The sequence below is a fragment of the Streptococcus azizii genome (assembly GCF_001984715.1).
GTDB classification, from domain to species: domain Bacteria; phylum Bacillota; class Bacilli; order Lactobacillales; family Streptococcaceae; genus Streptococcus; species Streptococcus azizii.
The window spans coordinates 1-115,343 of record NZ_MSPR01000005.1 but is presented as its reverse complement, the minus strand read 5'-3'; the positions used below and the strand labels follow the sequence as shown (position 1 = coordinate 115,343).

78 protein-coding genes, 1 tRNA gene and 2 pseudogenes are annotated in these 115,343 nt (G+C 44.4%); 75 read left to right on the top strand and 6 right to left on the bottom strand.

Annotated features, from left to right (window positions below; genetic code table 11):
- The first annotated feature begins 393 nt into the window (after positions 1-393).
- The 5 genes from BVE84_RS04010 to BVE84_RS03985 all read left to right on the top strand — a co-directional run bounded on the left by BVE84_RS04010 (position 394) and on the right by BVE84_RS03985 (position 4,954).
- On the top strand, positions 394-834 hold the full coding sequence (locus BVE84_RS04010) for an ASCH domain-containing protein (protein ID WP_076995797.1): 441 nt from the start codon (positions 394-396) through the stop codon (positions 832-834).
- Positions 835-2,001: 1,167 nt separating this feature from the next.
- Positions 2,002-3,381, top strand: coding sequence for a bifunctional UDP-N-acetylglucosamine diphosphorylase/glucosamine-1-phosphate N-acetyltransferase GlmU (gene glmU, locus BVE84_RS04000; RefSeq protein ID WP_076995795.1), 1,380 nt, complete (start codon positions 2,002-2,004; stop codon positions 3,379-3,381).
- A gap of 8 nt (positions 3,382-3,389) precedes the next feature.
- Positions 3,390-3,932 carry an NUDIX hydrolase gene (locus tag BVE84_RS03995; protein ID WP_076995794.1) on the top strand — a complete coding sequence of 181 codons (543 nt, stop codon included), beginning with the start codon at positions 3,390-3,392 and terminating at the stop codon, positions 3,930-3,932.
- 8 nt (positions 3,933-3,940) lie between these two features.
- Positions 3,941-4,261 (top strand): cell wall synthase accessory phosphoprotein MacP, encoded by a 321-nt coding sequence (macP, locus tag BVE84_RS03990; protein ID WP_076995793.1) that lies wholly within the window; start codon positions 3,941-3,943, stop codon positions 4,259-4,261.
- Between the two features lie 9 nt (positions 4,262-4,270).
- Positions 4,271-4,954 (top strand): 5'-methylthioadenosine/adenosylhomocysteine nucleosidase, encoded by a 684-nt coding sequence (locus BVE84_RS03985; protein ID WP_076995792.1) that lies wholly within the window; start codon positions 4,271-4,273, stop codon positions 4,952-4,954.
- A 679-nt stretch (positions 4,955-5,633) separates the two neighbouring features.
- Here BVE84_RS03985 and BVE84_RS03980 read toward each other — a convergent pair.
- Complete coding sequence (locus tag BVE84_RS03980) at positions 5,634-6,419, bottom strand: peptidylprolyl isomerase (protein WP_076995791.1); 786 nt, start codon at positions 6,417-6,419, stop codon at positions 5,634-5,636.
- 617 nt (positions 6,420-7,036) lie between these two features.
- Between BVE84_RS03980 and BVE84_RS10945 the strand changes: the two genes are divergently transcribed.
- From BVE84_RS10945 to gloA2, 5 genes are all read left to right on the top strand, one after another.
- On the top strand, positions 7,037-7,207 hold the full coding sequence (locus tag BVE84_RS10945) for a hypothetical protein (protein ID WP_167366957.1): 171 nt from the start codon (positions 7,037-7,039) through the stop codon (positions 7,205-7,207).
- 84 nt (positions 7,208-7,291) lie between these two features.
- Positions 7,292-7,576 (top strand): hypothetical protein, encoded by a 285-nt coding sequence (locus tag BVE84_RS03975; RefSeq protein ID WP_076995790.1) that lies wholly within the window; start codon positions 7,292-7,294, stop codon positions 7,574-7,576.
- Positions 7,577-7,764: 188 nt separating this feature from the next.
- Positions 7,765-7,980, top strand: a complete 216-nt coding sequence (locus tag BVE84_RS03970) for a PspC domain-containing protein (protein WP_076995789.1) — start codon at positions 7,765-7,767, stop codon at positions 7,978-7,980.
- A gap of 222 nt (positions 7,981-8,202) precedes the next feature.
- Positions 8,203-10,560, top strand: coding sequence for an FtsK/SpoIIIE family DNA translocase (locus BVE84_RS03965; RefSeq protein ID WP_076995788.1), 2,358 nt, complete (start codon positions 8,203-8,205; stop codon positions 10,558-10,560).
- The gene (gloA2, locus tag BVE84_RS03960) at positions 10,560-10,946 is read left to right on the top strand and encodes an SMU1112c/YaeR family gloxylase I-like metalloprotein (RefSeq protein ID WP_076995806.1); all 387 of its coding nucleotides are present in this window, start codon (positions 10,560-10,562) and stop codon (positions 10,944-10,946) included. Before BVE84_RS03965 ends, gloA2 begins: the two co-directional genes overlap by 1 nt.
- Before the next feature lie 211 nt (positions 10,947-11,157).
- On the opposite strand, the gene BVE84_RS03955 is transcribed toward gloA2, so the two are convergent.
- On the bottom strand, positions 11,158-11,508 hold the full coding sequence (locus BVE84_RS03955) for a DUF3397 family protein (RefSeq protein WP_076995787.1): 351 nt from the start codon (positions 11,506-11,508) through the stop codon (positions 11,158-11,160).
- A gap of 152 nt (positions 11,509-11,660) precedes the next feature.
- Between BVE84_RS03955 and rplK the strand changes: the two genes are divergently transcribed.
- From rplK to BVE84_RS03940, 3 genes are all read left to right on the top strand, one after another.
- Positions 11,661-12,086 (top strand): 50S ribosomal protein L11, encoded by a 426-nt coding sequence (gene rplK / locus BVE84_RS03950; RefSeq protein ID WP_075103919.1) that lies wholly within the window; start codon positions 11,661-11,663, stop codon positions 12,084-12,086.
- A 93-nt stretch (positions 12,087-12,179) separates the two neighbouring features.
- Complete coding sequence (gene rplA / locus BVE84_RS03945; protein ID WP_076995786.1) at positions 12,180-12,869, top strand: 50S ribosomal protein L1; 690 nt, start codon at positions 12,180-12,182, stop codon at positions 12,867-12,869.
- 332 nt (positions 12,870-13,201) lie between these two features.
- Entirely contained in the window at positions 13,202-14,158 is a 957-nt protein-coding gene (locus BVE84_RS03940; RefSeq protein WP_076995785.1) for a glutathione S-transferase family protein, read from the top strand.
- A gap of 357 nt (positions 14,159-14,515) precedes the next feature.
- Here the strand turns inward: BVE84_RS03940 and BVE84_RS03935 are convergent, their stop codons facing one another.
- The gene (locus BVE84_RS03935) at positions 14,516-15,487 is read right to left on the bottom strand and encodes a beta-1,6-N-acetylglucosaminyltransferase (protein WP_083708217.1); all 972 of its coding nucleotides are present in this window, start codon (positions 15,485-15,487) and stop codon (positions 14,516-14,518) included.
- Between the two features lie 94 nt (positions 15,488-15,581).
- Here BVE84_RS03935 and BVE84_RS03930 point away from each other — a divergent pair, with 94 nt between their 5' ends.
- From BVE84_RS03930 to BVE84_RS03900, 7 genes are all read left to right on the top strand, one after another.
- Positions 15,582-17,216 carry a putative polysaccharide biosynthesis protein gene (locus BVE84_RS03930; RefSeq protein WP_076995804.1) on the top strand — a complete coding sequence of 545 codons (1,635 nt, stop codon included), beginning with the start codon at positions 15,582-15,584 and terminating at the stop codon, positions 17,214-17,216.
- Positions 17,217-17,317: 101 nt separating this feature from the next.
- On the top strand, positions 17,318-18,052 hold the full coding sequence (gene pyrH, locus BVE84_RS03925) for a UMP kinase (RefSeq protein ID WP_076995784.1): 735 nt from the start codon (positions 17,318-17,320) through the stop codon (positions 18,050-18,052).
- Positions 18,053-18,062: 10 nt separating this feature from the next.
- Positions 18,063-18,620: a ribosome recycling factor gene (frr, locus tag BVE84_RS03920; protein ID WP_076995783.1), complete on the top strand. Its 558-nt coding sequence runs from the start codon at positions 18,063-18,065 to the stop codon at positions 18,618-18,620.
- Between the two features lie 1,147 nt (positions 18,621-19,767).
- On the top strand, positions 19,768-20,622 hold the full coding sequence (locus BVE84_RS03915) for a CvfB family protein (protein ID WP_076995782.1): 855 nt from the start codon (positions 19,768-19,770) through the stop codon (positions 20,620-20,622).
- Between the two features lie 57 nt (positions 20,623-20,679).
- Positions 20,680-22,047, top strand: coding sequence for a DUF1958 domain-containing protein (locus tag BVE84_RS03910; protein WP_076995781.1), 1,368 nt, complete (start codon positions 20,680-20,682; stop codon positions 22,045-22,047).
- Between the two features lie 11 nt (positions 22,048-22,058).
- The gene (locus tag BVE84_RS03905) at positions 22,059-22,274 is read left to right on the top strand and encodes a YozE family protein (protein ID WP_076995780.1); all 216 of its coding nucleotides are present in this window, start codon (positions 22,059-22,061) and stop codon (positions 22,272-22,274) included.
- A 495-nt stretch (positions 22,275-22,769) separates the two neighbouring features.
- Positions 22,770-23,729: a PhoH family protein gene (locus BVE84_RS03900; protein WP_076995779.1), complete on the top strand. Its 960-nt coding sequence runs from the start codon at positions 22,770-22,772 to the stop codon at positions 23,727-23,729.
- Between the two features lie 788 nt (positions 23,730-24,517).
- Here BVE84_RS03900 and ald read toward each other — a convergent pair.
- The gene (gene ald, locus BVE84_RS03895; RefSeq protein ID WP_076995778.1) at positions 24,518-25,627 is read right to left on the bottom strand and encodes an alanine dehydrogenase; all 1,110 of its coding nucleotides are present in this window, start codon (positions 25,625-25,627) and stop codon (positions 24,518-24,520) included.
- A gap of 1,133 nt (positions 25,628-26,760) precedes the next feature.
- Here ald and BVE84_RS03890 point away from each other — a divergent pair.
- The 22 genes and pseudogenes from BVE84_RS03890 to BVE84_RS11225 form a co-directional block, all read left to right on the top strand.
- Positions 26,761-27,069 carry a hypothetical protein gene (locus BVE84_RS03890; RefSeq protein ID WP_076995777.1) on the top strand — a complete coding sequence of 103 codons (309 nt, stop codon included), beginning with the start codon at positions 26,761-26,763 and terminating at the stop codon, positions 27,067-27,069.
- Between the two features lie 101 nt (positions 27,070-27,170).
- Entirely contained in the window at positions 27,171-27,998 is an 828-nt protein-coding gene (locus tag BVE84_RS03885; RefSeq protein WP_076995776.1) for a hypothetical protein, read from the top strand.
- 150 nt (positions 27,999-28,148) lie between these two features.
- On the top strand, positions 28,149-32,183 hold the full coding sequence (locus tag BVE84_RS03880) for a SpaA isopeptide-forming pilin-related protein (protein WP_076995775.1): 4,035 nt from the start codon (positions 28,149-28,151) through the stop codon (positions 32,181-32,183).
- A gap of 111 nt (positions 32,184-32,294) precedes the next feature.
- A complete protein-coding gene (locus BVE84_RS03875; RefSeq protein ID WP_076995774.1) occupies positions 32,295-32,948 on the top strand; it encodes a DnaJ domain-containing protein in 654 nt (217 codons plus the stop codon).
- 64 nt (positions 32,949-33,012) lie between these two features.
- Positions 33,013-33,279 (top strand): YdbC family protein, encoded by a 267-nt coding sequence (locus BVE84_RS03870; protein WP_076995773.1) that lies wholly within the window; start codon positions 33,013-33,015, stop codon positions 33,277-33,279.
- Entirely contained in the window at positions 33,263-33,490 is a 228-nt protein-coding gene (locus BVE84_RS03865; protein ID WP_076995772.1) for a hypothetical protein, read from the top strand. Before BVE84_RS03870 ends, BVE84_RS03865 begins: the two co-directional genes overlap by 17 nt.
- An 11-nt stretch (positions 33,491-33,501) precedes the next feature.
- Entirely contained in the window at positions 33,502-34,254 is a 753-nt protein-coding gene (locus tag BVE84_RS03860) for a hypothetical protein (RefSeq protein ID WP_076995771.1), read from the top strand.
- A gap of 4 nt (positions 34,255-34,258) precedes the next feature.
- Complete coding sequence (locus BVE84_RS03855; protein ID WP_076995770.1) at positions 34,259-34,621, top strand: hypothetical protein; 363 nt, start codon at positions 34,259-34,261, stop codon at positions 34,619-34,621.
- On the top strand, positions 34,575-36,938 hold the full coding sequence (locus BVE84_RS03850) for a VirB4-like conjugal transfer ATPase, CD1110 family (protein ID WP_076995769.1): 2,364 nt from the start codon (positions 34,575-34,577) through the stop codon (positions 36,936-36,938). The genes BVE84_RS03855 and BVE84_RS03850 overlap by 47 nt, the downstream gene beginning before the upstream one ends.
- A 117-nt stretch (positions 36,939-37,055) precedes the next feature.
- Positions 37,056-37,307, top strand: a complete 252-nt coding sequence (locus tag BVE84_RS10845) for a hypothetical protein (RefSeq protein WP_158071999.1) — start codon at positions 37,056-37,058, stop codon at positions 37,305-37,307.
- Entirely contained in the window at positions 37,297-39,531 is a 2,235-nt protein-coding gene (locus BVE84_RS03845) for a phage tail tip lysozyme (RefSeq protein WP_158071998.1), read from the top strand. The genes BVE84_RS10845 and BVE84_RS03845 overlap by 11 nt, the downstream gene beginning before the upstream one ends.
- A 21-nt stretch (positions 39,532-39,552) precedes the next feature.
- Complete coding sequence (locus BVE84_RS03840) at positions 39,553-40,143, top strand: hypothetical protein (RefSeq protein ID WP_076995767.1); 591 nt, start codon at positions 39,553-39,555, stop codon at positions 40,141-40,143.
- Positions 40,144-43,160: 3,017 nt separating this feature from the next.
- Positions 43,161-43,233: transfer RNA gene (locus BVE84_RS03830), tRNA-Thr, on the top strand.
- 482 nt (positions 43,234-43,715) lie between these two features.
- The gene (locus tag BVE84_RS03825; protein ID WP_076995765.1) at positions 43,716-45,446 is read left to right on the top strand and encodes an ABC transporter ATP-binding protein; all 1,731 of its coding nucleotides are present in this window, start codon (positions 43,716-43,718) and stop codon (positions 45,444-45,446) included.
- A complete protein-coding gene (locus tag BVE84_RS03820; protein WP_076995764.1) occupies positions 45,443-47,185 on the top strand; it encodes an ABC transporter ATP-binding protein in 1,743 nt (580 codons plus the stop codon). The genes BVE84_RS03825 and BVE84_RS03820 overlap by 4 nt, the downstream gene beginning before the upstream one ends.
- Positions 47,186-47,854: 669 nt before the next feature.
- Positions 47,855-48,124: a hypothetical protein gene (locus BVE84_RS11100; RefSeq protein WP_228062162.1), complete on the top strand. Its 270-nt coding sequence runs from the start codon at positions 47,855-47,857 to the stop codon at positions 48,122-48,124.
- Positions 48,093-49,691 carry a glycerophosphodiester phosphodiesterase family protein gene (locus BVE84_RS03815; protein ID WP_244157393.1) on the top strand — a complete coding sequence of 533 codons (1,599 nt, stop codon included), beginning with the start codon at positions 48,093-48,095 and terminating at the stop codon, positions 49,689-49,691. The genes BVE84_RS11100 and BVE84_RS03815 overlap by 32 nt, the downstream gene beginning before the upstream one ends.
- A gap of 341 nt (positions 49,692-50,032) precedes the next feature.
- Positions 50,033-50,908, top strand: a complete 876-nt coding sequence (locus BVE84_RS03810) for a glycosyltransferase family 2 protein (RefSeq protein ID WP_076995763.1) — start codon at positions 50,033-50,035, stop codon at positions 50,906-50,908.
- A gap of 1 nt (position 50,909) precedes the next feature.
- Complete coding sequence (locus tag BVE84_RS03805; protein WP_076995762.1) at positions 50,910-51,896, top strand: sugar transferase; 987 nt, start codon at positions 50,910-50,912, stop codon at positions 51,894-51,896.
- Entirely contained in the window at positions 51,889-53,634 is a 1,746-nt protein-coding gene (locus BVE84_RS03800; RefSeq protein ID WP_244157392.1) for an SP_1767 family glycosyltransferase, read from the top strand. The genes BVE84_RS03805 and BVE84_RS03800 overlap by 8 nt, the downstream gene beginning before the upstream one ends.
- A 1-nt stretch (position 53,635) precedes the next feature.
- Complete coding sequence (locus BVE84_RS03795) at positions 53,636-54,517, top strand: glycosyltransferase family 2 protein (RefSeq protein ID WP_076995760.1); 882 nt, start codon at positions 53,636-53,638, stop codon at positions 54,515-54,517.
- A gap of 694 nt (positions 54,518-55,211) precedes the next feature.
- A pseudogene (locus tag BVE84_RS11225) lies at positions 55,212-55,388 on the top strand (KxYKxGKxW signal peptide domain-containing protein); the annotation flags it as partial.
- Here BVE84_RS11225 and BVE84_RS11300 read toward each other — a convergent pair.
- Both BVE84_RS11300 and BVE84_RS11220 read right to left on the bottom strand, forming a co-directional pair.
- On the bottom strand, positions 55,313-55,507 hold the full coding sequence (locus tag BVE84_RS11300) for a hypothetical protein (protein ID WP_256765653.1): 195 nt from the start codon (positions 55,505-55,507) through the stop codon (positions 55,313-55,315). The pseudogene BVE84_RS11225 and the gene BVE84_RS11300 overlap by 76 nt on opposite strands.
- A 1,995-nt stretch (positions 55,508-57,502) precedes the next feature.
- Complete coding sequence (locus tag BVE84_RS11220; protein WP_279625865.1) at positions 57,503-67,435, bottom strand: hypothetical protein; 9,933 nt, start codon at positions 67,433-67,435, stop codon at positions 57,503-57,505.
- Here BVE84_RS11220 and BVE84_RS11095 point away from each other — a divergent pair.
- The 33 genes and pseudogenes from BVE84_RS11095 to BVE84_RS03625 all read left to right on the top strand — a co-directional run.
- A complete protein-coding gene (locus BVE84_RS11095) occupies positions 67,374-67,508 on the top strand; it encodes an LPXTG cell wall anchor domain-containing protein (RefSeq protein ID WP_244157394.1) in 135 nt (44 codons plus the stop codon). The two genes, BVE84_RS11220 and BVE84_RS11095, sit on opposite strands and share 62 nt — an antisense overlap.
- Before the next feature lie 87 nt (positions 67,509-67,595).
- Positions 67,596-68,855: an accessory Sec system protein translocase subunit SecY2 gene (gene secY2 / locus BVE84_RS03785; protein ID WP_076995759.1), complete on the top strand. Its 1,260-nt coding sequence runs from the start codon at positions 67,596-67,598 to the stop codon at positions 68,853-68,855.
- 9 nt (positions 68,856-68,864) lie between these two features.
- Positions 68,865-70,436: an accessory Sec system protein Asp1 gene (gene asp1, locus BVE84_RS10680; protein ID WP_076995758.1), complete on the top strand. Its 1,572-nt coding sequence runs from the start codon at positions 68,865-68,867 to the stop codon at positions 70,434-70,436.
- A gap of 6 nt (positions 70,437-70,442) precedes the next feature.
- Complete coding sequence (gene asp2, locus BVE84_RS10675; RefSeq protein ID WP_076995757.1) at positions 70,443-72,020, top strand: accessory Sec system protein Asp2; 1,578 nt, start codon at positions 70,443-70,445, stop codon at positions 72,018-72,020.
- Positions 72,017-72,556, top strand: coding sequence for an accessory Sec system protein Asp3 (asp3, locus tag BVE84_RS03770; protein WP_076995756.1), 540 nt, complete (start codon positions 72,017-72,019; stop codon positions 72,554-72,556). The genes asp2 and asp3 overlap by 4 nt, the downstream gene beginning before the upstream one ends.
- Before the next feature lie 19 nt (positions 72,557-72,575).
- Entirely contained in the window at positions 72,576-74,954 is a 2,379-nt protein-coding gene (gene secA2 / locus BVE84_RS03765) for an accessory Sec system translocase SecA2 (protein WP_076995802.1), read from the top strand.
- A gap of 10 nt (positions 74,955-74,964) precedes the next feature.
- Entirely contained in the window at positions 74,965-76,482 is a 1,518-nt protein-coding gene (gene gtfA / locus BVE84_RS03760; protein ID WP_076995755.1) for an accessory Sec system glycosyltransferase GtfA, read from the top strand.
- The gene (gtfB, locus tag BVE84_RS03755; RefSeq protein WP_076995754.1) at positions 76,466-77,788 is read left to right on the top strand and encodes an accessory Sec system glycosylation chaperone GtfB; all 1,323 of its coding nucleotides are present in this window, start codon (positions 76,466-76,468) and stop codon (positions 77,786-77,788) included. Before gtfA ends, gtfB begins: the two co-directional genes overlap by 17 nt.
- A 954-nt stretch (positions 77,789-78,742) precedes the next feature.
- The gene (locus BVE84_RS10940) at positions 78,743-78,910 is read left to right on the top strand and encodes a hypothetical protein (protein WP_167366955.1); all 168 of its coding nucleotides are present in this window, start codon (positions 78,743-78,745) and stop codon (positions 78,908-78,910) included.
- Between the two features lie 1,338 nt (positions 78,911-80,248).
- Positions 80,249-80,656 (top strand): hypothetical protein, encoded by a 408-nt coding sequence (locus BVE84_RS03745; protein WP_076995752.1) that lies wholly within the window; start codon positions 80,249-80,251, stop codon positions 80,654-80,656.
- Positions 80,653-81,927, top strand: a complete 1,275-nt coding sequence (locus tag BVE84_RS03740; protein WP_076995751.1) for a hypothetical protein — start codon at positions 80,653-80,655, stop codon at positions 81,925-81,927. Before BVE84_RS03745 ends, BVE84_RS03740 begins: the two co-directional genes overlap by 4 nt.
- A 147-nt stretch (positions 81,928-82,074) precedes the next feature.
- A complete protein-coding gene (locus BVE84_RS03735; protein ID WP_076995750.1) occupies positions 82,075-82,482 on the top strand; it encodes a hypothetical protein in 408 nt (135 codons plus the stop codon).
- Entirely contained in the window at positions 82,482-82,790 is a 309-nt protein-coding gene (locus BVE84_RS03730; protein ID WP_076995749.1) for a hypothetical protein, read from the top strand. Before BVE84_RS03735 ends, BVE84_RS03730 begins: the two co-directional genes overlap by 1 nt.
- Before the next feature lie 119 nt (positions 82,791-82,909).
- A complete protein-coding gene (locus BVE84_RS03725) occupies positions 82,910-83,317 on the top strand; it encodes a hypothetical protein (protein ID WP_076995748.1) in 408 nt (135 codons plus the stop codon).
- On the top strand, positions 83,314-84,591 hold the full coding sequence (locus tag BVE84_RS03720) for a hypothetical protein (protein ID WP_076995747.1): 1,278 nt from the start codon (positions 83,314-83,316) through the stop codon (positions 84,589-84,591). Before BVE84_RS03725 ends, BVE84_RS03720 begins: the two co-directional genes overlap by 4 nt.
- Complete coding sequence (locus BVE84_RS03715) at positions 84,573-84,965, top strand: hypothetical protein (protein WP_076995746.1); 393 nt, start codon at positions 84,573-84,575, stop codon at positions 84,963-84,965. The genes BVE84_RS03720 and BVE84_RS03715 overlap by 19 nt, the downstream gene beginning before the upstream one ends.
- A gap of 74 nt (positions 84,966-85,039) precedes the next feature.
- Entirely contained in the window at positions 85,040-85,348 is a 309-nt protein-coding gene (locus BVE84_RS03710; RefSeq protein ID WP_135017423.1) for a hypothetical protein, read from the top strand.
- 792 nt (positions 85,349-86,140) lie between these two features.
- Positions 86,141-86,872: a CpsB/CapC family capsule biosynthesis tyrosine phosphatase gene (locus BVE84_RS03705; protein ID WP_076995744.1), complete on the top strand. Its 732-nt coding sequence runs from the start codon at positions 86,141-86,143 to the stop codon at positions 86,870-86,872.
- A gap of 8 nt (positions 86,873-86,880) precedes the next feature.
- Positions 86,881-87,580: pseudogene (locus BVE84_RS03700) on the top strand (Wzz/FepE/Etk N-terminal domain-containing protein).
- Between the two features lie 148 nt (positions 87,581-87,728).
- Positions 87,729-88,412 carry a polysaccharide biosynthesis tyrosine autokinase gene (locus BVE84_RS03695; RefSeq protein ID WP_076995743.1) on the top strand — a complete coding sequence of 228 codons (684 nt, stop codon included), beginning with the start codon at positions 87,729-87,731 and terminating at the stop codon, positions 88,410-88,412.
- Between the two features lie 470 nt (positions 88,413-88,882).
- On the top strand, positions 88,883-90,250 hold the full coding sequence (locus BVE84_RS03690) for a sugar transferase (protein WP_076995742.1): 1,368 nt from the start codon (positions 88,883-88,885) through the stop codon (positions 90,248-90,250).
- 314 nt (positions 90,251-90,564) lie between these two features.
- Positions 90,565-91,821, top strand: a complete 1,257-nt coding sequence (locus tag BVE84_RS03685; protein ID WP_279625864.1) for a nucleotide sugar dehydrogenase — start codon at positions 90,565-90,567, stop codon at positions 91,819-91,821.
- 1,262 nt (positions 91,822-93,083) lie between these two features.
- On the top strand, positions 93,084-94,367 hold the full coding sequence (locus tag BVE84_RS03680) for a glycosyltransferase family 4 protein (RefSeq protein ID WP_083708219.1): 1,284 nt from the start codon (positions 93,084-93,086) through the stop codon (positions 94,365-94,367).
- Positions 94,368-95,684: 1,317 nt separating this feature from the next.
- Entirely contained in the window at positions 95,685-96,140 is a 456-nt protein-coding gene (pssD, locus tag BVE84_RS03675) for a PssD/Cps14F family polysaccharide biosynthesis glycosyltransferase (protein WP_076995740.1), read from the top strand.
- Positions 96,141-96,154: 14 nt separating this feature from the next.
- On the top strand, positions 96,155-96,643 hold the full coding sequence (gene pssE, locus BVE84_RS03670) for a PssE/Cps14G family polysaccharide biosynthesis glycosyltransferase (RefSeq protein WP_076995739.1): 489 nt from the start codon (positions 96,155-96,157) through the stop codon (positions 96,641-96,643).
- Positions 96,615-97,769 (top strand): glycosyltransferase family 1 protein, encoded by a 1,155-nt coding sequence (locus tag BVE84_RS03665; protein ID WP_076995738.1) that lies wholly within the window; start codon positions 96,615-96,617, stop codon positions 97,767-97,769. The genes pssE and BVE84_RS03665 overlap by 29 nt, the downstream gene beginning before the upstream one ends.
- Positions 97,769-98,986: an O-antigen ligase family protein gene (locus tag BVE84_RS03660; protein ID WP_076995737.1), complete on the top strand. Its 1,218-nt coding sequence runs from the start codon at positions 97,769-97,771 to the stop codon at positions 98,984-98,986. The genes BVE84_RS03665 and BVE84_RS03660 overlap by 1 nt, the downstream gene beginning before the upstream one ends.
- Positions 98,987-99,004: 18 nt before the next feature.
- Positions 99,005-99,994, top strand: a complete 990-nt coding sequence (locus tag BVE84_RS03655; RefSeq protein ID WP_076995736.1) for a glycosyltransferase — start codon at positions 99,005-99,007, stop codon at positions 99,992-99,994.
- 23 nt (positions 99,995-100,017) lie between these two features.
- Positions 100,018-101,523 (top strand): lipopolysaccharide biosynthesis protein, encoded by a 1,506-nt coding sequence (locus tag BVE84_RS03650; protein WP_076995735.1) that lies wholly within the window; start codon positions 100,018-100,020, stop codon positions 101,521-101,523.
- A 247-nt stretch (positions 101,524-101,770) separates the two neighbouring features.
- On the top strand, positions 101,771-108,910 hold the full coding sequence (locus BVE84_RS03645; RefSeq protein ID WP_076995734.1) for a YPDG domain-containing protein: 7,140 nt from the start codon (positions 101,771-101,773) through the stop codon (positions 108,908-108,910).
- Between the two features lie 842 nt (positions 108,911-109,752).
- Positions 109,753-111,156 carry a glycoside hydrolase family 1 protein gene (locus tag BVE84_RS03635; protein ID WP_076995732.1) on the top strand — a complete coding sequence of 468 codons (1,404 nt, stop codon included), beginning with the start codon at positions 109,753-109,755 and terminating at the stop codon, positions 111,154-111,156.
- 10 nt (positions 111,157-111,166) lie between these two features.
- Positions 111,167-112,264, top strand: a complete 1,098-nt coding sequence (locus BVE84_RS03630; protein WP_076995731.1) for a DUF871 domain-containing protein — start codon at positions 111,167-111,169, stop codon at positions 112,262-112,264.
- A 516-nt stretch (positions 112,265-112,780) separates the two neighbouring features.
- Positions 112,781-115,343 (top strand): Rib/alpha-like domain-containing protein (locus BVE84_RS03625; RefSeq protein WP_142241937.1); only part of this gene is annotated, 2,563 nt, incomplete at its 3' end.

Genomic DNA, 115,343 nt, shown 5'->3' with positions numbered 1-115,343 from the left:
TATTTCCTATTTTCACTTTGAGTTTTTTACGGGCTTTGTATCTTAGTCTACTTTTGATTTTTATTGAGTAGAAGGTAAGGGACGGCAGATTTAGAAAAGTTCTCTTTCTAGCAGGTGAGGGTCAACAGACCTGTCGTAGACTTGCTATGAAAGTGATAGTTTGTAAGAGAAAGAGCCTGTTTCAAAAGAGAAGAGCAGACAGGCTATTTCAAAATAGATAGAAAAACTAGAATCAGGTATTCGTAGCTCAAGACCTATAGGTACACTTGTTTGATAGTTGCTTGCAGATCGTTTATCATTTTCAAAGAGATGCCTCTTCATGATTGGAAAATGATTTACTGAATGAAAGTACCTTACTTATGAATACAGTTTCTACAGTAGCGGAGAAGAAAGATGACAGCAGAAGAAATGTGGGCAGCCTATCGCCTAGTGAATCCTCAGATTGGGGAGGAGCTGGATGCGTGGCAGTTTGGTGCTGAGCCGGATTTACTGGCAGATTTGGTCAAGCAGGGGGAGAAAACAGCGACGGCTTCAGCCTATGACCTATATGCTCTGGCAGATGAGCCTCTGCCCGCAGTGGGTGAACGGAGCGTGGTCTTAAATGGTCGAGGAGAGGCTAGTTGTGTAATTATGACAACCAAGGTGGAGGTCCTTCCCTTCAATCAGGTGTCAGCAGATCACGCCTTTAAAGAAGGAGAAGGAGATAAGTCTCTTGCTTACTGGAGGCAGAGTCATGAAGCCTATTTCACCCAATGGCTGGAGGAAGCAGGTCTTACTTTCTCAGATAGTAGCCAAGTCGTTTTGGAAGAATTTGAAGTAGTCTACCCCTTGTGATCATCGCTTGAACCCCTTGCCATGCTGGGAAAGGATTCTTATGGAGGATCAGCGAGGGCATGGCTTTATTGCCCTAATACTTGTCAAAAGTCAAACTCTGACGTCGTTACCTCACTTCCCTGAGTGAAAACTTCCATTGGAGCTTTTCGCTCGTTAAATTTCCTATTTCCTAGCTCGGGCTTCTGTGGTCACTTTTTTATTTTTGGGTGACCAGCTGAAACAGTTCCCCGTTCTGCTGTGGTCACTTTCTGATTTCTAGGTGACCGTTGAAACAGTTCACTGAACTGTTTCAATCCTAGTACGACGGGCATGTCGTACATCTGAGGTGCAAGTCCTCTGTGGACACCTGCTACCGGTGAACCCAATAGCGACTCCCAAGCCTGACTATCGCGAGGTAACGGGGAGAGGAAGGGATAGCGAAATCGTGGCTCTACGAACAGAAACGTGATATTAAGGCGTATATAGTGGATGAGGGGGCTAGGCACTCTAAAGTCCAAAAAGGTAGTCGTAATCTATGTGCGTAAATCACGAGAGTAAACGAGGAAAGATGTACGACTTATCCCGTGAGGTCTCATGAGCGTCAAGTAGACGTAGTAATAACGAATCATGAGAAGTCAGCCGAGGTCATAGTAGTGATGAAGTTTCTGTAATGGAAACGGAGCGAAGGACCGAACGATTAAATGATACCCTATCTAACTGATTTTGTCTGCCCTAACACCTGGTCTGAAATGACGGTACTCGCAGAACGTATGCTGAAAGAGGCTGCTCACAAATATAGGACGGCACAAGCGGAACGAAATCATATATAGGTAGGTGTGGGAACAAAAAAAGTGTTCTCGCCAAAGTTTAGTTGAACCGCCGTGTGCCGAACGGCACGCACGGTGGTGTGAGAGGGACTATCAATTAGTCCCTACTCGATTTTTCACTTTGAGTTTTTTACGGGCTTTGTATCTTACTAATTGAACATGGGCTACGAGCTGCACAAAAAAGATAGTTTTTCCTAGAACTTGAGGTTCTTCGTCAAAACTCCTATTTTTGCTTTGCTCGCTTAACGCCCTTTGTATCTTGTAACTACCTGCGGTTTTATGCTTAGTTAGACGTTGATTTTTATAGAGTATTAGAAAGTATGGTATAATAGGAGCGAAAATAGTAGATTGGAAAGAAGATATGACAAATTATGCAATTATTTTAGCAGCAGGTAAAGGGACTCGGATGAAATCGGATTTGCCCAAGGTCCTACACAAGGTCGCAGGCATTTCGATGGTAGAGCATGTTTTTCGGAGTGTTTCTGCCATTTCACCTGAAAAAATCGTGACCGTCGTCGGTCATAAGGCAGATATGGTTACCTCTCTTCTCGCCCATCAGACAGAGTTTGTCCGCCAGTCAGAGCAGCTCGGTACTGGCCATGCGGTCATGATGGCGGAGCCTCTACTTCAAAATTGTAGCGGTCAAACCTTGGTGATTGCAGGTGATACTCCCTTGATTACCGGTGAGAGTCTCCGTGACTTGGTAGACTTTCATATCAATCATAAAAATGTGGCAACCATTTTGACAGCAGAGACAGAACAGCCGTTTGGCTACGGTCGTATTGTGCGGAATCAACATGCAGAAGTGACGAAGATTGTCGAAGAAAAAGATGCGTCTGATTTTGAAAAGCAGATCAAGGAGATCAATACAGGGACTTATATCTTTGACAATGAGCGCTTGTTTGAGGCACTTAAAAACATCAATACCAACAATGCCCAAGGAGAATACTATATCACCGATGTGATTGGTATTTTCCGTGAAGCAGGAGAAAAAGTTGGAGCCTATGTCCTTCGTGATTTTGATGAAAGTTTAGGGGTTAATGACCGCCTAGCTCTTGCGAAAGCTGAAGAAGTGATGCGCAGACGGATTACGAAGACCCACATGCTCAATGGTGTTAGCTTTGTGAATCCAGCAGCGACCTATATCGACATCGATGTTGCTATTGCACCCGATGTGCAGATTGAGGCAAATGTGACCTTGAAAGGTAAGACCACGATTGGCGCAGGGACTATCTTGACAAATGGGACCTATATTGTTGATTCAGAGATTGGTGAGCGTGTAGTAGTGACCCATTCCATGATTGAAGAATCCCGTATTGCAGAAGATGTGACCGTAGGACCATACGCACATATCCGCCCGGGTTCTCAGCTAGCAAAAGAGGTTCACATTGGTAATTTTGTAGAGGTCAAAGCCTCTAGTATCGGAGAAAATACCAAGGCAGGTCATTTGACCTATATCGGAAATGCCGAGATAGGGCGTGACGTTAACGTTGGTGCTGGAACGATTACGGTCAATTATGATGGGCAAAAAAAATACACTACCAAGATTGGTGATCATGTTTTTGTCGGGTCTAATTCTACCCTCATTGCCCCGCTTGAAATTGGTGACAATGCCTTGACAGCGGCTGGTTCTACCATTGCTAAAAATGTGCCACAAGATGCGGTTGCGATTGGTAGAAGTCGTCAGGAAAATAAGGAAGAATATGCCAAGCGCTTGCCGCACTATCCAAAGAATAACTAGGAGCTACTATGAAATTTGAAGAAAAGACCATCAAACGAACAGAGATTTTTAAGGGGCATATTTTTGATGTAGTCGTCGATGATGTGGCGCTTCCTATAGGAGGACAGGCTAAGCGGGAGTTGATTTTTCACAAGGGAGCAGTCTGCGTTTTAGCGGTGACACCTGATGGGAAATTGATATTGGTCAAACAATACCGCAAGGCGATTGAACAGACGAGTTACGAGATTCCCGCAGGCAAGCTGGAAGTTGGGGAAAATGCTGACCCTAAGGCGGCAGCCCTGAGGGAATTAGAGGAAGAAACAGGCTACACAGGTGACTTGGAACTCCTGTATGATTTTTATTCGGCAATCGGTTTTTGCAATGAGCGTCTGCGTCTTTATGTAGCAACCAATTTGGTCAAGGTTGACAATCCGCGTCCTATGGATGCCGATGAGATGATTGAAGTGTATCATGTCAGTCTAGAAGAAGCTCTTGATTTGATTGCAAGTGGTGATATTTGTGATGCTAAGACCATCATTGCGATTCAGCAACTACAACTGATGAGAAGGTAGGACGGTTCATGAGGAAGGCCTTATTGACAGATGAAGTATTAGAAGAAGCCAGACGGAGAAAAAGCGCTACTTCCCAGCGTTTTGGCTATTACGATCCTGAAAGGAAGTTTGAGGATGTAGATGACTTGGAGCTAGAGGAGGAGTGGGACAGCGACTATACAGGCTATCGTGAGGGCTATACCCATCGGATTCCTGTGGATGCTTCGATTATCAAAAGTCGCCGTATCGAAACCGTTAAGCGAGAGCAATTTCGCAGCAAGGTCAATAAAATCCTCTTTTGGGTGATACTTCTTGTCATCCTTTTCCTCATTGCAGTCTTTTTTTGGTAAGGAGTTTAGATGAAATTTGGAATTATTGCAGCCATGCCTGAAGAATTAAGGACCTTGATAGGAGCCTTAGAGCAGGGGGCAGAGCAGCTTGTCTTAGGGCGGACTTATCACACAGGTACATTAGGCCAGCATGAGGTGGTCTTGGTTCAATCTGGTGTTGGGAAGGTCATGGCAGCCATGTCTGTTGCTGTTTTAGCCCATCAGTTTCAGGTGGATATCATCGTCAATACAGGTTCGGCAGGTGCGGTCGCAGCTGGTCTTGCCCTTGGGGATGTGGTCATTGCTCGTCAGCTGGTATACCACGACGTAGATGTGACAGCCTTTGGATATGACTATGGTCAGATGGCCGGTCAACCCTTATATTTTGAAGCAGATGAGAATCTAGTTGCTAGGATGCAGGAAGTTCTTGACCAGCAAGCAGTCGTAGCCCATGTTGGACTGATTGCGACAGGAGATAGTTTTATTGCAGGTCAGGATAAGGTTGTAGCGATTAAGGCTCATTTTCCAGATGTTTTAGCCGTTGAGATGGAAGGGACTGCTATTGCTCAAGCGGCACATAGCCTTAAACTCCCCTTTCTTATCGTTCGTGCCATGAGTGATACAGCACAGGGCGATGCCAATATCACCTTTGACAATTTTATCATTGAAGCAGGCAAGCGCTCAGCTCAGGCTCTGATTGAGTTCTTGCAGTAGGAGAGAGTGACGCTACTCTTGCATGTTTTTAGGAATGGGGTAGCTAAAAAACAATCTTCTTCGCCCATCAACTCATACTCCAATTCTCTACCTGACGGGGCTGTGTTTGGCTAGGTTGGTAGAACTGTAGGACAGAGGCCTACGGGATGTTTGAGACCTTAGTCCGAACTCAATTATACAAGATACAAAGCCGTAAAAAACTCAACGTGTAGCTTAATATCTAAGAAACTCTCCACTGGATAGTTTCTCCCCTATCCATAAGTGAAAATCGTTCACAACGGCTACAGCAAAATAGGAAAAGTTGCCCAAGTATTCTTTTGATTTTTAAAGACCATGAACAAAAAAGCTAGGAAAAGCTAGCTTCAGGTTGTAGACAAAGTATCTCTGAGAAAATTTGTCAATGTCAATATCGAAGGATAGTATCAGTGCTCTTATCTCTTCGTGAAAAGGCGAGCGAAGCGAGCTCATAACCGCTACTTTACGCCGTAGCAAAAAACACCAGAAACGTTATGTTTCTGGTGTTCGGAGATTTTGAGACTCAGGCTCAAAATCTAGGCATGAAATCCCGTAGGGAGTTGCTGCCGTCCGTGCTACCTAAGTAAAGTATCATAATAAAATAATCGTTTTGAAGAAAATAAATTTTTTCTTCAGTCTAAGGCTAGGAAAACCTAGCTTTTTCTTATTGCTTCATATCCTTCAAAATCTCAATGGATTCGATCTTGATGTCTGTTTTGGGTTTATCCTTTTCATCTGTCTCAGTTGCAGCAATGGTGTCCACAACGTCCATGCCTTCAATGACTTGACCAAAGACGGTATAGTCACCGTCAAGGCTTGGGTTTCCACCCGACTGATAGGCCTGTTTGATTTTGACGGGATATTTGCTAGAATCTAACTGTCCAGAAGCATTTTTGGTATTTTGGTTGATAAAGAACTGGCTACCGTTGGTATTGGGACCAGCATTTGCCATCGATAGAGCACCACGAATATTATAGAGAAAGGCTGAAATTTCATTAGTAAATCCTCTTCCTCTATCAATGGTATTATCTTTACCAGCCCAAATAGACTCTCCTCCCGTACCAGTTCCTTTGGGGTCGCCACCTTGAATCATAAAATCCTTGATGACACGGTGGAAGATGACGCCGTTGTAGTAGCCTTCTTTAGCATGGGTTAAGAAATTTTCAACTGCTAGAGGAGCCTGCTCTGGAAAGAGTTTTAACTTGATGTCTCCTGCAGTAGTTTTGATAAGAACAGCAGCTTCATTGTCTGCAATGTCCGCTGTCAACTGAGGGAAGGCCGCGTCTGGATTGTTAAGGGCATAGGCTAGATCTTTAGCATATTGGCTTGCAGCGCTTGTGTCTGTGCTAGATGTAGGTGCTGAGCTACTGGTTGAAGAGCTGCTTGTATTCGTAGCACAGGCTGAGAGCAGGAGGCTGGCTGCTAGAGCAAATAATAGTCGTTTTTTCATAAAGATTCCTTTCCTGTTTATGGATTAGTCTTATTGTAGCATGAATCCCTTCCTTTTTCAAAAGTCGAATGAAAGGATTGCGATTGCTAGTCCTTCTTGTGCTAGTTGACAAGCTATCTGTTAGGTGAATAGTTACCCCCTAGTGTATAATAGAAATAATAGGAGGATTCTACAGCCTATGAAGAGAGGTGGGAAACCAGATAGCCCAACCTTTTCTAGCATAGGAGAGAATGCTTAATGAATAGATTTTCATACTCTTAAAAATCAAAAGGATACTGGGTCAAGAGCCTCGGTGAACTGAACACGGGCTAAAAGCTCGGAAAAAAGATAGGCAGCTGTTTTGGCTTTAGCCAATTACAGCTGAGAATCCCTTTGGGATAGTTTTTCCTAGCTTCAAAGGTATGGTATACCTTTGAAGGCGGGAAATAGGAGTTTGCCAGAGCAAACTCTCAGCTACCCTCTTCGTCAAAACTCCTATTTTTGCTTTGCTCGCTTCAACAGTCTAGGAATAGACTGTTGAAGGTTGGAAATAAAACGAGTGAAACTTGTGTCAAACGCCCTTTGTATCTTAGTCTACTGCTGATTTTTATTGAGTATAAGGGAGGTAGCTACCATTGATGACAGTAGAAGAGCAAATCAAGGAATTGTATAAAGACCATGCCTGTATGCCCTATATTGCGCCAAACCGTGATGTAGCAACATGGCTATTGGAGGCAAAACCCGTTCCCAAGCGCAATATGGAGTTATTGGCAGATGGGCTGTTAGCAGGAGATATTATTCTCTTGTAGCGGATTCAGTTCGATACCTTTACAACTGAAACGGTCTTTCCTAAGTACTTTGAATACACCTATGGCATTGATGCCCCTAGGCATTTGGCAGATTTGGTAGAAAATGGGTATGCTTATGTAGAAAGAGCCTTTGATTCGCTGGATCACCTCAATGCGACGATGAAGAAACATATTCTAAAACAAAAAGGAATTGTAGGTCTATCTAAAATGAAAGCAGCAGATTTAGATCTAGCTTTGAAGGAGTATTTTTCAGAAGAAGAATTATCCCAAACCTTTAGTGTACGTGGTTATAAATTGACAGATAAGGGGCGGGCAGCTCTTGCGGCCAATCCTGGGGTTATTGACCGTCATCCGAAGAAAAAATTTTGATTTTTTTAAATAGTAAAAGGGGACTCCTGCCTATTTTTACTGGCTTTAGAGTAGTTTCTACCCTTGAAGAGAGAAAGGGGATCTTATCTGAATAGGCCTTCTTTTGAGTGTTGGTTCAAGAACTTGGCCCGGAAAGGGGCTACTTGTGGTATAATGGGATTAGAGACAGTAGAAATGGAGAACCAGAGATGCAAAAACGATTGATGCGAGATGGAAAAGATGTGAAAATTGCAGGTGTTTGTTCAGGAATTGCTAACTACTTCGGTGTTGATGCGACACTGGTGCGAGTTGTTTGGGGAGTCCTGGCCTTTGCCTACGGGATTGGTATCATTCCCTACCTCATCTGTTGGTGGGTGATGCCACTAGATGATGGGCGGGATGATGATCAGAAGATTATTTATTAACGATATCAGCTGGTGGAAGCGGGTAGAGTTTGCTATAATATGAGTACAGTAGAAGTTGTACTTTTACAGTTTCAGAGGCTACATCCCTTTCATAGCCATCCTACTCGCATGTTCTTCTCCCAAATAGATAAATAAACAGAATTCCTCAATGGGCTTGGCTTGTTGGGGATTTATGTGTTATCCCTTACTAGACCTGCCCGCAAAGTATGGTATAATGGAAACATGGCAAAACAAAAAACGACAAAAAAAGGGCGTACGACTAGACGTCCGACAAAGGCTGAATTGGCCCAACAAGAAAAAATAAAATCCCTATTATGCCGCTTTTTGGCAGTTATCTTTCTCCTTTTTGCTGCTAGCAGATTGGGAGTATTTGGCGTGACGGCCTATAATATTTTTCGTCTATTGGTTGGAAGTGTGGCCTATCTATTGATTGGGGCTCTTCTTGTCTATATCCTATTTTCAAAGAGACTAAGGCAACGCGAAGGGACCATTTCTGGTTTTTGGCTAGTATTTTTTGGTGTGTTGTTAGAATATCAGGCCTATTTTGACCTGTCCTATAAAGGAAAAGACTTGCTACACCACACCTTTCAACTAGCCTTGGCGGATCTCTCTGCCTTTCGGGTGAAGGAGTTTTTAGGTGGCGGTCTCATCGGTGGGACTGTGTACCTGCCGGTTTCTTTTTTATTTGCAGCGATTGGGACCTTCTTTATCGGAGTCCTTTGTATCCTCTTTGGCCTTTTCTTTATGAGTCCATGGTCTGTGTACGATGTGGCAGATGGTCTAGCCCTTTTGCGAGAAAAGTTTCAAGAACAATCGGCTATTCGGTCAGAAAAACGTGCTGAAAAAGCAGCAGCCAAGGCCCAACGTCAAGCGGAGGAAGAAGCAAGACGTTTAGCAAAAGAAGAAGTAGCAGCAGCTTCGACTAGTTGGGAAGAGCCAGCCATGGTTTCTCTCAGTGAACATTCGATAGTTGATGTGGATACAGGAGAAATCCTAGAAGGAAACGAGCGTGAGATTCCAATTCTTACAGAAGAGCGTGGAAGTGTTGATGAAGAAGAATTTCCGGTCTTATTGGCTGATGATGAAGAAGGGCAAGAGGAGTTGGAAGAAGAGTCGACAGAGGACATAGCGCTGGATTTCAAGCTGAAAACCAAACGAGCCTACCAGTTGCCCTCCATTGACCTATTTGCCCCCATCAAGGCCAAGAGTCAGACCAACGAAAAGAAAATTGTCCGCCAAAATATCAAAGTCTTGGAAGAGACTTTTGCAAGTTTTGGAATCAAGGTTGTGGTTGAGCGGGCGGAAATCGGTCCATCTGTGACCAAGTATGAGGTGAAGCCTGCAGTTGGTGTGCGGGTCAATCGGATTTCCAATCTGGCAGACGACCTCGCTCTCGCTCTGGCAGCCAAAGACGTCCGAATTGAAGCACCGATTCCAGGAAAATCCCTGGTCGGTATTGAAGTACCAAATTCTGAAGTGGCCACAGTACCCTTTAGAGAATTGTGGGAACAAGCCAAGACCTCTCCCACCAAGCTCTTGGACATTCCGCTTGGCAAGGCCGTCAATGGCTCTGTGCGTTCCTTTGATTTAGCGCGGATGCCCCATTTATTGGTGGCAGGTTCAACTGGCTCTGGGAAGTCTGTTGCGGTTAACGGTATCATCGCTTCGATTTTAATGAAGGCTGGACCAGACCAGGTCAAATTTATGATGATCGATCCTAAAATGGTTGAATTATCTGTCTACAATGATATTCCCCATCTCTTGATTCCTGTTGTTACCAATCCTCGCAAAGCTGCGCGAGCTCTCCAAAAAGTGGTGGATGAAATGGAGAAGCGCTATGAACTGTTTAGCCATTTGGGGGTGCGCAATCTAGAAGGTTACAATGCAAAAGTGACAGAGTTTAATCGCCACTCAGAAGAGAAACAGATTCCTCTACCGTTGATTGTCGTGATTGTCGATGAATTGGCAGACTTGATGATGGTTGCTAGCAAGGAAGTAGAGGATGCCATCATTCGCCTGGGGCAAAAGGCAAGGGCGGCTGGTATTCACATGATTTTGGCGACCCAACGTCCGTCTGTGGATGTCATCTCTGGTCTCATTAAGGCCAACGTCCCATCTCGGATCGCCTTTGCGGTTTCCAGTGGGACAGATAGTCGGACGATTTTAGATGAAAATGGGGCGGAGAAATTATTAGGCCGGGGAGATATGCTCTTTAAACCCATTGATGAAAACCATCCTGTGCGCTTACAAGGTTCCTTTATTTCGGATGATGATGTTGAGGTCATTGTCAACTTTATCAAACACCAAGCTGAGGCTGAGTATGATGAAGCCTTTGATCCTGGTGAAGTGACAGAAGGGGAGTTTGAAACTGGCTCAGGCGATGGCAGTAGTGGCGACCCGCTCTTTGAACAGGCACGGGCCCTCGTTGTTGAGACGCAAAAAGCTAGCGCTTCTATGATTCAGCGACGGTTGTCGGTTGGTTTTAACCGGGCAACACGCCTGATGGAAGAGTTGGAGGCAGCTGGAGTGATTGGTCCTGCAGAAGGGACAAAACCAAGGAAGGTGTTAGAGACGCAATGATGAATTTAGATATGGTACACCATATTGCCATCATCGGCAGTGATTATCAGAAAACAAAGGAATTTTATGTCGATAAGCTCGGATTTGAGCAGCTAGATGAACATATCCGTCCAGAAAAGCAAGATATTCTCTTAAATGTTCGCCAAGGAAATTTGGTTCTCGAAATTTTTATCAAACCAGATGCACCGCTGAGACCTGCTATGCCACAGCCAGAACATACCGGTCTGCGCCACCTGGCTTTTAAAGTCGCAGATGTAGAAGGTTGCTTGCAGGAGTTCGATGTACTCAATATTCCACATGGACCACTGCGCTATGACGACTATGATGGACGAAAAATGGCCTTCTTCTTTGACCCGGATGGATTGCCATTGGAGATACATGAGTGAGGAGAGGATGTGGATAAAATCTCAGTATCCTATATAAAAAAGCGAGTCCAGGTGAGCCTACTTTCGGAGGTCCATCTGGATTCGCTTTTGCTATCTATATTGAGTATTATACTCAATAAAAATCAAAAGTAGACTAGGAAACGAAGGCGAAGGTAGAACTAGCGTTCACCGAGACAAGGTGACAACGTATCCTTTTGATTTTTAAAGAGTATTAGGTCGTAAAAAGAGCGATGATGAGGGCCACATATAGGAAGAAGGTCACAATAAAACCCGCTCGCCAAAAGAATTTGAAAAAACGTAAATAAGAGAAACTGCGCCTCTTTCGTAAGAAATAATAGACAATGGCCAATGAAAGGAGGGAGAGGGCTAGGACCAAATGGGGCAATAAGCTATGGTAGTAGGCCTTGTCTGAAATGAGGTAAAATTCAAAAGCAAGGATGGGAAAGGCGATGTCAGCGAAGTTCCAGCCTTTTTTTTGCAAGCCAAAAAGCCTGATAATGGTAATCGAAATGATAAAGGAAAGTAGCAGGAGTAAAATCGCAGCAAATTTTAAAAATGTCATACCTTTATTTTATAAAAAAAGTGAGAGAAAGTAAACGTAGAGCTTGATTTTTCATCAAAATAATGTATAATAGGGAAGTATGTGAAAATCACATACTTGTGGGAGGTAAAAATCTATCATTACCGCAAAAACCACAATAGGAGGATTTAAAGATGGCTAAAAAAGTCGAAAAACTTGTAAAACTTCAAATTCCTGCTGGGAAAGCTACTCCAGCTCCACCAGTCGGACCAGCACTTGGTCAAGCAGGAATCAATATCATGGGATTCACCAAGGAATTTAACGCTCGTACAGCTGACCAAGCTGGTATGATTATTCCTGTCGTTATCTCAGTATACGAAGATAAATCATTTGATTTCATCTGTAAAACACCACCAGCTGCTGTTCTGTTGAAAAAAGCTGCAGGTGTTGAAAAAGGTTCAGGCACACCAAACAAAACAAAAGTTGCAACAGTTACTCGTGCACAAGTACAAGAAATTGCTGAAACTAAAATGCCAGATTTGAACGCTGCAAACCTTGAGTCTGCAATGCGTATGATCGAAGGTACTGCTCGTTCTATGGGATTCACCGTTGTTGACTAATCAATAGCGCCCACAACCCGCAAGACTTCATCATTTCTGATGAGTGACGTGGGAGATGAAAATCGATATGACCACATTACAAGGAGAATAAAAATGGCTAAAAAAAGCAAACAAATGCGTGCTGCACTTGAAAAAATCGACAGCACAAAGGCTTACAGTGTAGAGGAAGCTGTGGCTCTTGCACAGGAAACGAACTTTGCAAAATTTGATGCAACAGTAGAAGTTGCCTACAACTTGAACATTGATGTTCGTAAAGCAGATCAACAAATCCGTGGTGCAATGGTATTGCCAAACGGAACTGGGAAAACATCACGTGTATTGGTCTTTGCACGTGGGGCAAAAGCTGAAGAAGCAAAAGCTGCTGGAGCAGACTTTGTCGGTGAAGATGATCTTGTTGCGAAAATCAACGGTGGTTGGTTAGACTTCGATGTTGTCATTGCAACACCTGATATGATGGCGCTTGTTGGACGTCTTGGACGTGTCCTTGGACCACGTAACTTGATGCCAAATCCTAAAACTGGTACAGTAACAATGGATGTTGCAAAAGCAGTAGAGGAATCTAAAGGCGGAAAAATCACTTACCGTGCTGATAAGGCAGGTATCGTACAAGCGATTATCGGTAAAGTATCCTTTGGTGCAGAACAGTTGACTGAAAATTTCAAGGCTTTCCACGATACAATCGTTAAGGCAAAACCAGCTACAGCAAAAGGTACTTATATCACCAGCTTGACCATCACTACTACCCAAGGGGTGGGAATCAAGGTTGATCCAAATTCATTGTAAAAAACAAGATGTCTTATCGCTTGATAAGGCATTTTTTAGTACGGCTTATCCTGTGAGGTCTCATTGGTGAGACAATCCTAGTAACAATGACCAATGAGAAGTCAGCCCTCACAAAAGGAGGACTGATTAGCTGTTTAGATTATGACACGGATCGATATGTTATCGGTTAATGGAACCGCTGTGTGCTAGACTAGCACGCACGGTGGTGTGAAAGAGGCTAGTGATTAGTCCCTACTCGATTGCATACGTTGTGCGGCACGTCTCCTTTGTCCTTGTCTTTTTCTGATTTTTATGTTAGCGTATGATTATCACACTAACTAAAGGAGCAGATAATGGGACTGTTACAAGATGGTAAGTGGGTCGACCAATGGTACGATACCACATCAACTGGTGGAAAATTTGTGCGGACGGTTACACAGTTTCGTAATTGGGTTACAGAAGATGGTTCTGCTGGACCAAGTGGCGATGGTGGTTTTAAGGCTGAGTCTGGTCGTTACCATCTCTATGTCTCTCTGGCCTGCCCTTGGGCCTCTCGCACCCTCATCATGCGACACTTGAAAGGCTTGAAGGATCATATCTCTCTATCAGTTGTTCACCCTCTCATGCTGGAAAATGGCTGGACTTTTGAGCCTGCCAAAGGGGTTGTCCCCGATACAGAACTAGGAAGTGACTTTCTTTATCAGGTTTATCTGGCTGCAAAACCAGATTATTCGGGTCGTGTAACTGTTCCAGTTCTCTGGGATAAAAAGATCAAGACGATTGTATCGAACGAGTCGGCAGATATTATGCGGATGTTCAATTCAGCCTTCAATACTATTACAGGTAATACGGAAGACTATTATCCTGAAGGTCTACGAACGGAGATTGATGCTATGAATGACTTTGTCTATCCTACGATCAATAACGGGGTTTACAAGGCTGGGTTTGCGACAGCACAATCGGTATACGAGCGGGAAGTCACCAAGCTCTTTACTGCTTTAGATCAATTAGAGGAGTTACTGAGCCGGCAAGAGTATCTGGTGGGAGGACAGCTGACAGAAGCTGATATTCGTCTCTTTACGACTCTAGTACGGTTTGATAGTGTCTACTATGGTCACTTCAAGTGTAACCAACGTTCTTTGACCAGCTATCCCAACTTGTGGGCCTATACCAAACGTCTCTATCACACGAGAAATATCGCTGAAACAGTTAACTTTGACCATATCAAAGAGCATTACTATGGTAGTCACAGAACGATTAACCCCACTGGCATCGTACCAGTGGGACCAGACCTAGATTGGACCTTGTAGAAAACAGAAACGAAATGCCGATACCTCCTCCAACACAAAGCCCTCATTACTTTGGCAAACACTCAATAACCTTTACGATATAAGCTGAAAACCTCCACTGGAGGTTTTCATTTAACAAGATGGAACGATTGAGGAAAATCTTATGTAACTGAATTCGGGCTAGAAGTTCGGAGAACTGTTTCAACGGTCACCTAGCAATAAGAAAGTGACCAGAAAAGTTCGAGCTAAGAAACAGGAAAGCGAGGCTAGATTGACTCATTGGTTGCAAGAAACCTACTTCGATTTCCTATTTTTCATTCGGTTTTTTAACGGCTTCAGTGCCTATTCAGGCGGTGCTTTTTATGGAGTATGACATGGTTAATCGTTGACTTTTTCTAGAATAAAGTCTTTTAAAGCGGGGTATTTTTCCACATTGAATTTACGAGAGAAGAGGTGGCCGAGTTCACGCCCCTTTTCTAATTGGGCTATATCTGCTGGAGAGTCTGTCCACTCATGCGGATGGCCATCCCACCAGTTGATGTAGCGCAGATTGCCTTGGAATTCATCTGGAATATCATTCACGGCTTCATAATGGTAGATACGATCCAATAAATTGGCTCGTTTCAGAGTCATTGGAAAGAAATACTCATCGGAACAGAAGGTGAAGCGGAATTGTTTGCGAATCCAACTTTCGTGGGTAAGAATAGCTTCTAAGACGTCATGACTGATTGATTTCCATTCGGAGAAACCATCGAACCCCATTTCTTCTCGTTTTCCATGCAGTCGATCAACCTTGAGGGCTGTTTGGAGTTTATTTTCTAGAATCTGATAGGCTCGTAAGATTTTCCGCAAAACAGGGGACAAATTACGGGGGTTAATCCGACGAGATAGGTGGTAATGTTCTACCAATTTGTGGAGTTTTAACTCTTTAGCCTCTTCTTGGTTATAGCGGGTAATAAAAATCTTGTCCGATTTATCCGCAAAAAAGTCATGGATGGCATCTTGGGAGCGTAGGGGCATATCGGCCCCTGAAATAAGATGATATACGGCATAAGGGCCTTTCTGGCTAGCAGTATGATAGAGGATTAGTTCACATTCAACCAAAGAAAAATGTCCCCAGTAGACGGCAATTCGAGGAGTAAAATATACCTTGGAATGCTGCGTAGATGATAGCAATGCCTGCTTATCCTCCTCTGTGAAGGAACTTCGTTTGTCGATATGGATAAAAATATCATTGCGAGGGTCATCTAGGAGAGATAACTGAAAAGCTAGTTGCTCAAATTTATCATAGGCAATGATGAGATAGGCATGTCGCATTGTTTGATAGTCATTTTCTTTATTGGTCATCATTCTCTCATTTTAGCGCAAATGTTTTGGTTTTACAAGTTTTAAGGAAAAGTTTATAATGGATACTCAAACTAGTAAAAAGGTGAAAGTGGATACAATGGCAGAGAATACAAAGCAGACGAGGCAGCAAGAAACGATGGTCAGAGGGATGGCCTGGTTGACAGCTGGAAATTTTATCAGTCGCCTCCTGGGGCTTATTTACGTTATCCCTTGGTTTGTGTGGCTAGGCAGCCATAAAAATGAAGCGAATGCCCTGTTTAACATGGGCTATCAAGTATATGCAAATTTTCTTCTGATTTCAACGGTAGGACTTCCAACTGCGGTTGCCAAACAAATCGCCAAGTATAATGTGTTGGAAAAAGAGGAGGTTTCCTACTATTTGGTTCGTGAGTTTTTTAAACTTATGCTCTTTTTGGGAGTTGTCTTTGCAGGGATCATGTACCTTCTCTCTCCGACCTTGGCAGGGCTATCGGGTGCAAGGGAAGAACTGACGCCGGTCATGTATAGCCTGGTTCCTCCTATCTTCATCTTTCCAGCCATGAGTATCATGCGTGGATTTTTCCAAGGCCATAGTGACTTGAAACCTTATGCCATTAGCCAGATTATCGAACAGATTGTCAGGGTTATCTGGATTTTAGCAGGAACTTTCTATATTATGAAGCTCGGTTCCGGTGATTATTTGGAAGCGGTCATCCAATCGACTCTCGGAGCTTTCATCGGAATGATTGCGAGTGTGGGTTACTTGATTTATGTCCTGCATAAGGAAGGCTACATTAGCCGTATTATGAAGAAGCCAGATTCGGCTGTGTCCATTGATATAAAAGCTCTGGTCTTGGAAACGGCAAAAGAGGCTGTACCGATTATTATTTTGGGATCAGCTTTCCAGATTTATCAGTTTATCGATCAGATAACCTTTGTAAATGTTATGAAGTTTATCACCGACTTTACAAAGGAAGAACTACTTGTCCTATATTCTTATATGTTATCAAATCCGAGCAAAATTACCATGGTTATCATTGGGGTCACGAGTTCTCTGGGAAGTGTTGCGATTCCGATGATTACAGAGAGTTTTGTAAAAAAGGACCTGAAAGGAACCTCTCGCTTGATAACAGACAATGTGCAGATGCTTTTTATTTTTATCATTCCAGCTATTCTAGGGACAATCCTGTTAGCTCGACCACTTTATGTGAGCTTTTATGGAGCGGCTGAAAATGCAGCCATCAGCCTATTTAGGGTAAATTTACTCCTTATTTTCTTACAGGGGCTCTACGCTTTGTTCGGTGTTGTGATTCAAGCGATTTTTGAGAATCAAAAAGCGATCCTATATTTTTTGATCGGTATCATAGTGAAATCAATTATTCAGCTTCCATTTATTTATCTCTTCCAGGCCTATGGACCACTATGGGCAACAGGTGTTGGATTAGCGGTGACAACACTTTTGATTTATCATCGTGTCGAGCAGGTGGTGTCGGTTCAAAAGGAAGCCATCAAGAAGGATACCGTGATGATAGGAATTGTTTCCCTAGTGATGGGAGTGGTTGTTTGGATGTTGGAGCTTGGTCTCAGTAGGGTGCTTCCTCCAGTTGGTCGGACTGCGAGTGTCATCCATATCGTTGTGGCTGGCTCCGTCGGCGTTCTAATCTATGGTTATCTAACTCTGAAGACCCGCCAGTTGGATAAATTGATCGGTACACGGGCCTCTCGTTTACGTAAAAAATTACATATATCATAGAAAAGTCTCTCTCGGGAGATTTTTCTTTTTCTTTCTGTCCATGAGACTACATAAAATGAAAATTTTATGATAGAATGATAGAGATAGAATAGAGGAGTAAGATGATGAAACCAAAATATGAACGTATTCTGATAAAGTTATCCGGAGAAGCCTTGGCTGGTGAACGTGGTGTTGGAATCGATATTCCAACCGTTCAGAAAATGGCTCAGGAAATTCAAGAAGTGGCTGCTTCCGGTGTTCAGATTGCTCTAGTAATCGGTGGTGGTAATCTTTGGCGTGGAGAGCCTGCAGCAGTAGCTGGTATGGACCGTGTGCAGGCAGATTATACGGGAATGCTTGGGACAGTCATGAATGCCTTGGTGATGGCGGATGCCCTGCAACAAGTGGGTGTGGATACGCGTGTGCAGACAGCTATTGCGATGCAATCTGTCGCAGAGCCTTATATTCGTGGACGGGCTTTGCGCCATTTGGAAAAAGGAAGAATCGTGATTTTTGGTGCAGGTATCGGTTCTCCGTACTTTTCAACGGATACCACAGCAGCTCTTCGGGCAGCTGAGATTGAAGCAGATGCGATTTTAATGGCGAAAAACGGGGTAGATGGGGTCTACAATGCTGATCCTAAGAAAGATGCAAATGCGGTAAAATTCAATGAGTTGACCCACCGTGAAGTCATCAGTCGTGGCTTGAAGATTATGGATGCAACAGCTTCTACCCTATCGATGGACAACGATATTGACCTCGTCGTCTTTAATATGAATGAGCCTGGAAATATCAAACGTGTGGTATTTGGAGAGCAAATCGGAACAACTGTTTCCAATAACAAAGAAGTGAAGTAAAGGAGATTTTATGACAAAGGAAATTATTTCAAAAGCTCAGGAGCGTATGGCGCAGTCGCATCAAAGTTTGGCGCGTGAATTTAGCCATATTCGTGCTGGTCGTGCTAATGCCAGTTTGCTAGACCGTATCTCAGTCGAATACTACGGAGCAGCGACACCGCTCAATCAATTAGCAGGGATTACTGTCCCAGAAGCCCGCGTCCTATTGATTACGCCATTTGACAAGTCTATCCTGAAAGATATTGAGCGAGCGCTCAACGCGTCTGACCTTGGTTTGACCCCTCAATCTGACGGAACAGTGATCCGCTTGGTCATTCCGGCTTTGACAGAGGAAACCCGTAAAAATTTGGCTAAAGAAGTGAAGAAGGTCGGAGAAAATTCAAAGGTGGCTATCCGTAATATCCGACGCGATGCGATGGATGAAGCCAAGAAAGCCGAAAAAGCTAAAGAAATTACAGAAGATGAGTTAAAATCACTGGAAAAAGAAATTCAAAAAGTCACCGATGATGCTATTAAGAAAATTGACCAGATGACTGCGGAGAAAGAAAAAGAACTCTTAGAAGTCTAAGGTCTCGTAGGGCGGGGAGAAATCCCTTAGCCTTTTTGGTGCCATGGGATGATACTTGTCAAAAGTCAAACTCGGACATCCTTACCTCACCTTGCTGATTGAAACAGTTCGGTGAACTGTTTCAACGGTCACCTAGAAACAAGAAAGTGAGCCTAGAGGTTCGGTGAACTGTTTCAACGGTCACCTAGAAATAAGAAAGTGACCACAGAAGTTTGAGTCAAGAAAATGGAAGGCTAGGAAATAAGCCGAAAACCTCCCCTGGAGCTTTTCGCTCGTCGTATTTCCTATTTTGCTGTAGCCGTTGTGAACAATGTTCACTTACGGATACGGATGCCCTAGGGGTACACTTTGAGTTTTTTACGGGCTTTGTATCTTATGTGTAACTGAGTTCGGACTAAAAATGTTAGAAAAAAGATAGGCAGCTGTTTTGGCTTTAGCCAATTACAGCTGAGAATCCCTTTAGTGGATGAATCGGCTTGCTGACCTGAGTCACCTGCCCCAATTCCCTATTTTTCTTTCCATTTTCTTAACGTCCTCACATCTTAATTGAACACGCCCTAAACTCTGTGTGAAAAAGATAGGCAGCTGTTTTGGCTTTAGCCAATTACAGCTGAGAATCCCTTTGGGATATAGAAATAGTCAGGGGAGTGACTATTTCTACCTGAGCCTAGAAAATAAGAAGCGAAGATAGTCAGGGGAGTGACTATTTCTACCTGAGCCTAAAAACGAAAGAGCGAGGTCAATTAGGTGTTCAAACGTTTCTTCATCATGTTTCCTAATTTTCAGTCGCTTTTTAGACGCCCTTTGTATCTTGTAACTACCTGTGGTTTCATTGCCTCGTCAGAGTTATAGAGTATGAACAACAGACCAGGCGTGCCACCTATGCCTAACTGTATAACGAAAAGACTATCATCACTTGCTATCTACAAAAATAGGTAGTGAACAAAGCAGGCTCTTTGAAGATATTTCCCAGCCTAGTGGTAGTCCAGATTATCACTAGGTGCTTGTCGGAACGGGATGTTTGAGACGGCGGCTCAACAATGAGGGATGAAGCGCCAAAGAAGTTTACTCCCGTCCGCACTGTCTAGGGGAAATAGTAAACGATATTCAGTATAGGCTAGACGGCTATACCAATAGAAAGAATGAAATGAATCAATTATTAGCAACCATTATTAAGGGTCTGGTAACAGATGAGAACAAGGAGTTTTACTTTGTTCAAAAGGAGGGTGTGACCTTTGCTCTTGCAAAAGAAGAGGGACCCCATAAACTAGGTGAGTCTGTCAAAGGATTTGTCTATACGGATATGAAGCAAAGACCTCGCATGACGACAAAAGAGGTGGCTGCGACTCGCTCGAGCTTTGGCTGGGGAGAGGTGACTGAGGTGCGTCGTGACCTAGGTGTCTTTGTGGATACTGGTTTACCGGATAAGCAGGTCGTTATGTCTCTTGATTTTCTGCCAGATTTGAAAGAATTGTGGCCTAAAAAAGGTGACCAGCTCTATGTCCGCTACGATGTGGACAAAAAAGATCGAATTTGGGCTTTGCCTGCCCTTCAGGAAGATTTTCAAGGCTTGGCTGGCCCTGCCTATGATAATATGCAAAATCAAAACCTTAGGGCTATTGTCTATCGCTTGAAATTAACGGGAACCTTTGTCTATCTACCAGACCAGAATATGTTGGGCTTTATTCATCCAACGGAACGCTTTACAGAGCCGCGTCTTGGTGAAGAATTGCAGGTGCGGGTTATCGGTTATCGCCGAGTGGATCGGACCTTGAATTTATCTGTTAAACCACGTTCTTTCGAGATGTTAGAAAACGATGCGCAGATGATTCTGACTTATTTGGAGAGTAGGGGTGGATTTATGACCTTAAATGACCATTCTTCGCCAGGAGACATCCGAGCTACGTTCGGTATCTCCAAAGGTCAGTTTAAAAAAGCCTTGGGTGGTTTGATGAAGGCAGGAAAAATCAAGCAGGATGAACTGGGGACAGAGTTGCTCTAGGGCTAATGTTTGCTTGCATGTATTGTAGGAGTAGTTAAGAAAGATAGGAGTTGGAGAGTGAAGAAACTTGTAGCATGGTGTTTGGTGCTGGTTGTATCTGCTGTGTCAGTCCCAGTTTGGGCAGATGAATTGATGGATATTACGCGCGCAGCAGGGTATGATGTCAAAGAAATCAATCGTCCGAAGTCATCGATTATCATTGATGGAAATACTGGTGATATTGTCTGGCAAGACAATCCTGATGAAGTGCGTGATCCTGCGAGTATGAGTAAGATGATGACCCTCTACCTGGTTTACGAAGCGATGAGCCGAGGGACATTTACTGAAGATACGGTTATCACAGCAACTGCTACTGACCAAGCAATCGCAGGAATCTATGAAATTTCAAATAATAAGATTGTCGCAGGTGTCAACTATACTATTGGTGAATTGATTACCATGACAGTGGTCCCATCGTCCAATGCAGCTACTGTGATGTTGGCGAATTATGTTTCAAACAATGATCCAGATGCTTTTTTGGATATGATGAATGCCAAATCACAGGAACTTGGCATGACCAATACGTATTGGTCAAATGTGAGTGGAGCAGCAGCTGGTTCTTTTCAAGGTTACTTCAATCCAACGAGGTACAATCATGATGCAGCGAATCAGACGACAGCCAGAGACTTATCTATTCTTGCCTACCATTTTTTGAAAAATTATCCTGGTATTTTAGAATATACAAAGCATCCTGTGGTAACCGTCAAGGCGGGAACACCTTATGAAGAGACCTTTGAAACCTATAACTACTCACTTCCAGGCGCTAAATATGGAATAGAGGGGGTGGACGGTCTAAAAACAGGATCTAGTCCACGTGGTGCCTTTAACTACATGGCAACAGCCAAACGTGGCGAGCAACGCTTGATTAGCCTGATTATGGGAGTTGGTGACTGGTCTGACCAAGATGGAGAATACTATCGCCATCCATTTGGAAATGCCTTGCTTGAAAAAGCCTATGCAGACTATGAGTATAAAAAGGTATTGACTGCTGGTAAGCAGACAATCAATGGTCAAACCTATCAATTAGCTTCTGATGTTTATGCAACGGTGAAACGTGGACAAGAGCCGACCTATACAGTTGAAAATAATCAGTTGCGGGTCAATAATGGCTTGGAAACTGTTAGTCCCTTGATTTCAGATACTACGACTGTTGAGTCAAGTTCCAGCGCTACGGCTGATCAAGCCTCTAGCACTACAGCAGCAGCTGTAGTATCGCCAGCTGGCTGGAAGAAGCTAGTGACTACCTATTGGTATGCTTTTCTCATCCCAGTTGTCCTGATTCTAATTGCCCTCCCCTTTATTTTGGCGACTCGAAAGAGTAAAAAGCGTCGTGAAAGACGTGAAGAGCAGACAGAATTTCGCTCACGCCGTCGGCGCAGAAGGTAAGAGAGGCTGTTGTGAGAAAGAGTTTTTACAGTTGGCTGATGACCCAGCGTAATCCGAAAAGCCATGAGGCTGTAGCAGTCTTAGCAGATCTAGTCTTTGCGGAATCAGACTTTCCTAAGCAGTCAGATGAATTTGATGAAGTGAGTCGTTTTTTAGAAGAAAAAGCTAGTTTTACCTTCTCTATGTCCGATTTTGATCGCATTTGGGAAGAGTATTTGGACCATTGAGGTGAATGCTCTTGCAAGGGCAACTAGAGTCAGTGAAAACGACTAAAATCGTAGAGATGGAAAGGCATAGAGAAAGGAGCCTAAACGAATCTCTTCGCTTGCTTTATTGAGTATTCGTTCATGAAAAAATGCCTAGGAGCATTTCAGGTTGTAGACAAAGTATCTCTGAAAAAATTTGTCAATGTCAACATCGAAGGATAGTATCAGTGCTTTTAGCTCTTCGTGAAAAGGCGAGCGAAGCGAGCCCATAACCGCTACTTTACGCCGTAGCAAAAAACACCAGAAACGTTCTGTTTCTGGTGTTCGGAGATTTTGAGACTTAGTCTCAAAATCTAGGCATGAAATCCCGTAGGGAGTTGCTGCCGTCCGTGCTACCTAAGTAAAGTAGCATAATAAAATAAGCGTTTTGAAGAAAATAGACTTTTTCTTCAGTCTAAATGCCCTAGGGGCATTTTTTTGGTATAATGGAAAAAAGAGCGATAAAGGAGCAAGCTATTGCAAGAACATTCAATCGATATTCGCCTGTCTCATCCAGATGACATGCTGAGTTTGTTTGGCGCAAATGAACGTCATCTACGCCTGCTAGAGCAGGAATTGGGAGTAGTGATTCATGCCCGTACAGAAGTAGTACAGGTAATTGGTGAATCAGCTGATATAGAGTTGGTCCGTCTCATCATCCAGTCTTTACTGGTTTTAATTAACCGTGGTCTGACGATTCAGCTACCTGATGTGGTGACGGCTATTTCCATGGCTAAAAATGATGAAATTGAGAAATTTGTAGCGTTATATGAAGAAGAAATTATCAAGGATCACTACGGCAAGCCCATTCGTGTGAAAACATTGGGGCAAAAGATGTATGTGGATAGTATCAGGGATCATGATGTTGTCTTTGGGATTGGGCCAGCAGGGACAGGAAAAACCTTTCTGGCAGTGACACTTGCGGTAATGGCTCTCAAGCGCGGACAGGTCAAACGGATTATCTTGACGCGCCCTGCGGTGGAGGCAGGTGAGAGTCTAGGATTTCTACCAGGGGACTTAAAGGAAAAGGTGGACCCCTACCTTCGTCCCGTTTATGATGCCCTATACCAGATTCTGGGTAAGGAGCAAACGACGCGATTGATGGAGCGTGAGATTATCGAGATTGCTCCCCTGGCTTATATGCGTGGTCGAACCTTGGAAAACGCCTTTGTTATCTTGGATGAGGCTCAAAATACGACGATTATGCAGATGAAGATGTTTTTGACCCGACTTGGGTTTCATTCCAAGATGATTGTCAATGGCGATAGTAGTCAGATTGACTTGCCACGTAATGTTAGGTCAGGGCTGGTTGATGCGGCAGAAAAGCTGAAGAACGTTTCTCAGATTGACTTCGTATATTTTTCCGCTAAAGATGTGGTCCGTCACCCTGTTGTTGCTGACATTATCAAGGCCTATGAAGTAGAGGAGGAAAAGTAGCGTGGGAAGCGCGTTCTGGAAGACAGGATGTAGAGAGCCGTTCAGTTTTCATTTAGTACATCCTTAGAACCTGTATTTAGAGTTCGGCACTTCCATCCAATACTCTTTAAACCTCAACAGTAGATGAGGATACAAAGCTCGAAAAAACTCAAAGTGTACCTTAATATCTAAGAAGCTCTCCACTGGATAGTTTCTTCCATATCCATAAGTGAACACTGTTCACAAGGGCTACAGCAAAATAGGAAATTTGACGAGTGAAAGGTTGACAACGTATCCTTTTGTTTTGTAAAGGATCTAAATCCTCGGTGTGATAAATGGGGCTTCACATATTGTCTACACAGTTAGAAAATTAGTGTATCTTCTATTGCTTCGACGAGTGAAAAGCTCCAGTGGAGGTTTTCAGCCTACCACCTTTCATCAAAAAAGTGGTCGTTTGAAACTCCGTTTCCCTATTTCCAACCTTGCCCACTTCGCTCTCAAATTTCTAGGCTCAGACTGAAACAGTTCACCGAACTGTTTCAGTCTCCCGAATTATTGGAACTCACTTTGCCGTACTCTACGATTGTTACTGACTATCGTCAGTATGATTTCCAACCTTCAACAGCCATTAGACTGTTGAAACAACCTGCAGCTATTGGCACGAGTTCCCTCGTTTCATCACTAACCTCCACAAGTCTCCCACCTAGTGAAGCAAATACTAAAAGACTATAAAAAAAACAAAGATGGATTTCTGTTTTTTGATTATCCATCTTTGTTTTTTTATTAGTATTAAGGAAGGGAAATATTACTTATAGGAGCTCCTTAACATTTGTATAGCTTTTCTGTAGACCAGCAGCGACAGCTGGATTGGTGATGTAGCCTTTATATGTTGTTACCCCTTGGCAGAAACCAGCATCTTCCAACATGGTCTTTTTGAAGCCTTGATTTGCCAGTTTAATTATATAGGGTAGGGTTACGTTAGTGAGCGCAATGGTAGAAGTACGGGCAACAGCTCCAGGGATATTGGCAACAGCATAGTGAAGAACTCCATACTTTTCGTAGACAGGCTGTTCATGGGTCGTCACATGGTTAGCTGTTTCAACAACCCCGCCTTGGTCGACGGCCACATCTACAATGACAGATCCTGGACGCATTTGTTTGACCATGTTTTCCGTTACTAATTTTGGTGCTTTTGCTCCCGGCAGTAGGACTGCTCCAATGACGACATCTGCCTCTTTGACGCTCGCCTCAATGTTGAAAGGATTGGACATAAGGGTTTGGATTTGATTTCCAAAGACTTCTTCTAAAATCGAGAGACGCTTTGCACTGATGTCAAGAATAGTTACCTGTGCGCCAAGTCCCAGAGCGATTCGTGCTGCATGTGTACCGACTACTCCACCGCCAATAATGGTGATTTTTCCTTTAGGGACCCCGGGAACCCCGCCTAGAAGGACCCCAGACCCTCCTTCTTGTTTGGTCAGGAAATGGGCACCGATTTGAACAGCCATCCGACCTGCCACCTCACTCATCGGTGTGAGGAGTGGGAGTTGACCATTGTCTGTTACAGTTTCATAAGCGATCCCCGTCGTCTGGCTTGCCAGCATAGCATCTGCCAACTCGGGTGCTGCTGCCATGTGAAGATAGGTAAAGAGGAGTAAGTCTTTACGGAGGAAGCCATATTCTTCAGCCAAAGGCTCTTTTACTTTTACGACTAATTCACTGGCCCAAACTTCTCGAGCTGTAGGGAGAATCTTTGCTCCTTGTGCTTCATAGTCAGCATCTGTAAAGCCAGACCCTAGTCCAGCACCTTTTTCGATTACGACTCGATGGCCTTGGGCAACCAGACTTTGCACACCAGCAGGTGTCAGAGCCACACGGTTTTCATTATTTTTGATTTCTTTTGGAATTCCAATTAGCATAGTTAACCTCCTTATGCTCTGCGAGAATTTCTGCAAGCCAGCTCATACTGTTCAAGGATTAAAAGGATAATAGCATTGAATATGGCGCTTTGAACGAATTCAATGATTAAATTATCCACTGGATGATGTTACCTCCGTGATTATTGCTATCGTCTTGTTAGCAAATTGTAGCTGAGTTCAATTCTTGAAGTTTCTCAGCCTGCCTTTGATTCTCATTGAGTATGATTTCTATATCTTTAGTGTATATGAAACTACCCAGAAAATCAAGTGAGACTATGAATGTCTCGTTTATTTTAGGGAATGTAGAAGGCAAAGCCTTGTTTTTTCAAGGCTCGAAGGACTGGGGTGACGCGCCTTTTATCAACATAATCACGTAATGACTTTATTTTACCCAAATATGACTCGTTAGTATAAGGAATTACGAATAAATATAAGGACAGGTATTTATGGCACAGAGGGATTAGCCAGACGAAACCAAAGGTAGGGGAGGGGGGAAAGTCAAAGAGTTCCCCTCATTTCTAAACATATAGACTCAGGCTTTTAGAACCTTTCTTAACAGTCCAGCATCTTCCATCTTATACTCTTTAAAAATCAATAGGATGCGTTGTCAAGAGTCTCGGTGAATTGAACTCGAGCTACAACTCGCTGACAATAAAACTAATCCAGTGGATCAGTTTTACCCGAGCCAAGAAATCGGAAAGCGAGAATAAATACTCCTAGCTTCAAAGGTATGGTATACCTTTGAAGGCGGGAAATAGGAGTTTGCCAGAGCAAACTCTCAGTTGACTTCTTCGTCATGTTTCCTAATTTTCATTCGCTTTTTACACGCCCTTTGTATCTTGTTGTAACAACATTAGAGTGAGATGTTTGACGAGTATGCGTTCCTTGACAACTGAATAGCCCCACCCCCCTAAGAGCGTGACGAAGGATAAAAAGAAGAAAAGGGTGGTGAAGTAGCTAGAAAGAGATATCTAGTCCGGTCACACTAACGTAAAAGCATGGTCACAGACCATAAGCTGAAGGAGTTCGCAGTTCCTAGACTATAAACTGTGCATGAGAAAATACCGATGAAAGGATACGTCCTTTCACAGCACGGCGTGAAGCGCCTTTGATTCGCTACTAGGAGGAACAACATGAATCAAATCAAAAGAGAGACAGAAGTCACGATTGCTGACTTACGTAGCTTAGGTCGACAAGGTGGAGTAACCGCCCGCCTTGTGGATGGACGAACCGTGAAATTATACCCACGTTTTGGAACGATTTCACAAAAAGGTTATATTGCAGGCACATTAGAAGAGGTGGAAGTCATGTACGACTATCCCAGTCTGTACTCACAGATCCGCACGATTCTATCAAACGGTGTCTTGGTTGCTAGACGAGAAGGCACAGGAAAAAAGAGTGTACTGCGTCTAACAGGCAAAGGCTACCAGAGGAAACAGTAGAAAGTAGCTATAGGTAGTAAGAGAAACAAAAAATTTTCTCTTACCCCTATATTTCCCAAGGAAAATATGATAGAATAACTGTAAAGAGAAAGTGAGAAGAGATGATGAAAAAGACAGTACTAGACACCCTCAAACAAACGACAAAAACTCAACGCATGCTAGCAGGAACGGGACTGGCTCTCGTGCTTTTGACAGTAGGATTTTTCCTTACCCGACCAAGCATGAAAACAGCTCCTACTCCAAGCACAACACAGAGCAGTTCAAGCTCCAGTGTAGACAAGGAGACAGCACTTACCAAGAAAGCGGAGGAGGCAGTTAAGCTCCTAGAAGACAATCCAGTGAAAGAGAATGTCTCGACAGCTGAAACTGCCGTCAACGCGCTAAAAGACGGCGATACTAAGGACAAGTTGATGAAGCGAGTTGACACAGTGAAAACGGCTCTTGCGAAGAAAGAGGCCGAGGTAAAACTGGCTAAAGAGGCAGAAGAGGCAGTATCAGCCCTTGAAAAGGACCAGGTGAATGAGAAGGTCACTCCTGCTCAAACAGCAGTAGACAAGGTCACCAACAAGGACCAAAAGGACAAGCTCCAACACCGAATCAACCTTGTTAAGAGTGCGATGGATACCAAAGCCCAACAAGCAGCACAAGCTCAGGCAGAAGAAGCAGCCCGGGCCGCTCAGGCAGCCGCAGAAGCGCAAGCTCAACAGGAGGCGGCACAAGCCCAGACACAGGTTCAAGAAGCTCAACCAGTCTACGAAGCCCCGGCTCAAACAGGGGGAGAAGCACAAGCTCCAGCCCAAACCTATACACCCCCTGCTCCTGCATCTCCACAAGCACCCCAACAGGCGCTGACCCAAGAACAAATCCAGCAACAAGCGGATGAGGCAGAACGGAGAGCGAGCGATCCGAATCGAGTATGGGATTATTAATAAATACAAAAGACAAGTCCAGCACTTGTCTTTTTTGGTATCTAAAGGAGGGCATATGATTTCAGCTCGCTCCCCCTCGGGGAATCAATAGACGGTTGGGTAGCTCAATAGCTACCTTTTTACTTAGAATGAAATAAAGGAGATCATTAGATGAATTTTTCTCAAACCCCTTCTTACCGCAATCGCAAGAAGAGCGGGAAGAAGACATTGAAACGGACCCTTGCCCTGATGAGTGCAGGGGTCGCCTTAACGGGGGCAGGAATGGTTAGCCTTGCCCCACAAGCTCCCTGGAATCAGGGAGTCGTCACAGCCACCGAGATAGAACATGGGAGACAAATTGGGACGCTAAACGGTGTCCCTGTTGTCCAAGCCAATACCGCCAACATGTCCTCGCCAGAGTTTCAGGCTCTTGTGGACTCTCTCTTAGCGGACAAGAACTTAAACGGCGTCAAATATGTCGCAGACACTATCCAATGGAATGCCAATACCGAGGTTAAGGGAGTAGGTGGTGTCCAAACAGGCACGCTTCACAATGTCTTTGGCACCAATATCAGCCATTTCCTCCAACAGGACGGCTTTGTCAAGGAGGATACAGGTGCTTATCTTAATCCCGGTCAATCCCTTGCCGTGACCAATGTTGGGACGGTAACGGATATTGAGACAGGAGAGAAGATTCCTGTTGATTTGATGCTTACACATGAAGATGTTGAACATGGGGATGACGGCTGGTCCAATAAGGATGTGGCCATGGCTATTAAGAACCAAGGGTCGGTCATCACGGTTGGAGTTGTTGTTCCAACAGGAGGGGGCATCTCCACCGGTTCTGGTGGAACGACAGAAGGTGGTTCATCTGGTTCAGTTAGTGGAGGAACCGGACGGAATCCAGGCTATATCGAACGGACTGCTTATACTGCCACATTGGTACGTCAAGATACTAAACAAGCCATTCCAAATGAACAGATTCTGATGGCTATCAAAGTATCCGATATTGACGGTAGCCAACGAGCAACACTTGGTAAAGAGGGGGCATTAGCCTATATTGTTGGACCGGATACGAATCTTTCCATATCAGAAGGTGGTCTAGTGACTAACTCCTCTATTGCTACGAATGCAGACTCGACTCAATTATTACCGACAGCTTATGTAGCTTTTAAGAATTTTAATAGTAATTATGTAAGCTATGCCTATACAGATGGTCGTAGAGACCACTTGGATATCGTCACAGGTCTCTTTGGTAATATGGGCTTCAAGGTCAAGGCAGATTCCAAAGGCTCAGTCACCATTCAAAAGACAGGGACAGCTTCTGGGACCAACATGTGGAACAGTCTCTACACACTGAAGGGCAATGTCTTTCGCTTGACCAATCAGGAGACCGGAGTCACCTTTGAGGGAACTACCGATGATAAGGGACAGGTCACCTTGACGGACATTCCCTTTGGCAGGTATAGGGTAGAAGAAATCCAGTCCTCTACTGGTTTCTATCAGACCTTCCAAGCCCAAGAGCTTACCCTCAGCGCCCAAACGCCCAAAGCCACTGTCAATGGAAAAGAGGACCAACTGGTGACAGTTAACGGCACCAATGATGAAATCACAGGAAAGGTCAAAGTTGTCAAAAAGGGGACAGAATCAGCCCTTGACTTGTGGAATCAACATTATTCCCTTCTGGGAAATACCTTCAAGCTGACCAACAAGCAGTCGGGAAAGGTCTATGAGGTGACAACGGACATCAAGGGAGAGGCCCTGGTGGAAAATATGCAGCTGGGGGATTACACGGTAGAAGAAGTCTCGGCTTCCGCTGGGTTTGCCAAGACCTTCACCAGCCAAACCGCCAGTCTCAAGCAAGATGGGACACTTGAAATCACCGTGTCTGGTACCAATGATGAAATCAAGGGGGAAAATACCCTTGAAAAACGGGACAGGGAGACAGCGACCAACCCTCAAGGTCAAGGTGTTCTCAAGCATGCGGAGTATACTCTTTACTATGCAGAAGATACAACAGGATCTGCGAGCCACAAGAAAGATACTCCGGTCAAGTGGACAGACATCCCAAATGCAAAACTCTTAAAAGGCGAGAAGGTCAAGACCTCTATTCTCAACGGAAAAGAAGTGGATAATGGAGACAATGTGGTCTTGAATGTGGATGATAAGGACTTGACTGTCGCAGTGGGCAACCTCGCCCTAGGTAGCTACTACTGGAAGGAGACCAACGCTCCTGAAGGTTATGCCCTTGATGGCAAGAAACATATCTTTACCATTGAAAAGAAAGATGATGCGACCAAGAACATCGTCACTCCAAGCACCCAATCCCTCGAACAAATCATCAAGGCAAAGATTTCCATTCAAAAGATTGCCCAAAGCAAGGGAGACGGCAGCCACTCAGGTATCAATGATGTCACCTTTAAGGCCAGTCCACTTAGTGATACCAAGGCAGAAGCCGTGGAGTTTACTACGACCATCAAAGAGGAGGAAGATGGCTTTGCGACGACAGAGCTTCTCTATGGGGACTGGAAGATTGAAGAGGTGGAAGCGCCAGCTGGTTATGAGAAGATTGACCCGATCTATATCCACATGAGCTATGATGAAAAAACAGACCTCTATACTATTACGGCTTCTAAGCAGGCAGATGGCTCTAAGCCATTTTCGACCCGAACCTTTAGTCAGTCAGATGACCAGAAGGAAAAGAATGCCAATGTGACTGGAACGTTGGCAGGGACTCTTACCTCAAGTAATGCAGTGATTTCCTTATCTCGGATGACCTTTAAGGACAATCCAACACCTGAACTCATTCCTGAAGAACCCGACTTCCAACCAGAGAAGTTTGACTTATCAGAAGCACAGTTTGACCTCACAGGTGATAAACTCCTAGATGACGATGATGAACTGGCAGATGAGTATACAGAGACCAACCAAGACCCTTATGCGGATAAAACGGATAATAACGAGGCCCAAAACCTCAATACCAAGCTGGTCAAGCGGGGCGATAAGCTCTTTTATCAGCTCTGGCTCGATACGACTCACTTCACCCCAGAGCAGCTCATCCAAGCGACAGGCTTGACGGACTCCTATGATGCAAAACACGTCACCCTCTCTGTCAAGGACATCAAGGGCTACGATGGCAAGACGGGAGAGGACGTGACCACACTCTTTGACATCACAGATAAGGACGGTACTCTCACCATTCAAAGCAAGAAGGACCTGCTCAAGGATGGGGTGATTGATACTGAGCGCTTTGCCTTTGGTCGCTATTATAAGTTTGACGTCCCTGTGACGGTCAAGGAGGATGTTCCAGCTGGAAGCGATATTGAAAATGTGGCCAGCCAGTTTGTGACAACGGTGAATCCAGACAGACAGCCTAAGAGCGATAAGCCAGACGGAGATACTCCAGGAAAGACGGTTGAAAAGCCGACTCAGAAGCGGGTGAACAAGGTGAAGAAGACCCAGGTTGAACCCCATAAGTTTGTCCTTAAGCAGGCAGGTGTGGACATTCAGGGAACCAAACTCTTGGATGATGACAGCGAGTTGACAGACCGCTACCAAGAGACCAATCAGGATCCCTACGAAGATAAGACCAATAACAATGAAGCAGAAAATATCAATACAACAGAAGTCAAGGCAGGAACCGTCCTCCATTATCAAGTCTGGATGGATACCACTCCATTTGACAAGGAGAGCCTGCTTCAAACGGTCAGTATCGAAGATGACTACGATGAGCGCTATGTGACCATTGATACGAAAGCTATCAAGGTCTACAACAAGGCGACAGGTCAAGAGGTGACCCAACAATTCACCATTACAGATAAGGATGGCAAGATTCGGGTGGAGCCAATCGATGCGGTCAAGAAACCCCTTGGTCAGATCAAGGTGCTTGATACTGCTCAATTTGACCTAGGGGTCTATTATCAAGTGGAAATTCCAGCGACCGTCAAGCAAGATGTGCCAGCAGGAACGGATATCACCAACACGGCCAAGCAACACATCATAGACAAGGACGGCCAGAAAGAGGAGATCATCACTGAAAAACGGGTGAACAAGACTCCTGAGGGAGGCTTCCTACCAAGTACAGGGGAAGGACGTGCTGTAGTGGTGACCCTCCTTGGGGGCTTCCTTCTTAGCTTAGTCCTAGAATGGAGGACTGGCTTCTTACGCAAGAAGATCCAAGAAGCCTTGAAAGGCAGTTCAAAATAAGGTAGAATAACTATGTAATAAGTTCTTAGTAATGTTAACAATACTCTGGGATACTCACCCCTTTCTGAGAGCTTATTACTATTCTAGCTTTATAGTTTGCAGGTGGTGGTTATGAGAAATTATTATGAGATTTTGGAAGTATCAAGAACAGCTTCACAGGAAACGATTAAGCGAATGTATAAATATCTAGCCCAAAAATACCATCCTGATGTAAATAAGAGTGAGGATGCGGAAGAGTATTTTAAATGGGTAGTGACAGCCTATGAAGTATTGGGCGATGTGGATAGTCGTTCACAGTATGATGCTGAACTGTATTGGGAAGAACAGAACCAATCTAGGCAAGAACATTCATTTTCACAAGCAGACGATAGAAAAGAGAGTAATGCTGACTATTTTACGAATACGAGCAACCGCTATACGGACTACCAACAAGTTTCGCCATCTAAGAGTCAGATGAAGAGATGGCTACATATTTTGGCGATTCCAGCTTACATTACTTTTTATATTCTTCAAGCGATACGGCTATTTATAAAGTTTGTTATCATCTATACAGTGATGAAGGCTGTGGGAATATTGGTAGTCTGTATTACAAGCGTTGTTTTTGAATTTATGTTCTCGAACAAGGAACTGTCAGACCAACTGCTAAATTGGGTTGAATCTCATTTCTTTTTTCATTGGAAAATAGAAGGTTGTATATTGATTTTGTTAGCGATGATACTATCTTGTGTCAGAATGATAAAAAAACCACCACAATTTGATCAATAGTGTACTTATTTTATACAAGAGCAGAGCCTAGTTGCCTGCTCTTTTTTGTTAGAAAGGAGTTCCAATGACAGAGGAAAACAAGAAATCCTTTAGCTTTCAGGTGTTGGAACGCATTGCGGTCTTATCGACCGATTCCAACGGTTGGACCAAGGAATTGAATCGGATTTCCTATAATGGAAAACCGGCTGTCTGGGATCTCCGCAAATGGAGTCCCAATGGGAAATTGAGCCGAGGGATTACCCTCAAGGAAGAAGAACGGAGGGCTTTAACAGAAGCCCTACACTACATAGAAACAAGACAAGGAGAGACGACAGATGGATCTAGCAGTTAAGATTGTCACGTTGGTGGGAGGGCTGATGGCTGTATCAGGCCTCTTTTGGATGTTGTTTGGCGTATACAACCTCTTTGCAGGGCGCAAAAACAAGCGCCCTGAACAGATAGACGAAGGCCAAGAAGGGATTATCAATGGCTTTGCCCTCGCGGCCTTTTCTGCCTCAATAGCGGCAGGGATTGTGGCCGCTATTCGAGCCATCACATTTTAAGGAGGGCTAGTATGACACTAGATGTTTCAGAGCTGACCAAAAGTTTAGCGACCTACAATCCAGTCGTCAACCAGTCCGTCCTTGCTATAAACAAGGCACTTTTGGTCCTAGGCAATATCCTCCTTGCGCTCTTCCTCTTGATCGAAATGATGAAATGGTATGAGCTGGTGGGTGGCACAATGGGCAAGAAAATCCCGATGAAGCTCTGGCTGGAGATAGCCTTCAAGTACCTAGCGTGTTGGTTTCTGATGCAGTATTCTGCCCCGATTTTAGATGGGCTGATGTGGCTCTTAGATAGTGGGGTACATCTCGTTTCAAAGGCGGTGAAAGCAGAAGACTACACCTATGTCTTTGAGCTTGGAACAGTAAAGGGGCCAGTGAAGATGGTGCTAAGCCTTATTGGAGGAGGGGTGTCACTGGTGGCCAATCTCATCTCAACACTCATCAACTTCCTACGGTATCTGGAGCTTTATTTCTTCAAGGCCATAGCGCCAGTCTTGCTTCCTTCTATGATCAATGAGACGCTTCGCTCCATTGCCGTCCACTTTTTGAAGTATTTTGCCTCCTATGTGCTGATTGCCCTCGGGCTGACAGTAGTAAGCCTTATCTATGCAGCCCTCTTTTCAACCAATCTCCTCGTTTTAGCAGTAGATATTGCATCGATTCAGTATGGAGTAGCCCTCTTATCTATCTTCCAAGGGGTTATCTATATCATGACCATTGTAGGAGTAGGGCGCAGAATGAGACAGTTATTGGGGGTATAAGCAGATGAAGAGATTAGGTTCGCTATTTTTAGATGACTTTGTCAAGGAGGACAAGCCTGTTTTCTTTCACTTCACAAAGAGAGGATTACTGCTCATCATAGGAGCTGTGGTGACGCTCAGTGTGACCACCCTCCTCTTTTTCTTTGGGTATCCCGACCTCCTGGTTGTGGTAGTCACCCTGTGTTTATTCACCCCCACCATTATCTTTGGTCTGGGGATTGATAAAAAGCTCTCTTTAGTCGAGCGCTTTTATTTCTTCCTCCTCATCAAGAGGAGACTCTACCAGATGGAAGACCATACTAGAAAGGAGTATCACGCACGTGATTTTATTCAAGCAAAAACAGTCAGGGAAACGGACCCCGTCTGAAGAGGCTAGGGCAGAGCGCTTGAAGCGCCAAAAGAAGCCCACGACCCAAAATACCCTCGCCTACACCAGTTTGTTTCAGGGAGGGCTGATGCACATTGTGGGGGATCGGTATTCCACCACCTACCAACTAGGCGATGCCTCCTATCTTGCGGCTGAGTATGACCAACAGCTGATGATAGGAGAAGCCCATGCCAAGGCCTTTAATGCCCTCGATGCAGGAGCGAGCCTACAGCTCTTGATCCTCAATCGTAGGGTCAAGGAGGACGTCCTAAAGCAGGTCTTGTACGAGCCTGCTCATGATGCAGGCGATGTCTACCGCCTGGAGTTAAACCAACAGATAGCAGAGCGCTTTAGCATTTCAAGCAACAACTTTGAAATTCAAAAATACATCACCCTTTCTCAGGAGGCAGATAGTCGCAAACAAGCCCAGCTCGCCCTCCAGGACACCGGGGTCACACTGGAGAATCTCTATAAGACAATCGGTGTTTCCTTTAGAGCCTTGTCAGAGATGGAGCGTCTGTCTGTTTTTTCTGAGATTTTAAATGGGGAGGAAACCCTGTCCTATACCTATGATGACCTGCGGATTTCAGGTCTGACCAGTAAGGACTTTATCGCTCCAGACTTGATGGAATTTGGGCGACAGGATGTCACGATCAATCAGAAAGTAGGCAAAACCCTCTACATCAAATACTACCCCAAGTCCATGGAGGATGACTTGGTGAAGGAATTGACCTCGGCTGGGATTGAGCTTGCCATCTCCATTCAGGCCCAGGCTTATGATACAGGAGAGGTACTAGAGGAGATTGAGGGGAGCCAGTCGGAAGCCATCTTAGAACAGATTCGCTCTGCCAAGAAAAGTAGTGTTCCGCTCGATTTGTCCTTGGAAACGCAGGCTTCGGAGGATTTCTCTGAAGCCAGCAAGTGGCGACGGGAGGTTCGAGAGCGGGACCAGAAAATCTTCCGGGGCTTGATTCTGGTTCACTTTCAGGCAGAGAGTGCAGAAGAACTCGCCCTCTACCAAAAAAGGATTGAGCGAGCAGGGCGCAAGGTCGGGGTTCGCTTTGGGGAAATCTACTACCATCAGGAAGAAGCCCTCAATACGCTTTTGCCCATTGGCAAGAACTACCTCGACTTGAAACAGAATGTCCGCATCAAGAAGGTCTTTCCTAGAAGCATGACCACGGCCAACCTAGCGACCCAGATTCCCTTTGCCTCGGTGGATTGTATCTCAAAGAGTCCCAATGCCCGCTACTATGGCCAGCACCAAGTGTCCCATAATATCATCTCTATCGACCGAAAAAAGGACCTTCTAGCGGCAGGGGGAGTGATTCTAGGAGCGTCTGGCTCGGGCAAGTCGGTCGTTGCGAAAAATGAAATCATCTCGACCCTCTTAAAATACAAGAGGGATAAGGTCATTGTCATCGACCCAGAGGCAGAGTACCTGGATATTGGGCAGGAATTTGGGGCAGAAATCATTGACATTTCAGTCGGGACAGAGACCTCTTTCAACCTTATGGACCTGCCAAATCGGGATCAGCTCCTTGAGGGGGATGGAGACTTAGAGGGGGATAAGTCCAATTTTTTGATCACCCTCTTTACCAGTCTGTTGTCCGAGTTTGGGGATGAGACGGTCTCTCTGATTGACCGGGTGACCAAGGAAACCTATCAGCGCTATGACAAGCCCACCCTCAAGGAGTGGCACCGCGTCTTAGAGGAACAGGAAGAAGCCGCCGCCCAGCAGCTGGCCTTGAAGCTAGAAATCTATACTCTAGGAAGCTATAGCCTTTTTTCAAGGGCGACCTCTGTGAACCTAGACAACCGCTTTATCATCTTCAACCTCCAGCGCCTGTCTGGCCAGCTCAAGCATTTTGCCCTCTTGGTCATTCAAGATTTCATCTGGAACCAGGTCGTTGAGGCCCGGGCCAAGGGGGAGACCATTTGGTTCTACTTTGATGAGTTACAGCTCTACTTTGAGGAAGAATACCAAGGGACCTACTTCAATCACCTCTGGTCGCGGATTCGCAAATATGGCTGTGTCCCCACAGGGATTACCCAGATGCCAGAGACGCTAACGGCTTCCCCACAAGGACGCAAGCTCCTGGGCAATAGCCAGTTTAAGATTCTCTTAAAACTAGAGAATCTAGCCCTGACAGAGGCCAAGAAAATTGTGAAATTAACCGAGCAACAAGCCCGCTATATCGAGCGTCCCAAGGACAAGGGAACCGGCTTGATAGTGGCAGGAGACATCATTGTCCCCTTTGAGAATCCGATCCCTAAGGATTCCAAGCTCTATCAGCTGATTGCGACCGATGCTTGACGGGGAGAAAGGAGGGCATCTGATGGACGAAAAGGACACAATCCAGCTTCAGAAAGACCAGACACAACTTGAGAGTTCCTCCTCTCAGCGGAACCGGCTATCCATGTCCCAGCGGAATTGGAAGAAGATGGAAACCAGCTCCAAGGTGTCTCTTTTGAAGAAGGTCTCGAAAACAGAAATAGAGAAGCTACGAAAGCAGGTGGGAAGGGGACTCCATCAACCAGCTTTACCAGGACCTCTTTCCCCGAAAAAGCCAAAACCAAGGAAGGGCTTGCACAAGGAGCCTCTGCCTCAAGCAGTAGCGTCCCTCTCCTCTCTTTCAAAGAGCAGGGGACTTTCCTCACGATGGGGGAGGCGTGTGCGATTTGAAGCCCGGCAACTGATCGCAGAGAACCTGCTTCAGGAGGACAGCCCAGAAGAAGAGCCGACCCTCAAGCAGGAAGTGAGAAAGGGAGGGAGGCTCTTTCATGAGGTGAACCGTAGTCTATCAGCGGTTTCCTCAAGGCTGTCCACCAGCGCCAAATCCCGCTGGTTGTCTCCATCCAGTAGGGAGGAGATAGCTAAAAAGAAGAGGTTCTCCCCCAAGAAGCAAAGGACCAAGGTTGCCAAGCGAGAGGCTTGGGGCTTCTTGACCAAAAGGGTGCTAGTCGCCCTGCCGAGCGGTGTCGTCAAGTGGGGCTTATGGGGGCTTGGTGGAGTGCTTCTCTTACTGCTCATTGTCGCAGGTGTTCTGGGACAGACCTTTCCCATTCAGAGTGAGTATGACTTGAATGAAACCTATCTCTACATGACCCAGTTGGACCGGAAGCAGTCAACAGATAAAGTGGTCTACTCTACCAACTGGGAGGACCCGCTTCTCTACCTCCACTACCGCTATGACACCATCCATGAAGACCCCAGGCTAGACGCCAACTACCACTTTATGGACCAACATGCAGGACGGACCTATGTGGAGGGCTTGTGGAAGGACTTGAACCAGGATCCTAGCCAACTCAAGACCATCCAAGACCTCTATCGTCAGGAAAAGGCCAAGTATAGCCTTTCTAAGGAGGAACAAGCAGCCTTTGAGGAGCTGATGGAAGGAGCCAAGGAGTTGGGCAAGTTTGCCATGATCCTAGAGCTGGACAATCCCTTTTACTTAGAGGAGGACCCAAAGGCTGAGGAAGCCCTGAACATCAAGGAGCGCTTTGGCTATCAAACAAGGGATAAAAAGACGGATACCACCCTGCTTGCCCTAGCAGGTAACCATCCTCTCTACGCTCCTTTAAGGGGGAGGGTCAGCGTCAAGGACAGAGCTGTGACCATTGAGGCACCCGATGCCAAGTTTACCTTTTATCAGGTCACTAGTATCCGAGTCACAGACGGCCAAGAAGTGGAGACAGGCACCCAAATTGGGCAAAGCCACCCCGTAGGAGACCAACGGATTTCCTATCAAAAGAAGCTGTCCTATACACCCAAATCGACCTTGACCAACTGGAATCCAGCACCACGAGAGGACTGGTTTTATGTCAATCCCGGCTTTTATTTCAAGTCAGTCCGCTACCTAGAGGATACCTACCTCACCGCCATCGATGTGGATGCGGGAAAGGCGCAGAGGGTGCAGTTGATTAAGAACTACCTGAGCAGGGAACTCCAACGGGAAGGCAAGAGCCTATCTCTTACGGGTCTCGCTTCTATGTTGGGCAACTTTGACGTCGAAAGTAGTATCACCGCCAAACGGGCAGAAGGGGACTATCTCCCTCCTCCGATTGGTGCTAGTCCTTCTTCCTGGGATGATCCGAATTGGTTATCCATGAATGGACCAGCCATCTATCGTGGGAGCTATCCCAATATCCTCCACCGAGGGCTTGGTCTGGGCCAGTGGACGGATACGGCAGATGGCTCTAGGAGGCATACCCTATTACTAGATTATGCCAAGAGCAGGCAAAAGAAGTGGTATGACTTGGAGCTGCAGCTGGACTTTATGCTTCATGGGGATAGTCCTTATTACCAGGCGGTGGTGCGGGATATTCTCACGAGTGACGCCTCAACGGATGACTTGACCCTAGCCTTTCTCATCAAGTGGGAGGGCAACTCCGGAGATAAGTTGGCCGCTAGAAGGCAGTCAGCGAGGCAGTGGGAAGGCTACTTGAAGGGGGGAACAAGCAATACAGGAAGCGCTAGCCAGACAGTGCCAGCAGCCTACAAGGACAAACTCCCTTACGGATTACCGAGTGATCAGGCGATTTTGGAGGGGCAGGGCTATCCCGGCAATGCCTATGCCTTGGGGAATTGTACCTGGTATGTTTATAACCGCTTCTATCAGATTGGCCAGCCCATTGACCCTTACCTAGGCAATGCGACCAACTGGGTGACCTCTAGTCAACTGCGAGGCTATCGGATAACAACTGAGCCAAGAGCAGGCTCTGCGGTAGTCTTTCTGGCAGGAGTAGGAGGGAGCCACCCGGTCTATGGCCACGTGGGCTTTTGTGAGGCAGTAGGAAGCGACGGCACATTTCTCATGAGCGAGATGAATGCGGCAGGTGGAATCTACAGCTTTAGTTGGCGGGTTCTCGCTCCTCAAGCAGGCATCTATTTCATCACACCAAACTAAGAAAGGAAGACAAGTCAAACGATGTATAATGAAGGATTGATAAAGGCTATCAAGATAGGGGGAGGGCTTCTTGCCTTGGTTCTCGTCTTTGCCTTAGGCTATGGGACGGCGTCTAGCCAGTCCAAGGCAAAGCAAGAGCAGGTGACCACGACCCAGACCAAGCAACAAGAAGCAACAGCTCCCCAACAGGAGCTGGAGCGTAGCGATGTGGAGGATTTTTTGGTGGTCTATTACACCCGGAGGGATTTGGGAGAAAACCGCAAGCGCTACAAGCCGTTTATGACAGAAGGCTTGTATACCGCTACAGTATCAGAAGAGGACAAGCCCCTTGAAAAGACCTATCAGGGCTATGTGGTGGACCGCGTCTATCAGGAGGCTACCATCTATATCGATAGTGAGCATCAGGTAGCCATTGCCCAAGTCCACTATTCCCAACTGATTTTAGAAGAAAAGGACAAGCGGGATGGCAAGTCCTATACCGAACAGGGGACTGCGACCCTGCGCTTGACCTACAGTGAGACAGCAGAGGGCTTTCTTCTCAACAATATGGAGTCCATCGTGCTGTCAGATGGGACGGAAGTGGTAGGAGCATTCGGGCTAAGTCATTCGTAATCAAGAGTGGCAGACAGGCGGAGAGAGAAGATGAACCAGTAGCTTGCCTAAGCGTTATACTCTTTAAAAATCAAAAGGATACCTTGTCAAGAGTCTCGGTGAATTGAACACGCCCTAAACTCTGTGCGAAAAAGACAAATCTTCCTAGAGTCTAACAACTCTTCGTCAGATTTCCTATTTTCGCTTTGAGTTTGTAACGGGCTTTGTATCTTATGTGTAACTGAGTTTAGCCTAAAATCTCGGAAAAAAGACAGGCTTTCTTGTGTTCATCGAACACTGCGGCAGCCCCCTATTTTTCATTCGGTTTTTTGACGGCTTCACATCTTGTGTAATTGAGTTCGGACTAAGGTCTGTGCGAAAAAGATAATTCTTCCTAGAGTCTTTAGACTCTGCGTCAGAATTCCTATTTTCACTTAGACCTTTTAACGTCCTCACATCTTGTGTAACTGAGTTCAGCCTAAAACCTCGGAAAAAAGATAGGCTTTCTTGTGTTCATCGAACACTGCGGCAGCCTCCTATTTTTCAGTCGGTTTTTTGACGGCTTCACATCTTAACTGAACACGCCCTAAACTCTGTGCAAAAAAGATAGGCAGCTGTTTCAGCTTTAGCTGATTACAGATGAGAATCCCTTTGGGATAGAAATAGTCAGGGGATTTCAACAGTTCGGTGAACTGTTGAAACTGGTCACCTAGAAATACGAAAGTGACCACAGAAGTTTGAGCCAAAAAGCAGAAAAGCTAGGAAATAGGCTGAAAACCTCCACTGGAGCTTTTCACTCGTCATATTTCCTATTTTCGCTTTGAGTTTGTAACGGGCTTTGTATCTTATGTGTAACTGAGTTCGGACTAAGGTCTGTGCGAAAAAGATAATTCTTCCTAGAGTCTTTAGACTCTGCGTCAGAATTCCTATTTTCACTTAGACCTTTTAACATCCTCACATCTTGTGTAACTGAGTTCAGCCTAAAACCTCGGAAAAAAGACAGGCTTTCTTGTGTTCATTGAACACTGCGGCAGCCCCCTATTTTTCAGTCGGTTTTTTGACGGCTTCACATCTTGTGTAATTGAGTTCGGACTAAGGTCTGTGCGAAAAAGATAATTCTTCCTAGAGTCTTTAGACTCTGCGTCAGAATTCCTATTTTCACTTAGACCTTTTAACGTCCTCACATCTTGTGTAACTGAGTTCAGCCTAAAACCTCGGAAAAAAGATAGGCTTTCTTGTGTTCATCGAACACTGCGGCAGCCTCCTATTTTTCAGTCGGTTTTTTGACGGCTTCACATCTTAACTGAACACGCCCTAAACTCTGTGCAAAAAAGATAGGCAGCTGTTTCAGCTTTAGCTGATTACAGATGAGAATCCCTTTGGGATAGAAATAGTCAGGGGATTTCAACAGTTCGGTGAACTGTTGAAACTGGTCACCTAAAAATCAGAAAGTGACCATAGAAGTTTGAGCCAAAAAGCAGAAAAGCTAGGAAATAGGCTGAAAACCTCCACTGGAGCTTTTCACTCGTCATATTTCCTATTTTGTCTAGGAGTTGTTTTACGCTCTCGTATCTTGACGAATTGAACACGGGCTAAAAGCTCGGAAAAAAGATAGGCAACTGTTTCGGCTTTAGCCGATTACAGCTGGGAATCCCTTTAGGGATAAATCTCATTGGTTGCAAGACAACCTGCTTCGATTGTATATTTTTCATTCGGTTTTTTAACGGTTTCACATCTTGTGTAATTGAGTTCGGACTAAGGTCTGTGCGAAAAAGATAATTCTTCCTAGCTTCAAAGGTATGGTATACCTTTGAAGGCGGGAAATAGGAGTTTGCCTCAGCAAACTCTCTGTTAGACTCTGCGTCAGAATTCCTATTTTCACTTAGACCTTTTAACGTCCTCACATCTTGTGTAATTGAGTTCAGCCTAAAACCTCGGAGAAAAGACAGGCTTTCTTGTGTTCATTGAACACTGCGGCAGCCTCCCATTTTTCATTCGGTTTTTTGACGGCTTCACATCTTAACTGAACACGGGCTAAAAGCTCGGAAAAAAGATAGGCAACTGTTTCGGCTTTAGCCGATTACAGCTGGGAATCCCTTTAGGGATAAATCTCATTGGTTGCAAGACAACCTGCTTCGATTGTATATTTTTCATTCGGTTTTTTAACGGTTTCACATCTTGTGTAATTGAGTTCGGACTAAGGTCTGTGCGAAAAAGATAATTCTTCCTAGCTTCAAAGGTATGGTATACCTTTGAAGGCGGGAAATAGGAGTTTGCCTCAGCAAACTCTCTGTTAGACTCTGCGTCAGAATTCCTATTTTCACTTAGACCTTTTAACGTCCTCACATCTTGTGTAATTGAGTTCAGCCTAAAACCTCGGAGAAAAGACAGGCTTTCTTGTGTTCATTGAACACTGCGGCAGCCTCCCATTTTTCATTCGGTTTTTTGACGGCTTCACATCTTAACTGAACACGGGCTAAAAGCTCGGAAAAAAGATAGGCAACTGTTTCGGCTTTAGCCGATTACAGCTGGGAATCCCTTTAGGGATAAATCTCATTGGTTGCAAGACAACCTGCTTCGATTGTATATTTTTCATTCGGTTTTTTGACGGCTTCACATCTTAACTGAACACGGGCTAAAAGCTCGGAAAATAGATAAACATTCCTAGAAGTTACACTTCTTCGTCATGTTTCCTAATTTTCAGTCGCTTTTTACACGCCCTTTGTATCTTAGTCTACTTTTGATGTTTATTGAGTATTACTTATCCGCTAACCAAAGTTGACAAGCAAATGAAAAGGCTACAGTTCGCCTTTTTCTCTGCTTATATAGCTGATGGTAAGCAAAAGAAAATAGGTGTTTTCATTGTTCATTACCAACTTGTCCCATAGTAAGTTCTACCTTATTTTTTGTCTTAGTCTAATGTCCAGTTTTGGTAACAGACTAGAACTTACTTTGAGAATTTGCGCAGGTAAATAGGGAAAAATAAATCTGCGGGAGTGATTGACAAATCATTTTTTTCCTGCTATACTACTGTTATTGCTGGTTTAGCTCAGTCGGTAGAGCGCATCCATGGTAAGGATGAGGTCGCCGGTTCAATCCCGGCAACTAGCATACAGTAGGACTAAAAACCCTTGTTTATCAAGGGTTTTTAGTGTTTTTTAATCCAATTATAGCGTCTATTTTGCTGTAGGACATTCTTGCAGCTTCTTTATTGGGTATCAGACAACTTCAGCATTGTTCGTTACCAACTTGTCCCATAGTAAGTTCTACCTTATTTTTTTGTCTCAGTCTAATGTCCAGCTTTGGTGACAGACTAGAGCTTACTTTGAGAATGTAGGTAAGACCAATTTCTCCCTAAAAAAGTCAAGTAGTCCTTGACATTCTGAAAGATTCTGTTAGAATGATAGGTATATATAAAAATGAAAGGAGAGCAACAATGAACAACAATGTAGGAATGACTGGCTATGTTTTTTGTAATAGACTCCTTTCTAAGTATTGGCCTTAGTGTCTTTTTGTGGATTTTAGGGACTCGGGATGGAGCTATTCTATCTCGGGTTTTTTGTATGCTTTTTTAGAAACGCAAGGAGAAGATAATGATAAAACTAATTATGCGGTATGTAGGGCAACACAAGTGGCTGTACTTGCTCGTTGCGATTACCTTGATAATTTATGATGCCTGCTTGTTGATTCCAACAAGAATTATTCAGGGATTGGTGGATAAGATTGGTCAAGGGAATCTGACCTTGACCAATCTGGTACAGGATATGCTGCTCTTGTTAGGAGTGACCATCCTAACCTACATTACAGCTTACATCTGGCACCTCAAGCTATTTCAGTCATCGGTGCAGTTTAAGTTTGACATGCAGCAGCAGTCCTTTCACAAGCTAGTGGTCATGCGGACTCCCTTCTATGAAAAATTTCGAGCGGGTGATGTGATGACGCGCTTTTCAACGGATGTAGAGGGCTTGATGGACATGGTGGGCTACGGTCTCATGATTGTTGTCTACGCAGGAGGGATGATTGCCTTTATCATTCCGACCATGTTTTTTATCTCATGGCAGATCAGTCTAATAGCTTTGATTCCGATGCTGCTGTTGGTTGTGGCAATTTATGTGGTTGGTCAACGGCAAGAGCAGGCAGTAGCGGCTAATCGAGAAGCGGTTGCTAGTCTGAACGATGAGGTGTTAGAAGTCGTTGAGGGGATTCGTGTTACGAGGGCCTATAGTAAGAAGGAACAGCAGAAGCGCAAATTTCAAGAGCGTACTCGGAAACTGGCACGTCGTGGGGATACTATTATGGCCCTGCAATCCTTGTATAATCCACTGGCAACGATTTTGTTGGGACTTGCGACAGTTGCGATTCTATGGCTGGGAGCTATTTTCTTAGAGCGAGGTCAGGTATCACTGGGACAAGTCATCGCCTTGCAACTATATACGGTATCGCTGTTGGAACCGTTTTGGATGCTGTCGGACTTTATCTTGGTTTACCAGACAGGAAAAACCTCTTTTACTAAATTGCAGGAGTTGATCGACACGGGCGATGACATGGAAGAAGATGGGACAGAGTGGCTATCCGATCTACATGAGGTGGCGTTTGAGAACTATGCTTTTCGTTACCCGCAGTCAGAGCGCAATAGCCTAACGGGGATTTCTTGGACCTTGAAAGCTGGTCAGACAGTCGGAATTGTGGGAAAGACAGGGGCAGGAAAGACGACCCTGATTCGCCAGTTTCTGCGCCAATATCCGATTGGTAGCGGTCGTTTTACCCTCAATGGGAAATCGGTGCTGAATTTCCAACGGGATTCTATTGAAGGTAAGATTGGGTATGTACCTCAGGAACATGTCTTGTTTTCAAAAAGCGTTCGTGACAATATCGCACTTGGAAAACGAGATAGTCAGACGGATGAGATTGTTCGCGCTATTGAAACAGCGGACTTTACCAAGGACTTGGAGAGAATGTCAGAAGGAATAGAGACCATCATCGGAGAGCGAGGGGTATCTATTTCAGGTGGACAGAAGCAACGGATATCCATAGCTCGTGCTTTTTTACGGAATCCCGATCTGCTCATCTTAGATGATTCTCTCTCGGCAGTTGATGCGAGAACAGAGCGTCAGATTATTGAAAATATTCAGAGGGAGCGAAGAGGTAAGACCAACATCATCGTGACGCATCGCCTGTCTGCAGTACATCATGCGGATTGGGTCTTGGTCCTAGAGGATGGCGCTATCGTTGAAGAAGGGACTCCCGCACAACTCTTAGCACAAGAGGGCTGGTATTATGAACAATACCAACGTCAGCAAAGTCAGGAAGGAGAAGAGGCATGAGAGTCATTGTTACATTATTAAAAGAAATTCGCCGTGTCAAAGGCTTGTTTGGTCTAGGAGTCCTCCTTTATCTTGCTGCTTCAACCTTGGTGCGCCTTTCACCGATTCTCTTACAAGGAATCATCGATGGACCCATAACTGATTTGAGCAAGGGCTTGGTCCTGCAACAAGTGGACTTTCTACAGGGGTTGCTAGCTTATATGGCCTTAATAATCGGCGGTGGTATCCTCTTTTATCTCTCGACTCGGATATTGATGCATTGTGCCAATCGGATTGCGGAAAATTTGCGTAATCGAACCTACGATCACATGCAGCGCTTACCGATTTCTTATTTTGATGATAAGCCAGCAGGAAAGATTGCTACACGGATTGTCAATGATACAGAGACATTGCGCAATCAGTTCTATGCAACCCTGGTCTATATCTTCAATAATTTGGTGCGTCTCATCTTCACCTATGGCATTATTTTCTATATGAATGGTATGCTGGGAGTGGTGTTACTAGCCTTATTACCAGTATTTTATGGATTGCAAGTCTTTTACAAACGCTTGACCGACCAACCCATGAAAGACTTTTATGATGCTAGAAGTGACATCAATGCCAAAGTGAATGAAACCATGAATGGTGCGAGTCTCATTCAGCTTTATGGTCAGGAAGAAGTGATCATGAAAGACTTTGAAGAGACGGCTAGCAAGATGAAAGAGGCTGAAAATCGTCTGATATGGGCCCAGTCCATAGCCACTTGGAATATGACAGAGTTCGTCAAATACTTGGTGATTACCCTGGTTCTGACGGTTATTGGGCAACAGTTTTTAGCAGGTCATTGGCAGTTGACCGCAGGTCTCCTCTTTGTCTATATCAATTATATCGCTGATGTATTTGATGCCATGGGACGTCTGGTTCAGCAGTTTCCCAATATGCTACGATCCTTGGAGACTGGAAAGCGTTTGATCGCCCTCTTGGAAGAGGCTGTTGAGGACGATAGTGAGGCTAGCTTGCTAGTGACAGACGGTCGTGTCGTCTTTGATCGTGTGCAATTTGCCTACGAAGAAGGGAAGCCTATTTTGCAGGACATTTCCTTTGAGGTTGGAAAAGGGGAGACCATCGCCCTTGTTGGCCATACCGGATCAGGCAAGACCTCTATTATGAACCTCCTCTACCGCTTCTATGATCCCCAGCAGGGTAGTATATGGATTGACGGACAAGCAATCAAAGACTATGCACGTGAAAGTGTCCGCAGCCACATGGGGATTGTCCTACAAGACCCCTATCTATTTACAGGGACTATTGCTACGAATGTCAATATGAATGAAGAAGAGATGGATCGCCAAAAAGTCGTGGAGTCTTTGGAAAAGGTCGGCGCCAAGGAGTTGCTCGGACGGCTTGAGAAGGGAATCGATGAGCCTGTGGTTGAAAAGGGGGCTGCCTTTTCAAGTGGAGAGCGCCAGTTGATTGCCTTTGCCCGTACCCTATACTCAGATCCCAAGATGTTAATTTTGGATGAGGCAACTTCTCATATTGATACAGAGACAGAAGAAATCATCCAGCATGCCATGGAAGTGGTCAAGGAGGGACGGACGACCTTTATCATCGCCCATAGACTGTCGACTATTCAAAATGCCGACCAGATTTTAGTCTTGGACAAGGGACAGATTGTTGAGCGAGGGAATCACGAGGAACTGATAGCTCTCGGAGGGCTGTATGCGCACATGCAGGCGATTCAGCAAACAGTAGGGTAGTTCCTCGGGGAAATGGTCGCAGAGTAATACTTTTTAAAACTCAAAAGATTCCGTCTTTCCTCTTATCAGAAGTGCCTGCGCTTTGTTGCTAGCACTCAACCAAAACAGCACAAGGAATCTATCTATACTCAATAAACATCAACAGTAGGCTGAACTCAATTACATTAAGATGTGAGGACGTTAAAAGGTCTAAGTGAAAATAGGAATTCTGACGCAGAGGGTTGCTGAGAGTTTGCTAAGGCAAACTCCTATTTCCCGCCTTCAAAGGTATACCATACCTTTGAAGCTAGGAAGAATTATCTTTTTCACACAGACCTTAGTCCGAACTCAGTTACAATTCACCGAGGCTCTTGACAAGGTATCCTTTTGATTTTGAAAGAGTATAATTGAAATGGGTGACTCTTTTATGATAAACTGTAAGGGTTATAAAAGGATATTCAACGAACCTCAACCATAGTCTGGGAGTGGGAAAGAATCCGACAGGTCAAAAGGGTTCTCACTCACTTCTCAACATACGGACGACCGAAGCCAGAGATGGGAGGTGGGAATAGGTTGAAAACTTCCACTGGAGCTTTTCACTCGTCGTCTTTCCTAATCGGAGTTCGATAGTTGACGAGTATGAGTATCAAAGAGTATCAGACACACACTATGCGAAGGAGTATGATTTATATGTCAACCATGAAAGCCTCCAGTTCTCTGGCCTACAAAGGGAGAACAATCTGGCTATTTATCAAATACCAACTACTAACAAAAGGTCTTTTGGCACTGTTTGTTTTCCCTATCTATCGGCTTGCCCTGCATTCCCTACTAGCCCAATCAGGCAGAACGGTCTTTTCAAGCGGAGACTTTGTCTCTTTCTTGCTGAGCGTCAATGGAGTCGGGGGTCTTACTGCTAACCTTGGTGGTAATGGTGCTGTTAATAGGGCTAGACATCAATAGCTTCATTGTGATGAGTGCCTTGATTTATGAAGGGAAAATTGAAATGACCGCCCGCCATATGATCGGGGTCGGTATCAAATCGCTCAAGCAGTTTCTAAGCCCTGCTGGCCTACTCGTGATGGTCTACATTTCCTTGATTTTTCCCCTAATCGGAATCGGTATCACAGTGTCGCCGATGAAAGGTTTCCAGATTCCGAACTTTATCACGTCGGTCATCTATAATACCCCTCTTTACTTAGGTCTTTATAGTGCTGTCTTGCTCCTTTTGACCTATATCAGTTACCGCTGCATGTTTGTATTTCACTACATGTTAATAGGAGGCAGTAGGACCTTTGATGCCGTGAAGCAATCTGCTCGCTTGACCAAAAAATATGGTTGGCAGATCTTAAAAGACTTCATTGTCGGCTTACTCAAATGGTTTACGCCCATCTATATACCAGCTGCTATCCTCTTTGGCCTGCTGCTCTTTGCTCTTGTTCGATTAGCGGAGCATCATCAGGAACTTCGCTTCTCACTCTTTTTCATCCTCCTATCTCTAGGACAGGTCGTCGCTTTTGCGACATTTCTCTTACCGCCGCTTATTGTCTTGAATGCGACAACTCTTTTTTATCGCTACAACAAAAAAGAGGGATATCCGATTGAATTGAGCCTAGCGGTAAAAGCCAGTGCTTGGGAAGATCACGTGCGTCATACAATCAAGTGGCGTAGTAAGGTGACCCTCGCCCTTGCCGGCCTCCTCCTCCTCGCCTTTAATGTCCTATCGTCAGTCTTTTTCACCTACTTTTTCGAGGATATGTTTAGCCAAGGGGGACAGAAGATTGCGATTATTGCGCACCGTGGAGGCGGTGATTTGGGGGCGGAAAATACGATAGAAGGTATCGAGGAAGCAGCCAAGGAAGGGGTTTCCTGGACAGAGATTGACATTCAGCGTACGAAAGATGGTTTTTACGTCCTAAATCATGATGGAAATTTTCAAAGGGTTGCGGGTGATCCGAGAACAGCTGCAGAAATGACCTTGGCGGAGGTCAAGACCCTATCGGTTACCAATCATTTTGAACCAAGTAAGGCAAGTCAGCCAGTACCGACGATTGAAGAAGTGGTCGAGGCGGCCAAAGGTAAGATAGGTCTCTTTATAGAATTAAAGGGAAAGACGGCAGATACGAAGATGGTGGATGATATGGTTGCCCTCATCAAGGCAAGGAAGATTGAAAAGGAAGCTGTCCTCCTATCGCTTGACTATCAGCTGATCGAATACATTGAGACCACCTACCCAGAGATTCAGTCGGGTTACCTCTATTATTTTGCGGTCGGACAGATTGATCAGCTGTTGGGAGACTACCTTATCATGGAGGAGCGTGAGGCGACACCAGACAAGGTAGAACTTCTAAAATCAAAAGGGAAAAAAGTAGTCGTGTGGACGGTGAATACAGCCAAATCGATTGAAACCTTTGTTGGGTCTGATGTTGATGGGATTATCACAGACCATGTAGTAGCCGTTAAAGAAGGGATGAAAAAGCGGGATGAGCGAAATGATTTAGAAAGGATTGTCGATAGCATCTTTAACTAGGTGGTAGGAAGTCAGGACTCGCCTCCAGCTGGCAGAGTAGGCTACAAGTCTATACAGCAGGTGATTGTAGAACATGACAGGCTGAACGATTGTGTGAGTCTGCTACTGACTGCCCTAAAGGAGGGGTTAGCCTAGCAAACAGGGACGAGATACGAACTACTCAGATATTGCAAGTGGTCGGATTTAGCAGTATAATGTAGCTAGTTCATGCAGAGAGATTCCACCTTGTAGGATAGATAGAGTGGAACTTTCGGGACTAATACTCTTTAAAAATCAAAAGGATACGTCGTCAACGTTTGATTTTTATTGAGTATAACATAGTAGAGAAATAAGGAAAACAGATGGAAAAAATTAGCGTGGTGGTTCCTGTCTATAATGGGGAACGGTATTTGAAGATGTGTGTGGAGAGTATCCTAAAGCAGACCTACTCTCACTTGGAAATCATCATTATAAACGATGGTTCAATAGATGGGACGGCCTTGCTGATCGAGCAGTTGCGCAGGCAAGATCATCGGATTCGGGTGCTGCATAAAAAGCAAAATGAAGGGATTGGGGCTGCTCGAAATACGGCACTTGAAATGGTGACGGGAGACTATCTTGTTTTTGTCGATAGTGACGATTGGATTGACCCAAACCATATCTCTGACTTGTACGACTTGATGATGCGCACGGGAAGCGATGTGGCAGTGACCAACTTTACGCGCTACTACGATGCGACTGGCCGCTACGAGCTTCATATCACAGACGAGGATTATTATGAAGCGGTCTATACACCGCAGGAGTGGTTTACCTTCCAGTATGGGCATGGACAAAATCTGAGTCTCTGCTTCACGATTCCTTGGTGTAAGCTGTATAAAACAGCGCTGTTTGAACATGTTTTGTACCCTACTGATAAGCATACAGATGATGACTGGACGACCTGGAAAACCTATCTGATGGCAGATAAGATTGCCTACATGCACCGCGCCAGCTACCTTTATCGTGTCAATGAAGGAAGTATGACTCAAACTGCAGACTCCTCAACTGTCTTTTCGGTTGAACCCATAGCGGAGCGCTTGGAAGTGTTGAGCCTGCTTGGCTTTGATCTATCTAGGGAAATTGCCGCCTATAAATGGAGGGCGCAGTTAAATCGGGATAGTGAACTCAGAGCAGGCAATATGGCACGCTACAAGGAGTTGGAGTATCGCTTCAAGCTACTAGAAAAATACGGAAAATGATATGAGAGTTTATATTACAAATATCAACGGATTAGCCGGCACCGCAGCAATGGCGCAAAATATGGTGACAGATATTGCCCATTCCCTGGGCTATCGTGAATTGGGAATCTACTGTTATCAGATGGCGGCAGATAGTCCGAGCGAACTTAGCAAGCGGCTGGATGGGATTGTGGCAGGCCTTCATCAGGGGGATGTTGTGATTTTCCAAACGCCGACTTGGAATACAACCGCTTTTGATGAAAAAGTCATGGAAAAATTGAAAATGTATAACATCAAAATCATCATCTTTATTCACGATGTGGTTCCCCTGATGTTTGCAGGAAATTTTTACCTGATGGAGCGGACGATTTCTTACTACAATCAAGCCGATTTGATTATTGCGCCGAGCCAAGCCATGGTCGATCGGTTACGGGAGTATGGTCTGACGGTTGAAAAGACAGTGATCCAAGGCATGTGGGATCATCCGACGAGTATCACTTCCTTTCCTGCGGAGTTTGTCAGAACCCTTCATTTCCCGGGGGATCCAGAGCGCTTCAGCTTTGTCAAGGAATGGAATCAAGAGGTGCCTTTATACCTGTATGCGCGAAAGGCTGGGGATCTACCAGAACAGGTGGTCTATCGTTCTTATATGCCAGATGATCAGTTGCTTCTGGAACTATCCAAAGGTGGCTTTGGCTTGGTATGGATGGATGACCACGATAAGGGTTATCAGCAGCTGTATTGCCCCCATAAGCTAGGCACCTTTTTGACGGCAGGGATTCCTGTCTTTGTTCAAAGGGGGATTGCTAATCAAGAGATGATTGAAAAAAATAGGCTGGGCTTTGTGGTCGATTCCCTGGAAGAGGTGGTCGACATTATCCAAGCCATGAGTGAGACGGAGTACCAGCAGCTGGTTGCTCAGGTTCGTTCCTTTAATCCCCTGCTTCGTCAGGGATATTTTACCCGAAAATTATTAGTGAATGCAGTGTTTGAGGTGTTGTGTGAGTAAGAAAAGAGAATTATCAGAGATTCAGGTTCTGTCGATTTTAGAGAGTTTGCGCTTTATCAAGCAGCACCGTGCTTCGGTGGCGCGCTTTGGTGATGGAGAAATTGATATTATCAATGGCTCGAGTATCCCTTATCAAGATTATGATGAGGACTTGGCGGTAGCCTTAAAAGCGATTTTGCAACTACCGAGCAGCGAGGACATGCTGGTCTGTCTACCGGATGTTTTCCAAAAGATTGAGCGCTACAATCAGAATGCCCAATCTTTCTGGGCATCCCATTTTGAGAGGTACGGGGATTTTTACCGAGAAGAATGCCAGTCTGATTGGTATGGCTCTACCTTCTTATCCCGTCCTTATATTGATTTGGAAGACAAGTCGCTCTCAGCCATCTATTTTGAAGCGATTCGCAATTTGTGGCAGGGACGTGACCTCTTGCTAGTAGAAGGGGAGACCTCTAGATCCGGTGTGGGAAATGATCTGTTTGCAAATGCAGCTTCAGTGGCCCGCATCGTCTGTCCTTCAAAAAATGCCTTTGCCCACTATGATGGAATCATGGAGCAGATTTTGGAGCATGCAGCAGGGAAACTGGTCATTCTGATGCTGGGACCGACTGCTAAAGTATTGGCCTATGATTTGATGAAGCGCGGTTATCAAGCGATTGACCTGGGGCATATTGACTCAGAATATGAGTGGTACCAGATGAAAGCCACGCATAAAGTGAAATTAGAGCATAAGCATACGGCTGAATTTAACTGGGATGAGGATATAGAGTTTGCCCAAGATCAAGACTACGAGCAGCAAGTTGTTGCAAGGGTAGGAGTGGATGTGATAAAAGAAGGGGAGCAAGTGACGATGGAGTCTGAGATGATTAGCATTATTGTGCCTGTGTATAATGTAGAGCCTTATATCAAGCGCTGTCTGGATTCGCTACTGAAACAAACCTATACAGATTTTGAACTACTGCTAATAAATGATGGCTCAACAGATAGCAGTGCCCTCATCTGTGAAGAATATGCCCGTAAGGATAAACGAATCCGTGTGGTTCATCAAGAAAACGCAGGTCCTTCAGCAGCACGAAATCGAGGAATCGAACTGGCTCAAGGTCGCTACATTACTTTTGTTGATTCCGATGACTTTGTGGAGGCGGATTATTTAGAGAATTTACATACAGCCCTCATCAAGAATGAGGCAGATATTTCGATTTGTAATTTCAACTCTTTCAATGAGGAGCGGCAAAGTTTTCTATTTTCCATTACTCAAGAAATGTATTTTGAACAGACCTATACGGTTGAAGAATGGTTAAATCAAGAAAATACAGCAAAAAATAACCTCTATTTGACCTTTACCTTCTCCCCTTTGAAATTATTTAAGCGCGAGCTTTTTGAAGGAATCGTCTTTCCAGTTGGACGGCTGAGAGAAGACGATGCCACTATCTATAAGTTGTATCTAAAGGCAAGGAAAATTGCCTTTATCAATCAGGGAGCCTACTATTATTCCCAGCGTAGTGAAGGCCTATCACGCAATGGGATGCTAGACGACATCCGTAGCATGATTAGCAATGCTGAGGAGAGGATTGCCCTTCTAGTGGCGCTAGGTTACAATGTAGAGGAACATCTGGACTCTTATGTCAAGCGTTTGAGGAAATGTCAGGCAGACAGCTTGAGAGCAGGTCAGATTCACCTCTACCAGGAGTTGACTGCAAAACTCGACTTAATTGATCATTATCAAAAGGAGAAGTAGGGTGGAAAAAGTTACTGTAATTGTCCCGGTTTTCAATGCAGGCCCTTATTTGAAAACCTGTCTGGATAGCATTGTGCGACAAACCTATCAACAGTTGGAAATCCTCTTAATCAATGATGGCTCCACAGATGAGTCGGCCAGTCTATGTGAAGCCTATCGAAAGATGGACGACCGCGTGCGTGTCATTCACAAGAAGCTAGGTGGGAGTGGTGTCGGTGCTGCTAGAAATACAGCCCTTCCCTTTATTACTGGTGATTATGTCTTGTTTGTGGATAATGACGACTGGCTAGAACTCCATCATATTGAGTTCTTGTATCAGTCACTCAAAGAGACGGATAGCGATATTGCGATTGCAAACTTTACTGAGTTCGATGAGGACCGTCAGGCCTTTCGCTTTCATGTGACAGCGGATGATTATTTTCAGGAAATCTACCATCCAAAAGATTGGTTTGCCCTGCAGTATGAAGGGAAGTTTGCCTTTAGCCAGTGCTTCACAGTCCCCTGGTGTAAGCTCTATAAGGCCAGCCTCTTTGAGAACATCGTGTATCCAGAAGATGAGAAAGTGGAGGACGATTTGACGACTTGGAAGGTGTATCTGATGGCAGACCAGATCGTCTATTCAAATATAGGACTGTATTATCATCGAAAACGTGCGACCAGCGTGACCAAGACGGTCGATGCAGCAGCCGTCTATCCTTTGAAGAGTATTGAGGAGCGTGTCACCATGCTATCTCTTTTGGGGCTGGATATTACAACCGAGTTACGGGCTTATCGCTGGCGGTTACAGTTGCACCGAGATAGCTTTTTAAAAGCTGGCAAGATGCAGGAGTATCAAAAGGTTTTACAGAAATTGACGATTTTAGAAAAGTGGAGTAAGATGTGAGGACGTTAAAAGGTCTAAGTGAAAATAGGATTGAAACAGTTCGGGGAACTGTTTCAACGGTCACCTAGAAATCAGAAAGTGACCACAGAAGTCTGAGCTAGGAAATAGAAAATTTGATGAGTGAAAAGCTCCAGTGGAGGTTTTCAGCCTATTCATTAAAGACAGTAAATAGGAGTATTTATCTTCGCTTCTGAGTTTCTAGGCTCAGGTAGAAATAGTCACTTCCCTGACTATTTCTATATCCCAAAGGGATTCTCAGCTGTAATCGGCTAAAGCCAAAACAGCTGCCTATCTTTTTTGTGCAGCTCGTAGCCCGTGTTCAATTTATCGAGGCTCTTGACCATTTTAATTTTTATTGAGTATTAGGCTAAAAGACCACACTATGTGAGTATAAGGTGTTTTAGACAAGGCAGATGTTCAGTATTGAGCATCTATTTTTATTTTTTATATTCAAAAAGGATGGACACTATGTTGATGGTTACAGAAGAAGCATTTTCTGAAAATGGGAGAAAGTGCTGCTTTTAAGGGATTTCATATACCGTTCAGAATGCAAGGTTTTGAGAATAGATTATCTGTATTCAGAAAATACATGAAATTTATAGAAAAAGTAGAGCAAAGTACTTGAAATTCCGGGGGGGGTGCTATAATGATAGAAGCATATTTTGTGTCAAAATAGTCAGTAAAGGAAATTTGAATGAGTAATAAATTCAATAAAAATGGTTACAGCGAATCATTCCGAAAGACGCGTGTCAAAATGCACAAGTCTGGGAAACACTGGGTACGAACAGTGATGTCTCAAATCGGTCTGATTCGTTTAATACGTGGTGCTTCAACAGAGCAGTCGGTCAAGATAGATGATTTGTCTTCTGGTGCTATTTCTGCAACAACTATTTTAAAAGGGGCTGCAGCTCTCGGTGCCATAGCAGGCGGTGTGGGTCTGACAGATGAGGTGTATGCAGAAGAAGCAGTCATTGCAACTGAGACGACCACTTCAACTCTTGCGGAGACAGATGAAGTCAGCTTGACTAGTCCGTCAGCATCAGTAGACGAGACAGCCCGAGATCAGGCAGTGGCAGAAGAAGCAGAACAGCAATCTATAAAAGATTCCCTCTCTCTTTCAACGAGTGAGTCACAATCACTGAGTGAATCGACATCAGTGCTTGTCAGTGAGTCTGTTTCTGAGTCGGTTAGCGAATCGTTTTCGGAATCGACCAGCGAATCCTTCTCAGCGAGTGAATCACTTTCTGAATCCTATTCTAGTTCACTGAGTGAGTCGCAGTCAGCTAGTGAAGCGGCGCGTGATTCAGTCCTAGCAGATGCTCCAAAAGCTGAGGAAAAAGAGGAGAAGGCAGAAGAGAAATCAAGCGCAACAGTCACTGCAGCTGAAAAAGAAGCAGCTGTTTCAAATTTGACAACCGCCATTAGCAATTTAAAACGAACCTTAGATGCTGCTGAGAGTTTACAAATAACGGACCTGACAGCTGCCTACGCCCTCTTGCTTCAGGCGCAAGGGGTTGTTAATAGTTCTGATCCTTCCTTGGAACAAGTCAACTTAATGCAAAGCGTCATTGCTGCTACGGAGACTGGTATTCAGAAGCGGATTTCTGAAAAACTAAATATTTCAGGGGTAGCAGCTGGAGGCTATGTTACAGCACAAAACGGCTTGACCTACCAAGTAGTGACGGCGAGTGATGGGGCAACTCACGTTCGCTTGACCTCTATCATGCCACGGTCTAGTGGCTATAATCAACTGCTTGATGGCTCTAAGTTCCGTGCGACAGTCAATGGCACCAAAATTATCTTAGAATTTAAAGACCTATCAAATGGTGCTTCTTCTTGGGGATATTTTCAGAATAAGAATGTTTCGCAGCTAATCACTAATCTACGTGGTGTCTATGATACGGTAACCAAAACGATTACATGGACAGCTGACTATGACAATAGCTTTCTAAGAAACGGGGTTGCGACGACTCAAAAGAACTATAACCCAGGTTACATAGGAGCCTATATTGGAACCTCTGGAGGATTGGGGACCCCTACAAATATAACGATAAATGGTGGAAGGACTTCTGCAGTATCGTCTTCGACAGTAGATGGAGTTGCTGGTACACAGTATTATACAACTGGTACACAATCTCTAGGAAGACATCGAATTTCCTTTACGACATCTTATACTGGCTCGCTAAGCGAATTGGCAAATATCCGCTTGCGACTATTTGCTAATACAGCCTCTAATCAAAGTTATCCAACTAGATATAGTGTGGAAGATGGTAGACGGACACAGGGACACCGTCCGTCAGGCAGTAGGTACATTGTATCAAATGGTAATGGTACAGCAGTCAGTGGTTACTACGTTCAGGGTGTTAATAAAAATGTGATTGACTCACTCAGTAATTCTGAGTCTCGATCTCAGTCCCAATCTTTGAGCTTGAGCGAGTCAACGTCTAAATCTCAATCCATCAGTTTGAGCGAGTCGACTTCTAAGTCCCAATCTTTGAGTTTGAGCGAGTCGACTTCTAAGTCCCAATCTTTGAGTTTGAGCGAGTCAACGTCTAAATCTCAATCGGTTTCCAAGTCTCAGTCTTTGAGTTTGAGTGAGTCGACTTCTAAATCTCAATCGGTTTCCAAGTCCCAGTCTTTGAGTTTGAGCGAATCAACGTCTAAATCTCAATCGGTTTCCAAGTCTCAGTCTTTGAGTTTGAGCGAGTCGACTTCTAAATCTCAATCGGTTTCCAAGTCTCAGTCTTTGAGTTTGAGTGAGTCGACTTCTAAATCTCAATCGGTTTCCAAGTCTCAGTCTTTGAGTTTGAGCGAATCAACGTCTAAATCTCAATCGGTTTCCAAGTCTCAGTCTTTGAGTTTGAGCGAGTCGACTTCTAAATCCCAATCGGTTTCCAAGTCTCAATCCTTGAGTTTGAGTGAGTCGACTTCTAAATCCCAATCGGTTTCCAAGTCTCAATCCTTGAGTGAGTCGACTTCTAAGTCTCAGTCTGTTAGCGAATCGGCTTCTAAGTCCCAATCGCAATCAGTCAGCACCTCCCTCTCTGAGTCCGTCAGCGAGTCAGTTTCTACATCGGTATCAGAATCCATCTCAGAATCGGTAAGTGAATCTATTTCTACATCGGTTTCTGAGTCAGTCAGTGAATCCGTCTCCGAGTCAATCTCCGAGTCAGTGAGTGAATCAGTATCAGAGTCTATCTCCGAGTCAGTAAGCGAATCTGTGTCAGAGTCAATCTCAGAATCAGTCAGCGAATCTGTATCTGAATCGATTTCTGAGTCGGTTAGCGAGTCAGTATCCGAATCCATTTCTGAGTCCGTAAGCGAATCTGTCTCCGAATCAGTGAGCGAGTCAGTATCAGAGTCTATCTCAGAATCCGTAAGCGAGTCAGTATCAGAGTCCATCTCAGAATCCGTAAGCGAGTCAGTATCAGAGTCCATCTCAGAATCCGTAAGCGAATCGGTATCAGAGTCTATCTCAGAATCCATCAGCGAGTCAGTATCCGAATCTATTTCAGAATCCGTAAGCGAATCGGTATCAGAGTCTATCTCAGAATCCGTAAGCGAGTCAGTATCCGAATCTATTTCAGAATCCGTAAGCGAATCTGTGTCAGAATCTATCTCGGAATCCGTAAGTGAATCTGTATCAGAATCCGTTTCTGAGTCAGTAAGCGAGTCCGTCTCCGAATCGATTTCTGAGTCAGTAAGTGAATCAGTATCCGAATCGATTTCTGAGTCAGTAAGCGAATCTGTGTCAGAATCTATCTCAGAGTCAGTAAGCGAATCAGTATCAGAGTCTGTTTCAGAATCCGTGAGTGAATCGGTCTCGGAATCCATCAGTGAATCAGTGAGCGAGTCTGTGTCAGAGTCCATCTCCGAGTCAGTAAGTGAATCTGTGTCAGAATCTATCTCCGAGTCAGTGAGTGAGTCCGTATCAGAATCCATTTCTGAGTCCGTAAGCGAATCAGTATCAGAGTCTATCTCTGAGTCAGTCAGCGAATCTGTGTCAGAATCCATTTCTGAGTCCGTAAGTGAATCAGTCTCCGAATCAGTGTCTGAATCTATCTCTGAGTCGGTAAGCGAATCCGTATCTGAATCTATTTCTGAGTCCGTAAGTGAGTCAGTGTCAGAATCTATTTCTGAGTCAGTGAGCGAGTCAGTCTCTGAATCTATCTCGGAATCAGTAAGTGAATCCGTTTCTGAATCTATCTCAGAATCAGTAAGTGAATCTGTGTCAGAATCGATTTCTGAGTCAGTGAGCGAGTCAGTCTCTGAATCTATCTCTGAGTCAGTAAGCGAGTCGGTATCCGAATCCATTTCTGAGTCCGTCAGCGAATCCGTCTCCGAATCCATCTCAGAATCGGTTAGTGAGTCCGTATCGGAATCCATTTCAGAGTCCGTAAGTGAATCCGTCTCCGAATCCATTTCAGAATCAGTAAGCGAGTCGGTATCAGAGTCCATCTCAGAATCAGTAAGCGAATCAGTTTCTGAGTCAATCTCAGAATCAGTAAGTGAATCCGTCTCCGAATCCATTTCTGAGTCCGTGAGTGAATCGGTATCAGAATCTATCTCAGAATCCGTGAGTGAATCCGTCTCTGAGTCTATCTCCGAGTCCGTGAGTGAATCAGTGTCAGAGTCTATCTCTGAGTCCGTAAGTGAATCTGTCTCAGAGTCCATTTCAGAGTCAGTAAGCGAATCCGTATCAGAGTCAATCTCCGAATCCGTAAGTGAATCTGTGTCAGAATCTATCTCAGAATCCGTAAGCGAATCCGTTTCTGAGTCAGTGAGTGAGTCAGTGTCAGAATCCATTTCTGAGTCAGTGAGCGAGTCAGTCTCTGAATCTATCTCTGAGTCAGTAAGCGAATCTGTGTCAGAATCTATCTCAGAATCGGTCAGCGAGTCGGTATCTGAATCGATTTCTGAATCAGTAAGTGAATCAGTATCAGAGTCCATTTCAGAGTCAGTCAGTGAATCAGTATCCGAATCTATTTCTGAGTCAGTAAGCGAGTCGGTATCCGAATCCATTTCTGAGTCAGTGAGCGAGTCGGTATCCGAATCCATTTCTGAGTCAGTGAGCGAATCAGTATCAGAATCCGTAAGTGAATCTGTGTCTGAATCTATCTCCGAGTCAGTGAGTGAATCTGTCTCCGAATCCGTTTCAGAGTCAGTGAGTGAGTCAGTGTCAGAATCTATTTCTGAGTCAGTGAGCGAGTCAGTATCCGAATCGATTTCTGAGTCAGTCTCTGAATCTATCTCCGAGTCAGTGAGTGAATCTGTCTCCGAATCCGTTTCAGAGTCAGTGAGTGAGTCAGTGTCAGAATCTATTTCTGAGTCAGTGAGCGAGTCAGTATCCGAATCGATTTCTGAGTCAGTCTCTGAATCTATCTCCGAGTCAGTGAGTGAATCTGTCTCCGAATCCGTTTCAGAGTCAGTGAGTGAGTCAGTGTCAGAATCGATTTCTGAGTCAGTGAGCGAGTCAGTATCTGAATCTATCTCAGAATCTGTCAGCGAATCGGTATCAGAGTCCATCTCCGAGTCAGTGAGCGAGTCAGTATCAGAATCTATCTCTGAGTCCGTAAGCGAGTCAGTTTCTGAATCTATCTCAGAATCCGTTAGCGAGTCAGTATCAGAATCTATTTCTGAGTCCGTAAGTGAATCTGTTTCAGAGTCTATCTCTGAATCAGTGAGTGAGTCAGTATCAGAATCTATCTCAGAATCAGTAAGTGAATCTGTATCGGAATCCATCTCCGAGTCAGTGAGCGAATCAGTGTCTGAATCTATCTCAGAATCGGTCAGCGAGTCAGTCTCCGAGTCAGTCAGCGAATCTGTATCGGAATCCATCTCCGAATCCGTGAGTGAGTCAGTATCAGAATCTATCTCTGAGTCCGTAAGTGAATCTGTTTCAGAGTCTATCTCTGAATCCGTGAGTGAGTCAGTCTCAGAATCTATCTCAGAATCAGTAAGTGAATCTGTATCAGAATCCATCTCTGAGTCAGTGAGCGAGTCAGTTTCTGAATCTATCTCAGAATCGGTAAGTGAATCCGTCTCAGAATCGGTAAGCGAGTCAGTCTCAGAATCTATTTCTGAGTCCGTAAGTGAATCCGTCTCAGAATCTATCTCTGAATCAGTGAGTGAGTCAGTTTCTGAATCAATCTCAGAATCCGTTAGCGAGTCAGTGTCTGAGTCAATCTCTGAGTCCGTAAGTGAATCCGTCTCAGAATCTATCTCTGAGTCATTGAGTGAGTCAGTTTCTGAATCAATCTCAGAATCAGTAAGTGAATCCGTCTCCGAATCCATTTCTGAATCAGTGAGTGAATCCGTCTCTGAATCTATTTCAGAATCCGTCAGCGAGTCTGTATCTGAATCCATTTCAGAATCGGTAAGTGAGTCTGTATCCGAATCCATCTCAGAGTCAGTCAGCGAATCTGTATCAGAGTCCATCTCAGAGTCAGTAAGTGAATCAGTGTCTGAGTCCATCTCCGAGTCGGTAAGTGAATCAGTGTCTGAATCTATCTCAGAATCTGTAAGTGAGTCAGTTTCTGAATCTATTTCAGAGTCAGTCAGCGAATCCGTCTCCGAATCCATCTCTGAGTCGGTTAGCGAGTCAGTATCTGAATCAGTAAGTGAATCCGTTTCAGAGTCCATCTCCGAGTCCGTTAGCGAGTCAGTGTCTGAATCTATCTCCGAGTCCGTGAGTGAATCAGTATCAGAATCCATCTCCGAGTCGGTAAGTGAGTCAGTGTCTGAATCTATCTCAGAGTCCGTGAGTGAGTCAGTATCGGAATCTATCTCCGAGTCGGTAAGTGAATCTGTATCAGAGTCTATCTCAGAGTCCGTCAGCGAATCAGTATCAGAATCTATCTCCGAGTCCGTGAGTGAGTCAGTGTCTGAGTCCATCTCCGAGTCGGTCAGCGAGTCCGTTTCAGAGTCAATCTCTGAGTCCGTCTCAGAATCTATTTCTGAATCAGTGAGTGAGTCCGTCTCAGAGTCCATCAGTGAATCCATCTCTGAGTCAATTAGCGAATCTGTGTCTGAATCTATCTCCGAGTCCGTGAGTGAATCCGTCTCCGAATCCATCTCCGAGTCAGTTAGCGAGTCCGTGTCTGAATCTATCTCTGAATCGGTAAGTGAATCCGTCTCCGAATCTATTTCTGAATCGGTAAGTGAATCTGTATCAGAGTCTATCTCTGAATCGGTAAGTGAATCAGTTTCTGAATCTATCTCCGAGTCAGTGAGTGAGTCAGTATCAGAATCTATTTCAGAGTCAGTTAGCGAATCTGTATCAGAGTCTATCTCTGAGTCCGTGAGTGAGTCCATCTCTGAATCTGTATCAGAATCAGTGAGTGAATCCATCTCTGAGTCGGTTAGCGAGTCCGTGTCTGAGTCAATCTCCGAGTCAGTGAGCGAATCTATCTCCGAGTCAGTTAGCGAGTCAGTCTCTGAATCTATCTCAGAATCCGTGAGCGAGTCTGTGTCAGAGTCAATTTCCGAGTCCGTCAGCGAGTCTGTGTCTGAATCTATCTCCGAGTCAGTTAGCGAATCAGTATCAGAATCTATTTCAGAGTCCGTAAGTGAATCTGTGTCAGAATCTATTTCAGAGTCCGTAAGTGAATCTGTGTCAGAATCTATTTCAGAGTCCGTAAGTGAATCAGTCTCAGAGTCCATCAGTGAATCAGTAAGCGAATCCGTCTCTGAATCTATCTCCGAGTCGGTAAGTGAGTCCGTATCAGAATCTATTTCTGAGTCGGTCAGCGAATCGGTATCAGAGTCTATTTCTGAGTCAGTAAGCGAGTCAGTCTCAGAGTCCATCAGTGAATCAGTATCAGAATCTATCTCCGAGTCAGTTAGCGAGTCCGTGTCTGAATCTATCTCTGAGTCAGTGAGCGAGTCAGTCTCAGAGTCTATCTCAGAGTCAGTGAGCGAGTCCATCTCTGAATCTATTTCAGAATCGGTCAGCGAATCGGTATCAGAGTCCATTTCAGAGTCAGTGAGTGAATCTGTGTCCGAGTCAATCTCCGAGTCAGTGAGTGAGTCTATCTCTGAATCCGTAAGTGAATCGGTATCGGAATCTATCTCCGAGTCGGTAAGTGAATCTATCTCCGAGTCAGTAAGTGAGTCTGTGTCTGAATCTATCTCCGAGTCAGTCAGTGAATCAGTATCAGAATCTATTTCAGAGTCCGTGAGTGAGTCCGTATCAGAATCTATCTCAGAATCAGTCAGCGAATCCGTATCAGAATCGGTAAGCGAGTCCGTGTCTGAATCTATCTCTGAGTCAGTTAGCGAGTCAGTCTCAGAGTCCATTTCAGAGTCAGTGAGTGAATCTGTGTCCGAGTCAATTTCCGAGTCCGTCAGCGAGTCAGTGTCAGAGTCAATTTCCGAGTCCGTCAGCGAGTCTGTGTCTGAATCTATCTCCGAGTCAGTGAGCGAATCAGTATCAGAATCTATTTCAGAGTCCGTAAGTGAATCAGTCTCAGAGTCCATCAGTGAATCAGTCAGTGAATCCGTCTCTGAATCAATCTCCGAGTCGGTAAGTGAGTCCGTCTCAGAATCTATTTCAGAATCAGTCAGTGAATCCGTGTCTGAATCTATTTCAGAATCAGTCAGTGAATCCGTGTCAGAATCCATCTCCGAATCAGTAAGTGAGTCTGTATCCGAATCTATCTCCGAGTCAGTAAGCGAATCTGTGTCCGAGTCGGTAAGTGAATCAGTATCGGAATCTATATCAGAATCCGTAAGTGAGTCCATCTCTGAATCTATTTCTGAGTCAGTGAGTGAATCGGTATCAGAGTCTATCTCAGAATCGGTCAGCGAGTCAGTGTCAGAATCTATCTCCGAGTCAGTAAGCGAATCCGTCTCCGAATCTATCTCTGAGTCGGTCAGCGAGTCTGTATCGGAATCCATTTCTGAATCAGTAAGTGAATCTATCTCCGAGTCAGTCAGCGAATCTGTATCAGAATCTATTTCAGAGTCAGTGAGTGAGTCCGTTTCTGAATCTGTTTCTGAATCGGTAAGTGAGTCCATCTCTGAATCTGTTTCAGAATCAGTGAGTGAATCAGTCTCCGAATCCATCTCTGAGTCGGTTAGCGAGTCAGTATCAGAGTCTATTTCTGAGTCCGTAAGTGAGTCTGTGTCTGAATCCATTTCAGAGTCAGTAAGTGAATCCGTCTCAGAGTCCATCTCCGAGTCAGTGAGCGAGTCCGTTTCTGAATCCATCTCTGAATCAGTAAGTGAGTCCGTTTCTGAATCTATCTCCGAGTCGGTAAGTGAATCTGTATCAGAGTCCATCTCCGAGTCCGTCAGCGAATCTGTATCAGAGTCCATCTCCGAGTCAGTGAGCGAATCCATCTCCGAGTCAGTGAGCGAATCCGTCTCAGAGTCAATCAGCGAGTCCGTAAGTGAATCCGTATCAGAATCTATCTCCGAATCCGTCTCAGAATCCATCTCCGAGTCAGTAAGCGAGTCCGTTTCTGAATCTATCTCCGAGTCCGTGAGTGAATCCGTCTCAGAATCCATCTCCGAGTCAGTAAGCGAGTCAGTATCAGAATCTATCTCTGAGTCCGTAAGTGAATCTGTATCAGAATCTATTTCAGAGTCCGTGAGTGAATCCGTCTCAGAATCCATCTCCGAGTCGGTAAGTGAGTCCGTGTCTGAATCTATCTCCGAGTCCGTAAGTGAGTCAGTATCGGAATCTATTTCTGAATCCGTAAGTGAATCTGTGTCAGAGTCTATCTCTGAATCGGTAAGTGAATCCGTCTCCGAATCTATTTCTGAATCCGTAAGTGAATCGGTATCGGAATCCATTTCTGAATCCGTAAGTGAATCTGTATCAGAGTCAATCTCTGAATCGGTCAGCGAGTCAGTCTCAGAATCTATTTCAGAGTCCGTCAGCGAATCCGTCTCCGAATCCATTTCTGAATCAGTGAGCGAATCTGTATCAGAATCTATTTCAGAGTCCGTCAGCGAGTCAGTATCAGAGTCCATCTCTGAGTCCGTAAGTGAGTCAGTCTCAGAATCCATCTCAGAGTCCGTGAGCGAATCTGTGTCTGAGTCTATCTCTGAATCGGTCAGCGAATCTGTATCAGAATCTATCTCAGAGTCCGTGAGCGAATCTGTATCAGAATCTATTTCAGAGTCCGTGAGCGAATCTGTGTCTGAATCTATCTCAGAATCATTGAGCGAGTCGGTATCAGAATCCATCTCTGAGTCAGTTAGCGAGTCAGTATCAGAATCTATCTCCGAATCAGTGAGTGAATCAGTATCAGAGTCTATCTCTGAGTCAGTGAGTGAATCGGTGTCTGAATCCATCTCTGAATCAGTTAGCGAGTCAGTATCAGAATCTATTTCTGAGTCCGTCAGCGAATCGGTGTCTGAATCCATCTCTGAATCAGTTAGCGAGTCAGTATCTGAATCTATTTCTGAGTCCGTCAGCGAATCGGTGTCTGAATCTATTTCCGAGTCGGTAAGTGAGTCAGTATCTGAATCAATCTCAGAATCAGTAAGTGAATCAGTATCAGAATCGGTTAGCGAGTCTGTATCTGAGTCCATCAGTGAATCAGTAAGTGAGTCAGTATCAGAATCTATCTCTGAATCAGTGAGTGAATCAGTATCAGAATCAATCTCAGAATCAGTGAGTGAATCAGTATCAGAATCTATCTCTGAGTCCGTAAGTGAATCTGTGTCTGAATCCATCTCTGAATCAATAAGCGAGTCAGTGTCTGAATCTATCTCCGAGTCAGTGAGTGAATCGGTGTCTGAATCTATCTCAGAATCTGTAAGTGAGTCCGTCTCCGAATCCATCTCTGAGTCGGTAAGTGAGTCAGTATCGGAATCCATCTCAGAATCTGTAAGTGAGTCCGTCTCAGAATCCGTAAGTGAATCTGTGTCTGAATCCATCTCCGAGTCCGTGAGCGAATCAGTATCAGAATCTATTTCAGAGTCTGTCAGCGAGTCTGTATCAGAGTCCATCTCTGAGTCGGTAAGTGAGTCCGTGAGCGAATCCGTATCAGAGTCAATCTCCGAGTCAGTGAGTGAGTCCGTCTCCGAATCCATTTCTGAATCAGTGAGTGAATCAGTTTCTGAATCCATCTCTGAATCAGTATCGGAATCCATTTCTGAGTCAGTAAGTGAATCGGTTTCTGAATCTATTTCAGAATCGGTAAGTGAATCTGTGTCTGAATCCATCTCAGAATCGGTTAGCGAATCTGTATCAGAGTCTATCTCAGAATCCGTGAGTGAATCAGTTTCTGAATCTATCTCAGAGTCAGTAAGTGAATCTGTGTCTGAATCCATCTCTGAATCAATAAGCGAGTCAGTATCAGAATCTATCTCAGAATCCGTAAGTGAATCTGTATCAGAGTCTATCTCTGAGTCCGTGAGTGAATCCGTATCAGAATCTATCTCAGAATCAGTGAGCGAGTCAGTTTCTGAATCTATCTCCGAATCGGTAAGTGAGTCGGTATCAGAATCCATCTCTGAATCAGTGAGCGAATCAGTTTCTGAATCTATCTCCGAATCGGTAAGTGAGTCGGTATCAGAATCTATCTCCGAGTCAGTGAGCGAATCAGTATCTGAATCCATCTCAGAATCAGTCAGCGAATCCGTATCTGAATCCATCTCAGAATCAGTGAGTGAGTCAGTATCAGAGTCCATCAGTGAGTCAGTGAGCGAATCTGTCTCCGAATCGATTTCCGAGTCAGTAAGTGAGTCGGTATCAGAATCCATCTCTGAATCAGTGAGCGAATCGGTGTCTGAATCTATCTCCGAATCGGTAAGTGAGTCGGTATCAGAATCCATCTCCGAGTCAGTGAGCGAATCAGTGTCTGAGTCTATCTCTGAGTCCGTGAGTGAATCCGTGTCTGAATCTATCTCAGAGTCGGTCAGCGAATCAGTGTCAGAATCCATCTCCGAGTCCGTGAGTGAATCAGTATCTGAATCAATCTCAGAGTCGGTAAGTGAGTCGGTATCAGAATCTATCTCAGAGTCAGTAAGTGAATCTGTGTCAGAATCTATTTCAGAATCAGTCAGCGAATCAGTATCTGAATCCATCTCAGAGTCTGTCAGCGAATCAGTATCTGAATCCATCTCAGAATCAGTAAGTGAATCCGTCTCAGAATCCATTTCAGAATCGGTCAGCGAATCCGTATCAGAGTCAATCTCAGAATCCGTGAGTGAATCAGTTTCTGAATCTACCTCCGAGTCAGTAAGTGAATCTGTGTCTGAATCCATCTCTGAATCAATAAGCGAGTCCGTATCAGAATCTATCTCCGAGTCAGTAAGTGAATCCGTCTCAGAATCCATTTCAGAATCGGTCAGCGAATCCGTATCAGAATCCATCAGTGAATCAGTGAGCGAATCAGTGTCTGAATCTATCTCCGAGTCAGTAAGTGAATCAGTATCAGAGTCAATCTCAGAATCCGTGAGTGAATCTGTATCGGAATCCATCTCCGAGTCAGTAAGTGAATCGGTGTCTGAATCCATCAGTGAATCCGTGAGTGAGTCAGTCTCAGAATCTATTTCAGAGTCAATTAGCGAATCAGTGTCTGAATCCATCAGTGAATCCGTGAGTGAATCCGTCTCCGAATCCATCTCTGAGTCGGTTAGCGAGTCCGTATCAGAATCTATTTCTGAATCGGTTAGCGAGTCAGTTTCTGAATCTATCTCAGAATCAGTGAGTGAATCCGTCTCAGAATCCATTTCCGAGTCAGTGAGCGAATCTGTGTCTGAATCCGTCTCAGAATCTATCTCCGAGTCAGTGAGCGAATCCGTATCAGAGTCTATCTCAGAATCGGTCAGCGAATCCGTATCAGAATCTATCTCCGAATCAGTGAGTGAGTCAATATCCGAGTCCACTTCTGAGTCAATGAGTAGGCGTGATACTCGTTCCCTACCACACACAGGGGAAAGCAGTTCGTCAGCAGGCATTCTTGGAGCAGGTCTCTTCTTAGGAGGACTCTTTGCCAAGAAGAAAAAGAAAAAAGCAACTGATGAAGAATGATAAAAGAGAACTAGCCATTCTTTAAAGAATGGCTAGTTTCATGTTATAATAGAAAGCGTAGGATATGAAGGGAGTCAGAAATAACAGATGTTGATAGAAATCAAAAAAAAGTGGCAACGCGCACTCATCCTTCCGAAAATGGTTTGGACCATGGCGATTGCTTTGATTTATATGTTTGGGAGAATGCTGCCCATCACGACGCTAGCCGGTAATCCAGCAGCCTTACAGGAGGTTACCAGCAATCAGCTCATCAATCAACTAGCTTCTGTCACAGGAGCCAACTTTAGTAACATCACCATTTTTACACTAGGATTGAGTCCCTGGATGACCTCTATGATTATCTGGCGATTCTTTACCGTATTTGGAATCTTAAAAAATATCACGACGGCTCAGTTGCACCGGTATCGGATGCTACTAACGATGGGAGTAGGAGCCATTCAGGCCTTTGGTCTGACTAGCGCAGCAACATTCACCCTCTTTCAAGAATTTGGAGAAGCAGGCCTTGCTTGGGCAAGAGCTATTACAATCTTTCTCTTAATCACAGGCTCCTTTGTCTTGACTTGGCTAGGGTCGGTCAATAGCCGCAAAGGACTAGGAGGGATGACCATTATTATTTTGGTCAATATGATTCTCTCCTTTGTTGAAAATATCGGTAGGTATCTAGCAACTGGCTTCACGGATAATAGATGGTTGAACGTGGTTCTCTTCGCCCTATGTTGGTTTGTCTTAGTGCTAGTGACCGTCATTTTTTACCGAGCAGAATACCGCATTCCCATCAAGCGAATCGGGGTAAACAATGCCTACAACAAGGGAAGTTATCTACCGATTCGTGTCACCCCAGCAGGAGCTATGCCATTTATGTATGGGATGACCCTGATGATGCTTCCTCCTTATCTGATCAGTGGTCTCCTGGTTCTTTTTCCAGAAAATCCGACGCTGCTTTTTTGGGCAACGAATATTGGGATCTCAAGACTACCAGGTGTTTTCTTCTACATCATTCTACTCTACATCTTAGCCATTGGTTTTTCTTACTATAATTATGATGCCTATGAGATTGCTAAGAGTATGCGTAGGAATGGAGACTACATCGAGAAAATTCGCCCAGGTGAGGCGACCAGAAAATACATCCAAAAGAAAATCAATATTTTGGCACAATTCGGGGCGTGTTTTGTTATTCTAATGGGAGGAGTGCCTCTGCTGATTATTGTCTGGCAAAAAGGGACATCAGAAAATGTCAGCCTGGCCTTGCTCATCAGCAATGTCTTTATCATCTCCAGCTTACTATTAGGGGTTATCGAGCAGGTCGATATGTTGCAAAATTGGAAAAAATACAAGAATCTAATCTAGGAGTGACTTATGTTTTATTTTATCCCGGCTTGGTATCATCAACAGCGTCCCTGGTACGACGATACCCCTCTCTGGTTTCGCGTATTTGAACGCATGACCTTTGATGATACGGTGAACCAGCTCAAAATGTTTCAAACAGCCCAGGAATCCTCCTGCTTGCTGATCTTGAATTATCAGCCACAGTTCCGCTACTTCTTACACAAGCAAGATTTACTGGGAGCAGATTATTGGTCATTTTTCGATGATATTCAAAATATCTCTGTTCGCTCAGTCAAGCCCATCGCTTTTAAGTCCTTGCAGTGGCCAAAAGGAACGCGCTTTTTATACACCCCCTTTGCCGTCGTTGCTAAAAGAGCAGAAGAGATCTTAGCCTACATTCAATTTGCAGAAAATGGCAACCTCTTATCGATTGAATTTCAGAAGGACGGCCGACCGGATAAACACTATCTCTTTGATGACCGTGGCTTTTTATCCAGTATCCTCTACCATCGAGAAGATGGGACTAGGAGCCATCAGGACTACCTCAATCAAAATGGTGTCTGGCAAGTGCGGGAACATCTATCAGAAGGGCATGTCGCGATTGAGGTTAACCCGCTCTCAGATCACCAATTTCAACAGCATCTCTACCAGAGCTGGGAAGACTTGTTACGGGAACGTTTAGCTGTGTTCAAACAGTCCCATATGACACCGGAGGATGTCGTCATCATAGCGAGCCACCTCCAGCACAATGACTTGGTATTGGAAAGTTTCAGCCAACAAAAGAAAGTCTTTTCCTTTTTTGCTGACCGCTATGACGTCACCAATCTGCAGAGCCTGTCATCGATTACCCAGACGGCCGATTTACTGGTGGTCGATACTGAAAAAGAGGAGAGACGTCTACAGGAGTCCCTGCAAGCCCTACAGGCGGAAAAGAGGACTGTAACGCGTATCTCACCATTTGACACGCGCTTGCGCTTGGGTCACAGTCAGATGGTCAAGGAACTGACCATCTATTTCCATATCGATACTATTGACCAAGAGCTATTAGAGGCTAGCCTCCTATCTCTTTTAGAGATGATGGATCAGAACCGCTTGATTGAATTGCAACTGGTCACCTTTAACCGTCAATTCCCCCTCTCCCAATTAGAAGAATGGGTGTGCCGTCAGATTAAAGAAGGCTTTGACCCAGAGAACTTCTTTACCCTAGCAGAGGATGCAGGGGAAAATCAGCTAGAGGAAGATCAGGCATTTGAGCTGAGTCGGATTGACTTTGCCTGCTTTAGCAATGAAAATCAAATTATCGAGGCCTTGGATACGGCCCGTTTGGTGCTGGATTTGGGAGAAGAACCCGACCTCTATACTCAAATTGCAAGTATCAGTGCAGGAATCCCACAAATTCACCGTGTCGAAACCGATTATGTCAGCCACCAAAAAAATGGCTGGGTCTTGGAGGAGGCAGGCGATTTACCAGAGGCTATTCACTACTATTTTGACGGTTTGGCCAACTGGAATGCCTCTTTGGTCTATGCCATCCAAAAAATGGCTGACTACACCAGTGGGCGTATCCTGACACAGTGGAAAGAGTTACTAGAAAAGGACTAATCGTATATGAAGATTCTACAAATTGGACGAGCTGATTGGGCTGAAGAACTGGAGCAGTTTCCAGAGGACTTAGAATGGTTCTTTAGTCAGCCACAAGAGATTCCCCTCTTTTTAGAAGAACAAACAAACCTCGCCTTAGCAGCTTTACCAGAAGTAGAAGAAGGTGAGGAGCTGCCAAAGGTTCGTATTCACTTCGATGCTATTTTTATCACCGATGAGGTCAAGGAATCCGATTTGGATCCTTTGATGAATACGATTGAAGCCTATGCCCTGTATCATCTTGAAGGTCTGAGCTTAAAGGGGGAGCATCCGCAGGGTATCTTCAGAAGAAAGGTACTACGTGAATTACCAGTAGCAGGCAGTCAGGAGGAGATTGTCCGCTATCTACACCTCACTTTATTTGGTAGTCAATATGGTGCCAAGCTAAAACTACCTGAAATAGATGTCAACCCCAATTTTACCGGAAAGAGGACCCACGAAGGACACGTTTCTACTAGCTTTGAAGGGCATTTTGGAGAGGATTTTGAACCCCTGTTCACCTTTCGCTACAATCTCAGTACCTTTCCAGTTGCCTTGGAACTGTGGCTGGAGTATATCAAGGTAGCTGGGGAGAGTCAGATCCGCTTAGAGCTAACGCCCATACGGCGGGGAAGCATCTATGATGTGATGGAGCCTCTTGTTCTGAGCGAAAAAGACTTAGAGGAACCCTATATTTTAGAACCCTCTGAGGAGGCGGGCTTCTATGCTGTTACAGTCTATGCTAAGGGGGAGGGAAAGCTCAGTTTTGGTCCCCTCCACTGGCGCTATTCTAGGATGGGCTTGGGTCGCTTTGTCCTAGGAGGCGAGCGCTACCATGACGAAAAGCGGCAGGAATTTATCTATTATTTCAACCCTGGTGATATGAAGCCTCCTATGAATGTGTATTTTTCTGGTTTTCGGTCAGCCGAGGGCTTTGAAGGCTTTGGGATTATGAAATCCCTCAAGGCTCCCTTTATGCTGATAGGAGATCCGCGTTTAGAAGGGGGCGGTTTCTACAGCGGGACAGAGAAGTTGGAGCAGGGGATCCAAACGGTGATTCAGGAATCGCTAGACTATCTAGGCTTTTCTTCCTCCGATTTGATTCTCTCTGGCCTATCGATGGGGACTTTTGGCGCCCTCTACTATGCCTTTCACTTCAATCCCTATGGGGTGGTTGTTGGAAAACCATTTACAAATGTTGGTGATACAGCAGGAGGGATGCGCTTGAAGAGACCGGATGAATTTGAAACCAGTGCTGACATCTTGTTAAATATTACAGGTGGTGTTCAAAAGGAACATATGGACCAGCTCAATCAGAAGTTTTGGGACAAGTTCTCTCAGTCGGATTTTCCCCACACTAACTTTGCTATTGCCTATATGGAACACGATGATTATGATGGAGAGGCGACGCGCCGCTTGATTGAACACCTGTCGGAAAAACATGCTCATATCTACACGAAAGGGTATGCAGGTCGGCATAATGACAACAGTAGTGCTATCAATAAGTGGTTTATGAGACAATATGTTAATCTACTAGAAAAAGGATATGGAAGGAAGTATTCATGACAAAGAGCTTACTAGCTGTCATTCGGTGGCAAGAAGTATACAGTGGTGCGGCCTATTTGTACGGATCTTCGCTCGATTTTTCGAGTGATGCTGTCCTCTTTAAAAATCCTCGCCTAGCTTCGGGAAAACCCATTGTTCAGTTCCTATCTAAGACGAATTATCAAGGAAACAGGCGTAGTCCCGATCTTCCTCTCTTAGTCCCTAATCACGTCTACTTTCTGGAACGCGAGATGACGACGGAGCCAGCAAATCGGGTGTTTGTCCAGATTGATTTTTTCAATCGGCAGAATGAAAAGATTGCATTTGAAGTCCTGAGACAGGACATGGAGAGCTTTACCTGTCCGCCTGATACCTTTTCCTATACGATTTCGATTTTAAGTGCTGGCTGTCGGCAACTTCGTTTTAAGGAAATGCGCTTATATGAAGAAAAGCAGGCTGTGGAGAGAAAGGAGCTAGCTCCTTTACAGAAGAAGTATACGGAAAAGCAACTGCCCGAGGAACTTCAATTTGTAACCCCCTTGATTCAACTGCTATAATGAGGAAATAAACGTGTCAATTAGAGAAAAAAATTCATTCCTTAATCGGATGAAATTGCGAGAATTAAGACGCATTCTACATAAAATCAATGCCCTTGCCCCGAGCATGAGTCAGTTATCAGACGAGGACTTGGCTGCAAAGACCCAGGAGTTTCGCCAGCGACTACAGAATGGAGAAAGCCTAGATAGCTTGACTGTAGAGGCTTTTGCAGCCATGCGGGAAGCCGATAAGCGAGTGTTAGGCATGTTCCCCTTTGATGTGCAAGTATTGGGGGGACTGGCCCTCCATCAAGGCTATATTGCCGAGATGAAAACAGGGGAAGGAAAGACGCTGACCGCGACCCTGCCCCTCTATCTCAATGCCCTGCTGGGAAAAGGAGCCATCCTAGTGACGACAAATGAATACCTAGCTCGTCGCGACGTGGAGGAAATGGGTCAGGTCTATCGGTTTATGGGGCTGACGGTTGGCTCAGGCGTCTTTGACCAGGACGAAGAGGTCGATGTCGAAGCCAAGCGTGCCGTCTATGCTGCTGACATTACCTATACGACAAGTACCACCCTTGGTTTTGACTATTTGGCTGAGAATCTAGCAGCGGATAAAAAAGATAAATTTTTAAGACCCTTTCATTATGCCATTGTCGACGAGGCAGACGCAGTACTGCTCGATAACGCACAGACTCCCCTGATTATTTCCGGTTCACCACGTGTACCATCGAATTTATACGATGTTTCCAAGCAATTTGTCCTAACCCTTCAAGAAGATGAAGAGTACTATGTCAATCGGGAAGAAAAAGTGGTGTATCTCACGGAAAAGGGAAATCGCTACGCAGAAGAGTTCTTTGACATTGCAGACCTCTACGAAGAGCGGTCCTTTGAGCTGAATCGGCATATCAATCTGGCGCTTCGAGCCCAGCACCTCTATCAAAAAGACGTGGACTATGTCGTGATGGACGATGAAGTGAAGCTACTGGACAACCGTACTGGCCGCATTTTGGAAGGAACCCGCCTACAGTCGGGAATCCACCAAGCGATTGAGACCAAAGAAGGAGTGAAAAAGACCAAAGACTCCCGCTCGATGGCTTCTGTCACCTATCAAAGCCTATTTAATATGTTTCCAAAACTGGCTGGAATGACTGGAACTGGAAAACTAGCAGAAGATGAGTTCATCTCGACCTACCGCATTTCCGTTGTCGTTATTCCGACCAACACTCCGATCCAGCGAATAGATTATCCCGATAAGGTCTATGTCACCCTGCCAGAAAAACTTCACGCCACTCTGGCTTACGTGAAGGAATTGCACCAGAAAGGGCAGCCTGTCCTGCTGGTGTCAGGAACAGTAGACATTGCAGAAATCTACTCGCGGATGCTCCTACAAGAGGGGATTCCCCACAGTGTCTTGACCGCAAAAAATACGGCCAAGGAAGCCCTCATCATCAAAGAGGCAGGTCGTAAAGGAACGGTGACGGTAGCGACTTCCCTAGCTGGTCGTGGAACAGATATTAAGCTGGGCGAAGGAGTGGCAGAACTGGGAGGGCTGGCAGTTGTTGGAACAGAGCGCATGCCCAATAGCCGGATTGACTGGCAGTTGAGAGGTCGAGCCGGTCGCCAAGGGGATCCTGGCCTCAGTCAGTTTTTTGTCTCCTTGGAGGATGAACTGATCATCCAGCATGGTGGCAAGCGGATCAATGCTTATTTTGACAAGCAGAATCACAGCGATCGTTCCAACTATGGTCAACCTCTGCAGGGACGTAGGTACCAGCGGGTCATCCGCTTTGCCCAGAGCAAGAGTGAGGACAATGCCATGTCTGCGCGTGAATCGACCGTACGCTTTGATGAGAGCTTACGTGTGCAGCGCAATAAAATTTATGCCCTGCGGGATGAATTGATTGCAGAAAATAAGTTGCTAGGCACTCAGATCGAAGGTATCTTTGAAGATGCGATTGAAGATTACCTAACCCAACATCCAGACCTAACCTTGGAAGCACTGCACCGCTATGTCTTGGAAAATTATAGCTATCATCCACGGCACTTTTCAGGTGAAGAAGGGCCGCAACCAGATACGGTCAGGTCCTACTTATGGGGCTTATATCAGGAAGAATTGCAGAAGAAGCAAGAAGTCTTGCAAACAGACGACCAGCTTTCTGAATTTTTCCGCCTATCGGTCTTACGTGCGATTGACACTTGTTGGATCGAACAGGTTGACAATTTACAACAATTAAAGAGCTTTGTCGTCATGCGCCAGATTGGTCAGCGTGATTCCATTACAGAATATTACCGGGAATCCCTCCTGTCCTACGAACAAATGAGCAAGGAAGTGAGACATCTGATTGTCAGGAATGTCATGCTGAGCAGCATCGAGGGAAATAGCAAAGACGGATATTCAATCTATTTTGTATAAGAGAGAAACTATGACAATTTATAATATCAATTTGGGAATTGGCTGGGCAAGTAGTGGTGTAGAGTATGCTCAGGCTTACCGCGCTAAGGTTTTTAGAGAGTTGGGAATCCCAGCTAAGTTTATTTTTACAGATATGTTCCAAACTGAAAACCTCCAGCATTTTACTAGGAATATCGGTTTTCAAGATGAGGAGATTATTTGGCTCTATAGCTATTTTACCGATGTCAAGGTAGCGCCAACGACCTATACCCGCCAACAGCTAGAGGAAAGTTTTAGCTGGCCAATTAAACAGATCGAGACAGGCAATCAATTAGTTCGCTATCATGTCGAAGGTCAAGATCTCTATATCAATGCAGCGGTCTGTGGTGAAGAGAGCCAGTATGTGCAACGGGTGGAGTACGTTTCTAAAGGAAAATTACTGCGCAAGGACTACTATAGCTACACCAAGATATTCAGCGAATACTATACGCCAAAAGGGGATAGCCCTCAACTCTACCAACGTAGTTTTTTCAATGAAGATGGTAGCGTGGCCTACGAGGAAATTCAGCAAGGCAAGTCCAGCATATTCTGCTTTAAAGACCGTATCTGCCAGTCGAAAGAAGAACTGATTGCTTACATGTTAGAAACATTGCAGTTGACCTCACAAGACATTATACTTCTTGATCGCTCTACAGGCATTGGTCAAGCAATCATACAATATCGTGGGGCGGCAAAATTAGCTGTGGTCATTCATGCAGAACATTTCAGCGTTAAGGGAACCAATGAGGACAATATCCTTTGGAACAACTACTATGAATACCAATTCACCAATGCTAATAAAATCGATGCCTTTATTACATCGACGCAGAAGCAAAAAGAAGTCTTGGAGGAGCAGTTTCAACGCTATACAGCCCATAGACCAAAGATCTATGTCCTTCCAGTGGGAAGCCTTGAGACCCTGCGTCAACCAGAAACAGCGAGAAAGCCCTATGGCCTAATCACAGGCTCACGCCTGGCGAGTGAAAAACATATTGATTGGCTGGTTCAGGCAGTGATTTTAGCCCGTAAAACCTTGCCAAATCTAACCTTTGATATTTACGGTGAGGGCGGTGAGCGCCACAAGCTCATGCAGCTGATCGAAAGCCATCAAGCAGCAGATTATATCCAGCTTAAAGGACATCAACATCTGTCTGACATCTATCAGAACTATGAGCTATATCTGACTGCTTCGACGAGCGAGGGATTTGGCCTCACCCTAATGGAGGCGGTAGGTTCTGGTCTGCCCCTGATCGGACTGGATGTCCCTTATGGGAACCAAACCTTTGTGGAGGACGGTAAAAATGGCTACCTCATTCAACGTCAAGATCCAGATGATGGTCAGAAAATGGCACTGGCATTTGCAGAGAAGATTTGCCGCTACTACAGTGAAATGGATCAAGAGCAGGCCCAGGCTACCTCTTACCAAGTGGCGGATCGATTCTTGCACCAGCGCTTGGAAGCGATGTGGCAACAGTTTGTAAAGGAGATGAGTGATGCTAGCATTATTTGATTGGCTTAGTCCAACAACACGGGATTTATATTATTCTCTCAGGACAGCAGGCTTTACAGGTCTAGGGGTGGTCGTACATGATGACGGCTGTCTACCAGCAGGGATTACCTCTCCTTATTCTTACTTCTGTGGAATGGAAGAAGGAGATACCCCTCCTCGTTATTTCAACCAGGTTGTCGTACCAGATTTCTGGCAAATTACAGGAAATAATGTGCAGGGGGAAATCTGGAACTTCAATGAAAAGAAGGCGACGATCTACTATCACGAACCAAAACATCTACGCCTAGTGAAGGATGTCGACTGGCTCACCACCAACCAAAAGGTCTATCGCACCGATCACTATAATCAATTCGGATGGCTGTATGCAAAGAGTTACCTGAATGAAGAAGGCCAGGTCATCTATAAAAAGTATTACCGACAATCTGGACAAGAAGTGATTGTAGAGCATCTCCAGACTGGCTTCATCTTCCTCTATTGGAAAGGAAAGACCTATACTTTTGATGGCAAGTCAGGCTTTCTCCGCTTTTACTTTAAGGAAGCAGGTTTAGACACTTCCGCCATCTGGTATAATTCCCTCTCCACTCCTTTTGTCGTTTCCTACTATTTGGAGGAAGAAGGAGAAGATGTCTTGTTTTGGCAAGAAAAAATTGGCGACCAGGTCCCTGGCAATATGCAGTTGATTCTATCAGGTGCTGCGAAACGAACCAAAAAGATTGTGGTACAAGATAAAGAAAGCTATGAGAAACTACTCCAACTGCTTTCGCCAGAAGAGCAACAAACTATTAGTTATCTAGGATATATTTATCCGCAATGCTCGGAGAATGGTAATGGGAAAGAGATTCTTATTCTGACCAATTCTGATCAGTTAGAGGGATTAGCGACACTGGTGTCCCAACTAGAAGATTTTCAATTTCACATCGCAGCGTTGACCGAAATGTCTCCGACCTTGACAGCCTACGGGGATTTACCACATGTGACCCTCTATCCCAATGTAGCCCCGCAGCAGGTAGAACAACTCTTACAAAGATGTGATCTCTACTTTGACATCAATCACGGCAATGAAATTTTATCCGCAGTGAGACAGGCCTTTGAGTATAATCTGTTGATTGCAGCCTTTGACAATACTCTTCATAACCCTAACTTTGTGCTATCAGAGGCCATCTTCTCCCCAGAAGAACCAGAAAGATTAGCTGCCTGGCTTCGGTCCCAATCGGATATAAGAGAGGTCGTCAAGCAGCAACGTAAGGAGAGCGGTCAAGAATCAGTGGAAGGCTATCAAGGACTCATCAAGATACGAGGGCGTTAGACACGAGTTTCACTCGTTTTATTTCCCACCTTCAACAGTCTATTCCTAGACTGTTTGACACGAGTTTCACTCGTTTTATTTCCAGCCTTCAACAGTCTATTCCTAGACTGTTGAAGCAACTCCTAGACAAAATAGGAAATACGATGAGTGAAAAGCTCCAGTGGAGGTTTTCAGCCCATTTCTTAAAGGTAGCTGAGAGTTTGCTAAGGCAAACTCCTATTCCACGCCTTCAAAGGTATACCATACCTTTGAAGCTAGGAGTATTTATCCTCGCTTTCCGATTTTTTGGCTCGGACTTCTATGGTCACTTTCTGATTTTTGGGTGACCAGCTGAAACAGTTCCCCGAACTGTTTCACTCCACTGGATTAGTTTTATTGTCAGTGAGTTGTAGCCCGAGTTCAATTCCAAGATACAAAGCCCGTGAAAAACTCAAAGCGAAAATAGAAAATCTGACGAAGAGTTATTAAACTCTAGGAAGATTTGTCTTTTTCGCACAGAGTTTAGGGCGTGTTCAATTCCAAGATACAAAGGGCGTATAAAAAGCGACTGAAAATAGGAGGTTGCCGCAGTGTTCAATTAAGATGTGAGGACGTTAAAAGGTCTAAGTGAAAATAGGATTGAAACAGTTCGGGGAACTGTTTCAACGGTCACCTAGAAATAAGAAAGTGACCACAGAAGTCTGAGCTAGGAAATAGGAAATCTGACGAAAAACGTTTGAACACCTAATTAACTTCGCTCTTTCGTTTTTAGGCTCAGGTAGAAATAGTCACTTCCCTGACTATTTCTATCCCCAAAGGGTTTCTTGAGACGGAGGTTCAAAAATAAAGGATGAAACTCCAAAGGAGCTTACTTTCGTCTGCAAGACCATATCGTGAAGTAGGGCAAGGCTTGAGCGAGTTTGAAGAGTAGCCCCTTGATTTTCATTGAGAATAAGAAAGAAAAGGAGGTTTTAGATGCCGAAAAAAAATGAATTATTAGAAAGTGATATTGAAGAGCGAATCAGTGAGGCCCGTTATCAAAAAGGGGACGAAGAAAAGAGCAAACAGTCCATATTTTATTTAATCGTAGTTGTCCTAGTGACCCTTTCTGTCTTATTCCCTCTCCTTCGCTACCTATTGTGAGAAATAAGATACAAAGGGCGTATAAAAAGCGACTGAAAAATAGGAGGCTGCCGCAGTGTTCGAAGAACACAAGAAAGCCTATCTTTTTTCCGAGCTTTTAGCCCGAGTTCAATTAAGATGTGAAGCCGTTAAAAAACTCAAAGTGAAAATAGGATTGAAACAGTTCGGGGAACTGTTTCAACGGTCACCTAGAAACAAGAAAGTGACCACAGAAGCCTGAGCTAGGAAATAGGAAATCTGACGAAAAACGTTTGAACACCTAATTAACTTCGCTCTTTCGTTTTTAGGCTCAGGTAGAAATAGTCACTTCCCTGACTATTTCTATCCCCAAAGGGATTCTCAGCTGTAATCAACTAAAGCTGAAACAGCTGCCTATCTTTTTTCCGAGCTTTTAGCCCGAGTTCAATTAAGATGTGAAGCCGTTAAAAAACTCAAAGTGAACATAGGATTGAAACAGTTCGGGGAACTGTTTCAACGGTCACCTAGAAACAAGAAAGTGACCACAGAAGCCTGAGCTAGGAAATAGGAAATCTGACGAAAAACGTTTGAACACCTAATTAACTTCGCTCTTTCGTTTTTAGGCTCAGGTAGAAATAGTCACTTCCCTGACTATTTCTATCCCCAAAGGGATTCTCAGCTGTAATCAACTAAAGCTGAAACAGCTGCCTATCTTTTTTCCGAGGTTTTAGGCTGAACTCAATTCCATAAGATGTGAGGACGTTAAGAAAATGTAAAGAAAAATAGGGAATTGGGGCAGATGACTCCAACAACCGCTAACCTCGCTGTCTAATTTTTAGGCTCGGGTAGCAATAGTCACTTCCCTGACTATTGCTATCTTTTTTCTCACATTTTTAGTCCGAACTCAATTCCACAAGATACAAAGCCCGTTAAGAACTCAAAGCGAAAATAGGAAATACGACGAGTGAAAAGCTCCAGTGGAGGTTTTCAGCTTATTCCTTAAAGGTAGTTGAGAACTTGCCAAAGCAAACTCCTATTTCTCGCCTTCAAAGGTATACCATACCTTTGAAGCTAGGAGTATTTATCTTTTTCGCACAGAGTTTAGGGCGTGTTCAATTCCACAAGATACAAAGCCCGTAAAAACTCCAGTGGAGGTTTTTATTGACTATTAGTCTATTTCCCGCTCTCAACGACCACTTTCCATGGTCTATGGGGAGTGGATTATCTAGCAAAATCAAGCCCAGCCGTTGAGACGGCTGGGCTTGATTGCTTCAATAAAGGAACTGTGATAGATTTCCCTCTAAAAATAGTGTATAATAGTAACAGAGAAGCAAAGAAATCTAAGTAGGCAAGTGCTTAGTCTAAGTAAAGGAGGATGGCGTGAAAAAGCGAGTATCTATTTTGATTCTGATGATTAGTATTTTAGGAGGTCTAGTAATGGTATTTAGTCTGAATGGCGAGAGGCAAGAGTCCGCCGAGGAAAAACGAAATCGAGAATATGAAGTCAGCTTGGTGAAGGCGTTGAAGAATACTTACAGAGATATTGAAGAAATACGCATTAGTAGCCCAGTTTATTCAAACCCACCAGGAGATTGGAGTTGTTACGTAGAAATAGATTTTTTAGATGAGAAGACAGTAGGCTATCACATAGGGCATAGCTTAGGGTATAAGAGGAATGGCTCAGCAATAGCGCATCCAGATGTAGTAGCTATTTTAGATAGATACTATGGTATGACTCATCAACAAATCAGAGTTAGGTTTTCTAATGGAGAGGAGAGGGTTGAATGACATTTAATTATACGGATGAACAACTGAATAATTTAAATAGAGGTAAAAATGTTTATAGCGTCAATTTTGAATATGTTCAACGACGTCAAGGAGATACGAAGCCACCTAAATTAGTGGTTAATAAAGAGACGGTAGATTTATTGCCAAATGAGACCAATGTAATAGTGACTCCAGATACCCAACAATTCAAGGTTATCAAAACCTACTCCGACCCTGAGACAGGATTTGATGGAATGGCAGTGGCTCCTATTGTAGATGGAGAAATTGACTATGCCAGTGTGGCAGTTATTGCAGCCGCAACAGATAATAAGACCATTGATACAAAAACAGCGCTTTTGGGAGAGGGGGATATTAAAAAGAATCATGGATACTATCTGTCCGAGCAGTATACCCCCGCAGAGAAATTTGTCCAATCGGTAATAGATGACCCTAGAGTGCAAGAAGTCACCCAATTATCGGGCTACTCCCAATCTGCCTATATGATGAAGGTTGGTGCAAAATTTGGAATCCCCACTACCACTTTTAATGCCTGGTTTCATTATGGGTCCTTGAGCAAGGAGGAAAAAGACTATATTAAAAGTCATCCGGGCTTATTTGTTGATTACCGAAAGAATAAAGATGTAGTTGTCTGGCTGACAGATGGCAACCATCCCCAAATGGCTGGCTATGATGAGAGTCTAGGAACCATTTATTGGACAGATGGTCTGAGCCATAATGTAGAAGATTGGGAATTTGACGAAGAGACAGGGCGCGTCTTAGATGCCAAGACTGGCAAGCCTATTATTAGCGCTCCTGCCTATGTTTTTGCCCAGAGTGCTCGTCAGATGTTGCAGTTTACCTCCTTAAAATCCAAGTGGCAACAGACAGGTGGCGGTCTGAGTTCGGCTGAGACCATCTTCCTTGATGCAGGTCAAAGTGCTATTGTGGGGTCTTCCATGGCAAAGGCGGCAAAGGCAGGGTTAGAAGAGATGGCAAGCCTAAAGGCTAAGGTAGATAGCGAGGTTGAAGCTCTTTGGAAGGGTATAGATTTTTCCGCCTATTCCCACCTCTCCTACTGGGAGGTGCAGGATATTTTTGCTTCTCAGGGTGTCACATATGAGAGTATCGTTGGCGACTTTCAGGCCTATACGCAAGAAAAAGTCCAGCAGATGGAGGACTTATCCACTACCTTTGATACATTGAATACCCGACTCACTCACCATGTTGAGGAGAGTCTGGCTCTAGACCATCAACTAGCAGGAGAATTTAAGACATGGTACAAGGGACTATAGAGGACTTGACGGTTGCCATTCGTCAAAAAGAGTATGAGCTTCTTCTCTAAATATTATAGTTTTTCCTCTAAAAATAGTGTGTAATAATAACAGAGGAGCAAACAAATATAGGTAGGAAAGTGGTTAATCTAAGTAAAGGAGGATGGTGTGAAAAAGCGAGTATCCATTTTTATTCTGTTCATCAGTATTTTAGGAGGTCTGGTAATGGTATTTAGTCTGAATGGCGAGAGGCAAGAATCTGCCGAGGAAAAACGAAATCGAGAATATGAAGTTAGCTTGGTGAAGGCACTAAAAAATAGCTATCGAGATATTGAGGAGATAAAACTTAGTAGTCCAGATTATTCAGATCCACCAGGAGATTGGAATTGCACTGTTCAATTAACTTTTTCGGATGGACAAGTCATAGAATATTTTTTGGGACATAGTCTATATTTGAAAGTAAATAAATCTGCAATTACTAATGATGTAAATTCTGAGATTTTGTCTAGTCACTATGGGGAAACAAAAAATAAAATAAAAGTTATTTTTTCAAATGGAGAGGAGGCACTGGAATAATGGTTTTCAACTATACAGATGAACAGCTTAATCAATTAAACAGAGGAGAGAATGTTTATAGCGTCAATTCAGACTTTGTCAATCGAAAAATAAAAGAAGGTAAAAAGTATCAGTATATTGTAGATAAGCCAACTAACGAATTACGCCCCAATGAACAAAATAAGATTACAACGCCAGATGGTCAACAATTTAAGGTTATCAAAACCTACTCTGACCCTGAGACAGGATTTGATGGAATGGCGGTAGCTCCTATTGTAGATGGAGAAATTGACTATGCCAGTGTGGCAGTTATTGCAGCTGCGACATAAAATAAGTGAGCTTTTTCTCGGAATATTATAGCTTTTCCTCTGAAAATAGTGTATACTAACAACAGAGAAGTAAAAAAATCCAGGTAGGAAATTGGTTAATCTAAGTAAAGGAGGATGGTGTGAAAAAGAGAGTATCCATTTTTATTCTGATGATTAGTATTTTAGGAGGTTTGGTAATGGTATTTAGTCTGAATGGCGAGAGGCAAGCATCTGCCGAGGAAAAACGAAATCGAGAATATGAAGTCAGCTTGGTGAAGGCACTAAAAAATAGCTATCGGGATATTGAGGAGATAAAACTTAGTAGTCCAGATTATTCAGATCCGCCAGGAGATTGGAGTTGTGTTGTCAAATTGTCTTTTTCAGATGGACAGACAGTCGAGTATAGAATGGGGCATAGTTTGTATCTAAATAGGAACAAATCGGGAGTTGTGACTACGGAAGAATCAGAGATACTATCTATACATGAAGGGAGTACCGAGAACAGGGTAAAAGTATTATTTTCTGATGGAAAGGAGAGTATCGAATGAAGCCATTTCAGTACACAGATGAGCAGTTAAATTTTTTGAATAGAGGATACAACGTATACAGTGTCAATAAAGATTTTGTCAATCGAAAAATAAAAGAAGGTAGAATCTATCAATATATTGTTGATAAACCAAATGATAAATTATTATCTAATGAAAGTAACACAATTAGGATGGCAGATAACCAACAATTCAAGGTTATCAAAACCTACTCCGACCCTGAGACAGGATTTGATGGAATGGCAGTGGCTCCTATTGTAGATGGAGAAATTGACTATGCCAGTGTGGCAGTTATTGCAGCCGCAACAGATAATAAGACCATTGATACAAAAACAGCGCTTTTGGGAGAGGGGGATATTAAAAAGAATCATGGATACTATCTGTCCGAGCAGTATACCCCCGCAGAGAAATTTGTCCAATCGGTAATAGATGACCCTAGAGTGCAAGAAGTCACCCAATTATCGGGCTACTCCCAATCTGCCTATATGATGAAGGTTGGTGCAAAATTTGGAATCCCCACTACCACTTTTAATGCCTGGTTTCATTATGGGTCCTTGAGCAAGGAGGAAAAAGACTATATTAAAAGTCATCCGGGCTTATTTGTTGATTACCGAAAGAATAAAGATGTAGTTGTCTGGCTGACAGATGGCAACCATCCCCAAATGGCTGGCTATGATGAGAGTCTAGGAACCATTTATTGGACAGATGGTCTGAGCCATAATGTAGAAGATTGGGAATTTGACGAAGAGACAGGGCGCGTCTTAGATGCCAAGACTGGCAAGCCTATTATTAGCGCTCCTGCCTATGTTTTTGCCCAGAGTGCTCGTCAGATGTTGCAGTTCACCTCCTTAAAATCCAAGTGGCAACAGACAGGTGGCGGTCTGAGTTCGGCTGAGACCATCTTCCTTGATGCAGGTCAAAGTGCCATTGTGGGGTCTTCTATGGCAAAGGTAGCAAAGGCAGGGCTAGAGGAGATGGCAAGCCTAAAGGCTAAGATGGATAGCGAGGTTGAAGCTCTTTGGGGGAGTATAGATTTTTCCGCCTATTCCCACCTTTCCTACTGGGAGGTACAGGATATTTTTGCTTCTCAGGGTGTCACATATGAGAGTATCGTTGGCGACTTTCAGGCCTATACGCAAGAAAAAGTCCAGCAGATGGAGGATTTATCCACTACCTTTGATACATTGAATACCCGACTCACTCACCATGTTGAGGAGAGTCTGGCTCTAGACTATCAACTAGCAGGAGAATTTAAGACATGGTACAAGGGACTATAGAGGACTTGACGGTTGCCATTCGTCAAAAAGAGTCTGAGCTTCTTGACAGAGAAGCAGACTATGCGCGCACTAACAGATGTCTAGAAGAAAAAATGCGAGATTTATACGACCGCCGTCACTACTTAGCCAATATTTTAGAGCAAGAAGGGGAACGGATGAGGCAATTTCTCATTCACCATGATGCCGGTCAAGAAGAGGCAGAGAGTTTTTATAGGAGGATTTACGAGCTACAAGATGAAGCAGAGAGGACTTATAAGAACCTCTTGTGTGACTTAGAAGAGGAGCTAGAAGAGTCGAAGCGCCTATTTTTCCGCGAGCGCGACCAGCTGGAAACCGAATTACACGACCTAAGGAGATGCTACTATGATGACTAATTATAGTCGTTCAGTTTATCTTTTATTACTTCGTTAACTCACTTTGCCGTACTCTAAGTACAGCCTGCAGCTCGTTGCCTAGTACTAAAAGCAAACTAAACAGACTATATTATCTAAAAGAAGAGGGGCTAGCGCTTGGAGAAATCATCCGCTCCTTACAAAAGGATTCGGCTTATGTGCAAGCTGGCTTGATCCGAAAAAAACATGAGGCGATTAAGCAGCAGTGTGAGACAGATGGCAAGGTCATCGCTTCTCACACGCAAGTCGCAGTAAAGAGCATTTATGGGCAGATTGATACAGCTATCAAAGGAAAAGCTGGGCAGGCGCTCAAAACGGCAATCGATACGACCCTCCCTCAGTATGGCAATATTTTTCTTGAATAGCAGGGTAAGAAGTTGTACCCGCCTACATGTAAACATGACTCCCAATCATCTGTCCGATTCAATAATGGAAGCATAGGCTTTCCTTGTATTTCCGAGTAGGGCTGGGCAAGCCTCAAATGTCAACAGGAATATTGAGATAATCTACAGTATAAAACACATCCAATCAATGCTTTAGCAACAGGATTGGATGCATTTTTTTCTTTGTGGAGTTATTGTCTCTCCTCCAGCGAAGACTATACTTTGTAAGCCCTGTCTTCCACCCTTGATGGTTGATGAGTACGAGCGTAGGAGAGGGGGAGGTACAGGGCTAGTTTTCAAAAAAGTAAACGATTTAGTGAATACGATTTTTGTAAAGTAGGAGGATATGAGGACCTTTTGCAATAGTTTTCTTTTGACAAAATGCCGGGGGGGGTATAATTTAAACCAGTGACTGCCTGTCTTTTCGTTTAATAGCGACTTGTCTCCCAGTCAGTCTCCAATGGATTTATCTGCACACGTTTGTGAATACATATAGGTGCGGATATCAGGTCTGTTGGCTGTAGGAAAATCTATTGGTGTTAGGACAAGTTTTTCAGAAATGTTTAGAGGTGTCAGTCCTTGATTTAGTCTAATCCTCCCTACTAATGTTGGGAAAGAGGAAGGAAAACGAGGATTTGGCAAGTTTTATGTATAAAAATCGCTATCATCATAACAAGTCGGCTGACTCAGGGAAATCCTTTCGAGACCTATGCTATTTCGATGTTGGAAAGAAAGTAGCCTAGAAAGTGATTTGAGTCTTTGTGGGAGAATACGATGATTGACATTCATTCGCATATCATATTTGATGTAGATGATGGACCGAGCAGTCGTTCGGAAACAAGAAATCTATTAGAGGAAAGTTATATCCAGGGCGTTCGTACGATGATTGCCACGTCGCATCGTAGAAAACGAATGTTTGAAGCACCAGAGGACAAGGTGAGGGACAACTTTCAAGTTGTCCAAAAAATAGCCTCAGAAATAGCTTCTGATTTAACCATTCATTATGGCGCTGAACTGTATTACACAAGCGATATTCTGGATAAGTTAGAGCAGGGCTTTTTTCCTACCCTCGCAGGGACTAGCTACGTACTGGTTGAGTTTAGCATGGAGGCTTCCTATAAGGAAATCCAATCAGGTCTGAGCGCTGTCTTGCGTCTAGGACTGACCCCGGTGGTAGCGCATATAGAGCGGTACCATTGCTTGGAGGGGAAGAGGAAGAAGGTTCAAATCCTTATTGACATGGGATGCTATATGCAGATCAATAGTTCCAGTGTACTCAAGGTAAAACGATTTGGTGATAAGGAGCGGCTCATGAAAAAGCGTGCCCAGTTTTTTCTCAAGCACAGGCTGGTTCATTTCGTGGCAAGTGATGTGCATAATACGAGTGACCGCAGAAGTTATATGAAGGAGGCCTACCATCTGCTTTGCCAGCAGTATGGTCAGTCTTATGCCCATCAACTGCTGTATGAAAACCAGCAATTATTATTAAACGATCAACTAATTTAGGAGAAGAAATGAACAAGCAAGTAAACACTGAATTTGAGATAGACCTCTTGGCCTTATTTCGAGCTGTATGGAGGAAGAAGGTTTTTTATTCTTGCGGTCTCTTCTTTGGTAGGCGTTCTTGCATTTGGATACCAAGTGTTACTGGCAACTCCCCAGTATGAAAGTACCAGTCGGATTTACGTGGTGAATCGTCAGAATAATGAGCTGGGAGTTCTGACCAATCAAGATTTGCAGGCAGGAAGTTATCTCGTAAAGGATTATAGGGAAATTATCCTCTCTCAAAGTGTGTTACAAGAGGTTATTGATGACCTCGACCTAGAGCTGACGTCAGAAGGACTGGCTAAGAAGATTAAGGTGACCATCCCTACAGAAACGCGGATCATCTCCATTACAGTGTCTGATCCGAACCCAGAAACGGCAGCTCGTATTGTCAACCTGTTCCGCCAAAAAGCCTCAGAAAAAATGATAGAAGTGACCAAGGCCTCAGATGTGACAACGGTTGATGAAGGCGTTGCAGCTACGACTCCCTCTTCTCCTAAGGTGAAACGAAATACTCTCCTCGCTTTCCTAGCCTCTGCTCTTTTGATGGTGCTTATTGTTCTGATGACAGACATCATTGATGACCGCGTCAGAAAGCCAGAAGATATTGAAGAAGCCATGAATATCCCCCTACTTGGAGTTGTACCACATCTTGATACACTGCAGTAGGACCTTAGTCAAGAAATAGACTGGAACTGAGTTCTACTTTCTAGTCTGCGGTTGATTTTATGAGGGAGTATGAAATGGGCAAGGGATACTGGCTGGCACATGTATGTGTAGATGTTTATAGGTAACAGCACCAAGGATAGGAGAAGTTATGCCATTTTTAACGATAAGTAGGAAGAAATTAGAGGGGTTTAAAAAAGCAGAAGAATATTATAATGCCCTGCGTATCAATATCCAACTGAGTGGAGCAGATATGAAAACGATTGTGATTACTTCTGTTGAGCCAAATGAGGGCAAGTCTATGACATCCAGCTATTTGGCTCTTTCTTTTGCCAAGGCTGGCTACCGAACCTTGCTATTAGATGCAGATATTCGGAATTCGGTCATGACAGGGACCTTTAAAGCGAGGGGGAAAATTACTGGCTTAACCGAATATCTAGTAGGAGCAGCCGATTTATCTCAGGGCTTGTGTGATACGGATATGGAACAGTTATCGGTCATTGTAGCCGGAACAACCTCACCCAATCCGGCAGCTTTATTACAAAGTGATCGTTTTACACAGTTGATGGGTATCTTGCGTCAGCATTATGATTACATCATCGTAGACACAGCACCTGTTGGTGTCGTCGTTGATGCCATCGTTGTGACGCAACAATGCGATGCCAGTATCTTGGTTACTTCGGCTGGCAATGTTCGTCAAAAAACACTCGCCAAGGCTAAAGAACAACTGGAACAGACCCATAAGCCATTTTTAGGGGTTGTATTAAATAAATACCAGCCCCAATCGGCTCAATACGGTATGTATGGTGTCTACGGTAAATATGGAAAAATATAAGATACGAGAGCGTTAAACAACTCCTAGAAAAAATAGACAATCTAAGCAGGTTGTCTTGCAACCAATGATATTTATCCCTAAAGGGATTCCTAGTTGTAATCGGCTAAAGCCGAAACAGCTACCTATCTTTTTTCCGAGGTTTTAGGCTGAACTCAATTACACAAGATGTGAAGCCGTTAAAAAACCGATTGAAAAATAGGAAATCGAAGTAGGTTGTCTTGCAACCAATGAGTTAATCTATCCTCGCTTTCCGATTTCTTAGCTCGGGCTTCTATGGTCACTTTCTTGTTTCTAGGTGACCAGTTGAGGTTCTTGACCAAGTAACCTTTTGATGTTTAAAGAGTATAAAAGATTGTATCAAGCAACGGACTAGATGCCGTTATGAAGTAGAGATAGCATAAATAAAATAGAAGTGAGAAAGGAGTTCATATTGGTAGCCCTTGCCACCAATATACAGATAAGGTAAACAGATGGCTGAGAGAGAAAAAATCCGTTATCTATTACTACTTGTAATGCTTCAACTGGTAATTACCTTTCAAATTGCTACTTACATCAGTAAAATGCCAACAGTGTTCATTACAAACAGTAGTATTATCGTGCTATGTTCTTTGCATATTATAGCGTGGAACATTAGTTGTTATAGTGAGAGTTTTCTTCAAAGGGATTGTGTCAATGAAGGGATTCAAATCTTAAAATACAGTTTATGGCACACGATATTGATTACCGCTACATCTATCTTGCTAAGGGATGTCTTTACGATTTCTTATAGAGGGATGTTCTATTTTGAACTGGCCAATGCAGCTTGTTTTTATATCCTTAGTACCTGTCTAAAAAATGGTTACTTTTTATATTTGAAAATCAGAAAAGGAAGTCGTAAACTACTTGTCGTGACGACTATCGAGCGGGTGAGTGATACTGTCCAAACGCTTACTCACTCCTTCAAACAGTATGGTGATATTGTTGCGATTGCAACGATGGATGGCATCAGCCATCATGAGGGAATCGTATCTATCACAAAAGAGAACTTATTTTCCTATCTGGCAAGTGCCACTGTAGATGAGGTATTGGTCAATCTTTCCATTGACTATCCCATTTACGACTACATTCTTCAGTTTGAGAAGATGGGACTAGATGTTCATGTTGTGCTAAATGAATGCAATCGTTATACTGACAAAACAGAACTAGGAAAATTTGGAAAGCTAAATACCCTCTCCCTCTCTGCGAATGGTCGTCACTATCGCCATCTTTTAGCCAAGCGTCTCTTGGATATTGGCGGGAGCCTACTAGGACTCTTCATCTGTGCAATAGCCTATCTATTTCTCGCTCCTAAAATCAAAAGAGATGGCGGACCTGCTATTTTTAAGCAAGAGCGGATAGGACGAAATGGACGGGTGTTTGATTTATACAAGTTTCGCTCCATGTCTGTTGATGCAGAAAAACAAAAAGAGGACCTCCTTCACTATAATGTGATGACAGGTCCCCTGTTCAAGATGGATGATGATCCAAGAATAACTCCCATCGGTCATTTTATCCGCAAAACGAGTCTGGATGAACTGCCACAATTTTATAACGTTTTGAAAGGGGAGATGAGCCTGGTCGGACCACGTCCACCCACCAAGGACGAGTACCGTCAGTACACCCTGGAGCAGAAGCGTCGCTTGAGTTGTAGGCCAGGGCTTACAGGTCTGTGGCAAATTAGTGGGCGCAGTAATATAACGGATTTTGATGAGGTTGTCAAGCTGGATCTACAGTACCTCGATAATTGGACAATCTGGCTGGATTTCAAGATACTGCTAAAAACGCTAAAGGTAGTCTGGAAGAGAGATGGTGCAAAATAATACTCTTCAAACCAGCTCAAGCGTCGCTTTACCTACTTCACGATGGTTACGTCACCCTATGGATAGCTTTCTGGTTTGCTGTTAGATTTTTATTGGCGGATAATGCGAGCTGTCTAGTAGGAACAAACAGAGTCGAAGGAGCAGGTAGCCACAGCACGACATTTCTGTGCTGATGGGCAACTCTTAGCTAGAGTACAGTCTTTTCGTTTACTTGTTGGAGATGAAACGAGGGCAACTCGTGTCAATAGCGAGAGGCTTGGTCAACAGTCATTAGATTCTTGACGACGTATCCTTTTGATTTTTAAAGAGTATAAATGACTACATCAAATGAAAATAGAAGAGGAGGAGACAATGTGACAGCAAGTAAATCGTTGTCCATAACAGTTGTTGGACTGGGATATGTTGGTCTGAGCCTTGCTACGATGCTAAGCCAGCACTATCCTATCCATGCTCTTGATATTGATGCGAAACGTGTTTCGCTGATCAATGACCGAATATCACCGATTGAAGATAGGGAGATAGGAGCATTTTTCGCAGAAAAGGACTTACAGTTGGTTGCGACCGTAGATGCGTCAGTTGCCTATTCAAGGGCAGATTTGGTCATCATTGCAACCCCTACTAATTATGATACAGAGTTAGCCTCTTTTGACACAAGCTCTGTAGAAGCGACGATTGAACAGGTGTTACACTATCGCCCGAACGCTGTGATTGTGGTAAAGTCAACGGTAGCAGTAGGATTTACCAAACGGATGCGTGAACAGTATCCAACAGCCCACCTTGTCTTTAGTCCAGAGTTTTTACGCGAGACAAAGGCCTTGTATGATAATCTGTACCCTAGCCGTATTATTTTTGGTTTTGACCAAAATGATGACGTCATAAAAGAGCGCCTGGCCATACTGATTGATATGTTGCGAACATGCACCTATAAAAAAGATAGTCCTATTTTGATGATGTCTGATGCAGAAGCCGAAGCCGTCAAGTTATTTTCAAATACCTATCTAGCGATGCGTATCAGCTTCTTTAATGAACTAGACACCTATGCAGAGGTGAATGGGCTGGATACCAAATCCATCATTGATGGAGTAGCGCTCGACCCAAGAATTGGAAACTACTATAATAATCCCTCTTTTGGCTATGGGGGCTACTGTCTTCCTAAAGATACCAAACAGCTCTTAGCCAATTATGAGTCTATTCCGCAAGAGCTGATGAAGGCAATCGTCGATTCAAATACGACGAGGAAGGATTTTATAGCCGAGCGTGTCTTAGAGCAGTTAGCTGGACAAGAGAAGACTGCTATAGTAGGAATTTACCGACTGGTGATGAAATCTCATTCCGATAATTTTAGGGAAAGCTCGATTCAAGGGATTATTGATAGACTCAAGAAACAAAATGTACGCATGCTGATTTTTGAACCCCAGATAGAGGGGCATAGGTGGAACGACCTTCCTGTAACAACAGACTTTGATGTCTTCTGTGAACAGTCGGACCTAATCGTAGCCAATCGCTATGTAAAGGAACTCGATGCGGTCAAAGAAAAAGTCTATACGAAAGATATTTTTAACAGAGATTAGCGAGGGACAGCAGGCAAGACTTGACGAGTAGCAAACTCCGCTGGAGGGCTTCACTCATCAAGATGTGAAGCTGTTAAAAAACCGACTGAAAAATAGGAGATTGACGACGTGTTCGATGAACATAAGAAAGTCTATCTTTTTTCCGAGGTTTTAGGCTGAACTCAATTACACAAGATGTGAAGCCGTTAAAAAACCGACTGAAAAATAGGAGGCTGCCGCAGTGTTCGATGAACACAAGAAAGCCTATCTTTTTTCCGAGGTTTTAGGCTGAACTCAATTACACAAGATGTGAGGACGTTTGACACGAGCAATGCTCGTTCTATTTCCAACCTTCAACAGTCTATTCCTAGACTGTTGAAGCAACTCCTAGACAAAATAGACAATCGAAGCGGGTTGCCTTGCAACCAATGAGTTAATCTATCCTCGCTTTCCGATTTCTTAGCTCAGGCTTCTATGGTCACTTTCATGTTTTGGGGTGACCAGTTGCAACAGTTCCCCGAACTGTTGCAATCTCATCTGTAATCAGCTAAAGCTGAAACAGCTGCCTATCTTTTTTTCGAGGTTTTAGGCTGAACTCAGTTACATAAGATACGAGAGCGTTAGACACGAGTTGCACTCGTTCTATTTCCAACCTTCAACAGTCTATCCCTAGACTGTTGAAGCAACTCCTAGACAAAATAGACAATCGAAGCAGGTTGTTTTGCAACCAATAAGTTAATCTAGCCTCGCTTTTCTGTTTCCTAGCTCAGGCTTCTATGGTCACTTTCTTGTTTTTGGGTGACCAGTTGAAACAGTTCCCCGAGCTTCTGTGGTCACTTTCCTATTTCTAGGTGACCAGTTGCAACAGTTCACTGAACTGTTGCAATCTCATCTGTAATCAGCTAAAGCTGAAACAGCTGCCTATCCCCAAGGGATTCTCATCTGTAATTGGCTAAAGCCAAAACATCTGCCTATCTTTTTTCCGAGGTTTTAGGCTGAACTCAATTACACAAGATGTGAGGATGTTTGACACGAGCAATGCTCGTTCTATTTCCAACCTTCAACAGTCTATCCCTAGACTGTTGAAGCAACTCCTAGACAAAATAGGCAATCGAAGCAGGTTGTTTTGCAACCAATAAGTTAATCTAGCCTCGCTTTTCTGTTTCCTAGCTCAGGCTTCTATGGTCACTTTCATGTTTTTGGGTGACCAGTTGCAACAGTTCACTGAACTGTTTCAATCCACCGAGACTCTTGATGAAGTATCCGTTTGATTTCCGAAGAGTATGAATAACGATAAAGGTAGAGGGAATACCCTAATGAAGATTGCGATTTTAAATTCCTACTTGTTTCCGATTCCCGCAGTGAGAGGAGGAGCAGTAGAGACCCTGATAGAGAGTATCGTGAAGGCTGCCAATGAGGATGCTGCTGTAGAAGTAACTATTTTTTCACTTGCTGACGATCTGGCTATTGCAGCCTCTCAAGACTATCCCAATGTCCGCTTTCAATGGCTAAAAAGACCACCCTTGCTTGACCTTATAGATAGGGGTATCACTTCTTTTCTCCGCCTGATCAAAGGTGACAAGGATTTGTGGCAAAAAAATTATCTTTGGCAGATTATGAGTGCAAGAAAGACGAGACAATTATTACTGGAGCAGGATTATGACATCATCTGCATTCAAAACGCTCCCTATCTATGTAGCCTCTTTGAGGAGAGAGAGCTAGGGGAGAAGTATCGGGGAAAAGTCTATTTCCATACGCATAATAGTCAGGCTCGAAAAGTGAACCCTTCCATAGCATTAGCAGGTGTTATCAGTATCAGCCATTATTTAGAAGAAAATATTCGGGCATGTTTTGGAGAGACTGTGCCGATTCAAGTGGTGCATAATGGTGTAGCTACCGAGCAGTTTGACGTAGCGCTCTCTGCTGAGGAGAAAGAAGAATTGGCATCCCGTTATCAGATTCCAGCGAATGCTCCAATCATCTTATTTGTAGGACGGATGATGCCCAAAAAAGGGGTTTGGGAACTTCTCCAGGCCTTTCAGAAGCTAGAAAATACGGCTGCCCATTTACTATTGGTCGGAGCCAGTTCGTTTGGGATGGCTACTGTCACGCCTTTTGAAAAAGAGGTGGCAGCAGTAGTTGCCTCCAACTCTAGAATCCATACCACAGGCTTTGTAGCGAATGAAGAGCTAGGCAAATACTATGCACTCGCTGATGTAGTTGTCCTGCCCTCTATCTGGGAGGAACCCCTAGGTCTGACAATGATAGAGGCACAGTTATCAGGAACCCCCTTAATCACGACGAATCAAGGGGGCATCCCAGAATCAACCAATCCTGCCTATAGTATATTGATAGAAGTGAGCCAGGACCTATCTGCAGACTTGGCACGAGCTATTGACGAGGTATTAGACCATCCTACAGTCTGGAAAGAAAAGGCACTGCAGGCTCAAGCCGAGGCGGAGAGTAGGTTTAATGAGAAAAGATTCTATCACAATATCATGAAAACCTTGGGGATTGCAACAGTTCGGGGAACTGTTGCAACTGGTCACCCAAAAACAAGAAAGTGACCACAGAAGTTCAGTGAACTGTTTCAACTGGTCACCTAGAAATAGGAAAGTGACCACAGAAGTTCGGGGAACTGTTTCAACTGGTCACCCAAAAACAAGAAAGTGACCACAGAAGTTCAGAGAACTGTTTCAACTGGTCACCTAGAAATGCGAAAGTGACCACAGAAGTTCAGAGAACTGTTTCAACTGGTCACCTAGAAATAGGAAAGTGACCACAGAAGTTCGGGGAACTGTTTCAACTGGTCACCTAGAAATGCAAAAGTGACCACAGAAGTTCAGTGAACTGTTTCAACTGGTCACCTAGAAATAGGAAAGTGACCACAGAAGTTCAGTAAACTGTTGCAACTGGTCACCCAAAAACAAGAAAGTGACCACAGAAGCCTGAGCCTAAAAACGAAGATAGGACATTGTTCCTTCATAATTTAAGAAATAGGCTGAAAACCTCCACTGGAGCTTTTCACTCGTCAGATTTCCTATTTTCGCTTTGAGTTTTTCACGGGCTTTGTATCTTGTGGAATTGAACACGCCCTAAACTCTGTGCGAAAAAGATAAATACTCCTAGAACCCCCAGTTTCTTCGTCGTATTTCCTATTTTCGCTTTGAGTTCTTAACGGGCTTTGTATCTTGTGGAATTGAGTTCGGACTAAAAATGTTAGAAAAAAGATAGGCAGCTGTTTTGGCTTTAGCCAATTACAGCTGAGAATCCCTTTAGGGGATGAATTGGCTTGATGACCTGAGTCACCTGCCCAATTCCCTATTTTTCTTTACATTTTCTTAACGTCCTCACATCTTAATTGAACACGGGCTACGAGCTGTGCAAAAAAGATAAATACTCCTAGAAACTCTAGTTTCTTCGTCGCATTTCCTATTTTTGCTTTGCTCGCTTCAACAGTCTAGGGATAGACTGTTGAAGGTTGGAAATAAAACGAGTGCAACTCGTGTCAACCAGTCTAGGGAATAGACTGTTGAAGGTTAGAAATAGAACGAGTGCAACTCGTGTCAAACGCCCTTTGTATCTTGTAATTGAACTCGAGCTACAACTCACTGGTAATAAAACTAATCCAGTGGAGTGAAACAGTTCGGTGAACTGTTTCAGCTGGTCACCTAGAAATGCAAAAGTGACCACAGAAGCCCGAGCTAAGAAACAGGAAAGCGAGGCTAGATTATCTCATTGGTTGCAAGACAACCTGCTTCGATTGTCTATTTTGTCTAGGAGTTGCTTCAACAGTCTGGGAATAGACTGTTGAAGGTTGGAAATAAAACGAGTATTACTCGTATCAAACGCCCTTTGTATCTTAGTGTAAAGGAGGTCATTGTATGAAAGTTTGTTTTACTTCATCATCTGGGGGACATTTTGAACAGCTGCTCATGTTGAAAGGTTTGTTTGGGGACTATGATAGCGTGGTTGTAACAGAAAAAACATTGTATAATCATCAATTTGAACTATGTCCAATCTATTTTACCAAGCAGGTGAATCGTCAAAATCTACTGTTCATTTTCCCTCTATTCTATAATGTTCTCTTCTCTCTTTATATCCTCATGAAGGAAAGGCCAAACCTTATCGTTTCAACAGGTGTCTTGTCTACGCTCCCCCTTTGTCTATTTGCCAAGGCATGTGGTAGAAAGGTCATTTATATCGAATCTTTTGCGAAGGTAAATTCCGCTACCCTAACGGGTAAAGTCATGTATAAGATTGCAGATGTTTTTTATGTACAGTGGCCAGAGATGTTGAAGATTTATCCGAAAGCCAAGTGTGTTGGTGGTATTTATTAGTAGAGAGGAAGCGCATGATATTTATCGTACTAGGCTCTCAGAAATTTCAGTTTAATCGTTTGTTAAAGGCTATCGATGAAGCAAAGAAAGGTGGAGCCATTCAAGAAGAGATTGTAGCACAGGTGGGGTACAGTGATTACATACCAGAGAGTTTTCAGACGCTAGAGTTTGTGGCAAAAGAACAGTTTGATGACTATATCAGCCAATCAGATCTGGTCATTTGTCATGGGGGAACAGGGGCCATCATCAGTGCCTTAAAAAAGGGGAAGAAGGTCATTGCGCTTCCCCGACTGAGCCAGTATGGAGAGCATGTGGACGACCATCAACTTCAAATAGTCTCCATGTTTTCGGATTTAAATCTGATTGAGGCTTGTTTGGATACGGATGATTTGGTGAGCGTCATCAACACCAGTCGGCAGAAAAATTATGACTCCTTCCAATCAAACAATGCTGTTTTTCTTGGGGAATTGAAAAATGATATTGAAAAAATTACCAAACCATAAGGCACCCACGCTGAAAAAAAGGATACGAGTCCTGCATGTTCCGACAAGTGGCGTCAATGCAGGAGGGATAACGAAATTTATCATTGATACCATGACAATCATGGTGGGCAAGGAAGAGCTAGACTGCCATCTTGTATCACCGAAAGGGGTTACAGAAGCCTTTGAGGCTACTCTTACGGACTCACAGCTGTCGCTAAAGGTCATCGCAGGAAGAGCCAAAAATCCAATCGTCTATTTTTTTAGGCTTTGGTCCTATATGAGGCAACATGACTTTGATAGTGTGCATATTCATGGGAGCAGTGCCTTGATGTCTCTCGAGTTGCTGGCAGCTCGCCTATCAGGGATCAAGGTAAGGATAGCCCATAGCCACAATATTACTTGTGACCATCCCTTTCTTCATAGGGTGCTAACTCCTTTCTTTCGGAGGCTCTATACACACGCCTTGGCTTGTAGTCACGACGCTGGAAAATGGCTGTTTGCTGAGGATGATTTCACAGTCATATACAATGGCATCAATCGGCAACGATTTAGCTTTTCAGCCGACGATCGAAGCGACATTCGCAGGTCTCTGGGGCTGACAGAAGAGAACCTGGTTCTTGGGCATGTAGGACACTTTAATGCCCAAAAAAATCACCAGTTTTTAATCGATATATTTCAGAGAATCGCACAAGAGCATCCAGAGGCTAGATTGCTCTTGATTGGAACGGGAAAGCTAGAAGAGGACATAAGAGAAAAGGTCGGTCGTCTGCACCTATCCCAAAAGGTCTTTTTTCTAGGAAATGTCAGCGATGTTTACCGCTACCTCTCTGCCATGGATGTGTTTGTTTTGCCCAGCCTATTTGAAGGATTTTCGATCGTTCTGGCAGAAGCGCAAGCCAATGCCCTTCCTGCTGTCACTTCCCACCATACCCCTAAGACGGTCGCTCTAACCTCTAAAGTGCAGTATCTAGGCCTAGATGAGGGGGTTGATGTCTGGGCAAGTGAAGTAATGAAGCAAAGTAGCAAGGACAGACGGCTCAGCAAGGAGGAGGAGAGGCAACTAGCCTTATTCGATATAGAAACTATCTCGAATACGCTCTACCATTACTATGTAGCTGGACTGTTAGAAACGATAAAGGAGAGATAATGACAGTGACCTGGTACTCATTAGTGCAAAATAGGCTGGTTTTATACTTGTTGTTCCTGCCATTTTTTATCCCCTATTCCTTTAAATTTATTCCAAGTTTGACAAGTCTGTATGACGCCGCCTCTTTTTGGAAATTGGGAGCCGTATTGATTATCTTTTTCCTGTATTTCATGAGGCGACAATTATCAAAAAGTATGCTACTGCTACTGGGGATAAACGGTATATTGCTGTTCTCCTCTCTCCTGCATGGCTTATCAGACCAAGGTGTCTATACAGATCTTTTGCCTGCCCTGGCTTTGCCCATGTTGATCGAGTTGGGTCTGGGAGCAGATATAAGGAAGATGATGGATGTTCTGTTTCGGATATTAGCAGCACTGGCACTCATCAATTTTCTTTTTCTCCTACGCTACCCTGATGGCCTGCCTTTTGCAACCTTATATACGCAAGTCCGAAATCCCTTGCATTTTTTGGGGTTGGATAATGGAATTGTCTATGTTTTACTGGCACTGTTGGGGCTAAATAACCTCCTGTACGAGGAAGGGTATGCTATTTCTAGGATAAGCCTGCTATACAAAAGGTATATGATGAGGCTGGCACCGAGAATTGTGTTTTTCAATGTGCTGGCTTTGCTGACCATGCTAATCGTAGGTTCGGCCACGGGACTGATGGTGCTTCTCTTCTTTTTACTGTTCGTTCATAGCCACTCCATCATGAGGAAGGCGTATGCCATCTGGCTGTTGGTCGGAATCTACTGCCTCTTTTTTCTGATAGTAGTGGTAGCAGGAGGTAGCAGTCCGCTGCTGATAGGGATAACGGACTTTCTGGGACGCGATGCTAGTTTTACGGGTCGTAGTGTCCTTTGGACAGGAGCCTTAGCCCTCATCAAGCAGAGTCCCTTTATCGGCTTTGGCAATCATCCCGATGTTATCGAGATATGGGGGAGCTATTTTTCTGCCCATAATCAATTATTAGACATCGCGATAAGGGGTGGTCTCCTCTCCCTCCTCATGTTTATAGTCGTCCATCTAGGTGCCTTTGCTCAGCTACATAGGGCAGGTACCAGAACGGCTGGTATCCTATTTGCGACCATCTTCTGTTTTCTAATGGGAGGGCTTATGGAGTCTGGTGTCAGACCGATGCACTATCTATTTTTGGCGCTGGCTTCCTATCCCCAGCTGGTACTCAATAGACAGCAAAAAGAGCATATAGAAGGCTAGACAATGGAGGTTTGTAGTATGATTAGCATGATAGTACCTTGTTTTAATGCAGAGGACTACCTTTACGAATGCTTTGAGAGCATAAAAGGGCAGACCTATCGAGAGTTTGAAGTTATTTTTGTGAATGATGGTTCAACGGATGGGACGCTGGAGCTGTTGGAAAGGATCAAAGAGAATCACCCTGAGTTACAGATTACGATTGCGACTCAACAGAACGCAGGAGTATCCGTTGCGAGAAATAGGGGAATCAAACTGGCTCAGGGAGACTACCTAACCTTTGTAGATGCCGACGACTCTCTTTCTCCCGAATTTTTAGACACCTTGTGGCAGGGGAGGGAGAAGGGAGAGCTATCTGTTGTCGGTATCGGAGGAGAAGGCTATGGTAAGCCATCTCGTCCATTTAGAGGGGTGATTAGCAAGGAGCGGTTTGTCCATGAGTTTTGGCTCACTCGTCATCTCTGGGGTTCTACTTGCAATAAGCTGTATGCTAGGCATCTCCTCTTGCAACATAATATCCTCTTTCACCCCGATTTAAAAGTGATGGAGGACATGCTCTTTAACATGGTGTATTGCCAGTATATCGATAGGATCTATGTATCCAACAAGCTACTCTATCACTATCGCTATCATGAAAAGAGTGCGATGCATCGAGCCTTTTCCGCCACGAATATGACGATTATCACGACTTTCCACCACCTCTTAGCCTTACCCCTTAGCGAGTCTGATAAGAAAATTATAGAGCTTCATCAAGTGAACAGTTTGATGTGGCTACTTAGGATTCTCTATAAAGATGGGACAAGGGAGGAGTTGGAACAGTATGAGGATAGGATAGTGAGGGAATTGGCTCGCTCAAATCAAGCCCTATTTTTGACACAAGGCTGGAAAAAGGGGCTGGCACGCTATCTCTCCTTTCTCGTGTATCGAATCAATCCTACATGCTATAAGAGGATGATAAAAAGGGCCTATAAGCTAAAAGAAATGACGAGAAGGATTGGCAGCAATCACTAAAACGACTTGGGAATGGATAAAGAATGAGTAGAACACAGAATGCAATAAAAAATATAGCCTACAATATAGGCTACCAGTTACTCATGTTGCTATTGGGCTTTATCAATAGGAGTATTTTTCTTTATTTTCTTTCGGTTGAGTACCTAGGTGTACAAGCGATTTTCAAGGATATTTTAACCCTGCTCTCCATGGCGGATCTAGGATTGGTGACCGCCATGACCTATAGTTTGTATCAACCACTAGCAGACAACAATACACAGTATATTAGTGGGTTGATTCATTTCTATAAAAAAGTTTGCAACCTCATCGCCCTAGTGATTCTGCTAGGGGGACTCTGCCTGCTTCCTTTTTTACAGTATATCATCCATTTAGATAGGGAAATGCCCCACCTGGCTCTTTACTATATCTTATACTTGCTAAACACGGTAGCTTCCTATCTCGTTGTCTATAAAACGGTTATTTTGGGGGCAGACCAAAAAGGCTACATCACTGCTAAGTACGGTAGTATCTTTAATATCTTGCAAAATATTTGCTTGGCCTTATTTCTATGGTGGACCCATCATTTTTTAATCTATCTCATCATTCAAGTTGCTTTCACCTATCTCTACAATAGTGTCGTATCATCGATAGCGACCAAGCACTACCCTTATATCAAGGAAAAACAACCCCTTCCCAAGGAAGAGGCAAGGGGGATTTTTAAGAACATCCGATCCGTTTTTCTCTATAAAATCTCCAATGTCCTGATCAGTGCTACGGATAATACGCTGATTTCCATCCTCGTTGGAACCGTTACGGTTGGACTCTACTCTAACTATATGCTGGTCGTTTCAAAAATCATCTCCCTCTTAACCACCGCTTTTACGTCTCTGACAGCCAGTTTGGGAAATCTAATTGTCACAGAAGGACAGGAAAAACGCCATCAGATATTCCAAATCCTACAGACTATCTGCACTATCCTCAGCATGTTGATGGTCGTGATGCTCCTGTTCTTATTACAGGATTTTATCGGCTTGTGGTTGGGTGACAAGTACCTATTGGAGGATTCAGTATTAGCTGCCATTGTCATTAACTTTTACTTCTCTGTGATTTTACTTCCTGTCTGGGCCTACCGTGAGGCGACCGGGCTATACCATCAGATTAAATATGTCATGGTGGTGACTGCCCTATTCAATTTGGGGATTTCTATCCTATTGGGGCATTTCTTTGGCTTATCAGGTATCTTATTGGGAACCTCTATTGCGAAGTTAGTGACCTATTTTTGGTACGAGCCTATCTTATTATTTAATGAGTTTTTTGGACGTTCGAGTGTCCATTACTTTACCTCCATTGGAAAAAGTCTCCTGGTTTTGGGAGTGCTTATCCTGCTAGGTTTTCAGCTTTCCCAGCGAGTCCTTGTCGATAGCTTTATGACCTTAGTAGTTAAAGGGCTTCTGCTCTTTGCAGTCAGCAGCATCGTCATTCTTTCCTTTTATTATAGGAGCGCTGGTGTCCAGTATCTGAAAGAACGAATACAGAATAAAGTGAAGTAGAGCATGGTGGTAGGCTCTACTTTTAAATTTTAAAGAGTATTAACTAGTGCGGACGGGAGGTCCTCTTTTTGAGCCGAATAGGCTTCAAACATCTCTTTAAAATACATATAAAATTTACATCGGAAAAGCGGTCGTTTCTTTGACAAATAGTATGGGGTGGGGTATAATGTGATGGTTCATACCAAATGACCTTTTATAAATAGGAAGTCGTTCATTTGGCTGACAAAAATGTAAAGGAGTATTGCTTGTGGAAAATCACAAAAGAAGAAAATTTGATTGGTATGGCCTAAGCCAGCGCTTTTCGATTCGCAAATACCACTTTGGCGCAGCGAGTGTCTTGCTTGGAACAGCGATGACCCTGCTGTTAGCACCAGCAAATGCAGCCGCAAATGAAGTGGCTAGCAATACAGCTTCACCTACAACCGAAGTCGCAGCAGCTGAGAGTGGGACGGCTACCACACCATCAGAAGTTGTGAACGGAAGTGAAGTTGCACCAGTTGAAGGTGGGGCAAGCGCTACGACCCCTACTACAGAAACAGAAGCTACGACTACAGGAGAGGGACTACCAGCAGAAGCTAGTAAGTCAGCAGACGTCAGCGACTCAGTAACTGAGCTAGTAGCTGCTAAAGAAGTGGCACAAAAAGCCTTGAAGGAGTTGACAGCCCTTACCGATACAGAAAAAGCTGTTTTTGAAAAAGAGATTGACGCTGCAGTGAGTAAAGAATCTGTAGATGATATTGTAGAGCGAGCAAGAGTTGCTAATGAAAATAGTAAGCTGGCAGCTGAACAGGCAGCGCAGGAAGCGAAGGCAAGTGAGGCAGAAAAGGCAAGTGCGACCCCATCTACTCAGGAACAACCAGTGCCAACTGGGACTGCTTTCCGTCGGTCTGTGGGCTTCCGTAGTGTCACTCCAATGACCTATCAAGATGCGATTGCTACAGTCAATGCTCTTTCTCACTTGAACGACATTGAGAAGGCTTACTATATCGGCCAGATTGCAGAGCAGGCAAAAGGGATTATCAATAAAGATGCGAAAGTAGCAGAAATTCTTGCCGAAGCTCAAGCGCATAATGATCGCGTGTCTGTCAACCGTGGAACTTCTGAGGCAGATGCTATTGAAAGTGCAAACGTAACCAAAGAAGATAAAAACACGATTAGTGGTGATGTTCGCCTCAAGTATGCAGGTAATGTCAATGATAATGCCGATGCCTATGTCAAGGGCTTGGGAGGTGTTACCGTTTATGCACAATGGTATGAGAAGAACGGACTAAGCTCACCAATCTATAAAACCGTTACCAAAGACGACGGTTCATTCGTCCTTGGTATGGCTCCGTTTATTGGCGCAGACGGCAAGAAATGGACCTTCAATGCCTACGCTTCCTTGGGAGCAGGCGATGCCAATGGTGAAAAATGGCGTATCTGGTCTGTGAACCCTGATACCAATAAGTACGAACTGCTTTACTCTTATGGTGAAGAGCAAATTTCTCCAGAAGGCTCTGCCCTTGATACCACTGCCGGTGCTGGCAACCATACAGCGACTCAACGACTGACAGATATTGAGATCCAGTATGCCTACAAAAACTCAGATGTTTGGAAACAGGACGCAAAACAGACCCCAGCCTCTCCAGATAAGAACGAGGGTGGCGTGGTGTCAGGTTCTGTTTATTGGAACAATAATAATCCGCAAGGAAACCAAATATGGAATGGCTTGATCAGCCGTGAAAAAGAAGATATTGGTCTAGCTGGTGTCAATGTGTATGCCTCTTACTTGAGTGACTATGCCGTTGCAGAATTGAATAAACTAGAGACGTTGCAAAAATTTGTTGCGGACGGCTCTACTTGGGCACCGAAGGTAAATAATGACAAAACGTCTAATATCCGTGGTGATAAGTGGACGCGTGAGAATGAGGAAAAGCTGCGCGAGTATCTCATTGCTCAAATTAAGGCAGATCGTGCAAAATGGATTGCAGAAACGATTGTGACTAAAACGGATGCCAAAGGGGACTATAAACTTCAGTTCAATGGAACCTTTGGTCAAGCATGGAATAATCCAGGGTTTGATGGTGTCATCAACAGCCGTGATTCAGTCTTGCGTAACGACAAGAATGTGACAAATGGTTCAGGTGTGACGAAAAAAGGTACCGAGTGGATGGGGACTGTCGCAGATAGCCCATCATATGGTAAGTTTGCTAGCACCGGAGCTGACTCAGGAACAGATCTCAATAAAGCGCCAAAACATATCAACCTTGATTGGATGATGGTAATAGCCGAATTGGACGGTATTTCATTTACAACTCCATTCTATGGTGATGTGCCACGTGCTGCGAATTCAGGTGCCTGGGGAGATACCCTACCGACCTTCTGGAATGTTGGCTACAATATTGGTACAAAGGAAATTCCTGGTAACAACAATGTGACCAACGTTCGATTTGCAGCCTTCCATAATAATGCAACATTTGATATTGTCAACTATGACTCTTACTCTAACTATGCAGGTCCTGGTGATACCGCGACTGCAAAGACAACAGGAGTGAAGCCTGTAGCAGGTGAGTACTACAAGATTGTCTGGAAGGATGAAAATGGTAAGGTGGTCAATGAAGGGACAGCGGTTCAAGCACAGGCAGATGGGACTCTACCAGATTCAACCTTCACAGTTCCAAGTGATTTGACAAAAACCACTACCTACTTCGCAGAGCTGTATGCAGTGAACGCAGATGGTACTCTGCCAACCTACCCTATTCAAACAGATTCCTTTACTGCTGTATATAAACTCCTTCCTAAGTATGAAGTGACCTATGCGGATAAGGGGGCAACAAATACAGCTTCTGCAAATCCTACCTTTGACCTCGCTCATACAAAGGATGTCGAGGAAAAATTAGCGACCCCTGAGGGAGCAACCTTCTCATTTGTTCCTACTAACGGTAGCGATGCAGCACCTGCCAACTTCTCTATCAATGCAAAAACAGGTGTGATTACCTGGAAAAATGCAACAGAGGACACTTCTGTCGATGTATTGGTTACCTACAAAGATGGTACTACCGCAACTGTAACGGCTGAGTTCAAGGTGAACCGTGCTGAAACAGAGACAGATAAGTATACGCCTGCTTATACCGATACAGAAGTGAAAGCGGGTCAATCAGAGACTTCGGCCCTTCCTACCTTTACAGGGAAAGATGGCGCAAGCGTCACTCCAGAAGCACCAGTCACCTACAAACTTGGTGATACAAGCGGACTTCCAGCAGGTGTGATGGCAACGATCGATTCAGCAACAGGTGCTGTTACCCTAACAGCTCCAGACGGTCTTGCTGCAGGTACAGAAATCACTGTCCCAGTCATTGTGACCTACAAGGATCAGACGACAGACACTGCAACAGCCAAATTCACTGTTGTGGAATCCGATAAGGATAAGTACACTCCTTCCTACACAGATGTAGCAGGCAAGCCAGGTCAAGCTGTCGTGATAGAGTCACCAAGCTATGCCCCAGCTCTACCAGCGGGACAAACCCCAACCTATGCCATCTCTACAGAACAGCCAGCAGGGACTACTGCGCTTCCAGCAGGTACTGTTGCGACAGTAGATGCAGATGGTAAGGTGAGCGTGACAGTTCCAGCAGATGCGGCACCAGGTACAGAGTACACCATTCCAGTAGAAGTGACCTACCCAGATGGCTCGAAAGAAGTTGTTCCAGTTAAGGTAACAGTAACAGCTCCAGATGTGGTACTTGACAAGGATAAGTATACTCCAGCTTACACAGATGTAGCAGGCAAGCCAGGTGAGGCTCTTGTGACAGAGTCACCACGCTACACCCCAGCTCTACCAGCGGGACAAACCCCAACCTATGCCATCTCTACAGAACAGCCAGCAGGCACTACCCCGCTTCCAGCAGGTACTGTTGCAACAGTTGCTCCAGATGGTAAGGTGAGTGTGACGGTTCCAGCAGATGCGGCACCAGGCACAGAGTACACCATTCCAGTAGAAGTGACCTACCCAGATGGTTCAAAAGAAGTTGTTCCAGTTAAGGTAACAGTAGCAGCTCCAGACCAAGATAGCACCAAGCCAACTATCGCTCCGATTGCTGATCAGACAGTGGTGGAAGATGAGTCTATTGTCCCAATTACCGTGACAGCAACAGATGACTCAGGTAAGGCGCCGACTGTCACTGTTACAGGACTTCCAACTGGTGTAGTCTACACTCCAGATACTGGTAAAATTGAAGGTGTACCTACTGTTGAAAATTGGGGAGATGATGAAGAAAGAGTATTCCCAATCACTGTAACAGCAAGAGACGAAGCTGGTAATGAAACAACCGTACAGTTCAACATCACTGTTCAGCGCGATACCGATAGCGACGGCAACCCAGACGTCACTGACCCAGATGATGACAACGATGATTTCACTGATGACGAAGAAAAGAAAGCTGGTACCGATCCAAAAGATCCAAACAGCAAGCCAACAAGTCTTTCCGTAGCTGTGACCCCAGCAACTGTTTTAGAGAAGAAGCCAGTTCCAGCTAATACGAAAGTTGTCACACCAAACAAAGATGGCTCAGTGATTACGTCAACCCCGACCTTCGGTCTTTCTGTTGACGAAAATGGAAACTTGGTCGGCACACCAACTATTGATGATTGGGGTAATGAGGAAGAACTACGTGTTGTGACGGTTCCAGTCACTGTGACAAATGGCAATGAAACGAAGGAAGTCGTCGTGCTAGTAGCGGTTCAACGTGATACTGACAACGACGGTATTCCAGACCGTACCGATTCAGATGATGACAATGACGGCTTCACAGATGAAGAAGAAAAGACAGCGGGTAGCAATCCGAAAGATCCAGCTAGCAAGCCAACAGCTCTTTCTGTGACAGTCACTCCAACCCTCGTTACAGAGAAAACACCAGTTCCAGCCAATACCAAAGTTGTCACACCAAATAAGGCTGGTTCAGTGATTACGTCAACTCCGGTAGACGGTATCTCTGTTGATGAAAATGGAAACTTGACCGGCACACCAATCGTGACCGATTGGGGCAATGAGGAAGAAGAGCGTGTTGTGGCGATTCCAGTCACTGTGACAAATGGCAATGAAACCAAGAACACAGTAGTGCCAGTAGGGATTCGACGCGATACCGACGGCGATGGTATCCCAGACATTACCGATCCAGACGATGACAATGATGGCTTCACGGATGATGAAGAAAAGAAAGCTGGTACTGATCCAAAAAATCCAACTAGCAAGCCAACGACAACGATTGGGGCTATCGATGATAGGACGGTGATTGAAAAACAACCGATTGCAGACATTGATGTATCAGTTGAAAATAAACCAGCAACAGGTACAGTAGAAGTAAACGGCTTACCAGGTGGCTTGACCTATGATCCAGCGACTGGTAAGATTAGCGGGACTCCAACTGTAACAGACTGGACTCCTACCGAGGAAGAACGCGAGTTCCCTGTGAAAGTTGTGGTCAAAGATGGCAACGGTACTACGATTGCAGAAAAAGATTTCACCATCAAGGTGCAGCGTGATACCGATGGCGACCAAGACCCAGACGTTACTGATCCAGATGATGACAACGACGGTTACACAGATGAGCAAGAAAGAAAAGCTAGTACCGATCCAAAAGATCCAACTAGCAAGCCAACACCTACCATTGGCGCTATCGATGATAAGACAGTCATTGAAAAACAACCGATTGCACCGATCGATGTTCCAGTGACCAATGTTCCAATCGGTGGAACTGTTGAGGTGACAGGTCTACCAGGTGGCTTGACCTATAATCCAGCAACAGGTACGATCACTGGTACCCCAAGTGTTGATAATTGGGGTCCTACCGAGGAAGAACGTGAGTTCCCTGTGAAGGTGGTTATCAAGGATGGCAATGGCACTCCAATCGCTGAAAAAGAAATCACCATCAAGGTGCAACGCGACACCGATGGCGATAAGGATCCAGATGTTACCGATCCAGATGATGACAATGATGACTACACGGATGACCAAGAAAAGACAGCTGGTACAGACTCGAAAGATCCAAACAGCAAGCCGACGGCTACTATTGGAGCAATCGATGATAAGACAGTGATTGAAAAACAACCGATCGCACCGATCGATGTTCCAGTGACCAATGTTCCAACCACTGGAAGTGTTGAGGTGACTGGTCTACCAGGTGGCTTGACCTACGATCCAGCAACAGGTACGATTACTGGTACACCGACTGTCGATAATTGGGGTCCTACCGAGGAAGAACGCGAGTTCCCTGTGAAGGTGGTTATCAAGGATGGCAATGGCACTCCAATCGCTGAAAAAGAAATCACCATCAAGGTGCAACGCGACACCGATGGCGATAAGGATCCAGATGTTACCGATCCAGATGATGACAATGATGACTACACGGATGACCAAGAAAAGACAGCTGGTACAGACTCGAAAGATCCAAACAGCAAGCCGACGGCTACTATTGGAGCAATCGATGATAAGACAGTGATTGAAAAACAACCGATCGCACCGATCGATGTTCCAGTGACCAATGTTCCAACCACTGGAAGTGTTGAGGTGACTGGTCTACCAGGTGGCTTGACCTACGATCCAGCAACAGGTACGATTACTGGTACACCGACTGTCGATAATTGGGGTCCTACCGAGGAAGAACGCGAGTTCCCTGTGAAGGTGGTTATCAAGGATGGCAATGGCACTCCAATCGCTGAAAAAGAAATCACCATCAAGGTGCAACGCGACACCGATGGCGATAAGGATCCAGATGTTACCGATCCAGATGATGACAATGATGACTACACGGATGACCAAGAAAAGACAGCTGGTACAGACTCGAAAGATCCAAACAGCAAGCCGACGGCTACCATTGGAGCTATCGATGATAAGACAGTGATTGAAAAACAACCAATCGCACCGATTGAGGTTCCAGTGACCAATGTTCCAAATAAGGGAACTGTTGAGGTGACAGGTCTACCAGGTGGCTTGACCTATGATCCAGCAACAGGTACGATTACTGGTACCCCAAGTGTTGATAACTGGGGTCCTACCGAGGAAGAGCGTGAGTTCCCTGTGAAAGTGGTTATCAAGGATGGCAATGGCAAACCAATCGCTGAAAAAGAGGTGATGATCAAGGTTCAACGCGATACTGATGGCGATAAGGATCCAGATGTCACTGACTCAGACGATGATAACGATGGCTACACAGATGACCAAGAAAAGACAGCTGGTACCGATTCAAAAGATCCAAACAGCAAGCCAGTTGCCCCTACTGTGAAATCAGCAGCGACAGCAGTGCTTCCAAAAACAGGAACAGCTACCTCCAATGTGGGAGCCTATGGTCTTGTGGCTCTTGGTGCAGCAGGTCTCTTGGCTCTCGGTAAGAGGAAGAAAGAAGAGGAATAATCTTTTCCTGTCAAAGCCCCTTGAAGGCTGCACGCGATAACCTCTTCAGCGGGAGGGGAAATGACGATAACAAGTTTTAAGGACTTGCAGGACGCTAGACTGTTGTCCCCTTCCCCTAATCTTATCGTGACCTACTATATGAAAAAGTTCCAAAGTCAGCTGACGTTGGAACTTTTTTGCGCGGTCTATTGAGAGGAGACTAGGTGTTTGCTTGGGTAAGTTCTCGGTCGCTCTCTTTGTTTCCTCACTTGCTGTTGGATGGTTATTAACCATAAAATATGGACCATTGAGACCTCCTATCCAAGACCATTTGCTTTCCGTAAGAATGTGGAAAAATATCTTGTGTAGGGCTATTTACAAGATGAACCGGGAGGACTATACTAGAACTAAAAAAGAGGGGCGATGGGATAGAGCTAACAGCCGATATTTTCATTAATGCTCTTTAAAAATCAAAAGGATACTTGGTCGGGAGTCACGGGGAATTGAACACGCCCTAAACTCTATGCGAAAAAGATAAATACTCCTAGAAACTCTAGTTTCTTCGTCGTATTTCCTATTTTCGCTTTGAGTTTTTCACGGGCTTTGTATCTTATAATTGAACTCGGACTACGAGCTGTGCAAAAAAGATAGGCAGCTGTTTCAGCTTTAGCTGATTACAGCTGAGAATCCCTTTGGGATAGTTTTTCCTAGCTCAGGCTTCTGTGGTCACCTTTTTGTTTCAGCTGGTTAATCCTCGCTTTCCGATTTCTTGGCTCGGGCTAACCTAATCCACTGGATTAGGTTACTCCCCGAACTGTTTCAATCCTATTTTCACGCACCCTTGTATTTGTAAAGGAGAGGTTATGTCAGAGACAGCCAAAACAGTTTATCGCTTTCCAGAAGGTTTTTTATGGGGAAGTTCAACATCTGGTCCTCAGAGTGAGGGGACCATTGCAGGTGATGGTAAGACCAGTAACAACTGGGATGTGTGGTATCAGAGAGAACCCGAACGATTCTTTGATCAGGTAGGCCCGGGTCAAACCTCTACCTTTTACCAGCATTACCGAAAGGATATTCAACTCTTAAAAGAAACAGGTCATACTGTCTTTCGCACCTCTATTCAATGGTCACGCTTGATTGCAGATGGGACCGGAGAGGTGAATGAACAGGCGGTAGACTTTTACCGCCAGGTTTTCCAGGGCATTGTGGATGAAGGGATTAAACTGATTGTCAATCTCTATCATTTTGATTTACCCTACGCCTTGCAGGAAGGTGGAGGCTGGGAAAATAAGGATACGGTCTATGCTTACGAACGCTACGCAAAGATTTGTTTTGACTTGTTTGGAGACATCGTAGATACGTGGATTACCTTCAATGAGCCGATTGTACCTGTCGAGTGCGGTTATTTGGGGGATTTTCACCTGCCAGGTATCGTGGACGCAAAAGCAGCTGCCTTGGTAGCCTATCACACACAATTAGCTAGCTCTCTAGCTGTTAAGGCCTGCCATGAAACACATCCCGACCACCGGATTTCCATCGTCTTGAACCTGACTCCAGCCTACCCAAGGAGTGATAGCAAGGAGGATCGAGCTGCTGCGCAAATGGCAGCCTTGTTCCAAACGAGGAGCTTTCTGGACCCCTCTGTCTTAGGGGTTTATCCTTCGGAATTAGTAGAGGTTCTGAAGCGACATGGTATTCTTCCACCAGCCAGCAAGGAGGAGCTGCAGATTATCCAAGAAAACACAGTTGATTTCTTGGGCGTGAACTACTACCAGCCTTTACGTGTCCAAGCAAGAAGTCATCAGCCTACTGCAGATGAACCCTTGACGCCGCATTACTACTATGAGGCCTACGATATGCCCGGCAAGAAAGTCAACCCGCACCGTGGTTGGGAAATCTATGAAAAAGGGCTTTACGATATTGGGATACATCTCAAGGAGCATTATGGCAATATCGAGTGGCTGGTGACCGAAAACGGTATGGGTGTCGAAGGTGAGGATAAGTTCCGTGCAAACGGCACGATTCAAGATGACTATAGGATTGACTTCATTACAGACCACTTGGTCGAACTCCATAAGGCGATCGAGGAAGGCGCCAACTGCAAGGGGTATATGCTATGGACCTTCATTGATTGTTGGTCTTGGCTCAATGCTTACAAGAATCGCTATGGCTTGATTGAGTTGAACTTAGAAAGTCAAGAACGCACCATCAAAAAATCAGGTCATTGGTTTAAAGAACTGAGTACAAACAACGGTTTTGAAAGATAGGAGGCCCGCTATGTTAGCACTTGGATTTTCACTTTATCCTGAGAAATATTCCCTCGAGCAGTCCTTGGACTATGTCGATCTATTAGCCAAATACGGAGCAAAACGACTCTTTATGAGCCTCTTGCAGCTATCTAGTGGGATGGCCGATTGTGCCAAGCTCTACCAAGACATCATTTGTTATGCCAATCAACAGGGGATTCGGGTTATTGCGGATGTCAGTCCGTCATTTTTAGTGGCAAATGGCTGGCAAGATGGCTTGCTTGAAAAATGTCGGGAATTTGGGCTAGCAGGAATCCGGCTCGATGAGGCCCTCCCTCTGGCGGATATGGTCGCCCTGAGCCAGAATAGTCATGGTATCAAAGTCGAGCTGAATATGAGTACTGACAAAGGGCTATTGACAGCATTAGTGGAAGCAGGGGGAGATCTGCAGAACATCATTGCCTGCCATAATTTTTATCCCCATGAATTTACCGGTCTATCCCGTCAGCATTTCTTAGATATGTCCACTTTTTATCATGAAAGAGGCATTGAAACTGCCGTCTTTCTGAGTGCCAATACTGCCACGGAAGGTCCGTGGCCAGTGACAGAAGGGCTTCCCACCTTAGAAGAAATCCGCCATGCCCCCTTGACTGTGCAGGCTGAGGTGATAAAGGCAACAGGCTTATTCGACACTGTCTTGATTTCCAATCAATTTATCCTAGAGACAGAACTGGCAGGTCTTGTGCAGGTTTTGAAGCAAGAAAGTGTTGGCTTGACCTATGAGCCTTTAGTAGAGGTGACGGCGGCTGAAAGGGCAATCTTAGATTTTCCGCATTGTTATCGGGGGGATCTATCTGATTTTGTCATTCGTTCGACAGAGCCACGTGTGCGGTATCAGGAGGTGAGCATTCCTAGTCGCGGTCAGTCTAGCCCAGTGACAAGAGGGACAGTTTTGATTGACAATGACCGCTATCTACGCTATAAGGGAGAGTTACAAATTGCCCTCAAATCTTTTACAGTCAGTGAAAAAGTAAATGTCGTCGCCCAACTTACCCCGTGGAGCTTGCTAGTATTAGATTACCTAGAACCTTGGCAGAGTTTTACCTTGAAAGAGGATAGGCCCTCTTAGAGAATAGATACATAAGATACAAAGGGCGTGTAAAAAGCGATTGAAAAATAGGAAATCGAAGTAGATGACTCCGACAACCGCTAACCTCGCTCTTTCGTTTTTAGGCTTGGGCTTCCGTGGTCACTTTCGTGTTTATAGGTGACCAGTTTCAACAGTTCCCCGAACTGTTGAAATCCCCTGACTATCTTCGCTTCTTAGTTTCTATCCCATAGAGTAGGATATGACAACTAGAAGTTTGCACCTGCAAACTTCTAGTTGTTTTTTTATAGTCTTTTCCGTTGCTGATAGAAGATAAACGAAACGACTATACTACTCAATAGAAATGATAATTTCCTCAAAGGGCTAGGTTGCTGTTTACAAAAAGTGTTTATAAAAAGCATAGAAAAAAGTAGATATCTGTTGACAAATCCGGGGGGGGGGGGTATACTAGAGTGGTATTATACCAAATGGAGTTTCTATCATTTCAGAGAGAAAGTCGTTTTGTTTGGATTACAAAAATATAAAGGAGTATTACTTGTGGAAAATCACAAAAGAAGAAAATTTGACTGGTATGGTTTAAGTCAGCGCTTCTCGATTCGCACCTATCATTTTGGAGCAGCGAGTGTCTTACTTGGGACAGCGATGACTTTGCTCTTGACGCCAGCCCCTGCAGCTGCAAATGAAGTGGCTACTAACGCAGGGGTATTAACAGCAGAAGTTGTGAATACGGAAGAGGGGAAGTCAACTGATAGTGGAACAGCTACCTCAACTTCTGAAAGAGTAGTGGCTGAAGAACACACTGCAACTACAACCAGCCCCTCCACAACAGATTTAGGAGCTGATAAAGAACGAGTATCAGAGACGTCTCCAGCCTCTACTGAAGTAGAAAAAGTGACTGCTGAGAATGAAACACCAGCAGCAACTGGGCAAACGGATAAGGAAAAAGCATTAGAAGAACACCGTGCAAAAGTAATCAATCATATTAAAGCCCTCCAATACATTACAGAGGAAGAACGAGAAGAGTTTCTGAAGCAAGTGGAAGCAGCCACCGTTTTTGGAGAAATTGCAGAAGTACAATCAAAGGCTAACGTTGCAGATGTACGTGGAAGAAGGAACAGCACAGCGCCCACCACTACTACCGCAAGCACAGCATTTCGTGCTATGGGGGAATCAGATACCTCAAAGACCAAAAACTATACGTTCCAAGATGCAATGACTGTATTTCCTGATCTGTCCAAGGCAGGAGGAAATACCATTGACTTCCAAATTGCCTACTATTTGGCAGGAGCTAACTCTGGTAATAACTGGAAGTTCCGACTACAGCTGGATGAGGCAATCGCTTCAAAGGTAACGACTATCACAGTAAAACCTGTCGGCGGATCCAACGATGTCACCTTGACTCGTGTGGGAGATACCAATATCTTCGAGTCCAATTTCATTCGGGCAAACGGAGGAATTTTTGGTGGAGCAGAGCTAGGGACACAGACCACAACTGGTAGGATTACCCTATCTGAACCGATACAATCGATCGTCGGCAACCCAGATACGCCTGAATTTATGGCTTACCGTACCTATGTATTTGATTCTGGGGAAAATGCAGTGATCGCTACTTCGGCAACGAGCGGTGTATTTAGAGTTCGTGAAAATCAAACACCAAGCCCAATTTCAACGGATACAGCAAAGTTAAATTCCTTACAAAAAATCACAACGAGTGCAAGTGTTAAATATATCCCAGATTACGGTCAGTATGGAGCGATTGTATTTGACCAAGTGATGTTGAAAAACGGAACACTAGCGCTGGCATTGCAATCAGCATTGAAAAATACCACCTACAACGTGGACATAGACCCAGCCTTACTAGAGTACATTGATACTGCTGAGCTACATATTGCTGAATATAGTTTTATAGCTGGTTTAGATGAAAAAGTTAAATCAGACAATTATCGCGCAAGAACGACATTTGATCAAAATGGACGGGCGAGCTTTACAATAGGGAATGATGCGGTTAGTCTAGGAAATTCTACGAATAAAAAATCCTATGTCAACGTCAATGGTGCTCAAAACCCAGCCTACGTCCGCACTGTATTGACCTTTAAAAAACCGGTCAACAACTTGATGACTGGTTCAGAAGAAGGCTATCCAGTCTTTAAGGTACCAGCTGAGTCGGATATTCTACCAATCACTGGTTATTTTACAAGCGGTTCTGGAGTCTTACCAACAACACTTGGAAATTCAGGACTTTTGGCAACAGATGTCGGTATTCCGGATAAAGACATCTACGATCCTGAAACAGAAGTTATCAATAAACCATTTGGTGAAGCAACCACTAATGACGATTTGACAAAAGCCGTTAAAAAAATACCTGCTGCATCTAGAGTAACCCCTAAAGCTGGTGCAACGGTTCCTGATGGAAATACCGCAGGTACCTTTGAGGTTCCTGTAGTGGTTACGTATCCAGATGGATCTAGCGAAGAAGTGACTGTAACAGTCATTGTAGCAGAACCAACAGCTAAGCCATCTATCGGAGCTATCGAAAACAAAACAGTTAACGAAAAGCAACCAATCGAAGCGATCGATGTACCAGTTGAAAATAAACCAGCGAATGGTACAGTAGAAGTAAACGGCTTACCAGGTGGCTTGACCTATGACCCAGCAACAGGTAAAGTTACTGGCACTCCAACTGTAACAGATTGGACGAACACTGAGGAAAGCCGTGAGTTTACAGTGACAGTTGTTGTAAAAGATAGCGCTGGCACTCCTGTTGCAGAAAAAGACTTCATCATCACGGTTCAACGCGATACCGATGGCGACAGGGATCCAGATGTGACAGACCCAGATGATGACAATGACGGCTTCACGGATGAAGAGGAAAAGACAGCAGGTACTGATCCGAAAGATCCAAATAGCAAGCCAACAGGTCTTTCTGTGACGACAAGTCCAGCAACCGTCTCAGAGAAAACACCAGTTCCGGAAAATACCAAGGTTGTCACACCGAATAAAGATGGCTCTGCTATTACGTCAACTCCAACCAACGGCCTATCTGTTGATGAAAATGGAAACTTGACCGGCACCCCAACTGTGACAGACTGGGGCAAGGAGG

What these genes read in the sequence shown, in the direction of transcription:
- ald (WP_076995778.1), bottom strand. Translation starts at nt 25,627, where the DNA reads ATGCTAATTGGAATTCCAAAAGAAATCAAAAATAATGAAAACCGTGTG.
- BVE84_RS03870 (WP_076995773.1), top strand. Translation starts at nt 33,013, where the DNA reads ATGACAGAGGAAAACAAGAAATCCTTTAGCTTTCAGGTGTTGGAACGC.
- BVE84_RS03685 (WP_279625864.1), top strand. Translation starts at nt 90,565, where the DNA reads ATGACTACATCAAATGAAAATAGAAGAGGAGGAGACAATGTGACAGCA.
- BVE84_RS03890 (WP_076995777.1), top strand. Translation starts at nt 26,761, where the DNA reads ATGAATCAAATCAAAAGAGAGACAGAAGTCACGATTGCTGACTTACGT.
- gloA2 (WP_076995806.1), top strand. Translation starts at nt 10,560, where the DNA reads ATGAATTTAGATATGGTACACCATATTGCCATCATCGGCAGTGATTAT.
- BVE84_RS03855 (WP_076995770.1), top strand. Translation starts at nt 34,259, where the DNA reads ATGAAGAGATTAGGTTCGCTATTTTTAGATGACTTTGTCAAGGAGGAC.
- BVE84_RS03840 (WP_076995767.1), top strand. Translation starts at nt 39,553, where the DNA reads ATGTATAATGAAGGATTGATAAAGGCTATCAAGATAGGGGGAGGGCTT.
- BVE84_RS03940 (WP_076995785.1), top strand. Translation starts at nt 13,202, where the DNA reads ATGGGACTGTTACAAGATGGTAAGTGGGTCGACCAATGGTACGATACC.
- BVE84_RS03915 (WP_076995782.1), top strand. Translation starts at nt 19,768, where the DNA reads ATGAATCAATTATTAGCAACCATTATTAAGGGTCTGGTAACAGATGAG.
- BVE84_RS04010 (WP_076995797.1), top strand. Translation starts at nt 394, where the DNA reads ATGACAGCAGAAGAAATGTGGGCAGCCTATCGCCTAGTGAATCCTCAG.
- BVE84_RS03860 (WP_076995771.1), top strand. Translation starts at nt 33,502, where the DNA reads ATGACACTAGATGTTTCAGAGCTGACCAAAAGTTTAGCGACCTACAAT.
- BVE84_RS10945 (WP_167366957.1), top strand. Translation starts at nt 7,037, where the DNA reads ATGACAGTAGAAGAGCAAATCAAGGAATTGTATAAAGACCATGCCTGT.
- gtfA (WP_076995755.1), top strand. Translation starts at nt 74,965, where the DNA reads ATGACAATTTATAATATCAATTTGGGAATTGGCTGGGCAAGTAGTGGT.
- BVE84_RS03885 (WP_076995776.1), top strand. Translation starts at nt 27,171, where the DNA reads ATGATGAAAAAGACAGTACTAGACACCCTCAAACAAACGACAAAAACT.
- BVE84_RS11100 (WP_228062162.1), top strand. Translation starts at nt 47,855, where the DNA reads ATGTCAACCATGAAAGCCTCCAGTTCTCTGGCCTACAAAGGGAGAACA.
- BVE84_RS03635 (WP_076995732.1), top strand. Translation starts at nt 109,753, where the DNA reads ATGTCAGAGACAGCCAAAACAGTTTATCGCTTTCCAGAAGGTTTTTTA.
- BVE84_RS03720 (WP_076995747.1), top strand. Translation starts at nt 83,314, where the DNA reads ATGAAGCCATTTCAGTACACAGATGAGCAGTTAAATTTTTTGAATAGA.
- pyrH (WP_076995784.1), top strand. Translation starts at nt 17,318, where the DNA reads ATGATGAAACCAAAATATGAACGTATTCTGATAAAGTTATCCGGAGAA.
- frr (WP_076995783.1), top strand. Translation starts at nt 18,063, where the DNA reads ATGACAAAGGAAATTATTTCAAAAGCTCAGGAGCGTATGGCGCAGTCG.
- BVE84_RS03660 (WP_076995737.1), top strand. Translation starts at nt 97,769, where the DNA reads ATGACAGTGACCTGGTACTCATTAGTGCAAAATAGGCTGGTTTTATAC.
- pssD (WP_076995740.1), top strand. Translation starts at nt 95,685, where the DNA reads ATGAAAGTTTGTTTTACTTCATCATCTGGGGGACATTTTGAACAGCTG.
- gtfB (WP_076995754.1), top strand. Translation starts at nt 76,466, where the DNA reads ATGCTAGCATTATTTGATTGGCTTAGTCCAACAACACGGGATTTATAT.
- BVE84_RS03810 (WP_076995763.1), top strand. Translation starts at nt 50,033, where the DNA reads ATGGAAAAAATTAGCGTGGTGGTTCCTGTCTATAATGGGGAACGGTAT.
- BVE84_RS03815 (WP_244157393.1), top strand. Translation starts at nt 48,093, where the DNA reads ATGGTGCTGTTAATAGGGCTAGACATCAATAGCTTCATTGTGATGAGT.
- BVE84_RS03820 (WP_076995764.1), top strand. Translation starts at nt 45,443, where the DNA reads ATGAGAGTCATTGTTACATTATTAAAAGAAATTCGCCGTGTCAAAGGC.
- BVE84_RS03875 (WP_076995774.1), top strand. Translation starts at nt 32,295, where the DNA reads ATGAGAAATTATTATGAGATTTTGGAAGTATCAAGAACAGCTTCACAG.
- BVE84_RS03825 (WP_076995765.1), top strand. Translation starts at nt 43,716, where the DNA reads ATGATAAAACTAATTATGCGGTATGTAGGGCAACACAAGTGGCTGTAC.
- BVE84_RS03715 (WP_076995746.1), top strand. Translation starts at nt 84,573, where the DNA reads ATGGTACAAGGGACTATAGAGGACTTGACGGTTGCCATTCGTCAAAAA.
- glmU (WP_076995795.1), top strand. Translation starts at nt 2,002, where the DNA reads ATGACAAATTATGCAATTATTTTAGCAGCAGGTAAAGGGACTCGGATG.
- BVE84_RS03665 (WP_076995738.1), top strand. Translation starts at nt 96,615, where the DNA reads ATGATATTGAAAAAATTACCAAACCATAAGGCACCCACGCTGAAAAAA.
- BVE84_RS03965 (WP_076995788.1), top strand. Translation starts at nt 8,203, where the DNA reads ATGGCAAAACAAAAAACGACAAAAAAAGGGCGTACGACTAGACGTCCG.
- BVE84_RS03985 (WP_076995792.1), top strand. Translation starts at nt 4,271, where the DNA reads ATGAAATTTGGAATTATTGCAGCCATGCCTGAAGAATTAAGGACCTTG.
- rplA (WP_076995786.1), top strand. Translation starts at nt 12,180, where the DNA reads ATGGCTAAAAAAAGCAAACAAATGCGTGCTGCACTTGAAAAAATCGAC.
- BVE84_RS03705 (WP_076995744.1), top strand. Translation starts at nt 86,141, where the DNA reads ATGATTGACATTCATTCGCATATCATATTTGATGTAGATGATGGACCG.
- BVE84_RS03655 (WP_076995736.1), top strand. Translation starts at nt 99,005, where the DNA reads ATGATTAGCATGATAGTACCTTGTTTTAATGCAGAGGACTACCTTTAC.
- BVE84_RS03880 (WP_076995775.1), top strand. Translation starts at nt 28,149, where the DNA reads ATGAATTTTTCTCAAACCCCTTCTTACCGCAATCGCAAGAAGAGCGGG.
- BVE84_RS03865 (WP_076995772.1), top strand. Translation starts at nt 33,263, where the DNA reads ATGGATCTAGCAGTTAAGATTGTCACGTTGGTGGGAGGGCTGATGGCT.
- asp1 (WP_076995758.1), top strand. Translation starts at nt 68,865, where the DNA reads ATGTTTTATTTTATCCCGGCTTGGTATCATCAACAGCGTCCCTGGTAC.
- BVE84_RS03680 (WP_083708219.1), top strand. Translation starts at nt 93,084, where the DNA reads ATGAATAACGATAAAGGTAGAGGGAATACCCTAATGAAGATTGCGATT.
- BVE84_RS03730 (WP_076995749.1), top strand. Translation starts at nt 82,482, where the DNA reads ATGGTTTTCAACTATACAGATGAACAGCTTAATCAATTAAACAGAGGA.
- BVE84_RS03935 (WP_083708217.1), bottom strand. Translation starts at nt 15,487, where the DNA reads ATGATGACCAATAAAGAAAATGACTATCAAACAATGCGACATGCCTAT.
- BVE84_RS03630 (WP_076995731.1), top strand. Translation starts at nt 111,167, where the DNA reads ATGTTAGCACTTGGATTTTCACTTTATCCTGAGAAATATTCCCTCGAG.
- BVE84_RS03970 (WP_076995789.1), top strand. Translation starts at nt 7,765, where the DNA reads ATGCAAAAACGATTGATGCGAGATGGAAAAGATGTGAAAATTGCAGGT.
- asp2 (WP_076995757.1), top strand. Translation starts at nt 70,443, where the DNA reads ATGAAGATTCTACAAATTGGACGAGCTGATTGGGCTGAAGAACTGGAG.
- BVE84_RS10940 (WP_167366955.1), top strand. Translation starts at nt 78,743, where the DNA reads ATGCCGAAAAAAAATGAATTATTAGAAAGTGATATTGAAGAGCGAATC.
- secY2 (WP_076995759.1), top strand. Translation starts at nt 67,596, where the DNA reads ATGTTGATAGAAATCAAAAAAAAGTGGCAACGCGCACTCATCCTTCCG.
- BVE84_RS03695 (WP_076995743.1), top strand. Translation starts at nt 87,729, where the DNA reads ATGCCATTTTTAACGATAAGTAGGAAGAAATTAGAGGGGTTTAAAAAA.
- pssE (WP_076995739.1), top strand. Translation starts at nt 96,155, where the DNA reads ATGATATTTATCGTACTAGGCTCTCAGAAATTTCAGTTTAATCGTTTG.
- BVE84_RS11220 (WP_279625865.1), bottom strand. Translation starts at nt 67,435, where the DNA reads ATGCCTGCTGACGAACTGCTTTCCCCTGTGTGTGGTAGGGAACGAGTA.
- BVE84_RS03740 (WP_076995751.1), top strand. Translation starts at nt 80,653, where the DNA reads ATGACATTTAATTATACGGATGAACAACTGAATAATTTAAATAGAGGT.
- BVE84_RS03980 (WP_076995791.1), bottom strand. Translation starts at nt 6,419, where the DNA reads ATGAAAAAACGACTATTATTTGCTCTAGCAGCCAGCCTCCTGCTCTCA.
- BVE84_RS03955 (WP_076995787.1), bottom strand. Translation starts at nt 11,508, where the DNA reads ATGACATTTTTAAAATTTGCTGCGATTTTACTCCTGCTACTTTCCTTT.
- BVE84_RS11095 (WP_244157394.1), top strand. Translation starts at nt 67,374, where the DNA reads ATGAGTAGGCGTGATACTCGTTCCCTACCACACACAGGGGAAAGCAGT.
- rplK (WP_075103919.1), top strand. Translation starts at nt 11,661, where the DNA reads ATGGCTAAAAAAGTCGAAAAACTTGTAAAACTTCAAATTCCTGCTGGG.
- BVE84_RS03930 (WP_076995804.1), top strand. Translation starts at nt 15,582, where the DNA reads ATGGCAGAGAATACAAAGCAGACGAGGCAGCAAGAAACGATGGTCAGA.
- BVE84_RS03995 (WP_076995794.1), top strand. Translation starts at nt 3,390, where the DNA reads ATGAAATTTGAAGAAAAGACCATCAAACGAACAGAGATTTTTAAGGGG.
- asp3 (WP_076995756.1), top strand. Translation starts at nt 72,017, where the DNA reads ATGACAAAGAGCTTACTAGCTGTCATTCGGTGGCAAGAAGTATACAGT.
- BVE84_RS03650 (WP_076995735.1), top strand. Translation starts at nt 100,018, where the DNA reads ATGAGTAGAACACAGAATGCAATAAAAAATATAGCCTACAATATAGGC.
- BVE84_RS03805 (WP_076995762.1), top strand. Translation starts at nt 50,910, where the DNA reads ATGAGAGTTTATATTACAAATATCAACGGATTAGCCGGCACCGCAGCA.
- macP (WP_076995793.1), top strand. Translation starts at nt 3,941, where the DNA reads ATGAGGAAGGCCTTATTGACAGATGAAGTATTAGAAGAAGCCAGACGG.
- BVE84_RS03690 (WP_076995742.1), top strand. Translation starts at nt 88,883, where the DNA reads ATGGCTGAGAGAGAAAAAATCCGTTATCTATTACTACTTGTAATGCTT.